This is a genomic window from Pseudomonas veronii, from assembly GCF_001439695.1.
Classification (GTDB): Bacteria; Pseudomonadota; Gammaproteobacteria; order Pseudomonadales; family Pseudomonadaceae; genus Aquipseudomonas; species Aquipseudomonas veronii.
In genome coordinates, this window is the sequence record NZ_JYLL01000003.1 from 1 (window position 1) to 115041 (window position 115041).

Sequence of the window (115041 nt, forward strand, 5' to 3'; positions counted from 1 at the left end):
TTCGAGCATTACAACGAGCAGCATCCGCACAGCGCGCTGAAATATCGGTCACCAAGAGAGTTTAGGCGCTTGGCAGCAGCATCAATTTAACGGGGAGTTGGTGTCCGGTTTGATAGGGGCAAGTCCAGGTATTCCTGCGGTCGTTGGGACTTGGGCGTTGTTCAGGCGGCGTGGCTGAGGACGCCATCGGGGGCAAGCCCCCTCCCACATTTGGAATGCATTCCCCTGTGGGAGGGGGCTTGCCCCCGATGAGGCCCTCAAGAACCACAGGAATCCCCCTCGCCAGCCACCGCGCAACCCACTAGGCTAGCGACTGCCCATCCCATCCAGGGGGATGGGCTGTGGGATGCGCTGAGTTGGGTCGGGTTGGGTATTCCTGCGGTCATTGGGACTTGGGCGTTGTTCAGGCGGCGTGGCTGAGGACGCCATCGGGGGCAAGCCCCCTCCCACATTTGGAATGCATTCCCCTGTGGGAGGGGGCTTGCCCCCGATGAGGCCCTCAAGAACCACAGGAATCCCCCTCGCCAGCCACCGCGCAACCCACTAGGCTAGCGACTGCCCATCCCATCCAGGGGGATGGGCTGTGGGATGCGCTGAGTTGGGTCGGGTTGGGTATTCCTGCGGTCATTGGGACTTGGGCGTTGTTCAGGCGGCGTGGCTGAGGACGCCATCGGGGGCAAGCCCCCTCCCACATTTGGAATGCATTCCCCTGTGGGAGGGGGCTTGCCCCCGATGAGGCCCTCAAGAACCACAGGAATCCCCCTCGCCAGCCACCGCGCAACCCACTAGGCTAGCGACTGCCCATCCCATCCAGAGGGATTGGCTGTGGGATGCGCTGAGTTGGGTCGGGTTGGGTATTCCTGCGGTCATTGGGACTTGGGCGTTGTTCAGGCGGCGTGGTTGAGGACGCTATCGGGGGCAAGCCCCCTCCCACATTTGGAATGCATTCCCCTGTGGGAGGGAGCTTGCCCCCGATGAGGCCCTCAAGAACCACAGCCCCCCCTCGCCAGCCACCGCGCAACCCACTAGGCTAGCGACTGCCCATCCCATCCAGAGGGATGGGCTGTGGGATGCGCTGAGTTGGGTCGGGTTGGGTATTCCTGCGGTCATTGGGACTTGGGCGTTGTTCAGGCGGCGTGGCTGAGGACGCCATCGGGGGCAAACCCCCTCCCACATTTGGAATGCATTCCCCTGTGGGAGGGGGCTTGCCCCCGATGAGGCCCTCAAGAACCACAGCCCCCCCTCGCCAGCCACCGCGCAACCCACTAGGCTAGCGACTGCCCATCCCATCCAGGGGGATGGGCTGTGGGATGCGCTGAGTTGGGTTGGGTATTCCTGCGGTCGTTGGCACTTGGGCGTTGTTCAGGCGGCGTGGCTGAGGACGCCATCGGGGGCAAACCCCCTCCCACATTTGGAATGCATTCCCCTGTGGGAGGGGGCTTGCCCCCGATGAGGCCCTCAAGAACCACAGCCCCCCCTCGCCAGCCACCGCGCAACCCACTAGGCTAGCGACTGCCCATCCCATCCAGAGGAATGCCTATGTCCGCTCCCAGCATGACCTTGTTCCACAACCCCGCTTCGCCGTTCGTGCGCAAAGTCCGCGTGCTGCTGGCCGAAACCGGCCAGCAGAACCGTGTGGCCCTGCAGCTCTGCATGCCGACACCGGTTAACCCGGACGTGCAACTGGTCAACGAAAACCCGGTGGGCAAGATCCCGGCCTTGCGCCTGGCCGATGGCACGGTGTTGCACGACAGCCGGGTGATCCTCGATTACCTCGACCACCAGCACGTCGGCAACCCGCTGATCCCGCGTGACGGCTCGGCCCGCTGGCGTCGCCTGACCCTGGCCTCGATGGCCGACGCCATCATGGATGCCGCCGTGCTGGTGCGTTACGAGAGCGCCCTGCGCCCGCCGGAAAAACACTGGGCGCCGTGGCTCGACGAACAGCGCCACAAGATCCGGCGCACCCTGGCGGAGCTGGAAGCGGATGCGATTGCCGAACTGGCCAGCCACTTCGATATCGCCGCGATCAGCGTGGCCTGCGCATTGGGTTACCTGGATTTCCGCCACCCGGACCTGCACTGGCGCGACGCCAACCCCCAGCTTGCCGCCTGGTACGCCGAAGTCAGCCAGCGCCCTTCGATGCTTGAGACACAGCCGCCGGTTTGACCCTGCGCATAGGTGGCGCAGGAAACAACGCCACAATCCTCGCCACCAACTGCGCTCGCTCCCGCTGGTCCTCACGCAACCCGATCATTGCACGGCCTCCAGATCAAATGCCAAAGGCTCGGCCGCCTTGCGTTTGCCCACGCCGTACCAATCCAGTTTGCGTGTCAGCACCATCACCGTCCCCAGCAGGCCGAACAGCAACAGCGAGCCCATCAGCAGCGCGTAGTCCTCGGCACTCAATAACCCGTACAACAAGCCATACAACGCCGCCAGCCCGGCCGAAAACCCCAGGCCGTGGGCGACGCTGCGCAGCACATGGCACACGTAGAAACCAATCAACAACACACAGGCACTGGCCGAGATCAGGTACGCCAAGGCAAAGCCCAGGTGCTCGGACAACGACAGCAACAACAGGTAGAAAAACGCCAGGGCGAACCCCACCAGGGCGTACTGGATCGGATGCACCGCCAAGCCCTTGAGCACTTCGAACAGGAAGAAACCGGCAAAGGTCAGGGCGATGAACAGCAGCGCATATTTGATCGCGCGGTCGCTCTTGAGGTACTGGTCCACCGGGTCGATGAAGTTCACCCCGAAGCTGCGGTTGTTGAAGTCGTCACAGCCGCGTTCGTCCAGGCAGCCGCGCAGGGCTTCTTCGAGGTTGGTGGAGAAGAATGAGGTCTGCCAGTTGGCGCTGAAGCCCTTGTCGGTGACTTCCCGTTGCGCCGGCAGGAAGTTGCCGATGAAGCTCGGGTGCGGCCAGTTGGAGGCCAGTGTGACCTGGCTGGTCTTGCCCACCGGTACCACTTGCAGTTGCTCGGTGCCTTGCAGGCGCAGGTCGAAGGCGAAGTCCAGCGCTGCCGGGGTTTTGCTGTCCTGCTCCGGCAGCGCCACATGCACCCCCTCGCCCAGCCACTCGACGTGGGTGCCTGGCGCAAACTCCAGGCGCTGGCTGCCCAGCTCCAGCTTCAGTGCGTTTTCGATACCGCGAATATCGCTGATACCCACCGCCAGAAACGCCGGCTCAAAGCGGTAATCGGCGAAATTTTCCTTGATGCCCCATTGCTCCGGCAAGACGAAGCGTCCGCTGATGCGGTTGTCGGCGTGGAACAGCCGGGCCTGGTAGATGCCACGCGCGCGCAGTTCGGTCTGCACCCGCCCGTCGAGCTCAAAACGCTCCGGCAGGAAATACAGACGACCGCGCACTTCACGGGTTTCCTCGTAGCGCTTGTTGAGTTTTTCATTGAGCTTCCACTCGCGGACAGTCTTGCGGTACGGCACCACCATCACCGGGCCGGTGAGGCGCTGGCTGTAGCTGGAGCTACGGGCGATATCCATCAGGACACTGTCGCGAGTGTATTGGCGGTCGGCGATGAGGCCGTTGATCATCAGCAATGGAATCAGCAATAGCAGGATCAATAGCGCAATCGCGCCAAGTTTGAAAAGCAGGCTGCGGTTCATGGGGCTCTCCCTGTTTTGATGGGGAAAGCGTGAGCCGCGCATGTGGGAAATTTATGTGGGCAATGTGGAGACTGTGTGGAGATGCAGCACCACTTGCACGCCACCGTGTACGTTGCCGATCTGCAACGTGCCGCCATGCAGCTTCATCACTTCCTCGACAAAGTTGAGGCCCAGGCCGGTGCTTTTGCGCCCGCTGGCCGGACGCGGCAGCGAGTAGAAACGCTCGCTCAGGCGCGGCAAGGCGTAGTCGGGAATCGGCGCGGCCTGGTTGAACAGGCTGACCTGCACAGCGTTGTGCCGGGTCTGTGCGCTGAACCGCAACACCCCGCCCGCCGGCGTGAAGTCCAGGGCGTTGTCGAGCAAGTTGCCCAGGGCCTGGCGCAGCAAGAACGGTTCGCCGAAGACTTTCACCTCCGCGCCGATCGTTTGTTCGATGCACAAGCCGGCACCTTCGATGCGCGCGCATTGGGCCTTGAGCACATCGTCCACCAGCGCGGCCAGCGGCAGGCTGGCTTGCGCCTCCAGGCCCTGGCGTTGCTCGACCTGGGCCAGGTTCAGCAAGCGCTCGATCAACTGCTGCAGGCGGGTACTTTCGCTGTCGATATTGCCGACAAAGCGCTGTTGCTGCTCGCGGCTCATGTCGCCCTGCAACAGCTCGGCCGCGCCGCGAATCGCCGCCAGCGGGCTCTTCAATTCGTGGGTCAGGGTGTGGACGTAATGCTCCACATAAGCCTTGCCCTCCAGCTGTGTCCGCATGTGCTCCACAGCGGTGGACAACTGCTTCAGCTCGCCGCCACGGTAATGCGGCAATTCGGCGCGCCGCCCCTCGCTGACCGCCTCGGCATACGCGGTAAGCCGGCGCAGTGCCACGCTCAACCACCACGACAACAGCGCGCCGAGCAGCAGGCCGAGGATCACCAAGCCGGCGCCGTACCACAGCAACCGGTGCTCGGTGCGATCGACATAAGGCTGCAGCGAACTGTTCGGCTTGGCCACCGTGACCACGCCGATGATCTGCCCGTTGTCGCGAATCGGCGCGCCCACGTGCATCACCGACGAGGCCGGATCATCCGGCGCGCTGCGAGTGGAACGCGCGCCGTACTCGCCGCGCAGGGTCAGGTACACGTCGTTCCATTTGGAGTAGTCCTGGCCCACGGCTTCGCCGCTGGAGTCGAGCAACACCATGCCGTTGGCGTCGGTCACGTAGATGCGGTGGTTGACCTGGTTTTTCGGCAGGCCCCAGATGGTCGCGCCCGGCTGACGGGTGCCGTAGGCCTTGAGCAGCTCCGGCCAGTGGCTTTGGGCGAGGGTGCCGTTCTTGACGTCGTTGCGCAGGATTTCCGCCAGCAGGTTGGCGGTGTCCACCAGGGTTTCTTCGGTGGACTGGCGCACGCCGGGGCGGATTTCCTTCATCACGGTGTTTAGCACGAAGTAACCGGTGAAGCCGATAAACAGCGCGTAGACCAGGAAAAACCGCAGCCCCAGGCGCATCAGCTGTGGCTCGGGCTGTAGCTGTAGCCGAGGCCGCGATGGGTCTGGATCGGTTCGGCCTGCGCCGCCACGCTGCGTAATTTGCTGCGCAGGCTTTTGATATGGCTGTCGATATTGCGCTCATAGCCGGCATCGGCCGGCACGCCGACCGCGTCCAGCAGTTGTTCGCGGCTGAACACACGCTCGGGTTGTTCCAGCAGGCTTTGCAGCAAGCGGAACTCATGGCGAGTCAGGCTCAGTGCCAGGCCACGGTAGGTGATCTGCATGCGCTCCAGGTCGACCTGGAACAACGCCGGAGCGACGCCAGGGCCGACTCGCTTGAGGATCGCCCTGACCCGCGCCGCCACTTCCCGTGGGCTGAACGGCTTGACCACATAATCGTCGGCGCCGATCTCCAGCCCGACCACGCGGTCGATCTCGCTATCGCGGGCACTGAGAAACATCACCGGCACTTCGCTGAAACGTCGCAGTTGCTTGCAGGTTTCAAAGCCGCTGATGTCGGGCAGGCCGATGTCGAGGATGATCAGGTCGGCCGGGGTCTGGCGCTGATGGGCCAGCGCTTCCTGGCCGAGGCTCAGCCAGGTGGTGGTAAAGCCCTCGCCTTGCAGGGCGAAAACCAGTGTGTCGGCTATCGCCGCTTCGTCTTCGACAATCAGGATGTGCGGCATGGCGGTCCGTCAGCAGTCCGGCTTGTCGGCGGTGTAGCGACGCGCCGGGTTCACCGCGGCGCCGAATTCACGCAGGGCCTTGGCGCCGATCAGCAGCGGGTAGTTGAAGCTGCTGCGGTCGGTGAGGTTGACCTCGACGGTGCGCTTGACGTTGCCCAGGCACATTTCCAGGTCAATCACCGGGCGCGTGGCCACGGTGGCTTCTTCCTTGTCCTCGTCTTCGTCGGCGCGGCTCTTGATCTTGCTGATGCGCGCCACCTTGTGTTCGTAGACTTTGTTGCCGGCGTCCTTGCCGCCGACGCGGAAGCGCACCCAATCGTCGCCGTCACGGGTGAAGGTCTCGATGTCACGGGCCGACAGCGAGGCGGTCAGCGCGCCGGTGTCCATCTTGGCCTTGAAGGTTTCGCCGATCTCCGGCAGTTGGATGTATTCGTAGCGACCGTAAACGGTCGGTTCGGCGGCCATAACGGGCAAGGCCGCCAGGGCGAGCGAGGCAAGGAGCAGTTTCACGAAGTGATTTCCTCGGAAAGAAGTAGGCGAATTCTAGACCGCAAAGGCAGCACTTAGTTAGTTCTGCAACCATACCCGGCATATTGTGAAACATTCGTCGGGCGATTTGCGATTTGGCCTCTAGACGCCGCTCTCTTATTATGTCCCGCCCACAGGATTCCAAGAGTTACTTATGCGCCGCCTGCTCACCGGCTGTTTCGTCTCGCTGCTGCTCCTGCTCAACACCCTGGTCCTGATCGGGCCGCTGACGGTGTTTGCCCTGCTCAAGCTGGTGGCCCCCGGTCGCTATCGCGATTACGCGTCATGGGCCGTGATGTGGATCGCCGAGACCTGGGCCGAAATCGACAAACTGATCTTCGCGCTGTGCATCCCGACCCAATGGGACATCCGCGGCGCAGACGACCTGCGCGGCGACACCTCGTACCTGGTGATCAGTAACCACCAATCCTGGGTCGATATCCCCGCGCTGATCCAGGCCCTCAACCGCCGCACGCCGTTCTTCAAGTTCTTCCTGAAGAAAGAACTGGTCTGGGTGCCCTTCCTGGGCCTGGCCTGGTGGGCGCTGGATTATCCGTTCATGAAGCGCTACACCAAGGCGTTCCTGGCCAAGCACCCGGAACTGGCGGGCCAGGACTTGAAGATCACCCGCCAGGCCTGCGAGCTGTTCAAGCGCCAGCCGGTGACGGTGGTCAACTACCTGGAAGGCACCCGGTTCAGCGAGGCCAAGCGTGCCCAGCAAGGCTCACCGTTTGCCCACCTGCTCAGGCCCAAGGCCGGCGGCGTGGCGTTTGTGTTGGCGGCACTGGGCGAACAACTGGATGCCGTGCTCGACGTGACCGTGGTCTATCCGCAAGCGAAGACGCCGGGGTTCTGGGATCTGATCAGCGGGGCGGTACCGAAGGTGATCATCGATATCCGCACCCGTGAGCTGGACCCGGCGCTGTGGCAGGGCGACTACGAAAACGACCCGGCGTTTCGCCAGGTCGTACAGAACTGGGTGAACCGGCTCTGGATGGAGAAAGATCAGCGGATTCAGGAACTGCGAGGCGAAACCGCTGGGGCCTTATGGGCAAAGTAACCGTTACGGACGCTTAGGCCACGTGGCCGAATCGTCACCGGTACGCCACCCGTGCGCTATCTCGATGGTGTCGTGACTGCTCACGGTATCAGCCTGCTCCTGGCTGGCGTCGTGGGGCGCTTTTCCTTGCTCTGCGGCAGCGGGCTTGTGGGTCGCGGCGTGATACGAAGCGCTAGCGAGAGCGTTGTAGGTGTTGACGATGTTCATGGAAGACTCCTACCTGACCGGATTGAAGAATCCACCCCAGGAGGGTTGGTTTTCCTGGAGCAGCCCCCGTAGGTGGTGAAACATCCCACACAGTTCCTCGATAGTTGTTGCGCAGCATTGCCAAACGAGGGGCTGACTCAATCCTTGGCTACCCGCGCCCCACGCCTGGACCCGCTTGCCCTGCTGCGAACCCGCGATAGGGCATCGTCTGAAAACGCATAAAAAACTGTCAGAGTTAACAGTTCCGCCCGCCTTGGGCGGCTGATTAGGCTAAGGACTCCATCTCAGTCGAGTGCCCTGATCATGACCATCAAAGTCCTCTTCGCCGGCATGGCGTTACTGACAGTAGCGAACATTGCCCATGCAGAAATGGCCACGTGCCCCGCAGTCAGTTCAATAAAAGCTACGCCGTATACCGACCCGGACCTTCCTCCGGACTTCAACCAAGGCTTCAAATACGAAGCCCCCGGGCCCGGTGGCCAGATGTGGGAGGGCCAGTCCACGGCCACAAGCGAGACCTACCTCGAACCTAAATACAACCTGATGTTAGTCAGTGCCGAAATGATCCACGGGAAAATACTCTGCAGTTATGGCGGTACAACACAAAGAGAAAACGCAGAGCCGGTGAACAACGTTTCCAAACCCTATGTTCAATTGGGCCTGCGGTTTAACAACCCGAAGGCCGCGACCGGTACAGCATGGAACGAAACCAGCTGCGGGAATCAAGGCGGCGCTGTATCGATCGACGCCTCCCAATGTACTTTTGAGTACCAACCGTAACGCTGTTCCCCGCAACCTGCCGGCCACTTCAAAGCGGGGGCGAACCCGCTTTGAAGGACCACGGCCTTAGCTGCCGGTGCCCCAAGCCTGGCCCAGTTTGCCCAGCAGCGAACTGTTGGCACCCTGGCCGCCCAGGTATTGCAGGATCACCGGGGCGAATTGGCCGATCATGCCGCTGTCCATGCCCAGCGCGCTGAACGCGGTGTTCAGGTCGCTGGTGTTCTTCACGTTACCCAGCAGGCCGTCGAGGCCGCTGGTCTTGCTGCCGCCGCTCTGGCCGAGCATCCCGCTCAAGGCGCCGAGGCTGCCCAGCGCATTGCTGCCCGACAGTTGATCGAGACCCGGCACGCTTTTCCCCAGTTGCGAATAGTCGCTGCTGCTCAGTTGGTTCCTGGCCAGGCCCAGCATGGCGCCGGTGCCGCCGACGGCTTGCTCGGGGGTGACATTCAATTGTGAGGTCAGGGCACTCAGCAAACCGGCCGTTTCGGACGACGGCGCAACGGCAGCGGCTTTGTTGTTGCCGCCCTGCATACCGGAAATCGCATTGGCCGCATCGCCAAGGCTGAACCCGGCGGCGAATACCGGGCCGGCTGCCAGGGTCATCAGGCAGGAAAGGGCGAAACCGCGTGAAATCTTCATCGAAACAACCTCTGGATGTAGGGGTGAAAGCAGGCGTTTGACTGGCCTTTTCGTCACTTGTTCCAAACCCGCTCCGGAACCCAACTGCGATAAGCCGGTCCATGAACTGACTACAAAATTTGTCAGGAAGAGACTTATGACGACGATCCACCCCCAAGTGATTGATCACAAGCCTTCATTCTGGAGCCGCCCGCGCCTGTTCATCGGCGCCTGCGCTGTAGTGGCCGCCGGTATCGGCGGCGCGCTCTACACCCAGGACAGCGTCAAATCCGCCGCCACCCTGGTGACCACCACCCAGCAGCCGGCAGCGCAGATCATGGCCCACAAGGACTACCTGGAAGTGCAGCCGATTGCCTCCACGGCCCCTGCCCCAGATCAGAGCCTGGAACTGTGGGCCATCCCCGAGGACGGCACGCCGGTATCCCTCGGCCTGTTGCCGGAAGATGGCAAAGGCATCATCGGCTTGAATCCACGCCAGCAGGAATCCATCAGCAAACCGGTGGGCTTGATGGTGAGCTCGGAAACCAAGGGTGGATCGGTGAGCAAGCAGCCGACCGGGCCGACGGTGTATCAAGGCGCGCTGGCGATTCGCTAAGCCACGGGCACCGCGGATTTCGCAGTGCCCTGCTGCTCCGGCATCCAATCAACCCCGTTCGTACACCGCCAATGGCAATGGCAAAACGTGGTCAGGGTTCAGGAGGCTAACGGAAAGCTATTCTGCGACTATGGTGGAAAAACACTTGAAGTACAGACGGAAAATGAAGAGGGCAAGCCAGAAACTATAAAATCGACCGCTAACCTTCGACTCTCGGCCCCACTCTAATTGATAAGGGCGCCCGTCGAGGCGCCCTTGTTTTTTGCTCTAGCGTTTACGCCGCGCTGAACAACTTATGCGGATCAATCACAAACTTCTTCGGCACGCCCGCATCAAACTCGCCATACCCACGCGGCGCGTCATCCAGGCTGATGACTTCGACCCCGACGATGTCGGCAATGTGAATGCGGTCCCACATGATCGCCTGCATCAACTGGCGGTTGTACTTCATCACCGGCGTTTGCCCGGTGTGGAAGCTGTGGGATTTGGCCCAGCCCAGACCAAAACGGATGCTCAGGCTGCCCATCTTCGCGGCGGCGTCGACGGCGCCAGGGTCTTCGGTGACGTACAGGCCGGGGATACCGATCTTGCCCGCCACGCGCACCACGCCCATCAGTGAGTTGAGCACCGTGGCCGGGGCTTCGTGCTTGACGCCGTCATGCCCGTGGCCGCGTGCTTCGAAGCCCACGCAGTCGACGGCGCAGTCCACTTCCGGCTCACCGAGCAAGGCAGCGATCTGTTCGTGCAGCGGCGTGTCGGTGGACAGGTCGACCACTTCAAACCCTTGCGCCTTGGCGTGAGCCAGGCGGATGGAGTTGACGTCGCCGATGATCACCACCGCCGCGCCCAGCAGGCGTGCGGAGGCGGCAGCGGCCAGGCCGACCGGGCCGGCACCGGCGATGTAGACGGTGCTGCCAGGGCCAACGCCGGCGGTGACGGCGCCGTGGTAGCCGGTGGGCAGGATGTCGGAGAGGCAGGTCAGGTCGCGGATTTTCTCCATGGCCTTGTCGCGGTCCGGCAGTTTCAGCAGGTTGAAGTCGGCGTAAGGCACCAGCACGTATTCGGCCTGGCCGCCGGTCCAGTCGCCCATGTCGACATAGCCGTAGGCGCCACCGGCACGGGCCGGGTTGACGGTGAGGCACACGCCGGTGTGTTGCTCTTTGCAGGAGCGGCAGCGGCCGCAGGCGACGTTGAAGGGCACTGACACCAGGTCGCCGATTTTCAGGTTCTCGACGTCGCTGCCCTTCTCGATCACTTCACCGGTGATCTCGTGACCGAGCACCAGGCCGGTCTGGGCAGTGGTGCGGCCGCGCACCATGTGTTGGTCGGAGCCGCAGATGTTGGTGGAGACCACGCGCAGGATGACGCCGTGCTCAATCTTCCTGCCACGGGGGTCCTGCATTTTGGGATAGTCGATTTTCTGTACTTCGACCTTGCCGTTGCCGAGATACACGACACCACGATTACCAGACATGCTTTCACCTCGCTGTTGTTTTTATGAAAGCGCGTTGCCCGTGGGTGGGCAGCGCGTTGACTGCTCGGGTACAGATGCTGTTTCTTGTGTTGTTTGTTAGGGCCTCATCGGGGGCAAGCCCCCTCCCACATTTTGATTTGTGAACACATTCAACTGTGGGAGGGGGCTTGCCCCCGATGGCGTCAGTCAGAGCACCACCGTTCTATTGGCATTCAAAAACACCCGCCGTTCAATGTGATACCCCACCGCCCGGGCCAGGGTCAGCCCTTCGATATCGCGCCCCTTGGCAATCAGATCCTCGGGGTAGTGGCTGTGATCCACCACCTCCACACCCTGGGCGATGATCGGGCCTTCATCCAGGTCGTTGTTGATGTAATGCGCCGTCGCGCCGACCAGCTTCACACCCTTGTTGTACGCCTGGTGATACGGCTTGGCGCCCTTGAACCCCGGCAACAACGAGTGGTGGATATTGATCGCCTTGCCATCCAGCTTGCGGCACAGCTCCGGCGACAGCACTTGCATGTAGCGCGCAAGGATCACCAGTTCCGCGCCGGTGTCTTCAATCACTTGCCACACCTGACGCTCCTGGGACGGTTTGTCGTTGGGGTCGAGGGCGAAGTGGTAGTAGGGAATCTGGTGCCAGTCGGCCAACGGTTTCAGATCGGGGTGGTTGGACACCACCGCGACCACGTCCATCGACAGTTGGCCGATACGCTGGCGGTACAGCAAGTCGTTCAGGCAGTGATCGGCCTTGGACACCATGATCACCACTTTGGGCCGATAGTTCGGCGCCGTCAGTTCGAAGACCATGCCAAAGGCTTCCCCGCGCGCGGCCAGGCCATCGCGGAACGCTTGCTCATCGAAACCCTCCGGCTGACGAAACTCCACGCGGATAAAAAAGCGCCCTGACAGCCGGTCATCGAACGAGTGGTGCTCGGTGACGTAGCAACCCTGCTCGAACAGGTAGCGGGTGACCGCGTCCACCGTGCCGAGCACGCTGGGGCAGTCGGCGGTCAAAATCCATGTGTCGGGTGCGCGGCTCATGACAGGTCACTCCTCAAGCAAAGCCCGGCCTCACCCACCCCTGTAGGAGCGAGCTTGCTCGCGAAAATCGTCAACGATAACGCGGGCATCCTGGATGACCGCAGTGCCCTTGAGGTTTTCGCGAGCAAGCTCGCTCCTACAGGGTGGCGGGTGAGGGGGGTGGGGGTCATATCAGGCTTGAACGCTCAGGCCGAATTCGGCCGAGGCATCCTGCAACCACAACCACCAGTAATCCGAGAAGCTGCGACGAATCACCAGCTCCCAGGTGTCTTCGGCGGTATGGCGGATCACCAATTGCGACTTGGCGAACACCGTGCCCACCGCCTTGCCCACCGGGAAGTTGTTGGGGTGTACGTCGTAGCTGGTGGACTTCATCAGCACGTCGCGCACGTTCGGGCCGCGCAGTTCGAGGATCTGTTGGCCGCCGCTGACATTGACGATCTGGATATGCAGATCGCCCAGGGCGGCACGCAGGTTTTGTTCGGCGGCGAATTCTTCACCGCTCGGCACCACCAGCAGCCACTCGTCCGGGCCGAGCCATTGCAGGCTGGTGTCGCCGTTGACGATCACCGTCAGCGCGCCGGGCAGTTCGATGCCCAGGGCCTTGTGGACGCCAGCGGCGAAGGCGGCGTCATGGCCGTCGCCGCGAATAGTCAGGTGGCCGAGCAGTTTCTTTTCACGCATGGTCACGCCGGCATTCTTGCGGCCCTTGCCGATCAGGCTGGCGAGGTCGGCATGGTGCAGCGACGACTCGGCCTTGGCCCCGGTGGTGGGGCGTTGTTGGTATACGTTGGCTGCTGTCATAGAGCACCTTTGCTGAATTCTGTTGTGTGGCTACTGGCGTCATCGGGGGCAAGCCCCCTCCCACATTTGGAATGCATTCCCCTGTCTCCCGATGGCCGCGCCTCGGTCTATCAGATGTTCTGGCGATCGCCTTTCGGATCAAAGAACACCGAGGACACAATCTCCGCCTCGATCACGCTGCCATCCGCTTGCGGCGAAAACACCCGCTCGCCGATGCGCTTCAAGCCGCCCTTGACCACCGCCAGCGCAAACGAATAACCGAGGGAGTTATGCGCGTAGCTGGAGGTGACGTGGCCGACCATCTTCATCGGGATCGTCTGCTTGGCGTCGAACACCAGTTGCGCGCCTTCCGGCAGCCACACCGCGGGATCGATCGGCTTGAGGCCGACCAATTGCTTGCGATCTTCGCGCACGCAGTCTTCGCGGTTCATGCCGCGCCAGCCGATCCACGAGAACGGCTTGGTACGGCCGACGCACCAGCCCATGTTCAGGTCGTCCGGGGTCATCGAGCCGTCGGTGTCCTGGCCGACGATGATGAAGCCCTTCTCGGCCCGCAGGACGTGCATGGTTTCGGTTCCATACGGGGTCAGGTTGTACTTTTTGCCGGCCTCGACGATTTGCTCCAGCACGCCCATGGCGTAGTCGGCCTGCACGTTGACTTCATACGACAGCTCGCCGGTGAACGAGATGCGGAACACCCGCGCCGGCACGCCGCCGACCAGGCCTTCTTTCCAGGTCATGAACGGGAAGCCGTCCTTGTCCAGGTCGATGTCGGTGACTTCGGCCAGCAGCTTGCGGCTGTTGGGGCCCGACAGGGTCATGGTCGCCCAGTGGTCGGTGACCGAGGTGAAGTAGACCTTGAGGTCCGGCCATTCGGTCTGTTGGTAGATTTCCAGCCATTGCAGCACACGGGCCGCGCCGCCGGTGGTGGTGGTCATCAGGAAGTGGTTGTCGGCCAGGCAAGCGGTCACGCCGTCGTCGAAGACCATGCCGTCTTCTTTGCACATCAGGCCGTAGCGCGCCTTGCCCACGTCGAGCTTGGTCCAGGCGTTGCTGTAGATGCGGTTGAGGAACTCGCGGGCATCCGGGCCCTGGATGTCGATCTTGCCGAGGGTCGACGCATCCAGCAGGCCGACGCTGTCGCGCACCGCCAGGCATTCGCGCTTGACCGCCGCGTGCAGGTCTTCACCGTTGCGCGGGAAGTACCACGGGCGTTTCCACTGGCCGACGTCTTCAAACTCGGCGCCATTCTTCACATGCCAGGCGTGCAGCGCGGTGTAGCGAACGGGCTCGAAGATGTGCCCACAGTGCCGCCCCGCAACCGCGCCGAAGGTCACCGGCGTGTAGTTGGGGCGGAACATGGTGGTGCCCATCTGCGGGATGGTCACGTTCAGCGAACGCGCCGCAATGGCCAGGCCGTTGACGTTACCCAGCTTGCCCTGGTCGGTGCCGAAGCCCAGCGCGGTATAGCGCTTGACGTGTTCCACCGACTCGAAACCTTCGCGGGTCGCCAGTTCGATGGCGGCCGCGGTGACGTCGTTCTGCAGGTCGACGAATTGCTTGGGCGCCCGTGCAGTGGCTTTCTCGTGAGGCACCTGGAACAGCGCCAGCGTCGGCTCTTCCAAGCGGTTCAAGGCTTTGGGCAGCGTGCCTTCCACCGGGCTAAAACCGGCTTCGCTGGCGGCGCGCACGCCCCCTTCAAAACCGTCCGCCAGGGAATCGCCCAGGCCGTAGACGCCGTTGATACCGCCAACGCACACGCGCTTTTGCGGTGCTTCACCCGGTACAAAACCGAGGATGTCTTCGCGCCAGGTCGGCTTGCCGCCCAGGTGCGAGGCCAGGTGGACCACCGGGCTGTAGCCGCCGGAGCTGGCCACCAGGTCGCAGTCCAGCCACTCGCCGGGGCTGGTGACGGTATGCGCTTTGACATCGATGGCGGCAACACGGGCGCCGCTCACATGCTTGCTGCCACGGGCTTCGATCACGGCGCTGCCGGTGAGGATACGAATGCCTTTGGCGCGGGCTTCTTCCACCAGCGCGCCGCGTGGGTTATGGCGGGCATCGGCCACGGCCACCACTTTCAGGCCGGCTTCCAACCAGTCCAGGGCGACGCGGTAGGCGTGGTCGTTGTTGGTCGACAGCACCAGTTTCTTGCCCGGCGCCACGCCGTAACGGCGCACGTAAGTCGAGACTGCACCGGCGAGCATATTGCCCGGCACGTCGTTGTTGCCGTACACCAGCGGACGCTCGCACGCACCGGTCGCCAGCACCACGCGCTTGGCACGCACACGGTGGATACGCTGGCGCACCTGGCCGATCGGCGCACGGTCGCCGAGGTGATCGGTGAGACGCTCGTGAATGGTCAGGAAGTTATGGTCGTGGTAACCGTTGACGGTGGCGCGGGGCAGCAGCACCACGTCCGGCAGGGCTTTGAGTTCGGCGATGACGCTGGCGACCCACTCGGTGGCCGGCTTGCCGTCGAGGCTTTCGCGCGAATCGAGCAACGAGCCGCCGAACTCTTCCTGCTCATCGGCGATGATCACGCGGGCGCCACTGCGCGCAGCGGCCAGTGCAGCGGCCAGACCGGCCGGGCCGGCACCGACCACCAGCACGTCGCAATGCCGGTTGAAGTTGTCGTAGGTGTCCGGGTCGTTCTCGGTCGGCGAGCGGCCTAAACCCGCAGCCTTGCGGATGTACTTCTCGTAGGTCATCCAGAACGACTGCGGGTACATGAAGGTTTTGTAGTAGAAACCCGGTGGCATCAGCTTGCCGCCGACTTTGCCGAGAATGCCCATCACGTCGTTGTTCACGCTCGGCCAGCCGTTGGTGCTGGTGGCGACGAGGCCCTGGTACAACGCCTGTTGCGTGGCGCGCACGTTGGGAATCTGGGTGGCTTCGGTGGCGCCGATCTGCAGCACCGCGTTCGGCTCTTCGGCACCGGCAGCAAAGATGCCGCGTGGGCGCGAGTACTTGAAGCTGCGGCCGATGATGTCGACACCGTTGGCCAGCAGCGCGGCGGCCAGGGTGTCGCCTTCGAAGCCTTTGTAGGTCTGGCCGTTGAAGCTGAAGGTCAGGACTTTGTTACGGTCGATCCGGCCACCGTTGGACAGGCGATTGATCTGGCTCATACCTTCGCTCCAGCAGCCTTGGCGGTGAATTGTGGCTTGGTGCCGATTTTGTAGGTTTCAAGAATTTCGTAGGTCAGCGTGTCGCGGGTCGCGTTGAAGTACTGACGGCAACCGGCGGCGTGAATCCACAGTTCGTGGTGCAGGCCACGGGGGTTGTCGCGGAAGAACATGTAGTCGCCCCACTCTTCATCGGTGCAGGCGTTGGGGTCCAGCGGGCGTGGGATGTGCGCTTGGCCGGAGGCATGGAATTCCTCTTCGGAGCGCAGTTCGCCACAGTGAGGACAGAAGATATGCAACATAGGGAATTTCTCCTGTTAGTGGGCGACGGCCGCAGCGCCGTGTTCGTCGATCAACGCACCGTTGTGGAAACGGTCGATGGAGAAAGGTGCGGCCAGCGGGTGCATTTCACCCTTGGCCAGGCTCGCGGCAAACACGTTGCCTGAACCGGGAGTGGCCTTGAAACCGCCGGTGCCCCAACCGCAGTTGAAGAACATGTTCGGCACCGGGGTCTTGGAGATGATCGGGCAGGCGTCCGGCGTGGTGTCGACGATGCCGCCCCACTGGCGGTTCATACGCACGCGCGAGAGCACCGGGAACATCTCGACGATGGCCTGGATGGTGTGTTCGATCACCGGGTACGAACCGCGCTGGCCGTAGCCGTTGTAGCCGTCGATACCGGCGCCGATCACCAGGTCGCCCTTGTCGGACTGGCTGATGTAACCGTGTACGGCGTTGGACATGATCACGCTGTCGATAATCGGCTTGATCGGCTCCGACACCAGTGCTTGCAGCGGGTGCGATTCGATCGGCAGGCGGAAACCGGCGAGCGAAGCCATGTGCCCGGAGTTACCGGCCGTGACTACACCGACGCGCTTGGCGCCGATAAAGCCTTTGTTGGTTTCGACGCCGATGCACACGCCGTTTTCCTTGCGAAAGCCGATCACTTCGGTCTGCTGGATCAAATCCACTCCGAGGGCGTCGGCGGCGCGGGCAAAGCCCCAGGCCACGGCATCGTGACGGGCCACGCCGCCGCGCCGTTGCACGGTGGCGCCCATCACCGGGTAGCGGGTGTTCTTCGAGCAATCCAGGTACGGAATCTCGTCCGCGACCTGTTTGGCGTTGAGCAGTTCGCCGTCCACGCCGTTGAGGCGGTTGGCGCTGACGCGACGTTCGGAATCGCGGATGTCCTGCAGGGTGTGGCACAGGTTGTAGACGCCGCGCTGGGAGAACATCACGTTGTAGTTCAGGTCCTGGGACAGGCCTTCCCACAGTTTCATCGCGTGTTCGTACAAGTGCGCCGACTCGTCCCACAGGTAGTTGGAACGCACGATGGTGGTGTTGCGCGCGGTGTTACCGCCGCCCAGCCAGCCCTTTTCGACCACGGCCACATTGGTGATGCCGTGCTCCTTGGCCAGGTAATAGGCGGTCGCCAGACCATGCCCGCCACCGCCGACGATGACCACGTCGTACACCTTTTTAGGGGTCGGCGTGCGCCACATCTTCTGCCAGTTTTCGTGGTGGCTGAGTGAGTGCTTGAAGAGGCCGAAGCCCGAGTAGCGTTGCATAGTCATTACTCCAAAACCGCGCTCAGCGATAAACCGGGAAATCAGCGCACAGGGCCGACACGCGCTTGGCCACGTCGGCCTCGACATCGGCGTCGCCGAGGTTGTCGAGGATGTCGCAGATCCAGCCGGCCAACTCGATGCATTGCGGCACCTTGAAACCGCGCGTGGTCACCGCCGGCGTGCCGATACGCAGGCCCGACGTCACGAACGGCGACTGCGGGTCATTCGGCACGGCGTTCTTGTTGACGGTGATGTGGGCGCGACCGAGGGCGGCGTCCGCGTCTTTACCGGTGAGGCCCTGGCGAATCAGGCTGACCAGGAACAGATGGTTATCGGTGCCGCCGGACACTACATCGTAGCCGCGTTTGATAAACACGCCGGCCATGGCCTGGGCGTTGTCGATCACTTGCTGCTGATAGGCCTTGAAGCCAGGCTCCTGGGCTTCCTTGAAGCACACCGCCTTGCCGGCGATGACGTGCATCAGCGGGCCGCCCTGGGCGCCAGGGAATACAGCGGCGTTGAGTTTCTTTTCGATCGTTTCGTTGGCACGCGCCAGAATCAGGCCGCCACGCGGACCGCGCAGGGTCTTGTGGGTGGTGGTGGTGACCACGTCGGCGTAAGGCAGCGGGTTCGGGTACAGACCGGCGGCCACCAGGCCGGCGACGTGGGCCATGTCGACGAACAGCAGCGCACCGACCTTGTCGGCGATCTGACGAAAGCGTGGGAAATCCAGGGTCTTGGAGTAGGCGGAAAAACCGGCCACCACCATCTTCGGCTGGTGCTCCACGGCCAGGCGCTCGACTTCGTCGTAGTCGATCAGCCCGGTGTCGGTGTTGATGCCGTATTGCACCGCGTTGTACAGCTTGCCCGAGGACGACACTTTGGCGCCGTGGGTCAGGTGGCCGCCGTGGGCCAGGCTCATGCCGAGGATGGTGTCACCGGCGTTCAACAGCGCCAGGTACACCGCGCTGTTGGCGGATGAGCCGGAATGCGGCTGCACGTTGGCGTAGTCGGCGCCGAACAACTGCTTGGCGCGCTCGATGGCCAGGGCTTCGACCTTGTCCACATGCTCGCAACCACCGTAGTAGCGCTTGCCCGGGTAGCCTTCGGCGTACTTGTTGGTCAGGCCGCTGCCCTGGGCTTGCATCACGCGCTTGCTGGTGTAGTTCTCCGACGCGATCAGCTCGATATGATCTTCCTGCCGCTGCTCCTCGGCATTCATCGCCGCGAGCAGTGCATCGTCATAACCCTGGATCTGGTCTTGTTTGCTGAACATCGCGTCTCTCCCAGCCTTTCGTATTGTTAAGGCCCGTGCAGGGCCCTTTGATGCGATGGTAGGGCTGGCGCCGGCAGGTCAAATGCCTACGGACGCCACGCAAAGGTGCGTTTACGACATTGCTGGAACAACGCAGAACAAATGTGGGAGGGGCGGTGCGACGGTTCGACTTGCCCCCGATAGCGGTGGATCAGCTTGCACATGCCGTGGCTGACACACCGCTATCGGGGGCAAGTCGAACCGTCGCACCGCCCCTCCCACACTGATTAGGCGATGATTTGACGGACGAGTAGCAGCAGCAGGAAATGCACAGGATAGAGGGCATAGGCCCAGCGCCGCATTGCCGGCGGCGTGGCGTTTTTGACATGTCGCAACAGGACCAGGCCGGCCAATGGCGCGATCAGGCATGCCGCCAACCCCATCCGCGCCACCGGCGTGCCGCTATCGAGCAGAATCTGCCATTGATTGGCTGCCACACACAGCAGCCCCGGAAATACGCTGAAATACCATCGCCGACGAAACACCAACACCATCGCCCACGGCAGCAATACACCGAAGAAACCGAACATCAGCTGCGTGGAAAACACAGCGCCTATCGCCAGGGCAATCAGCGCCAATCCTCGATCAACCAGCGCCTTCTGCTGCCATCCTCGGGCAACCAGCAGGCCCAACGCCAAGGTGGGCAACACATTCAACGTATCGGCATCTTCGATGAACAGCCGGTACGGCACTTCACTGATCAGGCTGAACAACAGCAACCAGCCCAGGTAACGCCAGCGGCCGCTCACCGGCGCGTCTCGCACCCGATGCACATTCGCCGCAATCGCCAGGCAAAACCACGGGAACGCCAGGCGCCCCGGCACATACAGGCCATCCAGGCTCAACCCGACATAACGCAAGTGGTCCAGCACCATGCTCAGCAGCGCCAGCCACTTGAGCAAATCCAAGGCGCCATCGCGGACACGTCCGACAGGAATCGTTTCAGTAGCGTGCATAATTCCCCAGTGACTTTGCATTTACAGTGCGTGTGCACCCCGGACAATCTTGGTTAAAGTGTGCACCAACATCGACCACAGGAATGGGCCATGACCGACAAGAGCCAACAATTCGCCAGCGATAACTATTCCGGCATCTGCCCGGAAGCCTGGGCTGCCATGGAACAAGCCAACCACGGCCATCAGCGCGCCTATGGCGATGACGAATGGACCCACCGCGCCGCCGACGGTTTCCGCAACCTGTTCGAGACCGACTGCGAAGTGTTCTTCGCCTTCAACGGCACCGCCGCCAACTCCCTGGCGCTGTCGTCGCTGTGCCAGAGCTACCATAGCGTGATCTGCTCGGAAACCGCCCACGTCGAGACCGACGAATGCGGCGCCCCGGAGTTTTTCTCCAACGGTTCCAAGCTGCTCACCGCGCGCACCGAAAACGGCAAGCTGACCCCGGAATCGATCCGCGAGATCGCCCTCAAGCGCCAGGACATCCATTACCCCAAACCCCGCGTGGTGACGCTGACCCAGGCCACTGAAGTCGGCAGCGTGTACACCCCGGACGAAATCCGCGCCATCAGCGCCACCTGCAAAGAGCTCGGCCTGAACCTGCACATGGACGGCGCGCGCTTCGCCAACGCCTGCGCGTTCCTCGGCTGTTCGCCGGCCGACCTGACCTGGAAAGCCGGGGTGGATGTGTTGTGCTTCGGCGGCACGAAAAACGGCATGGCCGTGGGCGAAGCGATTCTGTTCTTCAACCGCGCACTGGCCGAAGACTTCGACTACCGCTGCAAACAGGCCGGCCAGCTCGCGTCGAAGATGCGCTTCCTCTCTGCGCCGTGGGTGGGCCTGCTGGAAAACGACGCCTGGCTCAAACACGCGCGCCACGCCAACCACTGCGCGCAGTTGTTGAGCAGCCTGGTGGCGGATATTCCCGGCGTGGAATTGATGTTCCCGGTGCAGGCCAACGGCGTGTTCCTGCAACTCTCGGAACCGGCGATCGCCGCGCTGACGGCCAAGGGCTGGCGCTTCTACACCTTCATCGGCAAAGGCGGCGCGCGCTTCATGTGTGCGTGGGACACCGAGGAAGAACGCGTGCGCGAACTGGCGGCGGATATTCGCGAAGTGATGGGCGCGTGAAACGACGGCCCGCGTCGCAGGCTCATGACCTGCGACGCGGGCCTGCAGCAACTTGCAGGCTCATGATTTAACGCCCAGCGCCTACCGCTCGCGCATCTCGCTCACACACGTATGCTCACAAGGCCTTCGGCTGAAGCGCTTGCCATTCATCAATAGGGCCACGGTTGGTGAGAAGGGTCCCGCCGTTGAATTTCACCGCCAGTTTATTTACCGCGTTCAAGGCCGTCGTCACCGCCCCTTCCGCCCAGCCTCCCGTCCACGAAACATCGTCACCCGCAAGAATGAAGCCGTCGGGGTTCGCGCTCGACACACCGTTCATGAACTGAGAAAACAACAAGCGCTGGTACTCGTACTGTCCCGGCAGGTTCATTTTGAACGCGCACAGGAAAAACGGCTGCTCTTCCCAGTTGATTTCAACAAACGGGTTGGTCATGCCGAACTCAGCGGCCAGATTCAACTGATGAGGGGCATACACGCTGTCCAGCAGGGTTGTGCATAACTGCACGTGGGACGGCAGCGGCGCACTGCGATCACCCAGGAATTTGAGGGCGTCATCATTCCAGGTGTAAGACAAAAACAGGCCACTGCCGTTGTGAGGCCCCTGGCTCTCGCTATAGTCCAGCAGGTAGGTGCCGCGGGTGATTCGATCCGACAACGTCACACTCATCCTGTACTGCGAATCAGCCTCCATATCGGTCCAGAACGGTCGTTTGGTTTGCGCGAAGATTTTTGCCGACTGCATGTAATGGGTGTACATCACCGCTTCCCATTCCTTGCCGGATAACAGGTCATTCATCGCGTTGAAGCGGGCAGCGCCATCCATATAACGGAATTTGTCGAGGACCCGTTTGTGCGGGGTATAGACCACGGCAGGAAAGGTGTATTGGCGGTCGCTTCCCAGATTGTGATCAAACACCCACACGTCGAACTGGCCATCCGGCCGACGTAGGATCTGCCGCACTTCCTGTTTCAAAGGCTGAGCGATGACCTGGGTAGTCAGGCCTTGGACGGTGGTGCCCGCAGGCCAATGGACCATGGCGTCGCCGAAGGTATCCGGGGCACGCGTCCACAGCCGGTTTGGCAGCTCGCTGGAGCCGTCATACATCAGCTTGTGGTTGGTATCCAACCCGGTATACAGCACCCGTAACACCTCCAGGAAGCAGTTCGGGTAATCGGTATTCCAGCCGCCAGTGCCGAAGCCGATCTGGCCGAACAGATCGATATCTTCGCGACTCCAACCCGCCTGCTCGACCATCGCGGCAAAAAAACTGAGGTTGTCCCAACCCGCATCAAGGATCGCGTTCCACAAGGCTTTGATCCGGGCCTGATCAAGGCTGCCCTCGGACATTGCCGCTTCCATCTCAGTGAACTTGATCGGGTCCTGCTCAAGAAATACTTCGAATAGCTTGCGCTCGATCTCGGCGTAATCAACCGGCAGATTATCGCCTTCGTAATAAACCTGTTTTTGCTGGTAGTCGACGACCGTGCTGGGGGTAAAAGGCGACCCCGGATTGGGAAAATCCGTCGAGTTGGCCCGCATGCCAACTTTGTCGAAATAGTGCATCAACGCCTTGCCTGAAACAGGAAAGCGCATGGCACCCATTTCGCAGATAACACTGTTATCCGGATCTTGCGGATCACCCGCCACATAGGAATACAGGCGCCCACCGATGCGGCCACTGGCCTCTACTACCACCGGGTGCAACCCCATGCGCATGGCTTCATAGGCCGCGACCATTCCAGCGACGCCGGCGCCGACGATCAAGACCTGCTTGCCATAGGCCTGGCGGGATACCTGCGCCAACGGCGTGCCTAAACTGTCAGCCGTTTCAAGAAACCGGGCGTAATGAAAAGGAAAGTCCGGAACAAGTGCAGTGACATTCTTGGCAAGCAAGCGCGCTGCGCCTTTACTGCGGGAGGGGATAGCAGACATGGCAATCGTCCTTGGTATGTAATCAGGACGTCCACCTACTGCTTCAATGCGAAGGGCGAATACGACGTATGTGCTGCTCAGCGTAGATAATTGTAGGAAATGGCTCTATATCACTTGGAAATAAAAAGCCAATGCGTAATACAAGCCTTGCTTCAGAAGGCTTCAGGCAATCAGTTCAGAAATTCGTGAAGTGATTATTTGCAAATGCCGATTCAATAATCTTTTTAGTTACAAGACTCTTCATAGTCTCACTTAATAAAAACAGACCGTGATGCCTATGAACACGCCCCCCAACCGTTCGGCTGCTCCGCCATCCACCACACTGAAAATCGAAACCCGCTCCATTGACTACGTGCCGCGCAATGAACGCCACGGCAAGGTCTGGCATCAGGCGCCGTTCTGGTTCACCGGTAACTTCGTACTGACCACCCTGGTCACCGGGTTTACCGGCGCAGCGTTGGGGCTGAGCCTGGTGTACGCGATCCTGGCGATTGTCATCGGCGTGTGCCTGGGCACGTTCGCCATGGCATTCCACGCCAACCAGGGGCCGCGCATGGGTTTGCCGCAGATGATCCAGTCGCGGGCACAGTTCGGCCTGCGCGGGGCAATCGTGCCCTTTATCGCGGTGGTGTTCGTGTACATCGGCTTTAACGTGTTCAACGTGATTCTGGCGACCGACGCCATCAATACCGTGCTGCCCGGCAACCGCGCCCCGTGGTACGCCTTGATGATCATCCTGGCCGTGGTGATTGCCGTGATCGGCCACAACCTCCTGCACACCGTGCAACGCTGGCTGACCTACGTGATGATCAGTGTGTTCGCGGTCCTCACGGTCGCTGCCGTGATGAACCTGCAGGCCAACGCGGCGGTGGTCGACGCGCATTTTTCCTGGTCGGCCTTTCTGATCCAGCTTTCAGCCGCTGCCGGTTACCAGATCAGCTACGCCGTCTATGTCTCGGACTACTCGCGCTACCTGCCCCATGACACGCCGTCGCGCAGGGTCATCACCTGGACGTACCTGGGGGCTGCCAGTTCGGCACTGTGGCTGATGTCGCTGGGGGCGTTTCTCGCCTCGGCGCTGCCCTCACCCGACGCCATCGGCAGCGTGCAGGCGGTGGGCAACCAACTGCTTCCAGGGTTTGGCACCTTTACCGTGTTGATCGCAGTACCCGCGCTGGTTGGCATCATGGCGGTCAACTGTTACGGCGCCATGCTGACCGGTATCAGCGCGATTGACGGCTTCGTGTCGATCAAACCGGGCATCAAAGGGCGCATCGTGGGGATCAGCCTGGTGGGCGGGGTGATTTTCGCCATCGCCTTGAGTATCCCGCAGAGCTACCTGGAGAGTTTCAATACCTTCGTCTTGCTGATGCTGTATTTCCTGGTGCCGTGGACCGCCGTCAACCTCGCGGACTTCTATGTTGTCCGCAAGGGGCAATACGCAATCAGCGACATCTTCAACCCGGACGGGATCTACGGCCGCTGGTCGGGTGCCGGGCTTGTTTCCTATTTCCTCGGCCTGGGGGCGATGACACCGTTCATCTCCCTGGGGTTTTACCAAGGGCCCATCGCGAAGGCCTTGGACGGGGCTGATATTGCATTCGTAGTAGGCCTGGCAGTTTCTGCGATTGCCTACTGCCTGCTGTCGTGTACGCGTGACCTGACCGCTGAGCAACGCGCAATTGAAGCCAGCGAACGCCTGTTTGAAGGCGATGAGTCATGACACCGATACGCGTTGTCTGCCATCAGTTGGCGCCGCGCCTGGGCGACGCCGACGACAACCGTCGCCTGAGTGAAACGGCGATCCGTGGCGCGGCCAGCCTGGGTGCCCACGTGGTGGTGCTGCCCGAACTCATGCAAAGCGGCTACGCGTTCAATGACCTGGCAGAGGCCAGGGCGGTGTCGGAACCGCTCGATGGCCCGACGCTGAGTCTGTGGAGAACCCTGGCTATCGAGTTGGGCTTGATCGTCGTCGCGGGCTTCTGCGAGCGCCTGAGTGCCGGCCAAGTGGCCAACAGCGCCGCGCTGATTGAGCCCGACGGTAGGCTGACGGTATACCGCAAGGCGCATCTGTGGGACCGCGAAAAGCTGATCTTCACCGCCGGCACTGCCCCGCCGCCGCTGGTGGAAACGGCTGTCGGGCGCATTGGCGTGGTGATCTGCTACGACCTCGAGCTGCCCGAGTGGGTCCGCCTGGCGGCCCTGGCCGGTACCGACCTGCTGTGCGCGCCAGTGAATTGGCCGGACAGCCCACGGCCCGCCGCCGAGCGCCCAGGCGAAATCGTCCGCGTGCAGGCCAACGCGGCGGTCAATCGGATGTTTATCGCCGCGTGTGATCGATACGGTGAGGAGCGCGGTGTGAATTGGGTGGGCGGCTCAGTCATTGTCGATGCGGACGGCTATCCGCTGGCCGGCGGGGTTTCCCATCAACAAGAACAGCGCCTGGTCGCCGACCTGCCGCTGCTACAGGCGCGGAACAAACACATTAGCGAGCATAACCACGTTCATCTGGACCGCCGCCCAGGGCTGTACTGAAACGCCTGGCGCCCGCGCAGGGCTGTACTGAAACGCCTGGCGCCCGCGCAGGGCGCATGGGCGTGCCTAGAACTCAATCCGCACGTCGCCCTTCGGCACGCTGCAGCACGACAGGATGTAGCCCTCGGCTTCGTCTTCCTCGGTAATCCCGCCGTTGTGGTCCATCTCGACCTCGCCGCCCAGCTTGAGCACCTTGCATGTGCCGCAAATCCCCATGCCGCAGGCCTTGGGAATCAGCAGGCCGAGCTTGGCCGCAGCGGCGTGGACGGTTTCGCCCGGCGCCACGCGGATGCTCTTGCCCGAGGTGATGAACTCGACCTGATGCAGGTCCGCCAGGTCGATTTCCGGCGCATCGGCGGCTTGTTCGGCCTGTTCCACCGCATCGGCGCGGGCTTCCGCTGGCGTCGCGCCGAAGGACTCTTCGTGATAACGCGTCATGTCGAAACCGGCGGCTTCCAGCAGGCGCTTCACTGCGGTCATGTACGGCGTGGGGCCGCAGCAGAACACTTCGCGCTCCAGGAAGTCCGGCACCATCAATTCGAGCATCTTGTGGTTCAGGTAACCGCGATACCCGGCCCAGGGCTCGCCCAGGCCGTGCTTCTCGCAGATCAGGTGCAGGCTGAAGTTGTCGATCCGCGAGGCCATGTGCTCCAGCTCGCGGTGGTAGATGATGTCTTTGGGCGAGCGCGCGCTGTGGATAAACGTCATGTCGACGTTGGCGTTGGTGTCGTAGAACCAGCGCGCCATGGACATCACCGGGGTAATGCCGACGCCGCCGCTGAGGTACAGCACCTTCGGACTTGGGAAGTCGATGGCATTGAACAGCCCGACCGGCCCGTGGACCGCCAGCTCCTGGCCCTCGTGCAGGGTGTCGTGCAGCCAGTTGGAGACCTTGCCGCCCGGCACGCGCTTGATCGTCACCGAGAAGCTGTAAGGCACCGACGGCGAGCTGGAGATGGTGTAGGAACGCATGATCGGCTGGCCGTCGATTTCCAGCTCCAGGGTGACGAACTGCCCCGGCTTGAAAAAGAACAGGATCGGCTGGTCGGCCATGAAGCAGAAGGTGCGAACGTCCCAGGTTTCCTGGATGACTTTGACGCAACGGACAATGTGCCGACCATTGGCCCAGGTCTGGGTGGTTACCGGATTCAGGAAGTTACTGGACATGCTGTTCTCCACCGCCGAGGCTCGGCCTTATGGTGGCGATTCTGCGTAACGCGAGAACCACCCATTTACCTATCTGCGACATTCACATACTTATCGCGACCAGCCCCCAACGACAGGGGGTTGCGCGTCGGGAACAGATTGGGCCATGTCGCCCATGGATAAGGTTCACCGCAACGGCGGCCGCACACTCGCTGCCAACAACGACACTTTCTTTACGCCTTGCACTGCACTAACCGTAGCCACTTTCGCCGGCCACACAGAATGGCCATGAGGACACACACGATGGACGTCACCGCAACCTTAAGCTTGGGCGATCCGCTGGAACCCGCACGCAAGGCCACCGCGCAGATGCTGCAAGAGCGCGAACGCACGTTCTCGCTGCCACAGCCGTTCTACTCTGATGAGCGGTTGTTTGATATCGATATGCAGGAGATCTTCCAGAAAGAATGGTTGATCGCCGGCATGACCTGCGAGATCCCCACCAAGGGCAACTTCCTGACCCTGCAAGTGGGCAAGAACCCGATCATCGTGATCCGTGGCGCCGATGGCGTGGTGCATGCGTTCCACAACGTCTGCCGCCACCGCGGTTCGCGCTTGTGTACCAGCGACAAAGGCAAGGTCGCCAAGCTGGTCTGCCCGTATCACCAGTGGACCTACGAACTGGACGGCCGCCTGCTGTTCGCCGGCACCGAGATGGGCGCCGACTTCGACATGAAGCAGTACGGCCTCAAGCCGATCAACGTAAAGACCGCCGGCGGCTACATCTTCATCAGCCTGGCGCAGAACCCGCCGGCCATCGATGACTTCCTGTCGACCCTGAACCACTACATGGAACCCTACGACATGGAAAACACCAAGGTGGCGGTGCAAACCACCTTGATGGAAAAGGCCAACTGGAAACTGGTGCTGGAAAACAACCGCGAGTGCTACCACTGCAACGCCTCGCACCCCGAGCTGTTGAAAACCCTGCTCGAGTGGGACGACGTCACCGACCCGCGCGCCGACCAGGCCTTCAAGGACCACGTGGCCGCCAGCGCCGCGGCCTGGGAAGCCGAAAAAATCCCTTACGCCCACGCCAGCTTCGGCCTGCGCAACCGCATCGTGCGTATGCCGCTGCTCAAGGGCACCGTGTCGATGACCCTGGACGGCAAACAGGGCTGCAAGAAGTTGATGGGCCGCATCAAGAACCCGGACCTGGGCTCGATGCGTATCCTGCACCTGCCGCACTCGTGGAACCACTGCATGGGCGACCACGTGATCGTGTTCACCGTGTGGCCGATCAGCGCCCAGGAAACCATGGTCACCACCAAGTGGCTGGTCCACAAGGACGCGGTCGAAGGCGTGGACTACGACGTGGAGCGCATGCGCCAGGTATGGGACGCCACCAACGACCAGGACCGTCGCCTGGCCGAAGAAAACCAGCGCGGGATCAACTCCACCGCCTACCAGCCGGGCCCCTACTCCAAGACCTATGAGTTCGGCGTGGTGAACTTCATCGACTGGTACAGCGAGCGCATGTTGAGCAACCTCGGCGCGGCGCCGGCGCCCTACCTCAAAGGCGTGGCCGCCCAGTAACCATCCCTGTGGGAGCGGGCTTGCTCGCTCCCACATTGGGTTGCGCACTGATCAAAATTTGTTCAAGCACACTGAAGCCCTCTCGCCGCCTGCCCTCCAGCCTTTGCCCAACAACTTATCCACAGAGCCACCCACAGCAATTGTGCGCAAGTGCGCCTGCCCGCCGAAATTAAATCAAGAAAATCCGTGACTTATTCGACTTGGCCGTTTTAAGGCGCCACTGATCAATTTTTGAACAACTCCGTGTAAGCCATATGAACCGTGCCCTGTAGCGGTACGCGAACACCTTATCCACAGAAGCACCAACAGACTTTGGGGGCAACTTTGACGCGGCTGTGGAAAACCCCTTCAAACCTTCATAAACCGGGCTATCCACGCGTTTCAGCGGGCAAATGCGCGCAATTGATCAAATTTCGATCAGCCTAGCGTAAGCCTTTATTTATAAGGGCTGCAGCGGTAAGCGAACATCTTATCCACAGAAGCGCCAACAGACTTTGGGGGAAACTCTGCGCGGGGTAATCGCTGTGATCACACAGAAACCCAAGGAAAAACCGAGGGTTAGCCTGGTCGTTTTTTGTACGGAGGGCTGCAGGGCTTGATTTACAGGGGGTGTGGACAACCGCGAACAGGTTATCCACAGACGGGTCAACAGGGATTGTGGGTAAGCCATTCTCCCCGTTGCGGCTCAGCGAACCACGCCTTCCTCAAGCAACAACTTGAGAATCGCTTCAGCACCCGCTTCAGGGCTGAGGCCCTTGAGTACCTGCCCGCCGCCACCACTGGCCTTGGCCGTGGCCGCCTTCATCCGGTCCGCGCCGCTCTTGGCCTTGATCACCTTGAGCCGCTTGGGTCGTGGCTTGGCCGGTTGCAACACGGCGCCTGTGAATAACTCGTCCGCTTCAACCTCGACCTCGTGGGCCGCCAGTTCGCCGCGTTGCGCCGGGCCATAGGCGCTCTGCCGAGGCTTGGGCGCAGCGTTATCCACCGTGGCCAGAAACGGCAGGCGCACCTTCAAGCGCCGCCGCTGCCCACGGGGCAAGGCTTGCAGCACCAGGGCCACGCCGCTCTCGATGGACTCCACCTGCGCCAGCCCGACAATCAGCGGCCAGCCCAGGTGTTCGGCGAGCAGGAACGGCAACATCCCCGAACCTTCGCCGGTTTCGGCCTGGCTACCGGTGAGCACCACCTGGGCACCGGCGTCGCGCAGATACTCACTGAGCACCGGCAAAGCATCGGCGCCAGGCGGTTGTTCGAGCACATGCAACTGCGCCAGCCCCATGCCCAGGTAGCTGCGCAGCGTGGGTTCGGCGATGTCGCCGGCATGCAGCACCTGCAACTTATCCCCAGCCATTTGCAGGCCCAACTCGACCGCGCGCGCATCCTGCTCGGCGCGGCGCGGTCGCCCGGAGGTGGGGTGGGCGCCGATGGAGACCAAACTGATTACCTGCGTGTTCATGCCCTTATCCTTTGCTTAAGCCGCATCGCGCTTGGCGCCGTGGCGGTAGGCCTCGACCGCGGCGATCAAGGCTTGCAGAATCGCGGCGCTGTCGCCGATCACCGAGAGGTCGGCACGCTTGATCATGTCGCAGCCGGGGTCGAGGTTGATCGCCACCACCTTGTCGCAGGCGCCGATGCCTTGCAGGTGCTGGATCGCCCCGGAGATACCGACGGCCACATACACCCGCGCCGTGACCCAGGTGCCGCTGGCGCCGACCTGGCGATCGCGGGCCATGAAGCCATCGTCCACCGCGACGCGCGAGGCGCCTTCGGTAGCGCCCAGGGCGGCGGCGGTCTGGTGGAACAGCGCCCAGTCCTTCACGCCGTTGCCGCCGGAGAAAATAAACTCGGCTTCAGCCATCGGAATCGCCGCCGGGTCCACCGCCACCGCGCCGAGGTCTTCGATACGCGGCAGGCTGCGCGCCAGGGCTGTGGATAACTCCACGGGCAGCACTTCATGCCGAGTGTCGCTGACCGGATCGGCGCATTCGGCAGCCGCCAGGATCAGGCGCGGCAACGGCCGGGCCACGTCTTGCTGACCCGCACCTGCACGGCCGATGCACTGCTCGCCCTGGATCTGCCAGACCCGCGTGGCCGGGCGCTCGTTGAGGCTGGCGGCAAAACGCCGACCGAGTTCGCCGCCACCGCTGCGGCTGTCCGGCAGCAACCAATGGCGCGGGCTGAACTGGTTATCCACAGCCCGCAGGCCCTGCACGCGCTGCTCCGGTGAATAACCGTCGAAGGCATGGCCTTCGAGCACCAGCAGGCGGTCGACGCCGGCCGTGGCAAATGCGTTTTCCTTGTGTTCGCCAAACACCACGGCCAGCACCGCACCGTCGCTGCCGGCGAGTTGCCGGGCCAGGCCGAGCAGGTCACGGTCGTGGCTGCTCAGGCGGCCGCCGACCATGTCCGGCACCACGTTGATGTAGAACGCGGGCGCCGCCACCTGATGCAGCGGCAACTGCACCGCCACCGCCGCCGTGCGCTTGGCCGCCCCGCCCTGCTGGGCACCGCTGCGGTCGATGCGCTTGATGCCGTTGGGGCCGATAAAACCGACACCATGGACGTTCTTGCGGATGACGCCGTTGGGCCCCATCCAACTGTGTTGCACCGGCTGCATCGCCGCATGCAGCGGGTGCAGGCGGTTACGGGCGATCCATTCGGCGCGTGGGTCGCGGCGGATAATGTCGCTCATCAGTGTACCTCCGCGGGTTCACGCGTGATCGGGGCTTTGGCCGGCGCCGGCTCGTCGAGCAAGGCATCGGCCACCAACTCGGCGATGTCCTTGATCAGTGGACGCGGTTCGACCACGCCTTCGAGCATCGCAGTGCATTGCGGGCAGCCCACGGCCACCAGTTCGGCGCCGGTTGTGCGGATGTCGTCCATCCGCATATCGGGGATGCGTTGCTTGCCCGGAATGTCGGTGATCGGTGCGCCGCCACCGCCACCGCAGCAGCGTGAACGGTAGCCCGAGCGTTGCATCTCCTTGACCTCGATCCCCAACGCGCGCAGCACCTGGCGCGGCGCCTCGTATTCGCCGTTGTAGCGGCCCAGGTAGCACGGGTCGTGATAGGTCACGCTGCTGCCTTTGTGCTGGCCCAGGTTCAGCGCGCCGTGGCCGATCAGCTCGGCCATGAAGGTGCTGTGGTGCTGTACGACATAGTCACCGTTGAAGGCGCCGTATTCGTTTTTCAGCACATGGAAACTGTGCGGGTCGCAGGTGACGATGCGCGTGAAGTTGTACTTGGCCAAGGTCTGGATATTGCGCGTGGCCAGCAGTTGGAAGGTCGCTTCATCGCCCAAACGGCGGGCGACGTCGCCGCTGTCGCGCTCTTCCAGGCCGAGCACGGCAAAGTCGACCTTGGCCGCTTTCAGCACTTTGACGAAGGCGCGCAGGGTGCGCTGGTTGCGCATGTCGAAGGCACCGTCGCCGACCCAGAACAGCACCTCGCAGCGACCTTTTTCGCTGAGCAACGGCAGGTTCAGATCCGCCGCCCAGTTCAGCCGGCCGCCCGGTGCGAAGCCGCCGGGGTTGTCGGTGGCGATCAGGTTTTCGAGGACTTCGGCGCCCTTGTTCGGCGTGGCGCCTTTTTCCAGGGTGAGGTGGCGGCGCATGTCGACGATGGCGTCCACGTGCTCGATCATCATCGGGCACTCTTCCACACAGGCGCGGCAGGTGGTGCAGGACCACAACGTGTCGGCGTCCACCAGGCCGTTGACGATCGGTTGGTGCGGGTTGCCGCGGTGTTCACCGATCGGTTTTCCAGGATAAGCGCTGCCGGCGAACTTGGCATCGGTGCCGCCGGCCAGGCCGACCACCATGTCCTGAATCAGCTTTTTCGGGTTCAGCGGCTGGCCGGCGGCGAACGCCGGGCACGCCGCTTCGCACTTGCCGCACTGCACGCAGGCGTCGAAGCCGAGCAGTTGGTTCCAGGTGAAGTCCTTGGGTTTTTCCACCCCCAGGGGCGCGCTTTTATCGTTCAGGTCCAACGGTTTCAAACCGGTGGAACGGCCCCCGCCGAAGCGCTCGGCGCGGCGGTGCCAGGCCAGGTGCAAGGCACCGGCGAAGGCGTGCTTCATCGGCCCGCCCCAGGTCATGCCGAAGAACATTTCCGACACGCCCCACAGCACACCCACGCTCAACAACGCAGCCAGCAACCAGCCGCCGAAGTCAGCGGGCAGCACCCCGGCCACCGGCAGCGTCACCAGGAAGAAGCTCACAGAAAACGCCATCAGGCTTTTCGGCAGGCGCATCCACGGGCCTTTCGACAGGCGCGACGGCGGATTGCGCCGGCGCAGATAGACAAACGTGGCGCCGACAAACATCAGTACCGACGCCAGCAGCAAGGCAACGCCGAGGATGCGGTTATGCAGGCCGAAACCATGCACCAGGACCGCCAGCAGCGCCGACAGCACAAAACCCAGCGCCGTAGCGACGTGGGTGTTGGCGATGTATTTGTCGCGGGCGACCACGTGGTGCAGGTCGACCATGTAGCGCTTGGGCATGGCCAGCAGGCCTTTGATCAAGTCGACCTTCGACGCCCGCCCACGGCGCCACATGGCTGCCCGCCGCAGTGCGCCCAGAACAGCAAGGCCCAGCGCCGCGAACAGCAGAATCGGAAGAAGAGTATTCAACATGGTGAAGCTCCCACAGACCACACGGATCTACTGTGAAACCGGGTCTGAATGTGGGAGGGAGCTTGCTCCCGATGGCGGACTGTCAGTTGATACAGCTGTAGCTGACCCACCGCCATCGGGGGCAAGCCCCCCTCCCACATTTTCAGACCGAGTACACATTGGTTCGGTGTCGGGTCAGAAATCCTTGCACAAGCGCAGGGCGTCATAGATCGCGGCGTGGGTATTGCGCTGCGCCACACAGTCACCGATACGGAACAGCAAGTAGCCCTCGCCCGCTTCGCTCAGGCACGGTTGCGGCTTGATCGCGAACAGCGCTTCGATGTCCATCTGCCCCTTGTTGCGCGAGCCGGGCTTGAGGGCGTAGTAGATCTCCTCATCGGGACGCACGCCGTTTTCCACCACCACCTGATCGACCACCCGCTCCTCTTTGGCGCCGGTGTATTCGTTCTCCAGCACCGCCACCAGCTTGTCGCCTTCGCGGTAGACCTTTTCCAGCATCATGTCGCCGGTCATGATCACTTCCTTGGGGTACATGCTGCGGTAGTAGGTCGGGAACGACGTACCGCCGATGGCCACGCCGGGCTTGATGTCGTCGGTGACGATCTCGACCTGGCTGCCCTTGTCCGCGAGAAAATCGGCCACCGACATGCCGGTGAATTCGCAGATGGTGTCGTAGACCAGCACGTTCTTGCCCGGCGCGACTTTGCCGTCGAGCACGTCCCAACTGCTGACCACCAGGCCTTCGGCCGCGCCCCAGTGTTCGTTCTGCTCCAGGAACGGATGCCCGCCCACCGCCAGCACCACCACATCCGGGCGCAGGTCGAGGATGGCCGCCGCGTCCGCCGCCACGCCCAGGCGCAGGTCGACGTTCAACCGCGCCAGTTCCAGTTGGAACCAGCGGGTGATCCCGGCGATCTGGTCGCGCTGCGGGGCTTTGGAGGCGGTAGTGATTTGCCCGCCGATAAAGGCTTTTTTCTCGAACAGGGTCACGTCGTGGCCACGCTCGGCGGCGACGCGCGCAGCCTCCATCCCCGCTGGCCCGGCGCCGACCACCACCACCTTGCGCTTGGGCCCGGTGGATTTTTCGATGATGTGCGGCACGCCCATGTATTCGCGGGAGGTCGCGGCGTTCTGAATGCACAGCACATCCAGGCCCTGGTACTGGCGGTCGATGCAATAGTTGGCGCCGACGCACTGTTTGATCTGGTCGATCTGGCCCATCTTGATCTTGGCGATCAGGTGCGGGTCGGCGATGTGGGCGCGGGTCATGCCAACCATGTCCACATAGCCGCCTTCGAGGATGCGCGTGGCCTGGTTCGGGTCCTTGATGTTCTGCGCGTGCAGCACCGGGGCCTTGACCACTTCCTTGATCCCGGCCGCCAGATGCAGGAACGGCTCCGGTGGATAACTCATGTTCGGGATGACGTTGGCCAGGGTGTTGTGGGTATCGCAACCCGAGCCGACCACACCGATAAAATCGAGCATGCCGGTGTCGTCGTAATACTTGGCGATCTGCTTCATGTCCTCGTGGGACAAGCCGTCCGGGTGGAACTCATCGCCGCACAGGCGGATGCCGACGCAGAAATCCGGGCCGACTTCAGCCCGCACCGCCTTGAGCACTTCCAGGCCGAAACGCATGCGGTTTTCAAAGCTGCCGCCCCATTCGTCGGTGCGCTTGTTGACCCGCGGGCTCCAGAACTGGTCGATCATGTGCTGATGCACCGCCGACAGTTCCACGCCGTCCAGGCCACCGGCTTTCGCCCGCGCTGCCGCGCTGGCGTAGTTGCCGATCACGCGCCAGATCTCTTCCGGCTCGATGGTCTTGCAGGTCGCACGGTGTACCGGCTCGCGGATGCCCGAGGGCGACAGCAGGGTCGGCCAATGCTCGCCGTCCCAGCGCGAGCGGCGGCCCATGTGGGTAATCTGGATCATGATCTTGGCGCCATGCTTGTGCATGGCATCGGCCAGGTTCTGGAAGTGCGGGATGATCCGGTCGTCGGCCAGGTTCACCGATTTCCACCAGCCTTGCGGGCTGTCGATGGCCACGCTGGAAGACCCGCCGCAGATGGCCAGGCCGATCCCGCCCTTGGCTTTCTCTTCGTAGTACTTCACATAGCGGTCGGTGGTCATGCCGCCGTCGGTGGCATACACCTCGGCGTGGGCGGTACTGAGCACGCGGTTGCGGATGGTCAGTTTGCCGATCTGGATCGGCGCGAACATTGCTTCGAAAGCCATGGCAGGGTTCCTCGACTTACAACGGCTTGACGGTGAACAGGCCGTCGTCATGGCCCTCTTCGGAGCCGCCGTAGACTTGTTCGGCCACGGTGCGAATAGTGCTGCCGCGCGCTTGCAGGATCTGGTCCATGGCCCCGGCAAACCAGCCGGTGAACATGTAGTCGACCTTGCGCCCGACCTTGCCGTACACGTAGACGAACGCCGAGTGTTCGAGCTTGACGCTGGCGGTGCCTTTGTCGAGGTCGATGTCCTGGATCTTGAACAGGCCCCAGCCGCGTTGCGACAGGCGCTTCATGTAGTGCTCGAACACCGCCACGCCTTCAAGGCCATGGCATTCGGCTTCTTTTTCACACCAGTGCCAGGCGGATTTGTAGCCGGCCTTGTAGAGGATCTCAGCATAGGCCTCGGCGCCGAGCACTTCTTCGATGCCCATGTGGTTGTTGACGAAGAAATGACGCGGTACGTACAGCATCGGCAGGGCGTCGGAGGTCCAGACACCGGTTTCGCTGTCGACTTCGATAGGCAATTGCGGGGCGATCTTGGCCATGGAAACTTAACTCCAGAAAATTCGTAGTGGTGTTGCCCGTGGGTGTTTGGCTTATTCGCCCCACACGTCCTTCAAGACGTTGACCCAGTTCTCGCCCATGATCTTGCGCACCACGCGTTCGCTGTGGCCGCGCTTGAGCAGAGTCTCGGTGAGGTTGGGGAACTCGCCCACGGTGCGGATGCCCAGCGGGTTGATGATCTTGCCGAAGCTGGTCAGGCGGCGGGCGTAGCCCTTGTCATGGGTCAGCATTTCGAAGAAATCCTGGCCATGACCCTGGGTGAAGTCGGTGCCGATGCCGATGGCGTCTTCGCCGACGATGTTCATGGTGTACTCGATGGCTTCGGCGTAGTCGTCGATGGTCGAATCGATACCCTTGGCCAGGAACGGCGCGAACATGGTCACGCCGACAAAGCCGCCGTGGTCGGCGATGAACTTCAGCTCTTCATCGGACTTGTTGCGCGGGTGTTCCTTGAGCCCGGAGGGCAGGCAGTGGGAGTAGCACACCGGTTTTTTCGATTCGAGGATGACTTCTTCGCTGGTCTTGGAGCCGACGTGGGACAGGTCGCACATGATGCCGACGCGGTTCATCTCGCCGACGATCTCGCGACCGAAGCCCGACAGCCCGCCGTCGCGTTCGTAGCAACCGGTGCCGACCAGGTTCTGGGTGTTGTAGCACATCTGCACCACACCGACGCCGAGCTGCTTGAAGATCTCGACGTAGCCGAGCTGGTCTTCAAACGCGTGGGCGTTCTGGAAGCCGAAGATGATGCCGGTCTTGCCCTGTTCCTTGGCCTTGCGGATGTCGGCGGTGGTTTTCACCGGGATCACCAGGTCGCTGTTCTCGCGGATCAGGGTCTGGCTGGCGACGATGTTATTGATCGTCGCCTGGAACCCTTCCCACACCGACACGGTGCAGTTGGCGGCGGTCAGGCCACCTTTGCGCATGTCCTCGAACAGCTCGCGGTTCCACTTGGCAATGATCAGCCCGTCGATAACGATGCTGTCGGCGTGTAATTGCGCTGGGCTCATCAGGCGTCCCCTTATTGGCGATTCGTGCGCCGAATCGTCTGCCGGCGCTTTGGGGCCAGCATATGCCGAGGGGCCGAGCGGACCGGGTGCAAAAACGACAGGGGAATTGCCGAAAGCGTCAATCCGCGACGAAGGTCGCTAAGACAGGTCTGTCTGGCGGCTGTTCTTTGTCTTACGCTTGGGCCAGAATTCCCGCATCAACCGATATGAGACGGCGCAATGAAATCGATTTTCCTGGCTTTGGCACTCATCGCAACCGGCGTCCACGCGGCCGAAGACACCGACAGCACGCCGTGCGACGGCATCGAAAACGACAAGCAAACCCTGGAATGCGCCACCTACAACAAAACCACCGCCGAGCAATTGCTCAAGGATAACTATCAAGGGTTGCTGGAGCGCATGGGTTCGACCTATGGCAGCAACAAGTCACAGCTGGCAGACATTACCGCTCGTCTGAAGGATGCCCAGCAGAAGTGGGAAAAATTACGTGACGCCGATTGCGCGGTGGACACCTTCCCGGCGGCGACCGGCACCAAGCCCTATGCGATCGAACTGAACGATTGCCTGGCGCGGATGAGTGATGAGCGGTCGGAGTTTTTGGAGTCGATCGGCCAGGAGTGAAGCATCCCCGCGCATTGAACGCAGGAACGCTTCACAGGCGTCAGGCCATGAAGGGCGACTTGAACGGGCTTTTCGTCAATGGGCGGCTGGGCGCATAGCTGTAGCCCAGCGCGGCGATATCCATCACTTCACTGATCCGGCGGGTCCAGGGATTAATCACATCATCATAGTTGTGGCCCGGCGGACCGTCCTGCATGGGGCAATAGTGCGGGGCCAGGTCCGGCTCATCCAGGCGCTTCTGCGCCTGCCAGTCCGCCCAGATCTTGTCGATGAAACAGTGATGCAGGAAGAACACCGGGTCATCCGGTGAGGTCATGGGCAACATATTGCCGCCAATCCACAAATGCACACGGTTATGCAGCTGCGAACCGGAGGTTTTGACAGCAGGATCGCCGCGCTGGGTGATCCAGCCTTCCAGGCGGTTTCTGAAACCGCGGATGAAAGGGCTCGAGTTGTAATTGGGTTCGTCATACAGGCTTTCGTTCATCGCCACTCGCAGGTCGTCCTCGGTTGGCAGTGAGCTGATCACTTGCCCGAACTGACGCTTGAGGCCTGGCCCGGGCAAACCCTCCTCGTCATAGGGCGGCACGGGCCAGTTCCCGTATTTGTGGGCAAAGACCCCATCCTGCACGCGAAACTGATCGGCTGGGTCGCCATCACCTCCCAGGAAACCCTGGCGCCAGACCGGCGATTGTTCAGGGGCGGCCGCATCCTGCGTCCAGTCCCAATAAGGCAACGTCACGCCGACGTTGATCGCTTGTAGATCCGCCTCGAACTGCATCAACATTTCACGGTGCCACGGCAGAAATGCCGGCCCCCGGTGAGCACCGTTACGGTAGTTGGGATCTTGGGGTTCGTTCGGGTAGACCGTGGCCTTCATGACGGCGTGATGCCAATGAACATACTTGTCGTAGACACCGGAACGCTTCATCGCCAATAACGTGTTGATAAACTCCAGTTGTTCCGTTGCGGTCAGTGCGCGAATTTCCTTGCGAATATTCATTGCATAACTCCCTTGTCGGAATAGCCATGGAACAGGCCGGAACCCTCGGCAGGCTCCTTCAGGGAATCTATGAGACCGGGCACGCGGCGGTCTACTGTCAAAAATAACAGGTCAAGCACGTTCCCGACGGGTGGACGGCGGCCGTCTCAGCCCTCGACCCTGATACTATTGCGGCCTCTCTTTTTTGCCCCAAGGCGACCCAATGACTCTCTGCGGCATCGAAATCAAAGGCAGCGAAGCCATCATCGCCGTTGCCTCCCTGAACAATCAGACGCTGACCCACGTCGCCCTGGCCACCAAGAAAATCGCCCTCGAAGACGACGATGACGCGGCCAACGTCAAAGCCTTCGCCACCCAGGTGAAGGCGTTCGTGCAGGACAACGCCATCGAACGCATCGCCATCAAAAAGCGCAGCAAAAAAGGCGAATTCGCCGGCGGCCCGACCACGTTCAAGATTGAAGGGGTGTTTCAACTGCTGGAGGGGGTTGAAGTGACGCTGCTGTCGCCGCAGACCATCAATGCGCAGAACAAGAAGCACAATTTCGATCTGCCGGCGACGCTGAACAAGTACCAACATGAAGCCTTCAAGGCGGCGTGTTCGGCCCTGATAAAGCAATAAACACACCGGCAATTCACTGTGGGAGGGGGCTTGCCCCCGATGGCGGTGTGTCAGCCACTCAGGTACCGCTGATCCACCGTCATCGGGGGCAAGCCCCCTCCCACATTTGATCTTGGTCGCTTACAGGTGAAGGGGTGTAGTACCAGCATGAAGCCTTCAAGGCAGCGTGTTCGGCCCTGATAAAGCAATAGGCACACCGACAATTTACTGTGGGAGGGGGCTTGCCCCCGATGGCGGTGTGTCAGCCACTCAGGTGCCGCTGATCCACCGTCATCGGGGGCAAGCCCCCTCCCACATTTGATCTTTGTCGCTTACAGGTGAAGGGGTGTAGTACCAGCATGAAGCCTTCAAGGCGGCGTGTTCGGCCCTGATAAAGCAATAGGCACACCGACAATTCACTGTGGGAGGGCGCTTGCCCCCTCCCACATTTGATCTTGGTCGCTTACAGGTGAAGGGGTGTAGTACCAGCATGAAGCCTTCAAGGCGGCGTGTTCGGCCCTGATAAAGCAATAGGCACACCGGCAATTTACTGTGGGAGGGGGCTTGCCCCCTCCCACATTTGATCTTTGTCGCTTACAGGAGAAGGGGTGTAGTACCAGCATGAAGCCTTCAAGACGGCGTGTTCGGCCCTGATAAAGCAATAGGCACACCGGCAATTTACTGTGGGAGGGGGCTTGCCCCCGATGGCGGTGTGTCAGCCACTCAGGTGCCGCTGATCCACCGTCATCGGGGGCAAGCCCCCTCCCACATTTGATCTTGGTCGCTTACAGGAGAAGGGGTGTAGTACCAGCATGAAGCCTTCAAGACGGTGTGTTCGGCCCTGATAAAGCAATAGGCACACCGGCAATTTACTGTGGGAGGGGGCTTGCCCCCTCCCACATTGGCTGTGTGGTGTGTTTAGCCGGGTGTACGGTGCTTGTGCAGCAGCCAGTCGCCGAAGGACTTGTCTTCCAGGGCATAACCGCCGCGGCTGGACTTCCATACCAGTTCCTTGTCACGCAGGGCATCGATACACGCCTGGATGGTCTGAGTGCCGGGCACCACGTCGCTGCCCATCTCCTCCAGCACCTTGCTGACCGCAATGAGGGTGCTGTCGGTGAACGGGGCGAAGGGTTGATTGTGTTGCGAACGCTCCACCATCACTTGCAGCACGGCACGTTGCGCAAGGGTGAGGGCGTTCCAGGCGCTTTCGAATTCGTTCCAGACGCCAGCGCGCAGCACTTCCGCGCGGCTGTGCAGCAACTGGCCCAGGTTGCTCGCCTCGCCCAACTCCAGGGCCACTTCACCGATGATGGTGCGCAGCATCTCGGGGCGCCGGCCTACCAACTCAAATGCTTCGTCGATATCCGCCGCGTTGAATTGGTTGGTCTTGGCCAGGTGCGCGTTGAGATGCGCGGTGTAAGCCTGAGTGAACGCCTTACCCAGCAACGGAAACGGCGTGATGCTGGAGCCGAAAAACGGCTGGCTTTTGCCCAGCACCAAATGAGCGAGCTTGTCGCGGTTGGAGCCGGTGAACACCAGGTGTAAGCCACTGCCCTCGCCTTCGCGGCCCTGGTTGAGCTGGTCGCGTGCGGCCTTGAGGGCGAACATGGCGTTGATGCCCGCTTCGGTGGTGAGCGCGTGCTGGGCTTCATCAATCACCAGCACCACGGTTTTCTCGGCGGCGCGGTGAAGTAATTCCAGTGCTTGCGTAAGGGTCGCGCCCACGGGCAGTTGAGGCTTGGTGAAGTCCCAGGACAAGGTGCGCAGGAAGCTGAGTTTTTCGATGCCGATGTTCTTCGCCAGTTTGCGGATGCCCTTTTCGAAAGGCACCAACGCACCGGCAATGGCGCTGGAAATCAGCTCGGCGGGATCTTTCTCCTTGTCGGCCCACAGGTCCACATACACCGTCAGCCAACCCCGAGCCTGGCACTCGGGGAGAAGGTCTTCGCGCAGAAAAGTACTTTTGCCGGTACGACGCGGCGCCGCGAGAAACAGGCCAGAGGTGAAATCCTGGATACCCACGCCCACCAGGCCATCGGCAATACTGCTTGCCAGGGTGGGGCGGCGGAACACAAAACCGCTGGGCTTGGACATGCTTTTATACTCAATTATTGAACTAACTATAAATTATAGTCATGAGTATAATTGACTATAATCGCCGATCAAACCACCTCCCGTCGCCGATCCTCCCGCGGACACTTGGCAAATCGCGCCCGATAACTGCGGGTGAAATACGACGGCGACTCAAAGCCGCAGGCAAGGCTCACCTCCAGCACGCTCATGTCGCTCTGGCGCAACAACTGCCGCGCTTTTTCCAGGCGCAGGCCGAGGTAGAAGTTGCTCGGCGTGTCGTTCAGATGCAGGCGAAACAGCCGCTCCAGCTGGCGCCGCGTGACTTTGATCGCCTCGGCCAGGGCCAGGGTGCTCAGCGGCGGTTCGGTGTGTTGTTCCATCTCGCCGATCACCTGCACCAACTTCTTGTTGTTGATGCCGTAGCGCGTGGCGATCTGCATGCGCTGGTGGTCTTTGCGCGGGCGGATGCGCCCGAGCACGAATTGCTCGGAGACCTGGATCGCCAGGTCGGGGCCGTGGGCCTGGGCGATCAGGTCGAGCATCAGGTCGATGGAAGCGGTGCCGCCGGCGCAGGTAATGCGGCGGCGGTCGATCTCGAACAGTTCCTGGGTCACGCTCAGGTGCGGATAGGCTTCCTTGAAGGCGTCGATGGCTTCCCAGTGCAGGGTCAGGCGGTGGCCGTCGAGCAGCCCGGCCTCGGCCAGGATGCAGGCGCCGGTGTCGATGGCGCCGAGGGTCACACCGTCATGGTCGAGGCGGCGCAGCCAATGTTCGAGGGCCGGGGTGGCGAATTCAAGCGGTTCGAAACCGGCGACCACCATCAGCGTCGCGCCTTTTTTCAGCGGCTCCAGCGCCGCGTCGGCGTTGACCGACATGCCATTGCTCGCCAGCACCGCGCCGCCGTCGGCGCTCAACACATGCCAGCGGTACAACTCGCCACGAAAGCGGTTGGCCACGCGCAGCGGTTCGAGCGCGGAGATAAAGCCGATGGCCGAGAACCCCGGCATCAGCAGAAAGTAGAAATCCTGGGACATGGTGCGCTCTCGTAGGACCGGCAGCGTGGTCACTGTGATACGCCAGTTCAACGGCCCATTCAAGAGCACAGGTCGCTGCAGTGCAAGAGCGGGTCGCCGCCGTGCGTTTTGTCGCCCCTCAAGCTGCGTAACGTGACCCCACGGCGCACAAAGACGCCGGCCCCCACAATAACGACCTGCCGAGGGAACCACCATGAACCGACTGATCAGCCGCTGCGTGCTCGCCTTCAGCGCCAGCGCCATCTTGAGTACCAGCGTCTTCGCGGCCGACGCGCCATCCTGCCAGAACGTGCGTATGGGCGTGGTGAACTGGACCGACGTGATCGCCACCAGCGCCATGACCCAAGTGTTGCTCGATGGCCTCGGCTACAAGACCAAACAGACCAGCGCGTCCCAGCAAATCATCTTCGCCGGCATCCGCGACCAGCGCCTGGACTTGTTCCTCGGCTACTGGAACCCGCTGATGACCCAGACCATCGCCCCGTTCGTCGACGCCAAGCAGGTCAAGGTCCTCGATAAACCGAGCCTGGAAGACGCGCGCGCGACCCTGGCGGTGCCGACTTATCTGGCCGACAAAGGCCTGAAAACCTTCGCCGACATCGCCAGGTTCGAGAAAGAACTGGGCGGCAAGCTCTACGGCATCGAGCCGGGCTCGGGCGCCAACACCCAGATCAAGGCGATGATCGCCAAGAACCAGTTCGGCCTGGGCAAATTCCAGCTGGTGGAGTCCAGCGAAGCGGGCATGCTCGCCGCCGTCGACCGCGCGGTGCGTCGCAAGGAAGCCGTGGTGTTCTTCGGCTGGGCGCCGCACCCGATGAACGTCAACATCGCGATGACCTACCTCACCGGCAGCGAAGACGCCCTGGGCCCGAACGAAGGCATGGCCACCGTGTGGAGCGTCACCTCGCCGACCTACGCCGAGCAGTGCCCCAACGTCCACAAGCTGCTGACCAACCTGACCTTCACCGCCGCCGACGAGAGCCGAATGATGCAGCCGTTGCTGGAACACAAGGACGCCTTCGAGTCCGCCAAGCAGTGGCTCAAGGATCACCCGCAAGACCAGCAGCGCTGGCTCGAAGGCGTGACCACCTTCGACGGCAAACCCGCCGCCGCCAACCTGCAACTGACCAGCAAATAACGGTATTCGACGCACCGTTTCGCGGTCGTGCCTGACCGCGAACGGCCTCGCTACGCCTTGAAATCACGCCTGTAAGGAACCTGCCCCATGAACCACGACGTCATCATCACCTGCGCACTCACCGGTGCTGGCGACACGAGCGCCAGAAGCCCCCATGTACCGGTCACCCCCAAACAAATCGCTGCCGCCGCCGTGGAAGCCGCCAAGGCCGGCGCCACTGTCGTTCACTGCCATGTGCGCAACCCCGAGACCGGCAAGTTCAGCCGCGACGTCGCCTTGTACCGCGAAGTGATGGAGCGTATCCGTGAGGCCGACATCGACATCATCGTCAACCTCACCGCCGGCATGGGCGGCGACCTGGAGATCGGCGGCGGCGAGACGCCCATGGCATTCGGCCCCAACACCGACCTGGTCGGCCCGCTGACGCGCCTGGCCCATGTGGAAGCGCTGTTGCCGGAAATCTGCACGCTGGACTGCGGCACGCTGAACTTCGGCGATGGTGACACCATTTACGTGTCCACCCCGGCGCAACTGCGGGCCGGCGCCAAACGCATTCAGGCACTGGGCGTAAAAGCCGAGCTGGAAATCTTCGACACCGGCCACCTGTGGTTCGCCAAGCAGATGATCAAGGAAGGCCTGCTCGACGACCCGCTGTTCCAACTGTGCCTGGGCATCCCGTGGGGCGCGCCGGCCGACACCACCACCATGAAAGCCATGGTCGACAACCTGCCTGCCGACGCGGTGTGGGCCGGCTTCGGCATCGGCCGCATGCAAATGCCGATGGCGGCGCAGGCGGTGCTGTTGGGCGGCAACGTGCGGGTCGGGCTGGAAGACAACCTGTGGCTGGACAAAGGCGTGCTGGCCACCAACGGTCAACTGGTGGAACGCGCCAGTGAAATCCTCAGCCGCCTGGGCGCGCGGGTCATGACCCCGGCCGAAGGGCGGGTGAAGATGGGCCTCAAAAAACGCGGCTAACCCCCCAACCCAAACCGAATCAAAACCTGTGGGAGGGGGCTTGCCCCCGATAGCGGTGTATCAGCAGCGAATGCATCGACTGGTACACCGCTATCGGGGGCAAGCCCCCTCCCACAGGGGAACATCACCTTATTCAGGAATGTCGCCATGCGTTTTATTACAGATATCAAAACCTTCGCCGCCCTCGGCAGCGGTGTGATCGGCAGCGGTTGGGTGTCCCGCGCCCTGGCCCACGGCCTCGATGTGGTGGCCTGGGACCCGGCGCCCGGTGCCGAAGCCGCGCTGCGTCAACGCGTCGCCAATGCCTGGGGCGCCCTGGAGAAACAAGGCCTGGCCCCCGGCGCATCGCAGGACCGCCTGCGTTTTGTCACCACGATCGAGGCGTGCGTGAAAGACGCCGACTTCATCCAGGAAAGCGCCCCGGAACGCCTGGAGCTGAAACTGGAGCTGCACAGCAAAATCAGCGCGGCCGCCAAGCCGAATGCGTTGATCGGCTCCAGTACCTCGGGCCTGTTGCCCAGCGAATTCTATGAAGGCTCGACCCACCCTGAACGCTGCGTCGTCGGTCACCCGTTCAACCCGGTGTACCTGCTGCCGCTGGTGGAAGTGGTGGGCGGCAAACACACCGCGCCCGAGGCGATCCAGGCGGCGATCCAGGTGTATGAATCCCTCGGCATGCGCCCGTTGCATGTGCGCAAGGAAGTCCCCGGTTTTATCGCCGACCGCCTGCTCGAAGCCCTGTGGCGTGAGGCGCTGCACCTGGTCAACGATGGCGTTGCCACTACCGGCGAGATCGACGACGCAATCCGTTTTGGCGCCGGCTTGCGCTGGTCGTTCATGGGCACGTTCCTGACCTACACCCTGGCCGGCGGCGATGCCGGGATGCGGCACTTCATGGCACAGTTCGGCCCGGCGTTGCAGTTGCCGTGGACCCACCTGCCGGCGCCGGAGCTGACCGACAAGTTGATCGACGATGTGGTCGACGGCACCCGCGAGCAGTTGGGTAACCACAGCATTTCGGCGCTGGAGCGCTATCGTGATGATTGTCTGTTGGCGGTGCTGGAAGCGGTGAAGACCACTAAAGCCAAGCACGGCATGACCTTCGCCGAATAAGGAACCCCCCAGCATGCCGGCACTGACCACCTACACCACCCAGGTCCACCCCGACTGGGTGGATTACAACGGCCACCTGCGCGACGCGTTCTACCTGCTGATCTTCAGCTACGCCACCGACGCGTTGATGGACACCCTCGGCCTGGACAGCGAAAACCGCGCCGCCAGCGGCCATTCGCTGTTCACCCTGGAGCTGCACCTGAACTACCTGCACGAAGTGAAACTCGGCGCCGACGTGGAGGTGCGTACCCAACTGATCGCCCACGATGCCAAGCGCCTGCACCTCTATCACAGCCTGCACCTGGTGAGCGACGACAAGGAACTGGCGGGCAACGAACAGATGCTGCTGCACGTCGACCTCGCCGGGCCGCGCTCGGCGCCGTTCACCGAGGCGACACTGGAACGCCTCGCGGCCATCCGCGCCACGCAAGTCGACCTGCCCACTCCCGCCCTCCTCGGCCGCGTCATTGGCCTGCCCGCGCCAAATGGCCCGAAAACGACCTGTTCATAGCCATCCGAGCCATTCGTGCATTCTGCCCTTGCCGACCGCCTGGTCGGCTACCAGAATCCAAATCGATCCCCCCGCTCCCTTCACCAGGATAAACGTCATGATGCATGCGGATTTGATTGACCAGGATGACCTGCTGAGCAAACTGCGCTCGCTCGGTTTCGAGGTATCCAGCGGCGCCAGCGCCGAGCAGGCCTGTGAATGTGCGGTACGCGGTTTGAGCGAAGCGCGGGCCAAGGCGCTCAAGGGCATGGTCGAGCAGATGTACAGCGGCAGTGCGACGATTCTGCCGGCGGTGCGGCAGGCGATCGACAGGCAGTTATTGCCGGCGCTGATGCAGTTCAAACAGAACTCCGGCGTCTGACAGACCGCTATCGGGGGCAAGCCCCCTCCCACATTTGACTGTATTCACAATTCGAATGTGGGAGGGGGCTTGCCCCCGATGCAGGCGACTCGGTCTAGAGCCTCACACTGGCAAACGTCGACTCATTGCGCGCCTGGCTCAACGCCGACATCGGCCCCGACAACGGGGACAACACCAACGCCGGCGGAATCGGCATCATCGCCACCTGCTGGGTGGTGTTGGAACCGACGCGCTCATCCCGTGGCGGAATACCGAAGTATTCGCGGTAGCACTTGGAGAAGTGCGGCGTGGACACGAACCCGCACACCGACGCCACTTCGATGATCGACATCGGCGTTTGCTTGAGCAACTGCCGTGCGCGAATCAGGCGCAGCTTGAGGTAGTAGCGCGACGGCGAGCAGTGCAGGTATTTCTGGAACAGCCGCTCCAGCTGGCGCCGCGACACGGCGACGTATACCGCCAGCTCATCCAGGTCGATCGGTTCTTCGAGGTTGGCTTCCATCAGCGCGACGATTTCCTGCAACTTCGGCTGGTTGGTGCCGAGCATGTGCTTGAGCGGCACACGCTGGTGATCCTGTTCATTGCGGATGCGCTCGTACACGAACATCTCGGAGATCGCCGCCGACAGTTCACGGCCGTGGTCGCGGCTGATCAGGTGCAGCATCATGTCCAGCGGCGCGGTGCCGCCGGAGCTGGTGAAGCGGTTGCGGTCGAGGGTGAACAGGCGGGTGCTCATCGACACGCGCGGGAAGGCTTCCTGCATCGACGCCAGGCATTCCCAGTGCACGCTGCAATCGAACCCATCGAGCAGCCCGGCGCAGGCCAGGGCCCAACTGCCGGTACATACCGCGCCAAGACGACGGGACTGGCGCGCCTGGCTTTGCAGCCACGACACATGTTCACGGGTGACGGTGCGCTGGATACCCACGCCGCCGCACACGATGACCGTGTCCAGGGCCGGGGCTTTGTGCATGGCGGCATCGGGGGTGATTTGCAGACCGTCGCTGGCCCACACCTGGTTGCCGTCGACACTCAGGGTTGTCCAGCGATACAACTCGCGCCCGGACAACTGGTTGGCCATGCGCAGCGGTTCCACTGCCGAAGCCAGGGAAATCAGCGTGAAATTGTCCAGCAGCAGAAAGCCGATGGATTGAGGCGCACGGTTCTGGGGTTGGGCCCCGGAGTTGAACGACGTCATCGCGGTATCTCCTCACACAAAGCGGGTGATGGCCTCAGGCGAGGCTCTTGTTATTGCGCTCGTCTCTGATGCAGAGAGAGGCGTTGAGTTGATAGAGCAATTGCCATGCCTAAAATTGAATGGCCATTCAATAACTCCTGAAAACGACCTCTTGATGTGTCTAGACAAGCCCCTGTGCGAAGTGCGGGATATGCCCCGAATCGGCGGCGCAAGCGGCCCCGTTCAAGGGCTGTGAGCAGATCGGTAGCACTTGTGGGTAGGCGCTTTGAGGGCGAAGCAAGCGTCTGTCACCGCAGGCACGGGTGACGGGTGGTCTGAGGGGAAATCGTTTGGGGGCTACTTATCTGTTTGCGACGCGCTAAAAGGTGGCGCTTTTGGTTTTGGTGTTCACTTTATGAGCAGGGTTGTTTGGACTGGCGCTATCGGGGGCAAGTCGAATCGTCGCACCGCCCCTCCCACATCTGAAATGCGTTCCCCTGTGGGAGGGGGCTTGCCCCCGATAGCGGCGACGCGGTCTCAACACTCAACCGCACTGACCGCCAACCCACCCCGCGAGGTTTCCTTGTACTTGTCATGCATGTCCGCCCCGGTATCGCGCATGGTGCGGATCACCCGGTCGAGGGAGATAAAGTGCTGGCCGTCGCCGCGCAGGGCCATCTGCGCGGCGTTGATCGCCTTCACCGCGGCAATCGCGTTGCGCTCGATACACGGCACTTGCACCAGGCCGCCCACCGGGTCGCAGGTCAGGCCGAGGTTGTGTTCCAGGCCGATTTCGGCAGCGTTGCACAGTTGCTCCGGGGTGGCGCCGAGGATCTCCGCCAACCCCGCCGCCGCCATGGCGCAGGCTGAGCCGACCTCGCCCTGGCAGCCGACTTCGGCGCCGGAGATCGAGGCGTTCTTCTTGCACAGAATGCCCACCGCCGCCGCGCTGAGCAGGTAGTCGACCACGTTGGCTTCGGTGACGTCGTCGCTGAACTTCATAAAGTAGTGCAGCACCGCCGGGATGATCCCCGCCGCGCCATTGGTCGGCGCGGTGACCATGCGCCCGCCGGCGGCGTTTTCTTCGTTGACCGCGAGGGCGAACAGGTTGACCCACTCCATCGCGCTCAAGGTCGAGCCGATCACGTTGGGCTTGCTCAACTCCAGCAAACTGCGGTGCAACTTGGCGGCGCGACGGCGCACATTCAGGCCGCCGGGCAGGATACCTTCGTGCTTGAGGCCCTGCTCGACGCACGCCTGCATGGCGCGCCAGAGCGTCATCAGGCCGCTGCGGATTTCATCTTCGGAGCGCCAGACTTTTTCGTTGGCCAGCATCAGCTCGGCGACGCGCAGGTTATGGCTCTTGCACAGCTGCAGCAGCTCCACCGCGCTGGAGAATTCATAGGGCAATGCGCTGCGGTCCATATCCGCCACGCCGCTTTGCGCCTGGGCTTCATCCACCACAAAGCCGCCGCCGACGGAGTAGTAGGTGTCGCGGTGCAACTCGCCGTCAGCACCGAACACCACCAGGGTCATGGCATTGGGGTGGAACGGTAGGTTTTCGTCGAGCAGGCGCATGTCCCGCGCCCACACGAAAGGCACCGGTAAACGCCCGTCCAGCAGCAGCGTGTCGGTCTCGCGCAGGGTGTGGATACGCAGGCCGATCTGCGCCGGATCGATTGCGTCCGGCCACTCGCCCATCAGGCCCATGATGGTTGCGGTGTCGCTGCCGTGGCCGATGCCGGTGGCCGACAATGAGCCGTAGAGCTGAACTTCGACGCGCCGCACCTGTTCCAACCATTCACGTTCACGCAACCGTTGAACGAACAACGCTGCGGCGCGCATGGGGCCGACGGTGTGAGAACTCGAAGGCCCGATGCCGATCTTGAACAGGTCGAAAACACTGATAGCCATTGCCGTGGAACTCCTCGATAAGCACAGGCCAGGCTTGAACGAGGTGCTACGCTCAGATCGCCCAGATGGCGGCATCATCAGGCTTTTATCTGCCATCACGGCGTCTCACACCGACGCAACCATGCTCATCAGCGTCGCTCACGAGCAAGGGCTTGTTTTGGGCGTTTTTAGCGGTGCAGATGGGTAAAAACAGCGGTTTTTCCTTAGGAAAAATCTGTAAACGACGTCACCGACACTGGATGCGACCCTGCCTGTACTGGATACGACGCCCCCTGTAGGCGTCAGATTTTCACTGGTACATGATCAGTCTCGACTCGTTGGCAAGGCACCGTGCCGCCGCCTCAAAGCACGTTCCAACCGCAACACTTATAAAGCGCGGCGAATGCCGCCAGAAAGCACACAGGAGTCTAGCCCCATGAAAGGTTCACCCTCGTTGTTGTTGGCCGCCATGCTGAGTCTGCCAGTCCTGGCGCACGCTGCAGAACCGGCACAATGTCAGACCGTCAACTTCTCCGATGTCGGCTGGACCGACATCACCGTCACGACCGCGACCACCAGCGAAATCCTCAAGGGCCTCGGCTACAAGCCGCGCACCACGATGATTTCGGTGCCGGTGACCTACAAGTCCCTGGCCGACGGCAAGAACATGGACATCTTCCTCGGCAACTGGATGCCGACCATGGAAAACGACATCAAGCCATACCGTGATGCCGGCACCGTGGAAACCGTGCGCGCCAACCTGGAAAACGCCAAGTACACCCTGGCCGTTCCCGAGGCGCTGTATGACAAAGGCCTGAAAGACTTCGCCGATATCGCCAAATTCAAGGATGAGCTGGAAGGCAAAATCTACGGCATCGAACCCGGCAACGACGGCAACCGCACCATTCAAACCCTGATCGACAAGGACGCGTTCGGCTTGAAGTCGGCCGGTTTCAAAGTCGTCGAGTCCAGCGAAGCCGGGATGCTGTCGCAGGTCGAACGCGCCACCAAGCGCGGCAAGGCCATCGTGTTCCTCGGCTGGGAACCGCACCCGATGAACACCCGCTTCAAGATGAAGTACCTGACCGGGGGTGACGACTCGTTCGGCCCCAACTACGGCCAGGCCACCATCTACACCAACGTGCGCAAGGGCTACACCCAGGAATGCAGCAACGTCGGCCAGTTGCTGAAAAACCTGTCGTTCACCCTGAACATGGAAAGCACCCTGATGGGTAACGTCCTGGACGACAAGATGAAACCCGACGCCGCGGCCAAGGCCTGGCTGAAGAAGAACCCGCAAGTGCTCGATACCTGGCTTGCCGGTGTCACCACCGTCGATGGCAAACCAGGTCTGGAGGCCGTCAAAGCTTACCTCGCCAAGTAATCCCTGCTGACCCGGGCTGGTGCGCTGGTCCGGGATGTTTTCCCCTTCGCATGTGGACATTCACTACCATGCTGACTGAACAGAAAATCCCACTAGGCCAGTACATCGCTGCCTTCGTCGAATGGTTGACCCAACACGGTGCCAACTACTTCGACGCAATCGCATCGACCCTGGAAACGATGATCCACGGCGTGACGTTCGCGCTGACCTGGTTCAATCCGCTGGCATTGATCGGTCTGATTGCGCTGCTGGCTCACTTCATTCAACGTAAATGGGGCCTGACTGTTTTTGTCATCGCCTCCTTCCTGCTGATCCTCAACCTGGGGTACTGGCAGGAAACCATGGAGACCCTCGCGCAGGTGCTGTTCGCCACCCTGGTCTGCGTGGTCATCGGCGTGCCGCTGGGCATTGTTGCCGCGCACAAACCGATGTTCTACACCCTGATGCGGCCGGTGCTCGATCTGATGCAGACCGTACCGACCTTCGTCTACCTCATCCCTACCCTGACCCTCTTCGGGCTGGGTGTGGTGCCCGGGTTGATTTCCACGGTGGTGTTCGCGATTGCCGCGCCGATCCGCCTGACCTACCTGGGTATCCGTGATGTACCGCAAGAGTTGATGGACGCCGGCAAAGCCTTCGGCTGCTCGCGCCGTCAATTGCTCTCGCGCATTGAACTGCCCCACGCCATGCCGAGCATTGCTGCCGGCATTACCCAATGCATCATGCTGTCGCTGTCGATGGTGGTGATCGCCGCCCTGGTGGGTGCCGACGGCCTCGGCAAGCCGGTGGTCAACGCACTGAACACCGCCGACATCGCCCTGGGCTTTGAAGCCGGCCTGGCGATCGTGCTGCTGGCCATCATGCTCGACCGCATCTGCAAACAACCCGACGCCAAAGTAGGGGGTGATGCATGAGCATTATCCGATTCGACAATGTCGACGTGATCTTCTCCAAAGACCCACGCGAAGCGCTCAAGCTGCTGGACCAGGGCATGAGCCGTAACGAGATCCTGAAAAAGACCGGCCAGATCGTCGGCGTTGAAAAAGCCAGCCTGGATGTGGAAAAAGGCGAGATCTGTGTGCTGATGGGCCTGTCGGGCTCCGGCAAGTCGAGCCTGCTGCGCTGCATCAACGGCCTCAACACCGTCAGCCGTGGCCAGTTGTTCGTCGAGCATGAAGGGCGCCAGATCGACATCGCCTCCTGCACCCCGGCCGAGCTGAAAATGATGCGTACCAAACGCATCGCCATGGTGTTCCAGAAGTTCGCCCTGATGCCCTGGCTGACCGTGCGCGAGAACATCAGCTTCGGCCTCGAAATGCAGGGCCGCCCGGAGAAAGACCGGCGCAAGCTGGTGGACGAAAAGCTCGAACTGGTGGGCCTGAGCCAATGGCGTAACAAGAAGCCGGACGAACTCTCCGGCGGCATGCAGCAGCGCGTCGGCCTGGCGCGGGCGTTGGCGATGGACGCCGACATCCTGCTGATGGACGAACCCTTCTCCGCCCTCGACCCGCTGATCCGCCAAGGCCTGCAGGACGAGTTGCTGGAGCTGCAAAGCAAGCTGAGCAAGACCATCGTGTTCGTCAGCCACGACCTCGACGAAGCCCTCAAGCTCGGCAGCCGCATCGCGATCATGAAAGACGGCAAGATCATCCAGTACAGCGTGCCGGAAGAAATCGTGCTGAACCCGGCGGACGATTATGTGCGTACCTTCGTCGCACATACCAACCCGCTGAACGTGCTGTGCGGGCGCAGCCTGATGCGGACGCTGGACAACTGCAAACGCATCAACGGCTCGGTGTGCCTCGATCCGGGCGGCGACTCGTGGCTCGACCTGGCCGAAGGCAACACCATCCGGGGCGCACGCCAGAATGGCGCGGTGATGAACCTGCAGAACTGGGCACCGGGGCAACCCGTGGAAGGCCTGGGCCGCCTGCCGACACTGGTGGACTCGAATATCGGCATGCGCGATGCGCTGCAGATCCGCTACCAGACGGGCAACAAGCTGGTGTTGCACGACAACAACCAGGTGGTGGGGATCCTTGGCGACAGCGAGCTCTACCATGCCCTGCTGGGCAAGAACCTGGGCTAACAAACACCGCAAAACCAATGTGGGAGGGGGCTTGCCCCCGATAGCGGTGTATCAGTAACAGATGAGCTGACTGACACACTGCAATCGGGGGCAAGCCCCCTCCCACATTTTTTGCCCCAGTGGTGTCAGTGGGGACACCACCAGGCTTCAACCATCAGCTATAGACACGGCCAAGGAGCTGCCGATGGCTTTCAAACTGATCGAGCACGTCCCGGGTGATCTGTTCCTGGGCGAAGCCCATCAGGTCGTACTCCTGAGGCCCGTTGTGCAGGTACACCTCGGCCCGGTAGTAACGGGCGCGCTCCGCCTCGGGCAGTTCGTCCGACGCCACCGCGTAGCCGTCCAGGCTCACTTCGTAGACAAACGGGTTGCCCTCTTCCATCTCGATACGCACACCAATGCAACGCTTGGATTTGCCCAACAGGGTCTGCACGTCCAACCCCTGGTCGCGCAACGCCTTCGTCGCGTCTTCCAGTGCCGGCGTGACGTGCTTGTCCATAAAGCGCTGCACCGTGGCCTGGCTCGGTTGCAGGTCCAGGGCGGTCAAGCGCTCGCTGAAACCACGACGGCCACGCTCGGCCAATTGCGCCTGCTCCAGTTCCGTCGCCATGTCCTGGCGCATCGCCTTGTGCAAACCGAACATAAAGACAATCAGCACCACCGAGAACGGCAGCCCCGCCAGCACCACCATGGTTTGCATGGCTTCGAAGTTACCCGCAAACAGCAAGCCGATAGTCACCAGGGTGATCACCGCCGACCAGAAGATCCGCAGCCAGTGCGGCGCGTCTTCGTCCACGTTGCCGCCTTTGCAGGACAGGTTGGCCATCATCACCGCGCCGGAGTCCGCCGGGGTCAGGAACAGCACGAAGCCGACAAAGATCGACACGCCGATGACGATTTTCGACGCCGGGTAATGCTCCAGCAATTGGTAGATGGCCATCGACGGTTGTTCCAGCGCCGTCTTGCCCAACGCCACCGCGCCCTGGTTCAACACCAGGTCCAGCGCCGAGTTACCGAAGATCGACAACCACGCCAGGGTGAAGCCCAGCGGGATCAGCAGCACGCCGGCCACCAGTTCACGCACTGTGCGGCCCCGGGAAATCCGTGCGATGAACATGCCCACGAACGGCGCCCAGGAAATCCACCAGGCCCAGTAGAACAGGGTCCACAGGCCCATCCAGCGTTCGGTCTTGTCGGCGTCGCCTTCGTACACATACAGGTCGAAGGTTTTCAGGAGGATGCCGTTGAGGTAGTCACCGGTGTTCTGCACCAGGCCGTTGAGCAGGTGCAGGGTCGGGCCGAACAACAGCACGAAGATCAGCAAACCGCTGAACAACACGATGTTGAGGTTGGACAGGCGACGAATGCCGTTCTCCACCCCCGACACGGCGGCAATGGTCGCCACAGTGCTCATCACGATGATCACGATCAGCAGGTTGGTGTTGCTGTGCTGCATGCCAAACAGGTTTTCCAGGCCGGACGACACCTGCATCGCGCCGATACCGAGGTTGGTCACCAGGCCCAGCAGGGTCACGAACATGCCGAACCCGTCCACCGCATGGCCAGCCGCGCCTTTGACCCAACGCTCGCCCACCAGCGGGTACAACGCCGAGCGCAGGGCCAGTGGCTGGTTATGGCGGTACGCGAAGTACGCCACGGCCAGGCCGACCAGCGCATAGATCGCCCAGCCGTGCAGGCCCCAGTGCAGGAAGGTCAATTGCAGCGCCTGGCGCGCCGCGCCGTTGCTGGCGGCCGCGCCTTCGGGCGGGTTGAAGTAATGGTCCAACGGCTCCGATGCGCCGAAATACAGCAACGAGATGCCGATACCCGACGAAAACAGCATGCCGGCCCAGGCGCCGTAGCTGAAGTCCGGGGTGTCGTCCTTGCTGCCCAGCTTCAGCTTGCCGTAGGACGAAAACGCCAGGCCGACCACGAACACCAGGTAGGCGGCGATCACCAGCATGTAGTACCAGCCGAAGCTTTTCGATAACCACGCCTGCGCCACGCCGAGCATCCGGCCGGCCTCTTGCGGGGCGATGATCAAAATGGCGGTCAGCAACAGAATCAGTGCGGTGGAGGTGTAGAACACACAACCGTTGACCCGCACCTTTTCCGGTGGGGTTTTTATTAGAGAGGCAGAACTCATGGCGCAGATGCTCCAGGCAGTGCGAGAGAGAAACACAAGGCAGCGGTGATCCCGTGCTCATCGATTTTTCGGCAGTCGACGGACGGGTGTTATAAAGACACCCCGAAAATTCTTGAGCCCGCCGAAGCAGTGTTCAGGCTCTGAAATGGCCTGTTTCAAGGGTTTTCACAGGTGTCAGATGTCGCCACCTACCTGTAGGAAATACCGGCAGGCAGCGACCATTTGTCGCAGAGCTTATTCTTTGTTGATTGAACGTTCAATCAAAACAAAATAGACTGGCCATCGAGTCGACGGACGTCATCGCCCGCCGGCAGGCCTGAGGAGAGGTACTCCATGCCCAAGGTCGGTATGCAACCCATACGCCGCCAACAACTGATCGAAGCCACGCTGACGGCCATCGATCAAGTCGGAATGGGAGATGCCAGCATTGCGCTGATCGCCCGTTTGGCCGGCGTTTCGAACGGCATCATCAGTCACTACTTCAAGGACAAGAACGGCCTGATCGCGGCCACGATGCGGTACTTGATGAATGTGCTGATCGAGAACGTCCACGAACGGCGACAAGCGTTGACGGAGGACACGCCACGGGCGCACCTCCAAGTGATCATCGGCGGCAACTTCGACGCCAGCCAGGTCAACGGCCCGGCAATGAAAACCTGGTTGGCCTTCTGGGCGACCAGCATGCACCACCCGTCTTTGCACAGGTTGCAGCGGATCAACGATCACCGCCTGTATTCCAACCTGTGCTGCCAGTTCCGCCGCGTGTTGCCGCTGCCGGATGCACGCAGCGCAGCCCGAGGCCTGGCGGCCTTGATCGACGGTTTGTGGTTGCGCGGCGCCCTGTCGGGAGATGAATTCGACACGGCGCAGGCGCAACGGATCGCTTACGAATACATGGATTTCCAATTGGCCAAGCAGGTGAGTTAGAGCACACATAACCGCTCAACCCCTGAACCTCCACTGATCGGTGTTGCCAGACTCTTATTGGCCACCCCTCAGTGGTTAACGCCAACCACTTATGCACTTGCGAGGACTTTATGGCCCGTTTCGACCTGCAAAAACTCTACATTGACGGCGGCTACAGCGACGCTGGCAGCGATGCCACCTTCGAAGCCATCAACCCGGCTAACGGTGAAGTTCTCGCCCAAGTGCAACGTGCAACGTTCGATGACGTTGAACGTGCCGTGGTCAGCGCTGAAAAAGGCCAGAAAATCTGGGCCGCCATGACCGCCATGGAGCGTTCGCGCATCCTGCGTCGTGCCGTCGACATCCTGCGCGAGCGCAATGACGAACTGGCCGCCCTGGAAACCCTGGACACCGGTAAATCCTTCTCCGAAACCAAGTACGTCGACATCGTCACCGGCGCCGACGTGCTGGAATATTACGCGGGCCTGGTGCCAGCCATCGAAGGCGAGCAGATCCCGCTGCGCGACACCTCGTTCGTCTACACCCGCCGCGAGCCGCTGGGCGTGGTCGCCGGTATCGGCGCGTGGAACTACCCGATCCAGATCGCCCTGTGGAAATCCGCACCGGCCCTGGCCGCCGGTAACGCGATGATCTTCAAACCCAGCGAAGTCACCTCGCTGACCACCCTGAAACTGGCGGAGATCTACACCGAAGCCGGCGTTCCGGCCGGTGTGTTCAACGTGTTGACCGGCAGCGGCCGCGAAGTCGGCACCTGGCTGACCGAGCACCCGCGCATCGAGAAAGTCTCGTTCACCGGCGGCACCGACACCGGCAAGAAAGTCATGGCCAGCGCCTCCAGCTCTTCGCTCAAGGAAGTGACCATGGAACTGGGCGGCAAATCGCCGCTGATCGTGTTCGAAGACGCCGACCTGGACCGCGCCGCCGACATCGCGATGATGGCCAACTTCTACAGCTCCGGTCAGGTCTGCACCAACGGTACTCGCGTGTTCGTGCCCAAGCACCTGCAAGCCGCGTTCGAAGCCAAGATCGCCGAACGTGTTGCGCGCATCCGCATCGGCGACCCGCAGGACGACAACACCAACTTCGGCCCGCTGGTCAGCTTCGCCCACATGGAAAGCGTGCTCGGCTACATCGCCAAGGGCAAGGCCGAAGGCGCTCGCGTGCTGTGCGGCGGCGACCGCCTGACCGACGGCGACTTCGCCAAAGGCGCCTTTGTTGCCCCGACCGTGTTCACCGACTGCACCGACGAAATGACCATCGTCCGTGAAGAAATCTTCGGCCCGGTGATGAGCATCCTCACCTACGAGACTGAAGAAGAAGTGATCCGCCGCGCCAACGACACCGACTTCGGCCTCGCCGCCGGCCTGGTGACCAAGGACCTGAACCGCGCCCACCGCGTGATTCATCAACTGGAAGCGGGCATCTGCTGGATCAATGCCTGGGGCGAGTCCGACGCGAAAATGCCGGTCGGTGGCTACAAACAGTCGGGCGTGGGCCGTGAGAACGGGATCAGCTCGCTGAACAACTTCACCCGCATCAAATCGGTACAGGTCGAGTTGGGCGATTACGCCTCGGTGTTCTAAGCCTGGGCCTTGCGTTGCCTGTGAGGCCGCTATCGGGGGCAAGCCCCCTCCCACATTTGAATTGTGAATACCTTCAAAGGTGGGAGGGGGCTTGCCCCCGATGAGGCCCGACCTGACCACACTTCAAAGAGGGTGCATTCAATGTCCCAAGAATACGACTACATCATTGTGGGTGCCGGCTCCGCCGGTAACACCCTGGCGACCCGTCTGACCGAAGACGAAGGCGTCACCGTCCTGCTGCTGGAAGCCGGCGGCCCGGATTACCGTCTCGACTTCCGCACCCAGATGCCCGCCGCCCTGGCGTTCCCGCTGCAGGGTCGTCGCTACAACTGGGCCTACGAGACCGATCCAGAGCCGCACATGGATGGCCGTCGCATGGAATGCGGGCGCGGCAAGGGCCTGGGCGGTTCCTCGCTGATCAACGGCATGTGCTACATCCGTGGCAACGCCATGGACTACGACAACTGGTCGAAACTGCCCGGCCTGGAAGACTGGACCTACCTCGACTGCCTGCCGTATTTCCGTAAAGCCGAAACCCGCGACATCGGCCCCAACGACTACCACGGCGGCGACGGCCCGGTCAGCGTGACCACGCCCAAGGCCGGCAACAACCCGCTGTTCCACGCCATGGTCGAAGCCGGCGTACAGGCCGGTTACCCGCGTACCGAAGACTTGAACGGCTACCAGCAGGAAGGCTTCGGCCCGATGGACCGTACCGTCACGCCAAACGGACGGCGCGCCAGCACTGCGCGCGGTTATCTGGACACGGCTAAAAAGCGTTCCACCCTGACCATCGTCACCCATGCCCTGACCGACAAAGTGCTGTTCGAAGGCAAGCGTGCGGTCGGCGTGCGTTACCTGATCGGCGCCGCCGAAGAACGCGTCGAAGCCCGTGCGCGTAAAGAAGTGCTGGTGTGCAGCGGCGCCATCGCCTCGCCGCAACTGCTGCAACGCTCCGGCGTCGGCCCGGCCAAACTGCTCGAAAGCCTCGACATCCCGGTGGTCCACGACCTGCCCGGCGTCGGCGAAAACCTGCAGGACCACCTTGAGCTGTACCTGCAATATGCCTGCACCCAACCGGTGTCGCTGTACCCGTCGCTGCTCTGGTACAACCAACCGGCCATCGGTGCCGAGTGGCTGTTCAACGGCACCGGCATCGGCGCCAGCAACCAGTTCGAAGCGGGCGGTTTTATCCGTACCCGGGAAGACTTCGATTGGCCGAACATCCAGTATCACTTTCTGCCGGTGGCGATTAACTACAACGGCAGCAACGGTGTGAAAGAGCATGGTTTCCAGGCGCACATGGGCTCCATGCGTTCGCCGAGCCGTGGCCGCGTGCAATTGAAGTCGAAGAACCCACGGGACTACCCGAGCATTCTCTTCAACTACATGGCCACCGAGCAGGACTGGCAGGAATTTCGCGATGGCATCCGCCTGACCCGCGAAATTATGCAGCAGCCGGCGCTCGACCCGTTCCGTGGCCGCGAAATCAGCCCGGGCATCGAGGTGCAAACCGACGAGCAACTCGACCAGTTCATCCGCGAACACGCCGAGACCGCGTTCCACCCGTCCTGCTCGTGCAAGATGGGCAACGACGAGATGGCCGTGGTGGATGGCGAAGGCCGCGTGCATGGCATGCAGGGCCTGCGGGTGGTCGATGCGTCGATCATGCCGATCATCACCACCGGCAACCTGAACGCGCCGACGATCATGATCGCCGAGAAAATCGCCGACAAGATCCGTGGCCGCAAGCCACTGCCGCGCAGCACCGCGGACTACTACGTGGCAGGCGATGCGCCGGTGCGGGGCAAGCCGATGCGTGAAGTGGGGCCGACTGCGCAGTAACTGGAAGACCGTGTCGCCCGCATCGGGGGCAAGCCCCCTCCCACATTTTGAATGTATTCACAAATCGAAGTGTGGGAGGGGGCTTGCCCCCGATAGGGCCCGACCCAACACCGCAAACCTTACGCCTACACTCTCCTTGATCCGCTCCCCAGCCCAGGCCTACTCTGTTCGTCTGCCCGCGCTGAGCCGCCCACAAGGAAGGCCCCATGTTCGAACACCACGCCACACTCAAAAAGCATTTCAGTGCCCTGCGCACCACCGCCGAGTTTTTCTCCCTGCGTTACGTGCGCGAATCCGGCCACTACCTGTCGGTGCGCAAGAACGTCGCCGCACCGCCGCACCTGAACCACGATGAAGGCGCCATGCTCACCGTGCGCGTCAACGGTGTCGAAACCTACGCCGCGACCCACGATATTTCCCTGCCCGGCCTGCAAGCTGCGCTCGAGCGTGCCGAACAGCAAGCACGCTTGATAAAACCCCACGCCCTGCTCGACCTGCGCGAGCAACGCGTGTCCAGCGACGTCGCCGATTACCTGTCGCCCCACCTTGAGCAAGCCTTCCCCTCCTTGAGCGACTGCTACCAATTGCTCGGCGCTGAATCCGCAGCCGTGCCCCGGGACGAGCGCCTGGTGAACTGGGAAGTCAGCCTCGGCCTGAGCCACGTCGAACAGATCTACCTCAACAGCGCCGGCGCGGAACTGCGCCAGGCCCAGCGTTTTGTGTTCCCTGGCGTCAACGTCACGGCCTACGACGGCAACGACAGCCAGTCGCGCACCCTCGGCGGCAGTAACTTCGGCCAGCAAGGCGGGTTTGATGTGATCGAGCGCTTCGGCCTGGTCGGCGCCGCGCCGCGCATCGCCGACGAAGCCCTGCAACTGCTGCTGGCGCCGAACACGCCGCAGGGCCCGCGCGACCTGCTGTTGATGCCCGACCAGATGATCCTGCAGATCCACGAATCAATCGGCCATCCGCTGGAACTCGACCGCATCCTCGGTGACGAGCGCAATTACGCCGGCACCAGTTTTGTGAAGGCCAGCGACTTCGGCCACCTGCAATACGGCTCCAAACTGCTCAACGTGACCTTCGACCCGGACATCCCCGAACAACTGGCCAGCTACGGCCACGACGACGACGGCACCCCGGCCAGCAAACAATTCCTGATCCGCGAGGGGCTGCTGCTCAAACCGCTGGGCGGGGCGTTGTCGCAATTTCGCGCGGGCATGAGCGGCGTCGCCAACAGCCGCGCCAGCAGCTGGAACCGCCCGCCGATCGACCGCATGGCCAACCTGAACATCGAGGCCGGCGACCAGAACCTGGCGCAACTGATCGGCGGCATCGAACACGGCATCCTGATGTCGACCAACCGTTCGTGGTCCATCGACGACGCGCGCAATAAATTCCAGTTCGGTTGCGAATGGGGCCAGTTGATCGAAAACGGCGAACTCAAAGGCGTGGTGAAAAACCCCAACTACCGCGCCATTTCCGCGCAGTTCTGGCGCAAGCTCAGCGCCGTGGGCGACGCCAGCACCTTCCAGGTGTTGGGCACGCCGAACTGCGGCAAAGGCGAGCCCAACCAAGTGATCCGCGTCGGCCATGCCTCGCCCGCCTGTGTATTCAGCCATGTCGACGTATTTGGGGGAGACGCCTGATGAACAACTTCAAGGCATTGGTGGAGTGGCTCAAGCAGGCCCTCACCGACAAAGAACAATTTCACCTGGGCTACGCCGCGGAATCGTCCGAATTCGTGCGTTTCAACCATGCCAAGGTGCGTCAGGCCGGGCAGGTGCAACAAGCCAGCCTGACCCTCAAACTGATCAACGATGGCCGCCACGCCGACCTCGGCATCACCCTCGGCGGCGAGCCGGCGCTGGACCGCCAGCGCCTCGCCGCTGGCCTGCAACAGCTGCGCGAAACCTTGCCGTTGCTGCCGCACGATCCGTACCTGTTGCTGAACCACAACGCCTGGCAGAGCCAAAACGAACAGGCCCGGCCGCTGCCCGAGCTGGGCCAGGTGCTGGAAGACATCAGCCAGGCGGCACACGGCGTCGATCTGGTCGGTTTCTACGCCGCTGGCCCGATCAGCCGTGGCTTCGCCAGTTCGGACGGCGCGTTCGGCTGGCATCAGGCCAATAGTTTCAACTTCGACTTCAGCCTGTTCCACGCCAACGGCGAAGCGGTCAAAGCCAGTTACGCCGGCAATGAATGGAACAGCGCCGAGTTCGCCCGCCGCTTCCAGCAGGCTCGCGAACAGCTGGAATTCCTCGGACGGCCACTGCACAAGCTGGCGCCCGGCGAGTACCGCGCCTACCTGGCGCCGGCGGCCCTGGAAGAAATCATCAGCATCATCACCTGGGGCGGTTTTTCCGCCCAGGCCATCGCCAGCAAAAGCAGCTCGCTACAGCGGCTGTATGCCGGCGAGCAGTCGTTGAGCACGCTGGTGACGGTGGATGAGCACATCAGCGGCTCGCTGAGCCCGGCGTTCTCCAGCGAAGGCTACCCGTGCAGTGACGTCACGCTGATCAACGCCGGCCAGGGCGCCGGCCAACTGGTCAATTCGCGCAGCGCCGCCGAATACGGCCTCAGCACCAACGGCGCCAGCAGCGACGAGTCCCCCAGCGCGTTGCAGATGGCGGCGGGCAGCCTGGCCCAGGCCGATATCCTCAAGCAATTGGGCACCGGGCTGTACATCAGCAACCTGTGGTACCTGAACTACTCCGACCTGCCGGCAGCGCGCCTGACCGGCATGACGCGGTTCGCCACGTTCTGGGTGGAAGACGGCGAGATCAAGGCGCCGGTCAGCACCATGCGCTTCGATGACAGCGTCTACAGCCTGCTCGGCTCACAACTCGAAGCGCTGACCGCAGAGCGCGAACTGTTGCTGTCGGCCAGTACCTACAGCCAGCGCAACACCGCGTCCAATCTGTTGCCGGGGGCATTGGTCAAGCGCCTGACCCTGACCCTCTGACCGACAGTAGTCTGCTTGTGGGAGGGGCCCCCTCCCACATTGTTTTGTGTTGATTTCAGACGTCTTGTTTCGACATGTCCTACAGCTAAATCAGACCTCTCTCACCGCCCGCCCAAGGCCGGTTGTCGCCTGTAAAAAACCCCGTTATAACGGTTAGTGGCACCCCGCCACCTAACCCACGTGCCCGCACGTGATGCATGACCTCGCCCGGGAAAAGGCAAGCTGGAGCATTGACATGAACCATGGAAGTTTTGTCATAGAAAAGCTGTTCAAGCACTACAACGTTCATGTTGAGCAACTAGGTCACCATCCGCAAAAGAAAACCGTGCTGATGGTCAATGGCGCGCTATCCACCACGCGCTCCTTCGCCCGCACCAGTAAATGCCTGGCCGAGCATTTCAATGTGCTGCTGTTCGATTTACCGTTCTCAGGCTATTCACGCGAGCACAACACCGACCTGGACCTGGTGACCAAGGACGACGAAGTGCAAATCCTGCGGGCGCTGGTGGAGCGCTTCCAGGTCAACCACCTGGTGTCGGCCTCATGGGGCGGCATCTCCACGCTGCTGACCCTGGCACACAACCCGCCCTCCATCGAAAGCTCGGTGGTGATGGCGCTGGCGCCGAACCTCAACCAGGCGATGCTCGACTATGTGGAGCGGGTGCGCGTGCTGATCGAAGCCGACGACAAATCCGCCGTCGGCCACTTGCTCAACGACACCGTGGGCAAATACCTGTCGCCGCGACTCAAGCGCAATAACCATCGGCACCTGTCGAACATGGCCACCACCGAATACCGCCAGGCGCGCTTTCATATCCATCAGGTGCTGGCGCTGGGCGATGGCAACTACCTGCCACAGCTCAGCCGGATCGAAACGCCGGTGCATTTCCTCAACGGCACGCTGGACGAATACACCCCGGCCGCCGAGGCCCGACTGTTCCAGCACTACGTAGGCCGCAGCAGCTTTGCCGTCGCCGAACATACCGGGCATCTGCTCGACCTGGAGTCCCGCGAAGCGGCGCGGGCGGTACATCGCGCGCTGCTGGATTTTCTGGTGGGTGAGCACGCGATGTTGTCGGATGTGGACGAACCTTCAGTGGGAAAAGGAGCGACGAATGGCGCATAATCGCCGACACATAGCCTCCTAACAAAAGGGATCCCATGCCAAATCGCGCCCCTCTCGATGCCAAGACCGCCCGCTGGCTCCCCTGGGTGGTCGCGATTGCCTTCTTCATGCAATCGCTGGATGGGACGATTCTCAACACGGCACTGCCGGCGATGGCCCGGGACCTCGCGGAAAACCCGCTGCGCATGCAAGGGGTGGTGATCGCCTACATGCTCACCGTCGCCTTGCTGATCCCGGCGTCGGGCTGGATCGCCGACCGCTTCGGCACCAAGAAGATCTTCTTTGGCGCGATCATGCTGTTCAGCATCGGCTCGCTGCTGTGCGCGCTGTCCAGCAGCTTGACCATGCTCGTCGGCGCGCGGGTGGTCCAGGGCCTGGGCGGTGCGCTGATGCTGCCGGTCGGCCGGCTGGTGGTGCTGCGCGCTTATCCGCGCTCCGAGCTGGTGCGGATCATGGGCTTCATCACCATCCCCGGCCTGCTCGGTCCGTTGCTCGGCCCGACCATGGGCGGCTGGATGGTGCAATACCTGACCTGGCACTGGATCTTCCTGATCAACCTGCCGGTGGGCATGATCGGCTGCTACGCCGTGTGGAAACTGATCCCCGACCTGCGCGGCAGCGAGCGCACGCGGTTCGACGGCATCGGCTTCCTGCTGTTCGGCGCGGCGATGGTGTTGATCACCATCGCCATGGAAGGCCTGGGCGAATTGCACCTGCCGCACCTGCGGGTGATGTTGCTGCTGTTCGGCGGGCTGGCCTGCCTGGCGGCCTATTGGCTGCGCGCCGGGCATATCGATAACCCGCTGTTTGCGCCGGCGCTGTTCAAGACCCGTACCTTTGCGGTGGGCATCCTGGGCAACCTGTTCGCACGCCTGGGCAGCGGCGCCTTGCCGTTTCTGGTGCCGTTGCTGTTGCAGGTGGCCTTGGGCTATTCACCGTCCCAGGCCGGGATGAGCATGCTGCCCCTGGCGGCGGCGGCGATGCTGGCCAAGTCGGTTGCACGGCCGCTGATCGAACGCCTGGGCTACCGCGTGGTGTTGACCGGTAACACCCTGGCCTTAGGCCTGATGCTGGCGAGCATGGGCCTGGTCAGCGAACAGACGCCCTACCCGCTGCTGCTGGGCATGCTGGCGATACTCGGGGCGATCAACTCCTTGCAGTTCACCGCGATGAACACCGTTACCCTGATCGACCTCGACGATGCCCAGGCCAGCAGCGGCAACAGCTTGCTGTCGGTGGTGGCACAACTGTCCCTGAGCCTCGGCGTAGCCTGCGCCGGTGCGCTGCTCGGCGGGTTCACCGCCGAATCGGGCAATGACGGCGTGAGCACGGTACTCGGCGCCTTCCAACTGACCTTCCTCACCGTGGGCATCATGGCAATGCTGGCGGCGGCGATCTTCCTGCAACTGTCGCCAAAAGACGGCAAACGCATCGGCAGCCGCGAACACGACATCGAACACTAGCAGGCGTCTCGTCGAGAACTTGCAGGGAAAATCCCACGGGACTGCTACACTGCGCGACATTTTGTTTTTGCAGAGCCAGTCCCGTGACCACCATCGCCACCGCTTTTAATACGTTGCCGCTCTCCGCCGCCATGCTGGCTAACCTCGACTCGCTGGGTTATGCCGAGATGACGCAGATCCAGGCGCAGAGCTTGCCGGTGATCCTCAAGGGGCTGGACCTGATTGCCCAGGCCAAGACCGGCAGCGGCAAGACGGCTGCGTTCGGCATCGGCCTGCTGAACCCGATCAACCCGCGCTACTTCGGCTGCCAGGCCCTGGTGATGTGCCCGACCCGCGAGCTGGCCGACCAGGTGGCCAAGGAAATCCGTCGCCTGGCCCGCGCCGAAGACAACATCAAGGTGCTGACCCTGTGCGGCGGCGTGTCCCTCGGCCCGCAGATCGCCTCCCTGGAACATGGCGCCCACGTCATCGTCGGCACCCCGGGCCGCATCCAGCAACACCTGCGCAAGGGTTCGCTGGTGCTCGACGGTTTGAACACGCTGATCCTCGACGAAGCCGACCGCATGCTCGACATGGGTTTCTACGACGCCATCGAAGACATCATCAGCAAGACCCCGGCCCGTCGCCAGACTCTGCTGTTCTCGGCCACCTACCCGGTGAGCATCAAGCAGTTGGCCTCGAAATTCATGCGCGCGCCGCAGCAAGTGAAGGCCGAAGCGTTTCACTCCGATGAGCAGATCGAGCAGCGTTTCTACGAGATCTCGCCGGAAGAACGCATGGAGGCCGTCACCAAAGTCCTCGCGCATTTCCGCCCGGCCTCGTGCGTGGCGTTCTGTTTCACCAAGCAGCAAGTGCAGGAAACCGTCGACCACCTGACCTCCAAAGGCATCTCCGCCGTCGGCCTGCATGGCGACCTGGAACAGCGTGACCGCGACCAGGTGCTGGCGATGTTCGCCAACCGCAGCACCTCGGTACTGGTCGCCACCGACGTCGCTGCCCGCGGCCTGGACATCGACTCGCTGGACATGGTGATCAACGTCGAGCTGGCCCGCGACTCGGAAATCCACATCCACCGCGTCGGCCGCACCGGCCGTGCCGGTGAGACCGGGATAGCCATCAGCCTGGTGGCGCCATCCGAAGCACACCGCGCCCAAGCCATCGAGCAACTGCAGAAGTCGCCGCTGAACTGGGACCAACTGGACAACCTCAAGCCACAGAGCGGTGGCCCGCTGCTGCCGCAGATGAGCACCCTGTGTATCGCCGCCGGCCGTAAAGACAAGGTCCGTCCGGGCGATATCCTCGGCGCACTGACCGGTGAAGCCGGCATTCCGGGGGCCCAGGTCGGCAAGATCGCGATCTTCGATTTCCAGGCGTTTGTGGCCGTGGAACGCAGCGTCGCCAAGCAGGCGCTGCAGCGCCTGAACGACGGCAAGATCAAAGGCCGCTCGCTGCGCGTGCGGATCCTGTAAAAAACCCACCACCCTTGTAGGAGCGAGCTTGCTCGCGAAAAACCTCAACGATCACGCAGCGCTATCAGGTAGCCCGTGTCGTCTATGGGGTTTTCGCGAGCAAGCTCGCTCCTACAGGGATCGTACTGATTCATAGATGAGGACACCGTTGTGCGCTCGACCGAAGTTGTGATCATTGGCGCCGGCGCCGCAGGCTTGATGTGTGCTCTGACCGCCGCCGGACGTGGGCGCAAGGTGATGCTGATCGACCACGCGAACAAGGCCGGCAAGAAGATCCTGATGTCCGGCGGCGGTCGCTGCAACTTCACCAATATGTACACCGAACCGGCGAACTTCCTCTCGCACAACGCGCACTTCTGCAAGTCCGCCCTGGCCCGCTATACCCAATGGGACTTCATCGGCCTGGTGGCCAAGCACGGCGTGCCGTACCACGAGAAGAAGCTCGGCCAGTTGTTCTGCGATAACAAATCCAGCGACATCCTCGGCATGCTGCTCGACGAGTGCATCCAGACCGGCGTGAGCCTGCACCTGGACACCTCGATCGAAACCATCACCAAGCTCGACAGCGGCTACCAGTTGCAGACCACCCTGGGCGAGTTGCGCTGCGAATCCCTGGTGATCGCCACCGGCGGCCTGTCGATCCCGACCCTCGGCGCGACCGGCTTCGGTTACCAGGTGGCCAGGCAATTCGGCCACGAACTGCTGCCGACCCGCGCCGGGCTGGTGCCGTTCACCATCACCGACCAGCTCAAGGAGCTGTGCGGCGAGTTATCCGGCACGTCGGTCGATTGCCTGGTCAGCTGCAACGGCCAGAGCTTTCGCGAGAACCTCCTGTTTACCCATCGCGGCCTGAGCGGGCCGGCGATTCTGCAGATTTCCTCCTATTGGGAGTCCGGCGACACGGTCGAGATCAACCTGCTGCCCGACCACGACGCCCACGCCTGGCTGCAACAGCAACAAGCCGAGCGCCCCAACAGCGAGCTGAAAACCCTGCTGGGTGAAATCTTCACCAAGAAGATGGCCAACCTGCTGGCAGAAACCTGGTTCGTGTCCAAGCCGATGAAGCAGTACACCCACGCCGAACTGGCCGACATCGCGCAAAAACTGGCGAGCTGGCAATTGGTACCGGCAGGCACCGAAGGTTATCGCACCGCCGAAGTGACGCTGGGCGGCGTGGATACGCGGGAAGTGTCGTCCAAGACCATGGAATCGCTGAAAAGCCCGGGCTTGTACTTCATCGGTGAAGTGCTGGATGTGACCGGCCACCTCGGCGGCTTCAACTTTCAGTGGGCCTGGGCGTCGGGCTACGCCGCCGCGCAATACGTCTGACACAACGCGGTAAAAATGTGGGAGGTGGGGCAAGCCCCCTCCCACATTTTGATTTTCAGTGTGCCCGGGAGAAATTTTGTGCAGTGATGTGATCACCACCCTTGCCGCAGCGTCCTTGATAGCTCAATTTAGCGGCATCGTCCCGGAAGACTCCAGCCTTCATGTCATCGACCTCGTTCAAGCAGTCCATGCGGCGCCTATGGGCACTGGATAAATTCAGTTACAGCGTTCGGGTATTCATCGCCCTCACCGGCAGCATGACGCTGTGCTGGTATCAGGATGAAATGACACTGCTGATCCCGCTGTTCCTGGGGATTATCGCCAGTGCCCTGGCCGAGACCGACGACAGTTGGCAAGGCCGCCTCAACGCCCTGGCGGTGACGCTGGTGTGTTTCAGCATTGCCGCGCTGTCGGTGGAGCTGTTGTTCCCCTACCCCTGGGCCTTCGCGGTCGCCCTGGCCCTGGCGAGTTTCGGCCTGACCATGCTCGGCGCCCTCGGTGAGCGTTATGGCGCGATTGCGTCGGCCACCTTGATCCTGTCGGTCTACACCATGATCGGCGTGGACCAGCGCGGCGGTGCCGTCACGGATTTCTGGCACGAACCGCTGCTGCTGGTGGCCGGCGCCGCCTGGTACGGTGCGCTGTCGGTGCTGTGGCAGGTGCTGTTTTCCAACCAGCCGGTGCAGCAGAGCCTGGCGCGGTTGTTTCGCGAGTTGGGGCATTACCTCAAGCTCAAATCGTCGCTGTTCGAGCCGATCCGCCAGTTGGACGTGGAAGCGCGCCGCTTGGAGCTGGCTCAGCAAAACGGCCGGGTGGTGGCCGCGCTGAATGCGGCGAAGGAAATCATCCTGCACCGCGTCGGCAATGGCCGGCCGGGCTCCAAGGTCAGTCGTTACCTCAAGCTGTATTTCCTGGCCCAGGACATCCACGAACGCGCCAGCTCGTCGCACTATCCCTACAACGCCCTGGCCGAGGCCTTCTTCCACAGCGATGTGCTGTTCCGCTGCCAGCGCCTGCTGCGCCAGCAAGGCAAGGCCTGCGAGGCCCTGGCCGAATCGATCCAACTGCGCCAGCCGTTCATCTATGACGCCAGCTTCGCCGAAGCCTTGGGCGACCTGAACGCCTCCATGGAACACCTGCGCATCCAGAGCAACCCGGCCTGGCGCGGCCTGCTGCGTTCCTTGCGTGCGCTGGCGGCCAACCTGTCGACCCTCGACCGCCTGCTGGGCGACGCGAGCAACCCGGACGCCCTGGCCGACGCCAGCGACAGCAACCTGCTTGACCGCGCCCCACGCAACCTCAAGGAAATGTGGACGCGCCTGCGCACCCAGCTCACGCCGACTTCGCTGCTGTTCCGCCACGCCTTGCGCCTGGCCCTGGCGTTGACCATCGGCTATGGCACCCTGCATGCGATCCACGCTTCCCAGGGCTACTGGATCATCCTCACCACCCTGTTCGTCTGCCAGCCCAACTACGGCGCCACCCGGCGCAAGCTCGGCCAGCGGATCATCGGCACGGCCATCGGGCTCACCGTGGCCTGGGCGCTGTTCGACCTGTTCCCCAGCGCCCTGGTGCAGTCGATGTTCGCCATCGCGGCGGGCCTGGTGTTCTTTATCAACCGCACCACCCGCTACACCCTGGCCACCGCGGCGATCACCCTGATGGTGCTGTTCTGCTTCAACCAGGTGGGCGATGGCTACGGGCTGTTCCTGCCACGCCTGTTCGACACCTTGATCGGCAGCGTGATTGCCGGCCTGACCGTGTTCCTGTTCCTGCCGGACTGGCAAGGCCGGCGCCTGAACAAAGTGCTGGCCAATACCCTGACCTGCAACAGCATCTACCTGCGCCAAATCATGCAGCAATACGCCGCCGGCAAAAGCGACGACCTGGCTTACCGCCTGGCCCGACGCAACGCGCACAACGCCGACGCGGCGCTGTCCACCACCCTGGCGAATATGCTGATGGAGCCGGGGCAGTTCCGTAAGGAGGCCGACGTGGGCTTCCGCTTCCTGGTGCTGTCCCACACCTTGCTCAGCTACCTGTCGGGGCTCGGCGCGCACCGCGAAACCCAACTGCCGGCCGACGTGCGCGAGCACTTGATCGACGGCGCGGGGAAAACCCTGGCGGCGAGCATCGACGAAATCGCCACGGGGCTGGCCAATAAACAGCCGATCTCGATTCAGAGCGATGCCGAGGAAGCCTTGGCTGCGGAGCTGGAACAGATGCCGGACGAGATCGATGAGGGGCAACGTCTGGTGCAGACGCAACTGGCGTTGATTTGCCGGCAGTTGGGGCCGTTGCGCACCCTGGCGGCCCACCTGATCAAAGACATCAGCGCGGCGTAGGCCACTACATGCCGTGCTGCTTCATCAACCGCGCATAACTGCCGTCGGCCTTCATCTTGGCAATCTCGCGGTCAAAACCGGCAACGATCTGCTCATGCTCGGGGTTCTTCAGGCTGACCAGAATATGCAGGCTGTTTTCACTCAACGGCTGCGGCAAAAACTCCACCGCATTGCGCACCCGCGCCGACTCCTGCGCCAGGTAATAACGGGCAACGAATTCGTCCTCCACCGTCAGGCGTACCCGGCGCGCAACGAGCATCCGCACCGCCATGGCGAAGTTGTGTACCGGGACTTTCTGTAACTGCGTGTCCTGGTCGAACGCCGCGGAATACGCATACCCCCGCACCACGGCGATGGGATAGTCGTGCAGTTGCTCAAGGTTCTGGAACTCGATCGGGTCGTCGCGACGCTTGATAAAAACCAGGCGGTTGATCAGGTATTCAGCAGAAAACTGCCCCAGGCGCGTGCGGGCCTCGTCATACCAGGCGTTGACCACCACGTCGTAGCGCCCATCGCCGACGCCCATCAACGCGCGAGCCCAGGGCACCTGCTCGAAATCACTGGCATAACCGGCGCGGGCCAAGGCGGTGCTGACAATATCGGTAGCCAGCCCGCCATTGATCAAGGTGGCATCGGTAAAGGGTGGCCAGGCATCCGCCACCAGGCGCAGACGCTGTGCGAATGCCGGCTGGGCCAGCAACAACATTCCAATCAAAGCAACGGCACGAGAAAATCGCGGCATGCTTAAAGTCCTTGGCAGGCAGGCGGTGGCCCTGGCTCAGGCGGTACCTGAGGATGTAACAGTAGCTCAGATTACACAAAGAACCCGCCGCTGAATGCATACAATGATGGCAGATTGACGTCACTGTTCCAAACAACCGATTTAGACAGAAGTGCCCGCCGCGCTTACTATCCGGGACAGACACTTCCAAGAGAATCACACCATGACAGTCGAATGGGTCTGCAAACATCACAACGACCTGGGCAAGGAGCAGCTGTACGCCATTCTGCGCCTGCGCAGCGAGGTCTTCGTTGTCGAGCAAAAGTGCGTCTACCAGGACATCGACGGGCAGGACCTGCAAGGCGATACCCACCATCTGATGGCCTGGAAAGGCGATGACCTGGTGGCCTACCTGCGCCTGCTGGACCCGGAGACCCAGGCCGGGGATGTGGTGATCGGCCGGGTGATCGTGGCACCGATGGCACGCGGCACCGGGCTGGGGCATCTGCTGATGGAAGAAACGCTCAAGCAGATTGACGATATCTGGCCAGAGACGCCGATCTTTCTCTCAGCCCAGGCGCATTTGCAGGGGTATTACGCGCGGTATGGTTTTTTGGTGGCGGGTGAGGAATACCTTGAGGACGACATTCCGCACATCGGCATGCGGCGCGCCTGATGGCCCCATCGCGTCAGCCCAGCGACCGCCAAGCCTCAGGGATAACCCAAGACCTGTTTGATCGACGCCAGATTCGCCTCGATCCACCGCCGATCGATCGCGCCCCAGTCGCGAATCCGATAGCACCCCGCATGATTGCGCGCGCCGTCTTCCTGCTCGAACTCGCAGACGATATCCAGATCCGCCAATGCCGCAATCGTGTCCTGCGCGGTGCGCCGGGGCATGCCCGTCACCTCGGTCAGCGCCGGCACGCTGCTGGCCTGCTGGCTGTCGATCAGATACGCCACGTACAGGCGGCGGTAGAAGCTGCTCTTGGTCTTGCTCACATCCATGGTCAACCGCCTTGGAAAGTCAGGGTTTGCCCTGCAGGTCGCGATACGTGAGGTACACGCGCAGGTCGAATTCCACCTGATGGTAGCCCGGCATCATGTACTCACAGAGTTTGTAGAACGCTTTGTTGTGGTCCGATTCCTTGAAGTGCGCCAGTTCGTGTACCACGATCATGCGCAGAAATTCCGGGGCGGCTTCCTTGAACAGCGCGGCGATCCGGATTTCTTTCTTGGACTTCAGATTGCCGCCCTGCACCCGCGAAATCGTGGTGTGCAGGCCGAGGGCACGGTGGGTCAGGTCGAGGCGGTTATCGAACAGCACTTTGTCGATAGCCGGCGCGTTGCGCAGGTGCTCCTGCTTCAAGGCCAGCGCGTAGGCATACAGGGCCTTGTCGCTCTGCACGGCGTGACGTTCGGGGTAACGCTGCTCCAGGTAGGCGCCCAACTGGTCCTTGGCGATCAGTTGGCGCACTTGCTCCTGAAGGGCAGCGGGATAGGCCTGGAGGTATTTCAGCGCGGTCATTGAGGTCTGCAACAGGGTTCGAATGGGCGCCAGTGTAGCGAATTCAGCAGGAACGGGCGCGCAACCAGTCGACCACCGCCCCGGCCATCAACGGTGGGGCCGCCCATGGCCCCTGGACAAACGGGCAACCATTGGCCTTGAGCCACTGGGCTTGCTCCAGCGTCTCTACACCCTCGGCGACTACCAGCACGCCGAAATGCCCGCACAACTCGATAATGCTGCGGGCCATCGCCGCATCCCGCGTCGAGCCCGGCAGGCCCGCGACCAATTGGCGGTCCAGCTTGAGCGTGTCGAATGGCAGGTCGCGCAGATGGGCCAGGGAGCAGTGGCCGGAACCGAAGTCATCCAGGGCGATGCGTACCCCCACCGCGCGCAGTAACTTGAACTGCTTGGCGGACGCGTCGAGGTTATGCATCAGGCTGTCCTCGCCGATTTCCACCTCCAACTGGCGCCCCTGCAACCCATGTCGGTCGAGTACCTGCTGCAGTTGGCTCGCCAGGTTGGGCATGTTGAACTGGCTGCTGCTCAGGCTCACGCTCAACACCAGTTCATCCTCGAACATGGCTTGCCACACCTGACGCTGGGCGGCGACCTGGTGGTAGATCCAGGCACTCAACTGGCTGATCAGCCGCGCCTCTTCCAGCAGCGGCAAAAACAGCCCCGGCGGTACATCGCCGACACTCGGGTGCTGCCAGCGCAACAACGCCTCGACGCCGCGCAGATGGCCGTCCTCCAGAGACACCTGGGGCTGGTACACCAGGGTGAAATCCTTGTTCTGGATGGCGTTGCGCACGCTGTCCTCGAGCATCAGCCGCGAGCGGGCGCGACCGTTCATTTCCTGATCGTAATAGCGATATTGCTGACGCCCCGCACGCTTGGCCTCATACATGGCGATGTCAGCCGCACGCAACAGGCCGCCCAAGTCCGAGCCGCAATCCGGAAAAGTCGCGATGCCGATGCTGACCCCGAGCATCACCTCCAAGCCATCCACCTGTTGGCAAACAGACACCCGCTCGATCAGTTTTTCCGCAATCTTCGCCGCCTGTTCGGGGAACTCCAGCTCCAACAACGCCGTGAATTCATCCCCGCCCATGCGTCCGAGAATGTCGTAGGAACGCAGGCAGCTCTGCAACTGTTCCGAAACCCAGCGCAGCACCCGATCACCCGCGTCATGCCCCAGCGAGTCGTTGACCCGTTTGAAGCCGTCGAGGTCCAGGTACAACAAGACCAGCGACTGCTCGGTGCGATCGCTGCGCAGCAGGGAGTTTTCCACGGCCTGGTAAAAGCCACGGCGGTTCAACAACCCGGTCAGCGGGTCGGTCACCGCCTGGAACTCCAGTTGCTGATGCAGGTGGCAGACCTCGGACATGTCCAGCACGGTCACCACCATGGCCTTCTGCTCGGCGGGCAACGGCGCACTAGAGAGCGCCACCGGCACCTGCTGACCGCGGCCGGTACGCAAGATCGCATCATGCAAACGCCAGGTTTGGCCTTGACGGAAACCGGCGTACATCTGCGATTCCAGCCAGGCAGGCACATGGGGTTTTTGCAGGAAACTCAAAAAATCCTTGCCCTTGAGCTCATCGTGCGTGGCATTGAGCAGGCGCGAAATCGCCGGGTTGGCGTACTCGATCACGCCCGCATCACTCACCACGAGGATGCCTTCGGCGGCGTTGTCCAGCACCGAGGCATTGAAGGCGCGGGCGGACTCCAGGTCATGGCTCAGGCGCTGCAACGCCCGACGGGTGCGCTGCTGCTCCAGCAACGCCTGGACCTTGGGTTTGAGGATATGCGGGTCGAAGGGTTTAAACAGGTAATCGATGGCGCCGCTGGCATAACCTTCCAGCACGGCGGCCGGCGATTGCGCATTCGCGCTGAGAAAGATGATCGGCGTCATGCGCGTGCGCTGGCTGCCGCGCATCAGGCGGGCGACTTCAAAACCGTCCATGCCGGGCATCATCACGTCGAGCAGCACCAGGTCTACCTCGTGCTGGAGCAACAGTTCCAGAGCCTCCAGGCCGGAACCGGCGGTCACCACCTGCCAGTCATCACGTTGCAAAAGGGCGCGCATGCTAATCAGATTTTCCGGGTAGTCATCGACCACCAGAAGAACCGAACCGCCATCGCCTTGGTGTGGAGCGCATTCCATGCTACGTCTCTTCCTTAAGGTGCCGCACCGGTCAGTTCTGACAGAAAACCCGGGCAAGCACTGAGGTCTCACTCTAGCCTTGGTTCCCAAAAATCAGAAGTGAAGCGGGTGCCATCATCGCACCAAAGACTGCTAAGCCGACTAACGGTCAACCCCTGCAGCCCGCGGTTCATGGGGAACATGGCTTTTTGACATTCCCTTGGCGCCAATAACTTGCCAGGCATTCATTAACAAGCGGCGGACTACCGCCTATAAAGATGCTGTCTGGCCCAAGGGCCAAAGCCTATACCTATCTGTAAAAAGGCCTACGCCATGATTGATCTTTCCACCTGGAACCTGAGCATTCCGGTCGGCTCGCCTCCCGCGACCATCGACACCCCGAAGCTGATGAGCGGCTTCAATGACCAATATTTCCAGGCCGAAGGCAGCAACGTGCAATTCTGGACACCCGTCACCGGCACACGTACCGAGAACGCCATTTACCCCCGCAGCGAACTGCGCGAAACCTACGCCGACGGGCGCCTGCGCAACTGGACCTACCCCGAAGCCGACAATTATCTGCGCGCCACGCTGGCCGTCAACCAGGTGCCCTCCTCCGGGAAAATCGTCATCGGCCAGATCCACGCCTACGACAGCCAGAAACCCTTGATCAAGGTGGAATACCAGTTCAAGGAAAAAACCCAGACCGGCAACATCGTCGCCAAGGTCCGCATGCGCCCGGACGACGATGAAAGCCGGGTGATCATCGTCGCCTCCAATGTGCCGCTGGAGAAGAGTTTTACCTACGTGATCAACCTCAACAAAGCCGGGTTGCTGAGTGTGGAAGCCGCCGACGGGCAGTGGAACGAGCGCATTGGCGCGGCCTGGGGCAGCAAGCCGCTGTATTTCAAGGCGGGGGCGTATGTGCAGGACAACAGCGGGGATAGCAAGGAAGGGGCGAAGGTGACGTTTGCGAAGTTGGATATTGATCACGAGTGAACGGATTGGCCTCATTACGAGCACTGGTAAACACCGTTCCCCTGTGTAGCCTTAGGACTCGGTGCTGGTCCTACGCGCCTGCAAGCTGATCAAATTCCAGCCGCAAAAAAAGCCCGCATCGCTGCGGGCTTCTTTTTAAACGCTTGAGGCTCAGTTCACCTTAGCGTTCAACTCACCTTTCAGGTAACGCTGGTACATCGCTTCCAGGGAGATCGGCTTGATCTTCGAAGCATTGCCCGCAGTACCAAACGCTTCATAACGTGCGATACACACATCGCGCATCGCGGTCACGGTGGCGCCGAAGAATTTACGTGGGTCGAATTCGCTCGGGTTGGTGGCCATCAGGCGACGCATCGCGCCGGTGGATGCCAGGCGCAGGTCGGTGTCGATGTTGACCTTGCGCACGCCGTACTTGATGCCTTCGACGATTTCTTCAACCGGTACGCCGTAGGTTTCTTTGATGTCGCCGCCGTACTGGTTGATGATCGCCAGCCACTCTTGCGGCACCGAGGAAGAACCGTGCATCACCAGGTGGGTGTTGGGGATGCGCTTGTGGATTTCCTTGATGCGGTCGATGGCCAGCACGTCGCCGGTAGGCGGCTTGGTGAACTTGTAGGCGCCGTGGCTGGTGCCGATGGCGATGGCCAGGGCGTCGACCTGGGTCTTCTTGACGAAGTCGGCGGCTTCTTCCGGGTCGGTCAGCATCTGGCTGTGATCCAGCACGCCTTCGGCGCCGATGCCGTCTTCTTCGCCAGCCATGCCGGTTTCCAGGGAACCCAGGCAGCCCAGCTCGCCTTCAACCGAGACGCCGCAGGCGTGAGCCATGGCCACGGTTTGTTGGGTGACGCGCACGTTGTACTCGTAGTCGGTCGGGGTCTTGCCGTCTTCGCCGAGGGAGCCGTCCATCATTACCGAGCTGAAGCCCAGTTGGATGGAACGCTGGCACACGTCCGGGCTGGTGCCGTGGTCCTGGTGCATGCACACCGGGATGTGCGGGAATTCTTCGATCGCGGCGAGGATCAGGTGACGCAGAAACGGGGCACCGGCGTATTTACGCGCACCGGCCGAGGCCTGGACGATCACTGGGGAGTCAGTCTTGTCAGCGGCTTCCATGATGGCGCGCATCTGCTCAAGGTTGTTGACGTTAAAGGCTGGGACGCCGTAGCCGAACTCGGCTGCGTGGTCCAGCATTTGACGCATGCTGATAAGTGCCATTGTGTTGTCTCTCCCGGTCGAGGGTCGTTAATCGTGCAAGCCTGCCGTAGCGGCGGCTGCTATTCAAGTTATTGCCGGTCAGGCTTTGCATACCTGGCCTGCTGAATCGTTTTTTCACTATCCGGTTCACTGCCTGTATCACTTTGGAACCGGATCAATGTGGGAGGGGGCTTGCCCGCGATGGCGATTTACCTGTCGACATCGCGGGTGGCTGACCCAACGCTATCGGGGGCAAGCCCCCTCCCACATTGGGATCTCATTAATGTTGAGACCGTGTTCTTTTACTGGGCCTTGCAGCCACGTCCGATCAAATCGTCGGTGGCCACCCAGTAAACCAGGCCTTCCTCACCTTTTGTGTGAAACGCCAACTGATCGTTGCTGTAGAGCACACCCGATGCCGCCACGTCCTGCTTGAGGCGGTAAACCTGGGTCGAGCCGCCGAGGCGGACATCCACTTCGGTGCGGGCCGGGTTGGCAAAGCGCCAGTTGACCTCGGCCTTGCTGTCGCAGGTCCAGGTCGTCCATTTGTCGGCAGGCTCTGCCTTGTTGAACATGTTCATGCTGCTGCAACCGGCCAATAACGCCAGTGCTACCAGGGCGAAAACGCCTTTCATTGCCAATCCTCGCACGCAGGCCTTGGGCTTGCGTTGCAGTCGGTTAGTTGATCAGACCCTTCAAGGGCAACCCTGTTCCTGACCGTTGGGCGCAGAGTCGTATTTCTCCAGCCGTTCGTTGCCCATGCGCTTGTTGATCACCGGCATGGTCTCGGCTTGCCAATCGGCTTGGTAGCAGCTTTTTTTCTGCGCCGGCAGCGCCTTTCCAGGTGCCGGCGCCGCGCTCGGCGTGCTGCCGCAGCCGGCCAACAGGCCCGCTGCGATCACCAGTGCCAACGACTTGATCATGGGAATGCTCCTTTTCCTGATCTGCCTCAGCCTTTGGCTCGGCTTTCCAGGACTTCAACCGCCGGCAGGACTTTGCCTTCGACGAATTCGAGGAACGCGCCGCCACCGGTGGAAATGTAGGAGATCTGGTCGGCAACGCCATATTTATCGATGGCCGCCAGGGTGTCGCCGCCGCCAGCGATGGAGAATGCCGAGCTTTCGGCAATGGCCTTGGCCAGCACTTTGGTGCCGTTGCCGAACTGGTCGAACTCGAACACACCGACCGGGCCGTTCCACAGGATGGTCCGGGAGGCTTTCAGCAATTGCGCGAAGTTGGCTGCGGTTTGCGGGCCGATGTCCAGGATCATGTCGTCAGCGGCCACGTCATCGATGAGTTTGACGGTGGCTTCAGCGCTTTCGGCAAATTCCTTAGCCACGACCACGTCCACCGGCAGCGGCACGCTGACCTTGGCCGCGATGGCGCGAGCGGTGTCCAGCAGGTCCGGCTCGTACAGCGACTTGCCCACCGGGTGACCGGCTGCGGCCAGGAAGGTGTTGGCAATGCCGCCGCCGACGATCAACTGGTTGCAGACCTGGCTCAGGCTGTTGAGTACGTCCAGCTTGGTGGAGACTTTGGAACCGGCCACGATGGCCGCCATTGGTTGGGCCGGCGCCTTCAGGGCCTTGCCCAGCGCGTCCAGCTCGGCAGCCAGCAACGGGCCGGCGGCAGCGACCTTGGCGAACTTGGCCACGCCGTGGGTCGAACCTTCGGCGCGGTGGGCGGTGCCGAAGGCGTCCATCACGAACACGTCGCACAGGGCGGCGTATTGCTGGGCCAGTTCGTCACTGTTCTTTTTCTCGCCCTTGTTGAAGCGCACGTTTTCGAACAGCACGACGTTGCCGGCTTTCACGTCGACGCCGCCGAGGTAGTCAGCCACCAGCGGCACGTCGCGGCCCAGGGCCTTGCTCAGGTAATCGGCCACAGGCTTGAGGCTGTTTTCGGCCGAGAACTCACCTTCGGTCGGACGACCCAGGTGGGAGCAGACCATCACGGCCGCACCTTTTTCCAGGGCCAGCTTGATGGTCGGCAGCGAGGCCAGGATTCGCGCATCGCTGGTGACAACACCGTCCTTGACTGGGACGTTGAGGTCTTCGCGAATCAGTACGCGTTTACCTTGCAGATCGAGGTCGGTCATCTTCAACACGGTCATGGGTGGCAATTCCTGAGGCTAAAGTTTTGGAGAGGCTGTTTGCAGATAGTGTTCTGCGACGTCCAGCATTCGGTTGGCAAACCCCCATTCGTTGTCGAACCAGGCCAGGATATTCACCAGCCTCGGGCCGGAAACGCGGGTCTGGCTGGCATCGACAATCGCCGAATGCGGGTCATGGTTGAAATCACAACTGGCGTGGGGCAACTCAGTGTAGGCCAGCAAACCTTTGAGCGGGCCGCTGGTGGCGGCGTCGCGCAGAATCCGGTTGACCTCCACCGCATCGGTGTCGCTGACGGTTTGCATGGTGATGTCCAGGCATGAAACGTTCACCGTCGGCACCCGCACGGCTTTGGCCTGAATTCGCCCGGCAAGTTCCGGCAACAGCCGTTCGATGCCACGCGCCAGACCGGTGGACACCGGAATCACCGACTGAAACGCCGAACGCGTGCGGCGCAGGTCTTCATGGTGATACGCGTCGATCACCGGCTGGTCGTTCATCGCCGAGTGGATGGTGGTGATCGACACGTAGTCCACGCCGATCGCCTGGTCCAGCAGGCGCAACAACGGCACGCTGCAGTTGGTGGTGCAGGAAGCGTTGGACACCAGCCGTTCAGCGCCGGTCAGGCAATCCTGGTTGATGCCGTAGACGATGGTGGCGTCGACATCCGCCTCGCTGGCCATCGGCTGGGAAAACAGCACACGCGGCGCGCCGGCATCGAGAAAACGCTGGCCGTCGGCACGGGTGTTATAGGCACCGGAGCATTCCAACACCAGGTCGACGCCCAGCGCCGCCCAGTCGATGCCCTCGGGGGTGGCACTGCGCAGCACTTTCACGCAGTCGCCCTTGATATGCAGACAATCGCCTTCCACCCGCACTTCGCCGGGGAACCGGCCGTGGGTGGAGTCAAAGCGTGTCAGGTATTCGATGCTGGCCATGTCGGCCAAATCGTTGATCGCGACAATTTCAAACCCGGCCGCCGCCCCTCGCTCGAACAGAGCACGCAAGACGCAACGACCAATACGGCCGTAGCCGTTGAGTGCAACTTTGTAAGGACGCGGTTGGGGCATGGGGTTCTCGCAGTGTGGGCGACACAAACCATCTAACCAATGTAGGAGCGAGCTTGCTCGCGAAGATCGTCAACGATAACGCAGCGTCTCTGGTTTGACGCGGCGCTCTCTCGTTCTTCGCGAGCAAGCTCGCTCCTACAGTGGGTGCGATGGGCAGTCGCCACCGCACATCTGTGTGCAGCAGCCAGTTGGCCACCGCGTTCGCGCTTTTAGTCTTCCAGCAGCTCTTCAGCCTGACCCAGGATGTTTTCCAGGGTGAAACCGAACTCTTCGAACAAGGCTGGCGCCGGCGCCGACTCACCGTAGGTGGTCATGCCGATCACGCGGCCTTCCAGGCCCACGTACTTGTACCAGTAGTCGGCGTGAGCCGCTTCGATGGCGATACGCGCGCTGACCTGCAGCGGCAATACCGATTGCTTGTAGTCGGCGTCCTGGGCTTCGAACACGCTGGTGCAAGGCATGGACACCACGCGCACGTTGCGGCCCTGGGCAGTCAGCTTGTCGTAGGCCTGAACGGTCAGGCCGACTTCGGAACCGGTAGAGATCAGGATCAGCTCCGGCTCGCCGATGCAGTCCTTGAGCACGTAGCCACCACGGCTGATGTCAGCGATCTGCGCGTCAGTGCGAACCTGATGTTGCAGGTTCTGACGGGAGAAGATCAGCGCCGAAGGGCCGTCCTTGCGCTCGATCGCGTGTTTCCAGGCCACGGCGGATTCGACCGCGTCGGCTGGGCGCCAGCAATCCAGGTTCGGCGTGGTGCGCAGGCTGGTCAATTGCTCGACCGGCTGGTGGGTCGGGCCGTCTTCGCCCAGGCCGATGGAGTCGTGGGTGTACACGTGGATCACGCGTTTCTTCATCAGCGCGGCCATACGCACTGCGTTGCGCGCGTATTCCATGAACATCAGGAAGGTCGCGCCGTAAGGCACCAGACCGCCGTGCAGGGACACGCCGTTCATGATCGCGCTCATGCCGAATTCGCGCACGCCGTAGTACATGTAGTTACCGCTGGCGTCTTCGGCGGAGACACCTTTGCAACCTTTCCACAGGGTCAGGTTGGAACCGGCCAGGTCGGCCGAACCGCCGAGGAACTCAGGCAGCAGCGGGCCAAAGGCGTTCAAGGTGTTCTGGCTGGCTTTACGGCTGGCGATGGTCTCGCCCTTGGCCGCGACTTCGGCGATGTAGGCCGAGGCTTTTTCCGCGAAGTCGGCAGGCAGGTCACCGGCGAGGCGGCGTACCAGCTCATTGGCAAGCTCCGGGAATTCGGCGGAGTAGGCGGCGAAACGCTGGTCCCACTCGGCTTCGGTGGCCAGGCCTTGTTCCTTGGCGTCCCATTCGGCGTAGATGTCGGCCGGGATTTCGAACGGGCCGTAGTTCCACTTCAGCGCTTCACGGGTCAGGGCGATTTCCGCGTCACCCAGCGGGGCGCCGTGGCAGTCTTCTTTGCCTTGCTTGTTCGGCGAGCCGAAACCGATGGTGGTCTTGCAGCAGATCAGGGTCGGCTGCTCGCTCTTGCGGGCGGTGTCGATAGCGGTCTTGATTTCTTCCGGGTCGTGGCCGTCGACGTTGCGGATCACCTGCCAGTTATAGGCCTCGAAACGCTTAGGGGTGTCGTCGGTGAACCAGCCTTCGACTTCGCCGTCGATGGAGATGCCGTTGTCGTCGTAGAAGGCAATCAGCTTGCCCAGGCCCAAGGTACCAGCCAGGGAAGCGACTTCGTGGGAAATGCCTTCCATCATGCAGCCATCACCCAGGAATACGTAGGTGTGGTGGTCGACGATGTGGTGGCCGGGGCGGTTGAACTGCGCGCCCAGGACTTTTTCAGCCAGGGCGAAACCGACGGCGTTGGCCAGGCCTTGGCCCAGGGGACCGGTGGTGGTCTCGACGCCTGGGGTGTAGCCGAATTCCGGGTGACCCGGGGTACGGCTGTGCAACTGGCGGAAGTTTTTCAGATCGTCGATGGTCAGATCGTAGCCGGTCAGGTGCAGCAGCGAGTAGATCAGCATCGAGCCATGGCCGTTGGACAGCACGAAGCGGTCACGGTCGGCGAAAGACGGGTTGGTCGGGTTGTGTTTCAGGTAGTCACGCCAGAGTACCTCGGCGATATCCGCCATGCCCATCGGGGCACCGGGATGGCCGCTGTTGGCTTTTTGCACGGCATCCATGCTGAGGGCACGAATGGCGTTGGCACGCTCACGACGGCTGGGCATCGCTGTTCTCCTGAGGGTTGAATAAAAGAAACGGAAAAAAGGACCGGCATTTTCCCTCAGCCACCGCCTGCGGGCAATGACAGATAGTCACTTGAGGGCGTTTTTCCTGTGGTTTGCGCGGCAATCGCCTGCAGAACCCTGCCGCCGCTTCGTCTAACGGGAATAGCGCTCGCTTATAACCGCCACTTATCGACCAATATCAAAACTTTTTGATATTGGCCTTGCGATGATTTCCACCCGTCACTAGACTGCTGGCCTTATGAACTTACCCGTGCCCTCCCTGCGTCCCGACGATGGCGATGAACTGGCAGCCTTATGCAAGGCCGCTGGCGATCCGTTGCGCCTGAACGTCTTGCGGGTGCTGGCCAACGATTCCTTTGGCGTGCTGGAACTGGCGCAGATTTTCGCCATCGGCCAATCGGGCATGAGCCATCACTTGAAGGTCCTGGCCCAGGCCGACCTGGTGGCCACCCGCCGCGAAGGCAATGCGATTTTTTACCGCCGCGCCCTGCCCCACACCGAGTTGCTCGGCGGCAAGCTGCACAGCGCGCTGCTGGAAGAAGTGGACAACTTGAGCCTGCCCGGCGACGTGCAATCACGCATCGGCCAGGTTCACGGGCAGCGCGCGGCGGCCAGCCAGGACTTTTTCTCACGGGTCGCCGAGAAGTTTCGCGCCCAGCAAGACCTGATCGCCGGCTTGCCGCAATATCGCGAAAGTGTACTGGCGTTGTTGGACAAGCTGAGCTTCAGTCATAAAGCGACGGCCCTGGAAGTCGGGCCTGGCGATGGCGGCTTTTTGCCGGAACTGGCGCGCCGCTTTCAACAGGTCACGGCGCTGGACAACAGCCCGGCGATGCTCGAACTGGCACGCCAACTGTGCGAGCGCGAGGCCTTGGGCAACGTCAGCCTGCAGTTGGCCGATGCCCTGAATGACACCAGCCTGCGGGCCGATTGCGTGGTGCTGAACATGGTCCTGCACCATTTCGCCGCCCCCGCCGACGCCCTCAAGCAGATGGCGAATTTGCTGCAACCCGGCGGTAGCTTGCTGGTTACAGATTTATGCAGCCACAACCAGAATTGGGCCAGGGAGGCCTGCGGTGATCTCTGGTTGGGTTTTGAACAGGACGATCTGGCCCGTTGGGCCACCGCTGCGGGACTCGTTCCCGGGGAAAGCCTCTATGTAGGTTTACGTAATGGTTTCCAGATCCAGGTCCGCCATTTTCAGCGACCGGCTGGCGACACTCACCATCGGTAAATATCAGGAAAACATCGAGATGAGCGAATACTCCCTTTTCACCTCCGAGTCCGTGTCTGAAGGGCATCCGGACAAAATCGCCGACCAGATTTCTGATGCGGTGCTGGACGCCATCATTGCTGAAGACAAGTTCGCCCGTGTGGCGTGCGAGACTCTGGTGAAAACGGGCGTGGCGATCATCGCCGGCGAAGTCACCACCACGGCCTGGGTCGACCTGGAGCATATCGTCCGCGAGGTGATCACCAACATCGGCTATAACAGCTCCAACGTCGGCTTCGACGGCGCGACCTGCGGCGTGATGAACATCATCGGCAAGCAGTCCCCGGACATCAACCAGGGTGTCGACCGCGCCAAGCCAGAAGACCAGGGCGCCGGCGACCAGGGCCTGATGTTCGGCTACGCCAGCAACGAAACCGACGTGCTGATGCCAGCGCCGATCACCTTCTCGCACCAACTGGTGCAGCGCCAGGCCGAAGCCCGCAAATCCGGCCTGCTGCCGTGGCTGCGTCCGGACGCCAAGTCCCAGGTGACGTGCCGTTATGAAGGCGGCAAAGTGGTCGGTATCGATGCTGTCGTGCTGTCGACCCAGCACAACCCGGACGTTTCCTACGCCGACTTGCGCGAAGGCGTGATGGAGCTGATCGTCAAGCACGTGCTGCCGGCTGAACTGCTGAACAAGGACACCCAGTTCCACATCAACCCGACCGGCAAGTTCATCATCGGTGGCCCGGTGGGCGACTGCGGCCTGACCGGGCGCAAGATCATCGTCGACAGCTATGGCGGCATGGCCCGTCACGGCGGTGGCGCGTTCTCCGGCAAAGACCCATCCAAGGTTGACCGTTCGGCGGCCTACGCCGGTCGCTACGTGGCCAAGAACATCGTCGCCGCTGGCCTGGCCGAGCGTTGCGAGATTCAGGTGTCCTACGCCATCGGCGTGGCCCAGCCTACGTCGATCTCGCTGAACACCTTCGGCACCGGCAAGATCAGCGATGACAAGATCGTCAAACTGGTGCGCGAGATCTTCGACCTGCGCCCTTACGCGATCACCACCATGCTCGACCTGCTGCACCCGATGTACCAGGAAACCGCGGCCTACGGCCACTTCGGCCGTACCCCGGCGCAGAAGACGGTCGGCGACGACACCTTCACCACCTTCACCTGGGAAAAAACCGACCGCGCCAACGACCTGCGTATCGCTGCCGGCCTGTAATCGCTTGCGCTACCCAAAGCCCTGCCGGGTTCGCCCGGCGGGGCTTTTTATTGTCGGGCGATTCGCGTCGGTGTTCACATTTTTTGGATCCAAACCTTGCAGGCTAAATAATGGCCCACTAGAATCCGCGCCCTCTCGGGCCCTCCACCTTATTCTGGATATTGCACTGCGCCGGCCCGGGACTCATCAGCGCGCAGGCAATCGGACATTGAGGTTTTCATGCATATTTCCAAGCTCGCCCCTGCCGCCCTGCTGCTCAGCCTGTTTGCCCTGCCGGTGAACGCCGCCGACCTGAGCGCACTGAGTGGCGCACTGAGCTCCCAGCTCGGTGGCGGCAACTCCGGCGACTGCCAGCAGCATGCCAAAGACCTGCAAACCAAGATCGACGCGGCCAATGCCAAGAATGACGCGTTGAAAGTGAAGGCCTTCGAAGCCGCGCTGGAGCAGGTCAACAAAGGCTGTAACAAACTCGCCGAGTCCCAGGCCAACGTCGATGCCAAGCAGCAAAAGCAGCAGGCCAAGGCAGAAAACAACGATGCCGTGAAAGCCCTGGGTGGTCTGTTCAAGTAAGCAGAAACACCCGGTAAAAAGCCCCGCTCTGTCGGGGCTTTTTTGTGGGCGCGAAGATCCCTTAGGCTGAACGCCCCTTACCGAGCAAGGATGCTCCCGATGCGCTTGCTGATCGTTCTTTTACTCAGTGTTCTAACCGGGTTGGCCAGGGCTGAAGAGTGCCCCGATGACGCACGGGCACAAATCGGCCCGCTGGCTCGGCAAATCAGCCTCTGGGACGACAGTTACCACCGGCTCGGCCATTCGCCCATCAGCGACGAACTCTACGACCAGGCCCGCCAGCGCCTGGCTCACTGGCAACGGTGTTTCCCGCAACCGGCGGCGGTGGCCGACAAGCCTCTGGCCAGCTCACGGGGCACCTCGCCGCACCCGGTGGCCCATACGGGCCTGGACAAATTGCTCGACGAACACGCCGTCGGTGAATGGCTCCAGGTTCGCCAAGATGTGTGGGTCCAGCCCAAGGTCGACGGTGTCGCCGTGACCCTGGTGTACCGCCAGGGGCGCCTGCACCAAGTGATCAGCCGGGGCGACGGCTTGCTCGGCCAGGACTGGTCGGCCTGCGCGAAAAAAATCCCCGGCATCGTCCAGCAACTGCCAGAGCCCATCGACCTGGTGCTGCAAGGTGAGCTCTATTGGCGTCTCGACGACCATGTGCAATCAAGCCTGGGCGGGCTCAATGCGCGCAGCAAGGTGGCCGGTTTGATGAACCGTCGACAGTTGAGCGACGCCGAGGCCGCCGGGATCGGTCTGTTTGTCTGGGCCTGGCCCGATGGCCCGGCGGACTTCACCGAGCGCCTGGCCACCCTGGCAGGTTGGGGCTTCATCGACAGCCAACGCTACAGCCGGCCCATCCAGGACATCGTCGGCGCCGCCCGCTGGCGCACCTACTGGTACAACCATCCACTGCCTTTTGCCAGTGATGGCGTCGTGCTGCACCAGGCCACGCGCGCACCCGCCAAGCGCTGGCAGGTCAGTGCGCCTTACTGGGCAGTCGCCTGGAAATACCCCGCCGCCAAGGCTCTCGCATTGGTACGCAAGGTGCAATTCAACATCGGCCGCACCGGGCGCATCACCCCTATCCTGGAACTCGAACCGGTGCGCCTGGACGACCGGCAGATCAGCCGCGTCAGCACCGGCTCCCTGCAACGCTGGAAAACCCTGGATATCCGCCCCGGCGACCAGGTCGCCATCAGCCTCGCCGGCCAGGTCATCCCGCGACTGGACGAGGTGGTCCTGCGCAACGAGACCCGAGTGGACATCCAAGTCCCCAACGCCCGGGACTTTCACGCCCTGAGTTGCTGGCAACTGGACCCTGGCTGCGAAGAACAGTTGCTGTCGCGCCTGACCTGGTTGAGCGGCAACCAGGGCCTGGGCCTGCCGCATATGGGCCGGGAGACGTGGAACGTATTGATCCAGGCCGGTCTAATCGCAGGCTTCCTCGATTGGTTGACCCTCGATGCGGCAGAGCTTGCTAACATTGAGGGCTTCGGCGATCGCAGCCGTGCGCGGGTGCTCGACAGTATCCAAAGCGCGCGGCAACGGCCTTTCGCTCAATGGCTCAAAGCCCTGGGTGTACCGCCTGCGGCACGCAATAACCTGGAAGGCGACTGGCAGGCGCTGGTTGCCAAGGACACCCAAGCCTGGCTGGCCCTGGATGGCATCGGCCCGGGCCGCGCGGCGCAACTCAGCGCTTTTTTTCGCGACCCGCAGATACAGGCTTTGGCTGAGACACTACGCGTGGCCGGAATAGACGGGTTTTGAACCCGACCCGGCCATCAGATTGCGACTTTGGAGCTCCATATGAAATTTTTAGCCCCTTTTGCCCTGCTGACCGTCGCATGCTTCATGGCGACGCCGCTGCTGGCAGCCGAAGAAGCAACCCCGCTGACCGGCTGCGCCGCCAAGCGCCAGGCCATCAGCACCCAGATCGAACAGGCCAAGGCCCATGGCGACAGCGCACAACAGGCCGGCCTGGAGAAAGCCCTGAGTGAAGTCACGGCCAACTGCAACGACGCGGCGTTGAAAAAGGAACGCGAAAACAAGGTGCTCGACGCCAAGCATGACGTCAGCCGCCGTCAGGCCGACCTCGACAAGGCGATGAAAAAAGGCGACGCGGACAAGATCAACAAACGCAAGGACAAACTGGCCGAGTCGCGCAAAGCACTGCAAGACGCGGTGGAAGAACTCGACCAGTAAACCGGTCAGTGGTCCCGGAACTGCTTATGACAGGCGCTGCAGGCATCTTCGACTTTCTGCACTGCAGGCGAAAGGTTACTGGCCTTGTAAGGCTGCACCTGGCTTGCGATCACCAATTCACCGGTGGCCGCTTCGAGGTCGCGGGCCATTTGCTGGAATTGCGCCTGTTTTTGCCAGACGTCGTCCTTGGCGCTGGTGTGGTCTTCCTCACGCACGCTCGGAAAATGCTTCCATGGCTCATGGGACAACGCATCGAGCTTGACCGCGCCTTCGGCGAACTTCGCGCCGTCGAACGGGATGCGCCCACGCAACATGCCACCCAGGTCTTCGCCGGTCTTGAGCATTTGCTTGAAGATCGCTTTGCGCTGGCCCAGGGGCGAATTCGGATCAACGCCGCCACAGGCGGACAGCGCCAGGCAGGCCAGCAGTACAACAGTCAGTTTTTTAAAAGTCATGGTGGCTTCGAGGTCACGGGAAACGGCGGCCAGTATCCTCGCCCCACCCGCAAAGACCAATAGCCCTATTAACGATAAGGGTTGCCCAAACGCGTCGACGCACGGGCAATCGCTTCAGGAATTGCTTGTATGAATATCGCTTTGAAACCCTGGAGCCGCCGTCTGGCGTGGGCTCTACCGATGATCGCGGTGCTGGCCGGCTGCGATGCGGGCAAGGACACGCACAAAGATGAAACAATCAAACCCCATGCGGTGGCCACCTATGTGAACGCACCGTGGGAAGCCCTGCCGGCGGTGTCCGACAGCGAACTGCTGGCCGGGTTTGAGTCCTGGCGCAGCGCCTGCCAACGCCTCAAGGCTGACCCGGTGTGGGGCGCGACCTGCGCGGCGGCAACGGCGGTGCCAGGCGATGCCGCGGCGGTTCGCGGTTTTCTCAAGGAACGCCTGGACGTATTCGGCCTGCGCTCGGCCGACAACACACCGAACGGCCTGATCACCGGCTACTACGAACCCGTCTACCCCGGCAGCCTGACCGAAACCCCCACCGCCCATGTGCCGGTGTATGGCGTGCCGGACGACCTGATCATCGTCAACCTCGAAAGCATCTACCCGGAACTCAAGGGCAAGCGCCTGCGCGGCCGCCTGGAAGGTCGTGTGCTCAAGCCGTATGACGACGCCAGCACGATCAACGGCCAAGGCTCCACCGCCAAGCCGATCGCCTGGCTGACCGACCCGATGGACCTGCAGTTCCTGCAGATCCAGGGTTCGGGGCGGATTCAACTGGCAGGCGGGCGCCAATTGCGCATCGGCTATGGCGACCAGAACGGCTACCCCTACCGCCCCATCGGCCGCTGGCTGGTGGAGCAAGGCGAGCTGAAGAAAGAAGACGTGACCATGGGTGCCATCGGCGCCTGGGCCAAGGCGCATCCGCAGCGCATTCCGGAACTGCTGGCGAGCAACCCCAGCTACGTGTTCTTCAGCGCCCGCCCCGACAGCAACGAAGGCCCTCGCGGCTCGCTGAACGTGCCGCTGACCGCCGGCTACAGCGTGGCGGTGGATCGCAAGGTGATTCCGCTGGGCAGCCTGCTGTGGCTGTCGACCACACGCCCGGACGGTGCGCCGATCGTGCGCCCCGTCGCCGCGCAGGATACCGGCGGCGCAATCACCGGCGAAGTGCGCGCAGACTTGTTCTGGGGCACAGGGGCGGCCGCAGGCGAACTGGCAGGGAATATGAAGCAGCAGGGGCAGATCTGGATGTTGTGGCCAAAGGGCGCCGCATTACCCCAGGTACCGGATGCCCCGGCCGGCACCTGACAGACGCTGATCGACAGTGTGGGGCGAGCCAGCCCCCACACTGCGACAAGCGTTAGATCGAGACGAAGAAGAAACTCGCAATCAGCGCCATGCCCACCGCCCACACCAGCGAGCGCAGGATGGCCCAGTCCGCCAGGTAGCAGATGATGTACAGCAGGCGGCTGGTGATAAACAGCACCGCGAGGACATTGATCGTGACCAGTTCGGCGGTGCCGGCCAGGTGCGCGATGATCACTGCGGCAGCAAACGCCGGGGTCACTTCAAAGCTGTTGAGTTGCGCGTTATGGGCGCGTTTGGCGAAGCCTTCCAGGGTATCGAGGAAGGCACGCGGGTCATGGTTCTGCCGTGGCCCGAACTTGCCGCCACTGAATTTGGCCACACCGGTACACAGGTACGGCAGAAAGATTGCGATCAATACACACCAGAAAGCGACAGTCATCACTCATTCCTTTTTTGGTTTTATCAAGGCGATCAACGCTTTATCACGAACATGCCGACCCGCATCCAGCCACAGGCTCTGCGTCCAACCGCATGGCCCAAAGCACCCAAGCGTAGCTCATCAAAACGCACACCCCCAACCGCCATGGGTTCCGTGTCGGCAGCGCGTTGATTCTGCCGCTCACTGATCCTTATTGATCCGCTGCGGATGCCTCGGGTCCGCTGCAACCTTACCCGGCAAGCTGCTTTCGCTGCGGATCTGCGCATGACTGATCAGCGCAAAGATACAGCTGCCGCCAATGATATTGCCGGCCAGGGTCGGCCCGGCGAATATCAGCCAGAAATCCTTCCACGGCAGTTCACCGGCAAATACCAGGTAAGACACTTCCGCCGAGCCGACCACGATGTGGGTGAAATCCCCCAGCGCCATCAAGTAGGTGATCAGGATGATGATCCAGAGCTTGGCGCTTTCCATCGACGGAATCATCCACACCATGGTGGCGATCATCCAGCCGGAAACGATGCCCTTGGCAAACATCTGGCCGGGGGCGTTTTCCATGACTTTGCGTCCGATCTCAAGGAAGGCCTGGTCGGTCCTGGTATCGAAGATCGGCAGGTGCAGCATCACATAAGCCACCAGCAAGGTGCCGCACAGGTTACCCACCAGCACCACCGTCCACAGCCGCAGCAAGCGCCCGGCATTGGCCAGGGTCGGTTTGCTCATCACCGGCAGCACTGCGGTCAGGGTGTTTTCGGTGAACAACTGCTGACGCGCGAGAATCACCGCCAAAAAGCCCGCGCAGTAACCGAAACTGGCAATGACTTTGAACCCTTCACCGTCCGGCAGGCGCGAGTTGAGCAGGCCCATGCCCATCAGTGACAGGCCCATGGTCAGGCCGGCCGCCAGCGCCGACCACCACAATGCCGCCACCGTGCGCTCCAGTTCCTGGTCGCCCTGGGTGCGGATGATTTCATGCAGCACCGCCGCGCGGGGTGGCTGGTTCTTGTCGACGTCGTGCTGCTCTTCCTTCGACAGGTTGGGGGTCTTGCCGTCGTCGTGCGTGGCCATGATGCTCCAGAGTCCAAGGGGTACCTGTAGCTACGACAGGCTGGAGCGATGGCTGTTCAGTGGACTGGCAACTAAACCGGTATGCGCCAGGCCTTGGCCATCTCCACCGTGGTCGAGCTGAACGGTTTTGACCAGGGCTTGTTGCGCGCGCCGTAGTGCCGAATGATCTCGTCGAGCACCCGGTTGAACGCCGCGGGGGTGGTCGCCTTGGCCAAATCCGCCGCAGCGCGTTGCAGCAGGTCGACATTGGCGTCGGTCTGGCCTGGCCGGTACAGCGATGGGTAGATGACCTCGCGGGTGAAGTTTTCGGCCTTTACCGCGATGTCGCGCCGTTTCATTTCGGCGACCGCACTGGCCATGACGCTGGACATCGGCGAGGCGCCCGAAGTCTGCTTGGCCGCCACCTGCAACAACTGCTGAAAATTGCGCTGCCCCGCGGCATTCAGTCGACGCCCCAGCCACTCGACGTGCTCAGGCCGACTGGCGAGCGCATCCAGGTTACGCAGCGCGGCAGACAGCTCAGGTGTGAAGATCAGGGTGTCGTGGGCCTGGTTCACCTTGGCAATGGCACTGTCCAGGGTTTGCAGCGCTTGTTGTGCGTTCTGTCTGAACATCAACACCGCGGCGGCGTCCGGGTCTTTCTGCAAGGTTGCCTGCGCACTGGCCAGCATCGCATCGTCCATTGCCAGCACCGCGTCATCCAACGAGGCGAACGTGTGATGCTCGCGCACCGTGTCGCGTTGTTCCAAGTGCGCCGCCACGGTTTTGCGCGCCTGTGCCTGCAGATGCTGCTTGTCTTGTGCACTCATGGTGAAATTCACGGTGCCGTTGAGCGTGCCGCGAAAGTCCCCCTTATCCGTCTTCAGCGGCAGGACCACGGTCTGCTCGGCAAACGCCTTGAGCCGCTCATTTTGATAGGCTTCGGCGGACGCATGGGGCGTTCCCGTCAGCTTGTCGACGAGGCTGCTGAAGAAACCGCCGCCTTTTTTCGGCGTCGCTGCGTCTTCGGCTTCAAACTTGACGATCAGCGACTCGTGCTGGCTCAACGGGCTTTCTGCAAACGAGGGCTCGATCACCCCGGGGGCCGGCGTGTTGAGCAGCAGGCCACCGTCCTGGAATGCAGTGGCTTCGGCGGTTTCCTGGAAGGCATGCCCCTGCTCGGCAGGGCGCTTGAAAAGCACCGGCAACGACGCCGAAATGTGTGCGGCGCGGGCGATGTCCATGTCCGGGGTCAGGCTGGCGTTGAACGTCACCAGTTGCGGGCGGCCGTCGAACATCCCTGTGCCGGTGATATTGAGCGGTTTGATCGCCGGGATATGTCGGTTCAACACCTCAAGATCGCGAAACGTCGGAGCCTCGCCGGCGCTGATCCGGTCGGCGATTTTCATGACTTCACCAGGCCGGGTGGCCCTTGGCGTAGCGGCGATATGGGCAAGGACCGATTGGCGCGACTCATTGCGCAGCAATTGCTCCAAGGGACGCGCCTCGGTTTGCAGGCGCGGCATCATGGTCAGCAACAATTGAGAGATATTGCCCGCCGGGCCTGGCAAGCGCCGGGTGAGTTTGCCCAGGCGAGCACTGGCCTCTTGCAGCCAGGCCGTCAACGGGTCGTCGCTGTTCAACAGGCTCGGCAGGTCGATGCGGTTCGATAGCTTGCCGAAGACCTCGGCGTTCATGCCGCTGGCGAGCAACGAGGCAGAAATCGCGCCGGCGGATGAGCCGGAAATAACCTGGATACCTTGCAGCTTCCCACTGTCCTCCAGCGCCTGCACCATTCCCGGATAGGCAATGCCTTTGGCACCTCCGCCGCTAAGCACCAGATGGCTGGGCGGTGGCGGCGACAACACCACCTCCACCTGGCCGTCAATATTGCGGGAAAGACTCAGTTTGCGCGGTCCCGCGGCCTCAACCAACGTGGTTTTCACGTCTTGGCTGAGGGGGGCTTGCGATGACTGGAGCGAAAGCGGCTGCATCTGCGCAGCCAGATTGGACGACACTTTCATACATAGGCTCTCGATACAGAACGTAGTCCTGAGTCGTGAGAAAGCCTGGGAAAGATCCACGCGGAATGATTTGGTAAAGCAATCAAACCGCTGTGCGGTTACGCAGGAGGGCTGTCTTCCTTGAACTGGTCTTTCACGTATTTGATCTCGGTCCGGCCGTGAGGCGCGGGCAAACCGTCTTCGCCGAGGTTGACGAAGACCATTTTTTCCACGGTGAGGATGCTTTTGCGGGTGATCTTGTTGCGCACTTCACAGGTCAGGGTGATGGAGGTGCGGCCGAAATCGGTGGCGGTGATGCCCAGCTCGATGATGTCGCCCTGGCGCGAGGCGCTGACGAAGTTGATTTCGGAGATGTACTTGGTCACCACGCGCTGGTTGCCCAATTGGACAATCGCGTAGATGGCCGCTTCTTCGTCGATCCAACGCAGCAGGCTGCCACCGAACAGGGTGCCGTTGGGGTTGAGGTCTTCAGGTTTTACCCATTTGCGGGTGTGGAAGTTCATGGTCACTCCAAAGCGTCTTGCCGAATGATGGGCAATATCATGGCAGAGCCTGGGCGCAAGCTCTATGCGCCATTGCCTATCGCCCCCATACGGGATCTTCATATCGCCGACAGAAAGGCTTGGGAAGTGCCGCGTACACAGCTATAATCGCACCCGCTTCAAAACGGTCATCTTCAGTTGATACCGTTCTCCCGCCACCTGTCCGAGGGGCGCTGCAGCAGGTTAGACCTGTCAGGCTCGGATGGGGCGTTGTCCGGCCTGGTTGTCCTGGCCTGATACTAAACGCACAACGGCGCCCATTCGCACACTACGAATGGAGGCTCTTCATGAGCGCTGTAATTACGCCTGCAGATTTCAACGACTACAAAGTCGCCGACATGTCCCTCGCTGCCTGGGGCCGTCGCGAAACCTTTATCGCCGAATCCGAAATGCCTGCCCTGATGGGCCTGCGTCGCAAGTACGCCGCTGAGCAACCGCTCAAGGGCGCGAAGATTCTCGGCTGCATCCACATGACCATCCAGACTGCCGTGCTGATCGAAACCCTGGTTGCCCTGGGTGCCGAAGTGCGTTGGTCGTCCTGCAACATCTTCTCGACACAAGACCAGGCCGCCGCCGCCATCGCTGCTGCCGGTATCCCGGTATTCGCCTGGAAAGGCGAGACCGAAGCAGAGTACGAATGGTGCCTGGAGCAAACCATCCTGAAAGATGGCGCGCCTTGGGATGCCAACATGGTCCTCGACGACGGCGGCGACCTGACCGAGCTGCTGCACAAGAAGTACCCGCAGATCCTCGACCGCGTCCACGGCGTGACCGAAGAAACCACCACCGGCGTACACCGCCTGCTGGACATGCTGGCCAAGGGCGAGCTGAAAATCCCGGCCATCAACGTCAACGACTCGGTGACCAAGAGCAAGAACGACAACAAGTACGGCTGCCGTCACAGCCTGAACGATGCGATCAAGCGCGGCACCGACCACCTGCTGTCGGGCAAGCAAGCCCTGGTGATCGGCTACGGTGACGTGGGCAAGGGTTCGTCCCAGTCCCTGCGCCAGGAAGGCATGATCGTCAAGGTCTCCGAAGTCGACCCGATCTGCGCCATGCAAGCCTGCATGGACGGTTTCGAAGTGGTTTCGCCGTTCATCGATGGCATCAACGATGGCAGCGAAGCGAGCATCGACAAGGCCCTGCTGGGCAAGATCGACCTGATCGTCACCACCACCGGTAACGTGAATGTCTGCGATGCCAACATGCTCAAGGCCCTGAAGAAGCGCGCCGTGGTGTGCAACATCGGTCACTTCGACAATGAAATCGACACCGCTTTCATGCGCAAGAACTGGGCATGGGAAGAAGTGAAGCCACAGGTACACAAGGTTCACCGTACCGGCTCGGGCGATTTCGACCCGCAGAACGACGACTACCTGATCCTGCTGGCCGAAGGCCGCCTGGTAAACCTGGGTAACGCCACTGGCCACCCAAGCCGCATCATGGACGGCTCGTTCGCCAACCAGGTACTGGCGCAGATCTTCCTGTTCGGCCAGAAGTACGCCGACCTGTCGCCGGCCCAGAAAGCCGAGCGTCTGACCGTGGAAGTGCTGCCGAAGAAACTCGACGAAGAAGTGGCCCTGGAAATGGTCCGCGGCTTCGGCGGCGTGGTGACTCAACTGACCAAGACCCAGGCCGACTACATCGGCGTGACCGTCGAAGGTCCGTTCAAGCCGCACGCTTACCGCTACTAAGTAACCAGCTCCACCTGCTCTAACCTGTAGGAGCGAGCTTGCTCGCGAAAAACCCAAGGGCACCGCGTACAGCCTGTTTGACGCGTTATCGTTGACGTTCTTCGCGAGCAAGCTCGCTCCTACAGTGCAGGTGGGTTGCACAGTCGGCTTCTGAGTTTCCAAGGGTATTACCATGTCCCAAGACCGTCGCTACAGCTTCGAGTTCTTTCCGACCAAGACCGATGCTGGGCATGAAAAACTGATGGCGACTGCCAAGCAGTTGGCCAGCTACCACCCCGACTTCTTCTCCTGCACCTACGGCGCTGGCGGCTCGACCCGTGACCGCACGATCAACACCGTGTTGCAGCTGGAAAGCGAAGTCAAAATTCCCGCCGCGCCGCACTTGTCGTGCGTGGGCGACAGCAAGGCCGACCTGCGCGCCCTGCTGACCCAATACAAAGGCGCCGGCATCAAGCGCATCGTCGCCCTGCGCGGTGACCTGCCATCCGGCATGGGCATGGCCAGCGGTGAGCTGCGCTACGCCAACGACCTGGTGAGCTTCATCCGCGAAGAAAGCGGCGATCACTTCCACATCGAAGTGGCCGCTTACCCGGAGATGCATCCACAGGCGCGCAACTTCGAAGACGATCTGCAGAATTTCGTGCGCAAGGCCAACGCCGGCGCCGACAGTGCGATCACCCAGTACTTCTTCAACGCCGACAGCTACTTCTACTTCGTCGAGCGTGTACGGGCCATGGGTGTGAACATCCCGATCGTGCCAGGCATCATGCCGATCACCAACTACAGCAAGCTGGCGCGCTTCTCCGACGCCTGCGGTGCTGAGATCCCACGCTGGGTGCGTAAACAACTGGAAGCCTATGGCGACGACGTCAAAAGCATCCAGGCATTCGGCGAACAGGTAATCAGTGAGATGTGTGAACAATTGTTGCAAGGTGGTGCGCCAGGGCTGCATTTCTATACCCTGAACCAGGCTGAACCTAGCCTTGCCATCTGGAACAACCTCAAGCTGCCACGCTGAAGTTTGCCCGGCTGTGCCAAGGCCCTCGTTTCTACGAGGGCCTTTGTCGTTTTACATGCCCACGGAACCCAGCAGTCCATGAATACAGTCCCCACGACTTCCCGCCCGCAACTGGTGTATCTGGTTTTCGGTGCCCAGACCTACCATCAGGAAGCCGTCTTCAGTATCGCCAGCGCCTTGGCTTTTCTGCAGGACACCCCGGACGCCGTCGTGGACATCCAGGTATTCAGCGACAACCCCGAACCCTATCGCCTGCTGCCGGTACGCGTGCGCCCGCTGGACGACGCCACCCGCAAACGCTGGAGCGAGCCCCATGGCTATCACTTCCGCACCAAACACGTGGTGCTGCGCCAGGTGCTGGAAGAGTCGTCGACAGCCCTGCTGATCGACACCGACACCTTCTTCCACCATTCGCCCACAGCCCTGTTCGAGCGCGTGCAACCCGGCACTCTGCTGTGCAACGCCTTCTACACCAAGTACGGCGACAATCACGAAAGCATCCTCTATAGCGCCCTGCACCAGCGCCTGCTGGACATGGGCGTGGCCGACGATGACATGATGACCCTCAACTCCGGCGTCATCGGCCTGACGCAACAGGACGCGCACATCCTCGATCGCTCCATCGAGTTGATGGACGAACTGTTCCCCCACGCCCAGGGCGCCTACACCCTGGAAGAGTTCTGCCTGTCGATCGCCGCCTACCGCACCGTGAATGTGCGCGAGTGCCCGGACCTGATCCACCATTACTGGAGCCGCAAGCAGCTGTTCCGCGCCAAGGTCAAAGCGTGGATCGCCAAGCATGCGGCCGCCCCCACCAGCGCGCAGGCCCTGGCCGACACGCGTCAGGTTTCCTCGCACCTGCCGCGCCCGCCGCGCTTGCAGCGCCTGATGTACAAACTGATCACCCTGCTCTTGCCCAAGCACCAGCAGCAGTTCATCCGCGAAGTTCTCTACGGTTGCTACGAGCACGAGAACGAGTTCGACCAGGCGTGCGGCCCGGTGTGGTGGGACAAGGCGCGGCAGAATCAGGAAGAGCGCCAGCAACGTCCGCTCGACGCCCACCAACTGGAGCACTGGTTCGCCAACCCGGTGGTCAGGCTGATTCTGGGCGAGCGGCGCAGCGCGATCTACGAACACTTGATAACCTCGCCCGCCAAATAACGATCCTTGCAGATGCGCGTGCCAGAGCTTCTCTTTCATTCAGGAGCATCGTAACCTCAGGCCATGTCCGCCCTTCTGAAGCTGTTGACTGCGACTCTTTTTACTTGCCTGAGCCTGGCCGCTCACGGCGAGAAATTGCGCATCGTCACCGAACCGTGGGCGCCTTACGTGTATGACGACAACGGCACGATGCGCGGGCTGGACTATGAAACCACGGTGATCGTGTTCCAGCGCCTGGGCGTCGATGTGCAGTGGCAATTCCTGCCGTGGAAACGCTGCCTGGCGATGCTCGAACAAGGCCACGCCGACGGCGCGCTGGACATTTTCCACAGCCATGAACGCGATGCCCTGCTGCTGTACCCCAGCGAACCGCTGTCGGAAGTGGAGTTCGTGCTGTTCTACGCCAATGAGCGGCCCCACCCGGTCCAGACCCTCGACGAGTTGCGCGGGCTGACCGTGGGCACCTCGCCGGGTTACCTGTACGGCGCCGAATTCAGTGAGTCCAACATGTTCCAACGCGAGCCGGCGCCGAGTCATGAAGCGAACTTCGGCAAATTGCTGCTTGGCCGCATCGATCTGCTGGTGACTGACCGCAGGGTCGGCCAGCATGTGATCGCGGCCTTGGGCCTGGAAGGCCAGGTCAGCCAGGCGCCCGCCGTGATCCGCCGCCAGCAGCAGTTCCTCGCCGTGCGCCGTGGCGCGGGCATGGACCTGCTGGTGCAGCGCTTTGCCGCCGAACTCAAGCGCTTCAAACAAGAGCCGGCCTACGCCGCCTTGAGTGCCAAATATGGTGGTATTCAAAGCGCAGCGGCGCCGATTACACTGCACGAACACACCGTTGAGCAGCAGGAAAGCAGCGCGCGGTGATTGCTCTGTTATACTCGGGCCTTCCCGCCAGGCTTACGCCCGGCCGCTGAGGTCTTGAAAAAGACACCCAACCCAGCTACTGCGCAGCTTTGCGGCCCGCGCGAGCCATTGGAGTGTCCGCCAGACGCAGCAGGACCGGACGGGGTTGCGCTCCCCTAAGCGCCATTCACGCCCGGCAAGATTATCCCTTTGGGCCAAGCCCTAACTAAAACAGGATTACTCATGTCCTTTGCTTCCCTCGGTCTCTCCGAGGCTTTAGTCCGCGCCATCGAGGCAGCGGGCTATACCGAGCCTACTCCGGTGCAACAGCGGGCTATTCCCGCCGTGTTGCAAGGTCGCGACCTGATGGTTGCGGCTCAGACAGGTACTGGTAAAACCGGCGGCTTCGCCCTCCCGATTCTGGAGCGGTTGTTCCCCAATGGTCACCCGGACAAGTCCCAGCGTCATGGCCCGCGCCAACCGCGCGTACTGGTCCTGACCCCTACCCGCGAACTCGCCGCCCAAGTGCACGACAGCTTCAAGCTGTATGCCCGCGACCTGAAGTTCGTCAGCGCCTGCATCTTCGGCGGCGTCGGCATGAACCCACAGGTTCAGGCCATGTCCCGTGGCGTTGACGTCCTCGTCGCCTGCCCGGGTCGCCTGCTCGACCTGTGCGGCCAAGGCAGCGTCGATTTGTCCCACGTGGAAATCCTCGTGCTCGACGAAGCCGACCGCATGCTCGACATGGGCTTTGTCCATGACGTGAAAAAGGTCCTCGCCCGCCTGCCGGCCAAACGTCAGAACCTGCTGTTCTCGGCAACGTTCTCCAACGACATCACCGCCCTGGCCGGCAAGTTGCTGCACAACCCGGAGCGCATCGAGGTCACGCCGCCGAACACCACGGTCGAGCGTATCGAACAACGCGTGTTCCGCCTGGCCGCCAGCCACAAGCGTTCGTTGCTGGCGCACCTGATCACCCACGGCGCGTGGGAACAGGTGCTGGTGTTCACCCGCACCAAGCACGGCGCCAACCGCCTGGCCGAGTACCTGGACAAGCACGGCCTCACCGCCGTCGCCATCCACGGCAACAAGAGCCAGAACGCGCGCACCAAAGCGCTGGCCGACTTCAAGGCCGGTGAAGTACGCATCCTGGTGGCCACCGATATCGCCGCACGCGGCCTGGATATCGACCAACTGCCGCACGTGGTCAACTTCGAGCTGCCTAACGTCGACGAAGACTACGTACACCGTATCGGCCGTACCGGCCGTGCCGGTCGTTCGGGCGAAGCCATCTCCCTGGTTGCGCCGGACGAAGAAAAACTGCTGAAAAGCATCGAGCGCATGACCAAGCAGAAAATCGCCGACGGCGACCTGATGGGCTTCGATGCCAGCACCGTTGAGGCCGAGAAGCCTGAGGTGCGCGAGCGTCCGGACGTGCGTAACCCACGCAACCCACGCGGTCCGAAGGGCGATGGCCCGAACGGCGGCGGTGGTGGTGGCGGTCGTCGCGACAAGGGCAAGGACAAGGGCGGCAAGGAAAAAGCGCCGACCAACGGCCGTGGCGAACGCCCGGCCCGCGAGCAGAAGCCCCGCGAAGGCACCCCGGCCCGCGAACAGCGTCAGCCGAGCCAGCCAAGCCAGCCGCCACGCGCCAGCGCCGACCGCGCGCCGGACGAGTTCCTCGACGACGATGTGGATAACTTCGGTAACCGCGTCGACTACGTGCCCCAGGCCAAACCGGCCCAGGGCCGTGGCCGTCGTCCAGGCGCTCCGGCTCCGGGCGCTGGCACTGGCGCACCGCGTGGCGGCCAGCCACAGGGCGCGCGTCAGAATGGCCCGCGCAACAGCAGCGGCGGCACCACCGGTACGCCACCGGCCAAGCGCAGCGGCCCGCGTAACGGCGCACCGCGTGATGGCCAGGCGCGTCGCGAAGACTCGCGCAGCAACAACCGCCGCCCGGCCCGTGACGACCAGCCACGCTTGTCCGAGCCAGCGGTGCAGAACCCGCGCGGCGGCCCCGCGCCGAAGATCATCCACAAGGAGTCGAAAGCCGACCGCTTCCCGACACCGGAGCAGCTGGATCAGTTGCCAGGCCGTCCTCGTGGTGAAAAACCAGCGCTGCTGACCCGCAACCGCGAAGCATAAAAAAAAACCCGTATCGCGAGATACGGGTTTTTTTGCCTGTAGGAGCGAGCTTGCTCGCGAAGGTCGTCAACGATAACGCTGGCAGCCTGAAAAAACGCGGTGTCTCTACGTTTTTCGCGAGCAACCTCGCTCCAACAAGTGAAGCGTTACTTCGCTTTCACACCTTCAAACGTCACGTACAGCTCAACATTGTTGGACGCTGGGCCCAGGTCCATCTGCTTGCCGAAGTCTTGGCGATTGAAGCTGGTGGTGCCTTCAAAACCGGCACGGTAGCCGCCCCATGGATCCTTGCCTTCACCCAGGAAGGTGGCCTTGACGACGATCGGCTTGGTCACGCCGTGCAGGGTCAGGTCGCCGGTCACGTCGGCAGTGACTTGGCCCGCAGCATTCTTACCGGTGGTTTTAACACTGGTGGAGACGAACTTGGCATCGGCAAACTTGCCAACGTCCAGGAAGTCTTTGCTGGAGATGTGCTTGTCACGTTCAGCGTGGTTGGTGAACACGCTGGCGGTGCGGACGTTGAACTCAATCTTGCTGTCTTCAGGCTTGGCGGCATCGAAGCTGAACTTGCCGTCCAGGTCCTTGAACGTACCGGTGATGAAGCTGTAGCCCAAGTGGCTGATCTTGAAGTCGACGAAGGCGTGCTGGCCTTCTTTGTCGACAACATAGTCAGCGGCCATCACCTGGCCTGCGGACAGCAGAGCAGAACCGATTGCCAGAGCAGCGAGTGTCTTTTTCAACATGCTTTCTATTCCTTGTGAGTCGAGGTTGAACATCAGGCTTTGCGCCCCAGCATTCGCGTGAGGGTCGCATCACGATCGATAAAGTGGTGTTTCAACGCGGCCACGCCGTGCAGGCCGGCGAAAACCACCAGCACCCAGGCGAGGTACAGATGCACCACGCCTGCGGTGTCTGCCTGGTCCGGCAAGCCGGAAACCAAGGCAGGAATCTCAAACAGGCCAAACACCGGGATACCCACACCGTCCGCGGTGGAAATCAGGTAACCGGCGATCATCACGGCAAACAAGCCGACATAAAGGAACCCATGGCCAAATGCAGCACCGATCCGCGTCAGCCGGCTGTAGCTGGCCAGCGCCGGTGGCGGCGGGCTGATCAGGCGCCAGACGATACGCACCAGCATGATGGCGAACAGCGTGATGCCTATGCTTTTGTGCAGATCCGGCGCGTCTTTGCGCCATGCGCTGTAGTAGTCGAGACCGACCATCCACAAGCCCAGGGCGAACAGACCAAACACCACCAGGGCCACGCCCCAGTGCAATACCATGCTGACCCAGCCGTAGCGGGCTGGTGAGTTACGTAGCTGCATGTACTTAATCCCGTAAGAACTGTGCTCAAGACTAACGATTTACCTATCGAATTAAAGCGCAATTTTTTGCTTTGAAATATCGAGAAATATGATCATAAGCCTAGGCATAATACGTTAACGAGGGATTAAGACTATTCCTAAGAAACGTGACAGACCGTCCTGTGTTTACTGCGAATTGCCCCACAATGGCTTGTGACACGGGCCTCCATTGCATAGGCTTGCGCGATTGTTTCGCCTGCGCCGGGCGCAGGACCGCTTCGAGGAGATAGACGATGGGCTTGAACAACCAGTGGATGCAACGCGACCTTGCGGTGCTGTGGCATCCCTGCACCCAGATGAAAGACCACCAGCAACTGCCGCTGATCCCGATCAAGCGCGGTGAAGGCGTGTGGCTGGAAGACTTCGAAGGCAAGCGCTACCTCGACGCCGTCAGCTCCTGGTGGGTCAACGTGTTCGGCCACGCCAACCCGCGCATCAACCAACGCATCAAAGACCAGGTCGACCAGCTGGAACACGTGATCCTCGCCGGTTTCAGCCACCAGCCGGTGATCGAACTGTCCGAGCGCCTGGTGGCGATGACGCCCGCAGGCCTGACCCGGTGCTTCTACGCCGATAACGGTTCGTCGTGCATCGAAGTCGCGTTGAAGATGAGCTTTCACTATTGGCTCAACCGCGGCCTGCCGAACAAAAAACGCTTCGTCACCCTGACCAACAGCTACCACGGCGAAACCATCGCCGCGATGTCGGTGGGCGACGTGCCGCTGTTCACCGAAACCTACAAAGCGCTGCTGCTCGACACCATCAAGGTGCCAAGCCCGGACTGCTACCTGCGCCCCGAGGGCATGAGCTGGGAAGAACACTCGCGCAACATGTTCCTGGCCATGGAACAGACCCTGGCGGACAACCACGACACAGTCGCCGCCGTAATCGTCGAACCGCTGATCCAGGGCGCCGGCGGCATGCGTATGTACCACCCGGTATACCTCAAGCTGCTGCGCGAAGCCTGCGACCGCTACGGCGTACACCTGATCCACGACGAAATCGCCGTGGGCTTCGGCCGCACCGGCAGCATGTTCGCCTGTGAACAGGCCGGTATCCGCCCGGACTTCCTGTGCCTGTCCAAGGCCCTCACCGGCGGCTACCTGCCGCTGGCGGCGGTGGTCACCACCGAAGATGTCTACAGCGCCTTCTACGACGACTACCCGACCCTGCGCGCCTTCCTGCATTCCCACAGCTACACCGGCAACCCGCTGGCGTGCGCGGCGGCCCTGGCGACCCTGGATATTTTCGAAGAAGACAACGTCATCGAAAACAACAAGGCCCTGGCCCAGCGCATGGCCACGGCCACCGCGCACCTGGCGGACCACCCCCATGTGTCGGAAGTGCGCCAGACCGGCATGGTGCTGGCCATCGAGATGGTCCAGGACAAAGCCACCAAGACCGCCTACCCCTGGCAGGAGCGCCGTGGCCTGAAGGTGTTCGAGCACGCCCTGGCGCGCGGCGCGCTGCTGCGGCCGTTGGGCAGCGTGGTGTACTTCCTGCCGCCGTATGTGATTACGCCGGAGCAGATCGACTTTTTGGCGGAAGTGGCCAGCGAAGGGATCGATATCGCCACCAACAGCAAGGTGAGCGTTGCCGTGCCCAAAGACTTCCACCCAGGCTTTCGCGATCCAGGTTGATTTGCCCTTCAAGCTTTGTATTTTTTCCAGAGAACAGACATGAGACTGTCCCGCTTTTTCACCGACACCCCGCTGAGCCTCGGCGATCACGAATTGCCTGAAGCCCAGGCGCACTACATCAGCCGCGTGCTGCGCATGGGCGAAGGCGATGCCGTGCAACTGTTCGACGGTTCCGGCCAGGAGTTTCGCGGCACGTTGCTGGAGGTCGGTAAAAAACACGTCAGCGTGCAACTGACCGAGCAATTCGCCGGGCAGGCCGAATCGCCGCTGCACATTCACCTCGGCCAGGGCCTGTCCCGCGGCGAGCGGATGGATTGGGCGATTCAGAAAGCCACCGAACTGGGCGTCAACGCCATCACGCCGATTTTCAGCGAACGCTGCGAAGTGCGCCTCAAGGACGAACGCGCCGACAAACGCCTGCTGCACTGGCGCCAGGTGGCGATCAGCGCCTGCGAGCAATGCGGGCGCTCGACGGTGCCGGTGATTCATCCACCGCTGCTACTGGCCGATTGGCTGAAGCAGACCGAGGCGGACCTGAAGCTGGTGCTGCACCCGGTGGCAGAGCCGATGGTCAGCCATGCCAAGCCATCGAGCCTGGCGTTCCTGATCGGGCCCGAAGGCGGCTTGACCGACCCTGAAGTCGACACCGCCCAAGACGCCGGCTTCCACGCCGCCCGCCTCGGCCCGCGCGTGTTGCGCACCGAAACCGCGCCGGTCGTCGCGCTGGCCGTCGCCCAACAACTGTGGGGCGACTTCTGACCGGCCCGAGGAGCGGGTTTATTCCACCGGGTCGCTGACCGGGGTGGCGAAGATCGCCTTCAACTCGGCGGTCATCGGAAACTCCAGGTTCAGGCCCTTCGGTGGGATCGGCTGTTCAAACCAGCGCCGGTAAATCCCGTTGATCTCACCGGTGCGGTACAGATCGCCCAAGGTGTCGTTGACCACCGCGAGAAACTGCGGATCGTCCTTGCGCACCATGCAGCTGTAGATTTCCCGCGACTGCTCCTCGCCCACCACCACCCAGCGATGCGGGTCCCTGGCCTTGGCGCGCTCGCCGTAGAGCAACGCATCGTCCATATAGAACGCGGCTGCGCGGCCGGTCTCGAGCATCTTGAAGGCTTCGCCGTGGTCCTTGGCGCTGATCACCGACAGGTTGCCGTTGTGCTCGGCGTTGTAACTTTTGAGGAAGCGTTCGTTGGTGGTGCCGGCGGTCGTCACCACGTTCTTGCCCTTGAGGTCGGCGAAGCCTTGGATGCCGCTGTCTTTCGCCGTCAGCAGTTGCCCCTTCACGTAGATGAAGCCGTAGGAAAACGCCACCTGCTTCTGCCGCTCGGCGGTCACCCCGGTAGAACCGCACTCCAGGTCGACGGTGCCGTTCTGCACCAGCGGGATACGGGTCTGGGAAGTCACCAGGTTGTACTTCACGCTAAGGTTGGCCACCCCGGTTTTCTGCTGGATGCGCTCGACAATCTTGTTGGCCAGGTCCACCGAATAGCCCATGGGCTTGCCGCTCTGGTCGCCCACGTAGGAAAACGGCACCGACGCATCGCGATAACCCAAGGTGATGGACTGGGTGCTGGCGATCTTACTCAACGTGCCCTCTGTCGGCGGTTCATTCGCCTGAACCGGCGCGCCGAACAAAAGCCCCAGGGTGCAACCGATCAACAGGATTTTTCTCATTGTTATTCTCCGTTGGTGTGTGACGATTCAAGCGGCGCGGGGCGCCAGGCCCTGCATATCAATCGACGGCATGTGCTGGCCGATCAGTTCGGCCAGCAGTTGGCCGCTGCCGCAGGCCAGGGTAAAACCGAGCGCGCCATGGCCCAGGTTCAGCCACAGGTTGCGATAGGCACTGGCGCCGATCAGCGGCACCCCGGTCGGCGTGGCGGGACGCATGCCGGCCCATTCGACCGCCTGGGCGTAGTCGCCGGCCAAGGGGAATGTCTCGACCGCCTGGCGCCTGATCAACGCGAGCCGCTTGGGCTCGAGGCCGGCGTCGAAACCGACGATATCGACCATCGCCGCCACCCGCAATTGCTCGCCGATCCGGGCGTACACGATCTTGCGGTCGTAGTCGGTGATGCTCACATTCGGCGCCCGATGCTGCGCGCCAATCGGCACGCTCAGGCTGTAGCCCTTGAGCGGATACAGCGGCAGCACCAGCCCCGGCAACCCCAACTCAGCGCTGCGATGCCCGGCGGCGAGGACCAGTTGCTCGACCGGCATTACCTCCTCGCCCAACTCGATGGCCTGCACCGCACCGGCGCTGTGACGGATCCCGGTGACCTTGCGCCCCAGCAAGAAGCGGCAATGCCCCGACGCTTGCAGGCGCGCCGCCAGGCGTTGGCAGAAGGCGTGACAATCGGCCACTTCCTCGTTCGGCGTGTAGATCCCACCGACAAAACCACCGCTCGCCAGCGCCGGCTCCAGGCGGGTGCAATCGGCCGCCGACAGCACCTGCTGTTGCAGGATATCCGTGACCTTGCGGCGCGCATGCTCGAAGGTGTCGGCGTTGCGAAACGTCACCAGCTTGCCGTTGCGCCGCCAGTCGAAGCCATCCAGGCGATCATCCTCGCGCCATTGCTGCAAGGTGGCCTGGCTCAGGCTCGCCAGGCGCAGCAGGTGGGCGGCATTGCGCCGGTTCACCGAGCCACGGCAGGCGCCGAGGAACGCCGCCATCCAGCGCCATTGCTGCGGGTCGAGGCGCGGGCGCAGCTTCAATGGCGAATCACCGCGCAGCAGCCAGCCAAGCGCTTGCAGCGGCACGCCGGCATCAGCCAGCGGCGCAACGTAGCGATACGACAACTGCCCACCGTTGGCGAAACTGGTTTCGCTGCCCAGGGTGTCGCGCGCGTCGATCAGCGTCACGTCATGCCCGGCGCGCACCAGCGCGTAGGCGCTTGCCAGGCCGATGACCCCACCCCCGATGATACAAACCTGCCTGGCCATCCCCGCTCCTCGCCGTTGAATAAGACGGCTCAAGCGTAGGGGCAGGTGACAGGCCCGCGACAATGAATAAAGATGGGTCACCTATAAGCAAAGGTTATGGACTCGCCATGCGCTTGCGTCATATCGAAATCTTCCAGGCCATCCGCCAAACCGGCTCCATCAGCGCCGCCGCGCAATTGCTGCACGTCTCGCAGCCGGCGGTGAGCAAAGTGTTGCAGCACGCCGAGTTGCAACTGGGCTTCCCGCTGTTTCTGCGCGTGCGCGGCAAATTGCAGCCCACGCCGGAAGCCCTGGCGTTGGAACGCGAAGTCGAGAAAGTCAGCGAAAGCCTGCAAGGCGTAAGGCGCCTGGCCAAGAGTCTGCGCCGGTCGCCGGCGCAGAGTGTGCGGATCGGTGCGATCCCGGCGCTGGCGCTGTCGTTGCTGCCACCGGCGATTCTGCAGTGGAAGCGCGCTTACCCGGACATTGCCTGCGAACTGTCCAGCGACCATAGCCGCGAGTTGGTGCAGAAGCTGTTGATGCGCGAAATCGACCTGGCGCTGACCCTCAACTTCGCCGGCCACCCGGGGCTCACCACCCAAGTGCTGGCCAACGGAGCCTTGGTCGCGCTGGCGTCCAAGGGTTATTGGAGCGACGCGCAAACCCACCAGCCGCTGCCCTTGGCGGAGCTGGCGGGAGCGCCGTTGATTGGCCTGTCCAGCGCCGACCCGTTGGCGGCAAAGCTCGACAGTTACCTGGAGAAAGTCGACCCGCCACCACGGGTGAGCCTCTCGGTGCAGACCTACTCCCTGGCTCGCGCGATGGTGGAATCCGGCGCCGGCCTGACCGTCATCGACCCCTTCACCGCCCTCGGCGCGTCGACGGCGACCACCTGCATCCGCACGCTCACACCGCCGCTGCCGATCACCCTGTACGCCCTGACCCGCGCCGACGAACCGCCGCCGCACATGTTGGCCAACCTGCTGCAGATCTTCGGTGAGCGTGCCCGGGAGCTGCTCGAACGCCTGTGAGAACGCCGAGGACTCCATGTGGGAGGGGGCTTGCCCCCGATGGCGGTGGTTCAGCCAGCATATTTGCCAACTGACACACCGCCATCGGGGGCAAGCCCCCTCCCACATTTTTTAGACCGCGTCGTGCGTTAGAGCACGTAATGCATGATCGCCACGAAATGCAGCAAACTGCCGCCGATCACAAACAGATGCCAGATCCCATGGGAATGCCGCAGGCGATCCTCCAGGGCAAAAAAGATGATGCCGACGGTGTACAACACCCCGCCCGCCGCCAGCCAGATAAACCCCGCCGTGCCCAGCGCGGCAATCAGCGGCTTGACCGCCACCAGCACGATCCAGCCCATCACCGCATAGATCACGATCGACAGAACCCGTGCTTCAGAACGCGGTTTGATCTCCTGCAGAATGCCGATCACCGCCAGCCCCCACACGATCCCGAACAACGTCCAGCCCCACGGCCCTCTTAAACTGACCAGGCAAAACGGCGTGTAACTGCCGGCGATCAACAGGTAGATCGAAAAGTGATCGACCTTCTGCATGATCGCTTTTCGCCGCCCCTGCACGCTGTGATACACCGTCGACGCGCTGTACAGCACCATCAACGTAAACCCATAAATCGCCACGCTGACAATCTTCCAGGGGCTGCCGTCCAGGCTCGCCACCACCAACATCCACACCGCGCCCACACACGCCGCGACTGCACCGAGCAAATGGCTCCAGGCGTTGAATCGTTCCCCGTGGTACATCTGTCACTGACCTCCCGTAACCGTTGACCGCTGGCTGGCAAGCGTCCCGCCTTGTGCATCAGAGTGCAAGGGCCTTATGACGTTCCGGCGACGCCGCACGGTTTTGCGGGCACAATCGGCAGCATTCGAACAAGAGCCACGGCCATGTTGATCGACGAAGAGTTCACCCTCAAAAAGCTGGAAATCTTCCTGGCCTTCATGCGTACCGGCAACCTGGCCCGCGCCGCTGCCGAGCTGCAAACCAGCAACGTCAGCGTACACCGCGCCATCCACTCCCTGGAAAACGCCCTGCGCTGCCCGCTGTTCAAGCATGAAGGCCGCAACCTCACCCCGCTGGAAAGCGCCTACGTGCTCGAAGAGCGCGCACAAAAGCTGGTGCAGGACGCAGTCGACAGCATCCGCCTGACCCGCGAAGCCGCCGGCTTCTCCGCCGAACGCTTCAAGCTCGGCTCGCTGTATTCGCTGACGGTGAAAACCGTGCCGCAGCTGATCATGGGCCTGAAACTGCGCCGCAGCGAACTCAACATCGACCTGATCCTCGGCTCCAACTTCGACCTGCTGTATAAGCTCAAGAACATGGAAGTCGACGCGATCCTGATCTCCCTCGACGAACGCGCCAACGACCCCGATTGCGAACAGATCGCGTTGTTCTCCGACGACATCTTCCTCGCCACGCCCGCCGACTCGCCCTTCGACCGCGACCAGCAGATCGACCTGGCCGACGTGCGCGACGCCACGTTCATCACCCTCACCCAAGGCTTCGCCACCCACCAGGACGGCAACCGTGTGTTCAAGCAAGCGGGGTTCGAACCGAAGGTGGCGATGCAGGTCAATGACATCTTCACCCTGCTGAGCATGGTCAGTTCGGGGGTCGGTTATGCGCTGCTGCCAGGAAGGATTGCGGCGGTGTATGAGAACCGCGTGAAGCTGATACCGCTGCAACCCCGGTATCGGTTGCAGCAGCATATCGGGGTGGTGTTCTTGAAGGCCAAGGAGCGTGATCCGAATTTGCTGGCGTTGTTGGCCGAATGTCGGATGTATGCCAATCGGCAGGTGACAGCCTGACAGACCGTCATCGGGGGCAAGCCCCCTCCCACATTGAAACGCACTCCAAATGTGGGAGGGGGCTTGCCCCCGATAGCGCCAGCCCAATCACCGCAAAACCCCAAAGTCAGCCCACCAACCCTCGCACAATGAAGTACAGCAACGAAGGCCCGAGCAAACAGCCAAGCCCGGTGTGGAACGTCGCGGTCAGCGCGCCATACGGCACCAGGCGCCGATCCGTCGCCGCCAGCCCCGCCGTCACGCCACTCACCGTACCGGCCAGCCCACCGAACACCATCGCCGAACGCGGGTTATCCAGGCCCATCCAACGCGCCGCAACCGGCGTGCCGACCATCACCAGAATCGCCTTGATCAAGCCAGTGGCAATCGACAGCGCCATCACATCCGAGGTCGCGCCGATCGCCGCACCGGTCACCGGGCCGACGATGTAGGTCACGGCGCCGGCGCCGATGGTGGTCATGCTGATCGCATCGCGATAACCGAACACCCAGGCCATGCTTGCACCGACGATAAACGGCAGGATCGTGCCCAGCAGCAGCGCAATCACACCGATCATCCCGGCCTTGCGCGCTTCGGTGGCTTGCACTTCAAACGCCGTGGCGACGATGGCGAAGTCGCGCAGCATTGCGCCGCCCATCAGGCCGATGCCGGAGAACAGCGATATATCCGCCAGGCCTTTTTGCCCGCCGGTCATAGTGCCGCCGACCCAGGCCAGCACCAGGCCGATCACGATGGCAATCGCCGAGCCGTGAACGCGCCCGAACGTCAGACGCTTGGACAGCACCACAGAAATCCACATCACCACGCCCACGAACGCAAAGGCAGTGACCAGGCCGTTATGCTCCAAACCCTTTTCAATGAGAGCCCACATATCAGCGGCCTCCTACGACAGGTGTCGGTGTGATCAGCGGTTCTTCATCGGGCAGCGGTTCGCCCTTGTGCGTGCGGCTGATCAACGCGATGGTGCAACCACACACCACCACCGAACCAATCGCCGCGAGTACCGCGACCGGGCCGCCGTGCAGAGCGGTGACCACATTTTGTTGCGCGGCCATCGCCACCACCACAGGGATGTACATCGCGCCCCAGAAGCCGACGCCCATTTCGCAATCCTTGGTCATACCGCCGCGTTTGTGCATCCACAGCCGTGCGCAGATCAGCAGGATCATCGCGATGCCCACCCCGCCCACGTTGGATTTGACGCCGAGCAACACGCCAAGCATGTCGCCCATGATCACGCCCGCGAGCGTGCAGATCGCCAGCAATGCCACACCGTAAATAATCATTGTTGTTGTCCTCAAAGTGCTCGATCGATTTTTTGTTGTTGTGCTTCGAAAGCCTTGGGTGGTGCTTTATCGGTGGCGGCGCTCCTCCTCTTCCAGCAGGGCCTGCAAGGTGTCCAGGCGCGCACCTTCGCAGGCGATCACCGTGCCGTGTTCGAACACGCGGCGTGACAAGCCGGTGAGAACGGCGCCGGGGGGCAGTTCGATCTGCAGGCGCACGCCGCGCTCATAGGCGCTTTGCACGGTGCCGCGCCAGTCGACGACGCGGCACATGTTGAAGGCCAGGTCGTCGCGCAGTTGCGCAGGGTCGCGGATCGGCCGCGCCCGGGTGCTGCTCAAGTAGCTGATGCGCGGAGCCTTGAGCGTGACGAACGCTTCAGCCAGCACCTGGGCCGGGCGCTCCAGCAGCGCGCAATGGGACGGCACGCTGACGGCCAGGCGCCTGGCGATGCCGTTGCCTTTGACGCGCTGGGCGACACGCTGCATCGCTTCATCGCTGCCGGCGATCACCGTCTGGTTGTCGGCGTTGATATTGGCCAGGTACACCGGGGTTTCGGGACTATGGATGGCGGCCAGCAGGGTTTCGACAGTGGATAAATCCGGGCCGATCAGGGCGGTCATGCCGTAGCCCTGTGGATAAGCCTGCTGCATCAGTTCGCCACGCAGGCTGACCAGCCGGACGGCGTCGGCAAAGTCCAGGGCACCGGCAATCACCGCCGCCGGGTAAGCGCCGATGGACAAACCCGCCACATAATCCGGCGTGCGCGCCAACAGGCGCGCATGGGCCACACCCGCAATCAACAGGCACAACTGCACAGCGCGGGTACTGACCAAGGCCCGCGCAGAGTCGAGTGGGCGAACGTCTTCAGCCAAGGCCTCGCTGGCTTCGTCCAGCACCGACGCGGGCAAATGCCGAAGCATGCCAGGGCGTTGCGCACCCTGCCCCGGAAACACCAGCAGGCTGCTCATACCAGCGCCTGCCAGGGATCGATGACCAGGTGCGCGCCGCTGGCGGTTTTGAGTAATACGCGACGTGACGAGCCGGCCCATTCGCGCAAGGCGACGGCGCCAAACGGGGTTTGCAGTTGCAGGTCCACGGCGCAGACCGCCGTGTCCAGGATCGCCAGCAAGTCCCCGGCGTCGCGTCGCTCCAGCGGCTCGGGGGTGCGCAGGATCAAATCCAGATCGCTGGCGTCATGCAGCGCTTCGATGCCCGTGGCCAATTCAAAACCCGCACTGCCGCTGACGCCCCAATCCTTCTGCGCCAGCAGCGGCCGCAGTTGAGCCAGCGCCTGCAATGCCGGCAAATCCCGTGGCGATGTCACCTCGCGCAGGGCTTGCGGCGTCACGCGCCGCCGTACCAGCGCCAGCGGCATCTGCGCGGCGAAACGCTGCTCGCGCAAACGCCCGCGCACGCCGACCGCCACCTGGCCCGGTTGCGCAATGGCGCGGCGGACCACCACCGGCTGCCCGGCACCGAGCGCCTCCAGCACCCAGGCCGGCGCATCGGCAGGCACATGCGCCGGGGTCATGCCCCAGAGCAGGTCGTGGGCGTTCACCATTGCGCCCGCAGCAGTTGGCGCACATGGCTGGAGGCGGCGCGATGGGGCGCACCCAGGCGACCGCTCAAATCACGGCCATCGACATCCTTGATCGCACTGACCAGGCAGTCACTGACCCGCGCCACATCGTCCTTCGTCGGCTGTTCAATCTGGCTGACCGACAAGGTCTCCCAGAGCAAACCGAGGCTGGCATAACTGTCGATGTCATAGGCCATCGGCGGCACGCTGGCGGCCAGGGCTTCGAGCTCTTCGACGCTGCGCAGGGTCACCCGCGCCGCCGAGGCCTTGCCCATGGCGTGAACCATCACGCCGGGGTCGCGCAGGGCGATCAGGCGGTTGGCCTGGTAGCCGTGGGCGAGGAACGCGCCGGACATGGCCTTGCCCACCAACAACCCGATCACCGGGTGCCCGGCCAGACGGGCCCGAGCGTAGCTGTCGACCGCGGCGGCCAGGGCTTGATGGATGCCGAGGGCTTCTTCGCGACGGCCATAGGCCTGGCTCGGCACATCGACGATGGCGATCAATGGGCGCTGGTCGCCGGTCGCAATGGCTTCATCCACGGCTTTGGCCAACCCCCAGCCTTCGAGCAGGCCGACTTCGCCATTGCGTGCGCGGGGGAAGCGGTTTTGCGCGTCGGGGACCACGGCGATAAAGCGCACCTTGTGTTCACCCAATACGCCATCGGCGACTTTCAGCGAGTCCGGCAACCCTTCCACGGGTTGGGCGCCGGCACTCAACGCGTTGAACCACTGCAAGCCTCTCATGAGCGTTCTCCCTGATACAGATCGCGAACCGTCGCCGGGTCGATTTGCGGTTCGGCGTCCAGTTCAGCCAGGCGCGCCAGATAGAAGTCGGCGCGGCGACTGCGTTGTTGAGCGGGCAAGCCGAGCTGCAATAGCGCGCTGACGGTCTGCTGAATCTGCGCGACATCGTCCGCCACGTAACGGTCGGCCAAGCCGCTGTTGAAGCGTTGTTCGCCACCGGTCAGGCTCCAGATAAAGGGCCGGTCGCGGGAATCGTATTCATCCAGGCCGGCTTCCTGCTCGATCACCTGCGGACCGTTCAAGCCCAGGCGCGCTTCGCGGGTCACCAGCAGATAGCTGCACAGCCCGGCGGCGATGGACATCCCGCCAAAGCAACCGACGCTGCCCGCCACCACGCCGATCACCGGCTGATACTGGCGCAGATCGACAATCGCGGCGTGGATATCGGCAATCGCCGCCAGGCCCAGGTTGGCTTCCTGCAGGCGCACGCCACCGGTTTCCAACAGCAGCACGGCGCGGGTCGGGATGCCGTTGCGGTTGTCTTCGGCCGCCAGTTCAAGGGCGCCGGCGATTTTTGCGCCGCCGACCTCACCGAGGCTGCCGCCCTGAAAGTTGCCTTCGATCACGGCGATCACCACCGGCTTGCCGGCGATATTGCCTTTGGCGATCACCACACCGTCGTCGGCCTGGGGCACCACGCCCTGACGGCTGAGCCAGGGCGACATGACCCGCTCGAACGGGTCGATCAGTTCACGGTAAGAACCTGCGTCCAACAAGGCCCTGGCCCGTTGCCGTGCGCCCAGTTCGACGAAGCTGTGTTTGCTGAGCAAGTCAGTCATGGCCGATCTCCTCGAAGCCCTGTTCCAGGCGCAGGCGCACCACGCCGGGCGTGGCACCGAAGTCGTGGATATCAATGTTCAACGCGGGCGGCGTGTGCTCCTGGAAGATCCGCTCGAACAGGTGCTGCCAGCGCTGTTCGGCGCCATTCACCGAGGTCTGTACCTGAATGCTCAGGATGCCGGGCGTGCCCGGTTCCAGCAGCACTTCGAGGTCGCCCGAACCGACACACCCCACCAGCGCGCGACCTTTGGGCGGCTGCCCGGCGGGAAATTCAAAGGATAAGGTTTCCATCAAAACGCTCCATCGAGGCGGTCGATAAACAGGCAGGCGGCCAACAGGTCGGCGGCGCCGCCGGGGGAGGCATTCAGGGCCAACAGCTGTTGGTCGAGTTCGTGCAAATGGCGGCGACCGGCCAGGGTCGCGCTGCCGCCTGCGTCGAGCACCGCTTGGGCGCCGTGTTGCATGGCGTGCAGGCCCGCGGTGCCGGCGCGGTAGAGCACGCAGGTGTCGGCCAGGTCGGTCATGATCGCGAGCAACGCATCCAGGCGCGCGTTCTGTTCACCGGCCTGTTGCTGGCGGCTTTTGTGCAGTTGCGGCAGGCCGCGTTGCAACACCGAGGGGAAACCCAGTTGGGCTTCCTCACGGGCACCGCGTGCGCCGTAGCGTTGCGCCACCTGCGCGCCGTGGCTCATGGGTTGCGGGGCATGGCGATCATCGAGTAGGGCCAGTTTTGCCGCTGTCAGGGTTACGGCATTCGGGTGAAGGGATTGGGGTTCCAGTGCCGCTGCCGCAGTGAGTAAGCCGAGGGCCCAGATCGCACCGCGATGGGTGTTCACGCCGAGGGTGGTGACGAGCATCGCCTGTTCACCCTCACGACCGATGCGGCCGAGGGCTTCGCGCAGGGGCAAGCCGACTTCACCGATGTCGCGGGCGGCTTCGGCCATTGCCAGGAACATCGGCCACAGCGACAGCGCCGAGGCATGCATCAGGCCCAGGTGCAAATCGCGGTGGGCGCCGTTGCCACGACGGTCCACCAGGGCCGGTTTGGGCGACAGGTCGGCTTCGTCGATCAGGGCGTCGACGGCCAGGTCCGCCAGGCGTTCGGCAACGCTGAGTGGGTGCAGTTTGAGGGCGCGCATTTACCAGCTCCTGAACTTGGCGGGAGGGTTGTACAAACCGCCGGACCACTCCACCAAGTCGGCCACGCTCTTGGCGGCCAACAACTCACGGGTGGCGTCGGTGCGGCGGATGCCGAGGTCTTCGGGCCAGGCGATCAGGCCCTCACGGCGCATGCGCGCGGTGTCCTTGGGGTTATGGCGCATGCCGATGGCGGTCACCCCGGCGACGGCGGCGATCATCGCCTGGCGCTCTTCCAGGGAGCGCGCCTTGTACAGGTAGGCGATGCCTTCTTCGGTGAGCAAGTGGGTGACGTCGTCACCGTAGATCATGATCGGTGCCAGGGGCATGCCGCTTTTGCGCGCCACCTCCACCGCGTCGAGGGTGTTGACGAAGGTCGGTTTGCCGCCTTCCTGGAACGTCTCGACCATTTGCACCACGAGCTTTTTGCCGCGCTCCAAGAGTGCTTCGGGAGCATCCTCGTGACGCATGTCGAGCCAGGCCGGGGTGCCATGGCGGCGGCCACGCGGGTCGTGGCCCATGTTCGGTGCGCCGCCGAAACCGGCGAGGCGCCCGCGGGTGACCGTGGAGGAATGCCCGTCGCCGTCGACTTGCAGGGTGGCGCCGATAAACAGGTCCACCGCGTATTGGCCGGCCAGTTGGCAGAACATGCGGTTGGAGCGCATGGAACCGTCGCGGCCGGTGAAGAACACATCCGGGCGGGCGGCGATGTAGTGTTCCATGCCCAGTTCAGTGCCGAAGCAATGCACGCTTTCGACCCAGCCGCTTTCAATGGCGGGGATCAGCGTGGGGTGCGGGTTGAGGGTCCAGTTGCGGCAGATCTTGCCCTTAAGACCCAGGGATTCGCCGTAGGTGGGCAGGATCAATTCGATGGCGGCGGTATTGAAGCCGATGCCGTGGTTGAGCGACTGCACGTTGTGTTTTTCGTAGATGCCGCGGATTGCCATCATCGCCATCAGCACA

General features: G+C 62.3%; 102 protein-coding genes and 1 riboswitch (1 of these 103 only partly in view). Of the genes, 45 read left to right on the plus strand and 57 right to left on the minus strand.

Features of this window, described 5'->3' with window-relative positions:
* The first annotated feature begins 1539 nt into the window (after nucleotides 1-1539).
* Nucleotides 1540-2169 carry a glutathione S-transferase gene (locus TU80_RS04345; protein ID WP_046381826.1) on the plus strand — a complete coding sequence of 210 codons (630 nt, stop codon included), beginning with the start codon at nucleotides 1540-1542 and terminating at the stop codon, nucleotides 2167-2169.
* An 84-nt stretch (nucleotides 2170-2253) separates the two neighbouring features.
* Here TU80_RS04345 and creD read toward each other — a convergent pair whose 3' ends face one another.
* From creD to rloA2, 4 genes are read right to left on the minus strand one after another with little or no spacing between them, the layout of a single operon-like run.
* Entirely contained in the window at nucleotides 2254-3627 is a 1374-nt protein-coding gene (creD, locus tag TU80_RS04350) for a cell envelope integrity protein CreD (protein WP_057003913.1), read from the minus strand.
* A 51-nt stretch (nucleotides 3628-3678) separates the two neighbouring features.
* Entirely contained in the window at nucleotides 3679-5118 is a 1440-nt protein-coding gene (gene creC, locus TU80_RS04355) for a two-component system sensor histidine kinase CreC (protein ID WP_057003914.1), read from the minus strand.
* Nucleotides 5118-5786: a two-component system response regulator CreB gene (creB, locus tag TU80_RS04360; RefSeq protein ID WP_057003915.1), complete on the minus strand. Its 669-nt coding sequence runs from the start codon at nucleotides 5784-5786 to the stop codon at nucleotides 5118-5120. The genes creC and creB overlap by 1 nt, the downstream gene beginning before the upstream one ends.
* Nucleotides 5787-5795: 9 nt before the next feature.
* A complete protein-coding gene (gene rloA2 / locus TU80_RS04365) occupies nucleotides 5796-6296 on the minus strand; it encodes a retropepsin-like aspartic peptidase RloA2 (protein WP_046381822.1) in 501 nt (166 codons plus the stop codon).
* Nucleotides 6297-6468: 172 nt separating this feature from the next.
* On the opposite strand from rloA2, the gene TU80_RS04370 reads away from it, so the two are divergent.
* The gene (locus TU80_RS04370; protein WP_057003916.1) at nucleotides 6469-7374 is read left to right on the plus strand and encodes a 1-acylglycerol-3-phosphate O-acyltransferase, YihG family; all 906 of its coding nucleotides are present in this window, start codon (nucleotides 6469-6471) and stop codon (nucleotides 7372-7374) included.
* 3 nt (nucleotides 7375-7377) lie between these two features.
* Here the strand turns inward: TU80_RS04370 and TU80_RS04375 are convergent, their stop codons facing one another.
* Entirely contained in the window at nucleotides 7378-7581 is a 204-nt protein-coding gene (locus tag TU80_RS04375) for a hypothetical protein (RefSeq protein WP_017847868.1), read from the minus strand.
* Nucleotides 7582-7884: 303 nt separating this feature from the next.
* Between TU80_RS04375 and TU80_RS04380 the strand changes: the two genes are divergently transcribed.
* Complete coding sequence (locus tag TU80_RS04380) at nucleotides 7885-8361, plus strand: hypothetical protein (RefSeq protein WP_057003917.1); 477 nt, start codon at nucleotides 7885-7887, stop codon at nucleotides 8359-8361.
* Between the two features lie 66 nt (nucleotides 8362-8427).
* Here the strand turns inward: TU80_RS04380 and TU80_RS04385 are convergent, their stop codons facing one another.
* Nucleotides 8428-9000, minus strand: a complete 573-nt coding sequence (locus TU80_RS04385) for a DUF2780 domain-containing protein (protein ID WP_017847870.1) — start codon at nucleotides 8998-9000, stop codon at nucleotides 8428-8430.
* Between the two features lie 136 nt (nucleotides 9001-9136).
* On the opposite strand from TU80_RS04385, the gene TU80_RS04390 reads away from it, so the two are divergent.
* A complete protein-coding gene (locus TU80_RS04390) occupies nucleotides 9137-9595 on the plus strand; it encodes an anti-sigma factor (RefSeq protein WP_057003918.1) in 459 nt (152 codons plus the stop codon).
* Between the two features lie 274 nt (nucleotides 9596-9869).
* On the opposite strand, the gene fdhA is transcribed toward TU80_RS04390, so the two are convergent.
* The 8 genes from fdhA to TU80_RS04430 all read right to left on the minus strand — a co-directional run bounded on the left by fdhA (nucleotide 9870) and on the right by TU80_RS04430 (nucleotide 19881).
* Entirely contained in the window at nucleotides 9870-11069 is a 1200-nt protein-coding gene (gene fdhA, locus TU80_RS04395; RefSeq protein WP_017847873.1) for a formaldehyde dehydrogenase, glutathione-independent, read from the minus strand.
* Nucleotides 11070-11255: 186 nt separating this feature from the next.
* Entirely contained in the window at nucleotides 11256-12113 is an 858-nt protein-coding gene (gene purU / locus TU80_RS04400; RefSeq protein WP_017847874.1) for a formyltetrahydrofolate deformylase, read from the minus strand.
* Between the two features lie 171 nt (nucleotides 12114-12284).
* Nucleotides 12285-12917 carry a sarcosine oxidase subunit gamma gene (locus tag TU80_RS04405; protein WP_057003919.1) on the minus strand — a complete coding sequence of 211 codons (633 nt, stop codon included), beginning with the start codon at nucleotides 12915-12917 and terminating at the stop codon, nucleotides 12285-12287.
* Between the two features lie 110 nt (nucleotides 12918-13027).
* Nucleotides 13028-16045: a sarcosine oxidase subunit alpha gene (locus TU80_RS04410; protein WP_046381816.1), complete on the minus strand. Its 3018-nt coding sequence runs from the start codon at nucleotides 16043-16045 to the stop codon at nucleotides 13028-13030.
* Nucleotides 16042-16344 (minus strand): sarcosine oxidase subunit delta, encoded by a 303-nt coding sequence (locus TU80_RS04415; protein WP_017847877.1) that lies wholly within the window; start codon nucleotides 16342-16344, stop codon nucleotides 16042-16044. Before TU80_RS04415 ends, TU80_RS04410 begins: the two co-directional genes overlap by 4 nt.
* Nucleotides 16345-16359: 15 nt before the next feature.
* A complete protein-coding gene (locus TU80_RS04420) occupies nucleotides 16360-17610 on the minus strand; it encodes a sarcosine oxidase subunit beta (protein WP_003209185.1) in 1251 nt (416 codons plus the stop codon).
* 22 nt (nucleotides 17611-17632) lie between these two features.
* Entirely contained in the window at nucleotides 17633-18886 is a 1254-nt protein-coding gene (glyA, locus tag TU80_RS04425) for a serine hydroxymethyltransferase (RefSeq protein WP_017847878.1), read from the minus strand.
* A 266-nt stretch (nucleotides 18887-19152) separates the two neighbouring features.
* On the minus strand, nucleotides 19153-19881 hold the full coding sequence (locus TU80_RS04430; protein WP_057003920.1) for a TraX family protein: 729 nt from the start codon (nucleotides 19879-19881) through the stop codon (nucleotides 19153-19155).
* Nucleotides 19882-19971: 90 nt separating this feature from the next.
* On the opposite strand from TU80_RS04430, the gene TU80_RS04435 reads away from it, so the two are divergent.
* The gene (locus tag TU80_RS04435) at nucleotides 19972-21012 is read left to right on the plus strand and encodes a threonine aldolase family protein (protein WP_017847880.1); all 1041 of its coding nucleotides are present in this window, start codon (nucleotides 19972-19974) and stop codon (nucleotides 21010-21012) included.
* Nucleotides 21013-21127: 115 nt separating this feature from the next.
* On the opposite strand, the gene TU80_RS04440 is transcribed toward TU80_RS04435, so the two are convergent.
* A complete protein-coding gene (locus tag TU80_RS04440; RefSeq protein WP_057003921.1) occupies nucleotides 21128-22945 on the minus strand; it encodes a flavin monoamine oxidase family protein in 1818 nt (605 codons plus the stop codon).
* A 277-nt stretch (nucleotides 22946-23222) separates the two neighbouring features.
* Between TU80_RS04440 and TU80_RS04445 the strand changes: the two genes are divergently transcribed.
* Nucleotides 23223-24668 carry a purine-cytosine permease family protein gene (locus TU80_RS04445; protein WP_057003922.1) on the plus strand — a complete coding sequence of 482 codons (1446 nt, stop codon included), beginning with the start codon at nucleotides 23223-23225 and terminating at the stop codon, nucleotides 24666-24668.
* Nucleotides 24665-25480: a nitrilase-related carbon-nitrogen hydrolase gene (locus TU80_RS04450; protein WP_057003923.1), complete on the plus strand. Its 816-nt coding sequence runs from the start codon at nucleotides 24665-24667 to the stop codon at nucleotides 25478-25480. The genes TU80_RS04445 and TU80_RS04450 overlap by 4 nt, the downstream gene beginning before the upstream one ends.
* 66 nt (nucleotides 25481-25546) lie before the next feature.
* On the opposite strand, the gene gbcB is transcribed toward TU80_RS04450, so the two are convergent.
* Entirely contained in the window at nucleotides 25547-26647 is a 1101-nt protein-coding gene (gene gbcB / locus TU80_RS04455) for a glycine-betaine demethylase subunit GbcB (RefSeq protein WP_017847881.1), read from the minus strand.
* Between the two features lie 282 nt (nucleotides 26648-26929).
* Between gbcB and gbcA the strand changes: the two genes are divergently transcribed.
* Nucleotides 26930-28222, plus strand: a complete 1293-nt coding sequence (gene gbcA, locus TU80_RS04460; protein ID WP_017847882.1) for a glycine-betaine demethylase subunit GbcA — start codon at nucleotides 26930-26932, stop codon at nucleotides 28220-28222.
* Between the two features lie 685 nt (nucleotides 28223-28907).
* Here gbcA and etfB read toward each other — a convergent pair.
* The 6 genes from etfB to TU80_RS04490 form a co-directional block, all read right to left on the minus strand.
* Nucleotides 28908-29678 (minus strand): electron transfer flavoprotein subunit beta, encoded by a 771-nt coding sequence (gene etfB, locus TU80_RS04465; RefSeq protein ID WP_046487910.1) that lies wholly within the window; start codon nucleotides 29676-29678, stop codon nucleotides 28908-28910.
* A gap of 15 nt (nucleotides 29679-29693) precedes the next feature.
* On the minus strand, nucleotides 29694-30914 hold the full coding sequence (etfA, locus tag TU80_RS04470) for an electron transfer flavoprotein subunit alpha (RefSeq protein WP_046487912.1): 1221 nt from the start codon (nucleotides 30912-30914) through the stop codon (nucleotides 29694-29696).
* A complete protein-coding gene (gene dgcB, locus TU80_RS04475; protein ID WP_057003924.1) occupies nucleotides 30914-32857 on the minus strand; it encodes a dimethylglycine demethylation protein DgcB in 1944 nt (647 codons plus the stop codon). The genes etfA and dgcB overlap by 1 nt, the downstream gene beginning before the upstream one ends.
* 174 nt (nucleotides 32858-33031) lie before the next feature.
* Nucleotides 33032-35092 (minus strand): dimethylglycine demethylation protein DgcA, encoded by a 2061-nt coding sequence (dgcA, locus tag TU80_RS04480; protein ID WP_017849541.1) that lies wholly within the window; start codon nucleotides 35090-35092, stop codon nucleotides 33032-33034.
* A 16-nt stretch (nucleotides 35093-35108) separates the two neighbouring features.
* Nucleotides 35109-35639, minus strand: coding sequence for a DUF5943 domain-containing protein (locus tag TU80_RS04485; protein WP_046381807.1), 531 nt, complete (start codon nucleotides 35637-35639; stop codon nucleotides 35109-35111).
* A gap of 51 nt (nucleotides 35640-35690) precedes the next feature.
* A complete protein-coding gene (locus TU80_RS04490) occupies nucleotides 35691-36668 on the minus strand; it encodes a dipeptidase (protein WP_017849539.1) in 978 nt (325 codons plus the stop codon).
* A gap of 219 nt (nucleotides 36669-36887) precedes the next feature.
* Here TU80_RS04490 and TU80_RS04495 point away from each other — a divergent pair, with 219 nt between their 5' ends.
* Nucleotides 36888-37289, plus strand: coding sequence for a lysozyme inhibitor LprI family protein (locus tag TU80_RS04495; RefSeq protein ID WP_046381806.1), 402 nt, complete (start codon nucleotides 36888-36890; stop codon nucleotides 37287-37289).
* 40 nt (nucleotides 37290-37329) lie between these two features.
* Here TU80_RS04495 and TU80_RS04500 read toward each other — a convergent pair whose 3' ends face one another.
* On the minus strand, nucleotides 37330-38292 hold the full coding sequence (locus tag TU80_RS04500; protein WP_057003925.1) for a tyrosinase family protein: 963 nt from the start codon (nucleotides 38290-38292) through the stop codon (nucleotides 37330-37332).
* 202 nt (nucleotides 38293-38494) lie between these two features.
* Between TU80_RS04500 and TU80_RS04505 the strand changes: the two genes are divergently transcribed.
* Nucleotides 38495-38911, plus strand: a complete 417-nt coding sequence (locus TU80_RS04505) for a DUF3010 family protein (protein WP_057003926.1) — start codon at nucleotides 38495-38497, stop codon at nucleotides 38909-38911.
* Nucleotides 38912-39808: 897 nt separating this feature from the next.
* On the opposite strand, the gene TU80_RS04510 is transcribed toward TU80_RS04505, so the two are convergent.
* Both TU80_RS04510 and TU80_RS04515 read right to left on the minus strand, forming a co-directional pair.
* Nucleotides 39809-40987 carry an AAA family ATPase gene (locus TU80_RS04510; RefSeq protein WP_057003927.1) on the minus strand — a complete coding sequence of 393 codons (1179 nt, stop codon included), beginning with the start codon at nucleotides 40985-40987 and terminating at the stop codon, nucleotides 39809-39811.
* A gap of 68 nt (nucleotides 40988-41055) precedes the next feature.
* On the minus strand, nucleotides 41056-42000 hold the full coding sequence (locus TU80_RS04515; RefSeq protein WP_017844925.1) for a GlxA family transcriptional regulator: 945 nt from the start codon (nucleotides 41998-42000) through the stop codon (nucleotides 41056-41058).
* 193 nt (nucleotides 42001-42193) lie between these two features.
* Between TU80_RS04515 and TU80_RS04520 the strand changes: the two genes are divergently transcribed.
* The 5 genes from TU80_RS04520 to TU80_RS04540 all read left to right on the plus strand — a co-directional run bounded on the left by TU80_RS04520 (nucleotide 42194) and on the right by TU80_RS04540 (nucleotide 46098).
* Entirely contained in the window at nucleotides 42194-43138 is a 945-nt protein-coding gene (locus TU80_RS04520) for a choline ABC transporter substrate-binding protein (RefSeq protein ID WP_046381802.1), read from the plus strand.
* 87 nt (nucleotides 43139-43225) lie between these two features.
* Complete coding sequence (gene cdhC, locus TU80_RS04525; protein ID WP_057003928.1) at nucleotides 43226-44113, plus strand: 3-dehydrocarnitine:acetyl-CoA trimethylamine transferase CdhC; 888 nt, start codon at nucleotides 43226-43228, stop codon at nucleotides 44111-44113.
* Between the two features lie 147 nt (nucleotides 44114-44260).
* Nucleotides 44261-45226: an L-carnitine dehydrogenase gene (locus TU80_RS04530; RefSeq protein ID WP_057003929.1), complete on the plus strand. Its 966-nt coding sequence runs from the start codon at nucleotides 44261-44263 to the stop codon at nucleotides 45224-45226.
* Between the two features lie 13 nt (nucleotides 45227-45239).
* Complete coding sequence (locus TU80_RS04535) at nucleotides 45240-45737, plus strand: thioesterase family protein (protein WP_057003930.1); 498 nt, start codon at nucleotides 45240-45242, stop codon at nucleotides 45735-45737.
* 97 nt (nucleotides 45738-45834) lie between these two features.
* A complete protein-coding gene (locus TU80_RS04540; protein ID WP_017844930.1) occupies nucleotides 45835-46098 on the plus strand; it encodes a hypothetical protein in 264 nt (87 codons plus the stop codon).
* 94 nt (nucleotides 46099-46192) lie between these two features.
* Here the strand turns inward: TU80_RS04540 and gbdR are convergent, their stop codons facing one another.
* Both gbdR and TU80_RS04550 read right to left on the minus strand, forming a co-directional pair.
* Nucleotides 46193-47296, minus strand: coding sequence for a choline metabolism transcriptional regulator GbdR (gene gbdR, locus TU80_RS04545; RefSeq protein ID WP_017844931.1), 1104 nt, complete (start codon nucleotides 47294-47296; stop codon nucleotides 46193-46195).
* 516 nt (nucleotides 47297-47812) lie between these two features.
* Nucleotides 47813-49189, minus strand: a complete 1377-nt coding sequence (locus TU80_RS04550) for an L-serine ammonia-lyase (RefSeq protein WP_017844932.1) — start codon at nucleotides 49187-49189, stop codon at nucleotides 47813-47815.
* Nucleotides 49190-49604: 415 nt separating this feature from the next.
* Here TU80_RS04550 and TU80_RS04555 point away from each other — a divergent pair, with 415 nt between their 5' ends.
* The 3 genes from TU80_RS04555 to choV all read left to right on the plus strand — a co-directional run bounded on the left by TU80_RS04555 (nucleotide 49605) and on the right by choV (nucleotide 52641).
* Nucleotides 49605-50552, plus strand: a complete 948-nt coding sequence (locus TU80_RS04555; protein WP_046381797.1) for a choline ABC transporter substrate-binding protein — start codon at nucleotides 49605-49607, stop codon at nucleotides 50550-50552.
* Nucleotides 50553-50620: 68 nt separating this feature from the next.
* Nucleotides 50621-51466: a choline ABC transporter permease subunit gene (gene choW, locus TU80_RS04560; protein WP_015886271.1), complete on the plus strand. Its 846-nt coding sequence runs from the start codon at nucleotides 50621-50623 to the stop codon at nucleotides 51464-51466.
* The gene (gene choV / locus TU80_RS04565) at nucleotides 51463-52641 is read left to right on the plus strand and encodes a choline ABC transporter ATP-binding protein (RefSeq protein ID WP_046381796.1); all 1179 of its coding nucleotides are present in this window, start codon (nucleotides 51463-51465) and stop codon (nucleotides 52639-52641) included. The genes choW and choV overlap by 4 nt, the downstream gene beginning before the upstream one ends.
* Nucleotides 52642-52795: 154 nt before the next feature.
* Here the strand turns inward: choV and TU80_RS04570 are convergent, their stop codons facing one another.
* Nucleotides 52796-54730 carry a BCCT family transporter gene (locus TU80_RS04570; RefSeq protein ID WP_227778914.1) on the minus strand — a complete coding sequence of 645 codons (1935 nt, stop codon included), beginning with the start codon at nucleotides 54728-54730 and terminating at the stop codon, nucleotides 52796-52798.
* Between the two features lie 390 nt (nucleotides 54731-55120).
* Here TU80_RS04570 and betI point away from each other — a divergent pair, with 390 nt between their 5' ends.
* The 10 genes from betI (at nucleotide 55121) to yccS (ending at nucleotide 69839) form a co-directional block, all read left to right on the plus strand.
* Complete coding sequence (gene betI / locus TU80_RS04575; RefSeq protein ID WP_017844937.1) at nucleotides 55121-55714, plus strand: transcriptional regulator BetI; 594 nt, start codon at nucleotides 55121-55123, stop codon at nucleotides 55712-55714.
* 110 nt (nucleotides 55715-55824) lie between these two features.
* On the plus strand, nucleotides 55825-57297 hold the full coding sequence (gene betB, locus TU80_RS04580; RefSeq protein WP_017844938.1) for a betaine-aldehyde dehydrogenase: 1473 nt from the start codon (nucleotides 55825-55827) through the stop codon (nucleotides 57295-57297).
* A gap of 141 nt (nucleotides 57298-57438) precedes the next feature.
* Entirely contained in the window at nucleotides 57439-59142 is a 1704-nt protein-coding gene (gene betA / locus TU80_RS04585) for a choline dehydrogenase (RefSeq protein ID WP_057003932.1), read from the plus strand.
* A 206-nt stretch (nucleotides 59143-59348) separates the two neighbouring features.
* A complete protein-coding gene (locus TU80_RS04590; RefSeq protein WP_057003933.1) occupies nucleotides 59349-60791 on the plus strand; it encodes a TldD/PmbA family protein in 1443 nt (480 codons plus the stop codon).
* Nucleotides 60791-62107 (plus strand): TldD/PmbA family protein, encoded by a 1317-nt coding sequence (locus TU80_RS04595; protein WP_057003934.1) that lies wholly within the window; start codon nucleotides 60791-60793, stop codon nucleotides 62105-62107. The genes TU80_RS04590 and TU80_RS04595 overlap by 1 nt, the downstream gene beginning before the upstream one ends.
* Nucleotides 62108-62342: 235 nt before the next feature.
* A complete protein-coding gene (locus tag TU80_RS04600; RefSeq protein ID WP_017844942.1) occupies nucleotides 62343-63233 on the plus strand; it encodes an alpha/beta fold hydrolase in 891 nt (296 codons plus the stop codon).
* Between the two features lie 35 nt (nucleotides 63234-63268).
* On the plus strand, nucleotides 63269-64696 hold the full coding sequence (mdtD, locus tag TU80_RS04605) for a multidrug transporter subunit MdtD (RefSeq protein ID WP_017844943.1): 1428 nt from the start codon (nucleotides 63269-63271) through the stop codon (nucleotides 64694-64696).
* Between the two features lie 131 nt (nucleotides 64697-64827).
* Nucleotides 64828-66165 (plus strand): ATP-dependent RNA helicase DbpA, encoded by a 1338-nt coding sequence (gene dbpA, locus TU80_RS04610; RefSeq protein WP_232566626.1) that lies wholly within the window; start codon nucleotides 64828-64830, stop codon nucleotides 66163-66165.
* A gap of 150 nt (nucleotides 66166-66315) precedes the next feature.
* Nucleotides 66316-67494, plus strand: coding sequence for a BaiN/RdsA family NAD(P)/FAD-dependent oxidoreductase (locus TU80_RS04615; RefSeq protein WP_046385156.1), 1179 nt, complete (start codon nucleotides 66316-66318; stop codon nucleotides 67492-67494).
* A 161-nt stretch (nucleotides 67495-67655) separates the two neighbouring features.
* Nucleotides 67656-69839, plus strand: a complete 2184-nt coding sequence (gene yccS, locus TU80_RS04620) for a YccS family putative transporter (RefSeq protein ID WP_057003936.1) — start codon at nucleotides 67656-67658, stop codon at nucleotides 69837-69839.
* A 4-nt stretch (nucleotides 69840-69843) separates the two neighbouring features.
* On the opposite strand, the gene TU80_RS04625 is transcribed toward yccS, so the two are convergent.
* Nucleotides 69844-70581: a substrate-binding periplasmic protein gene (locus TU80_RS04625; protein WP_046381789.1), complete on the minus strand. Its 738-nt coding sequence runs from the start codon at nucleotides 70579-70581 to the stop codon at nucleotides 69844-69846.
* 202 nt (nucleotides 70582-70783) lie between these two features.
* On the opposite strand from TU80_RS04625, the gene TU80_RS04630 reads away from it, so the two are divergent.
* A complete protein-coding gene (locus TU80_RS04630; RefSeq protein ID WP_017844948.1) occupies nucleotides 70784-71236 on the plus strand; it encodes a GNAT family N-acetyltransferase in 453 nt (150 codons plus the stop codon).
* A gap of 35 nt (nucleotides 71237-71271) precedes the next feature.
* Here the strand turns inward: TU80_RS04630 and TU80_RS04635 are convergent, their stop codons facing one another.
* From TU80_RS04635 to TU80_RS04645, 3 genes are read right to left on the minus strand one after another with little or no spacing between them, the layout of a single operon-like run.
* Nucleotides 71272-71568, minus strand: a complete 297-nt coding sequence (locus TU80_RS04635) for a winged helix-turn-helix domain-containing protein (protein ID WP_017844949.1) — start codon at nucleotides 71566-71568, stop codon at nucleotides 71272-71274.
* 19 nt (nucleotides 71569-71587) lie between these two features.
* On the minus strand, nucleotides 71588-72088 hold the full coding sequence (locus TU80_RS04640) for a M48 metallopeptidase family protein (protein ID WP_010207148.1): 501 nt from the start codon (nucleotides 72086-72088) through the stop codon (nucleotides 71588-71590).
* A gap of 43 nt (nucleotides 72089-72131) precedes the next feature.
* Nucleotides 72132-74237, minus strand: a complete 2106-nt coding sequence (locus TU80_RS04645; protein WP_057003937.1) for a putative bifunctional diguanylate cyclase/phosphodiesterase — start codon at nucleotides 74235-74237, stop codon at nucleotides 72132-72134.
* A gap of 312 nt (nucleotides 74238-74549) precedes the next feature.
* Between TU80_RS04645 and TU80_RS04650 the strand changes: the two genes are divergently transcribed.
* Complete coding sequence (locus TU80_RS04650; protein WP_046381787.1) at nucleotides 74550-75215, plus strand: polysaccharide lyase family 7 protein; 666 nt, start codon at nucleotides 74550-74552, stop codon at nucleotides 75213-75215.
* A gap of 150 nt (nucleotides 75216-75365) precedes the next feature.
* Here TU80_RS04650 and fba read toward each other — a convergent pair whose 3' ends face one another.
* The 6 genes from fba to tkt form a co-directional block, all read right to left on the minus strand.
* A complete protein-coding gene (fba, locus tag TU80_RS04655) occupies nucleotides 75366-76430 on the minus strand; it encodes a class II fructose-bisphosphate aldolase (RefSeq protein ID WP_003177554.1) in 1065 nt (354 codons plus the stop codon).
* Between the two features lie 281 nt (nucleotides 76431-76711).
* On the minus strand, nucleotides 76712-77044 hold the full coding sequence (locus TU80_RS04660; RefSeq protein ID WP_046381786.1) for an MliC family protein: 333 nt from the start codon (nucleotides 77042-77044) through the stop codon (nucleotides 76712-76714).
* A gap of 60 nt (nucleotides 77045-77104) precedes the next feature.
* The gene (locus tag TU80_RS04665; RefSeq protein ID WP_017844953.1) at nucleotides 77105-77332 is read right to left on the minus strand and encodes a hypothetical protein; all 228 of its coding nucleotides are present in this window, start codon (nucleotides 77330-77332) and stop codon (nucleotides 77105-77107) included.
* A 26-nt stretch (nucleotides 77333-77358) separates the two neighbouring features.
* Nucleotides 77359-78522: a phosphoglycerate kinase gene (locus tag TU80_RS04670; RefSeq protein WP_057003938.1), complete on the minus strand. Its 1164-nt coding sequence runs from the start codon at nucleotides 78520-78522 to the stop codon at nucleotides 77359-77361.
* Between the two features lie 18 nt (nucleotides 78523-78540).
* Entirely contained in the window at nucleotides 78541-79590 is a 1050-nt protein-coding gene (epd, locus tag TU80_RS04675; RefSeq protein ID WP_017844955.1) for an erythrose-4-phosphate dehydrogenase, read from the minus strand.
* Between the two features lie 209 nt (nucleotides 79591-79799).
* A complete protein-coding gene (gene tkt, locus TU80_RS04680) occupies nucleotides 79800-81797 on the minus strand; it encodes a transketolase (protein WP_017844956.1) in 1998 nt (665 codons plus the stop codon).
* Nucleotides 81798-82056: 259 nt separating this feature from the next.
* Between tkt and TU80_RS04685 the strand changes: the two genes are divergently transcribed.
* The 5 genes from TU80_RS04685 to TU80_RS04705 all read left to right on the plus strand — a co-directional run bounded on the left by TU80_RS04685 (nucleotide 82057) and on the right by TU80_RS04705 (nucleotide 87028).
* Nucleotides 82057-83052, plus strand: a complete 996-nt coding sequence (locus TU80_RS04685; protein WP_026139787.1) for an ArsR/SmtB family transcription factor — start codon at nucleotides 82057-82059, stop codon at nucleotides 83050-83052.
* A gap of 19 nt (nucleotides 83053-83071) precedes the next feature.
* Nucleotides 83072-84262: a methionine adenosyltransferase gene (gene metK, locus TU80_RS04690; RefSeq protein WP_017844958.1), complete on the plus strand. Its 1191-nt coding sequence runs from the start codon at nucleotides 83072-83074 to the stop codon at nucleotides 84260-84262.
* A gap of 219 nt (nucleotides 84263-84481) precedes the next feature.
* Nucleotides 84482-84832 carry a DUF1090 family protein gene (locus TU80_RS04695; RefSeq protein ID WP_046487951.1) on the plus strand — a complete coding sequence of 117 codons (351 nt, stop codon included), beginning with the start codon at nucleotides 84482-84484 and terminating at the stop codon, nucleotides 84830-84832.
* 99 nt (nucleotides 84833-84931) lie between these two features.
* The gene (gene ligB, locus TU80_RS04700; protein WP_057003939.1) at nucleotides 84932-86593 is read left to right on the plus strand and encodes an NAD-dependent DNA ligase LigB; all 1662 of its coding nucleotides are present in this window, start codon (nucleotides 84932-84934) and stop codon (nucleotides 86591-86593) included.
* A gap of 39 nt (nucleotides 86594-86632) precedes the next feature.
* The gene (locus TU80_RS04705; protein ID WP_046381783.1) at nucleotides 86633-87028 is read left to right on the plus strand and encodes a DUF1090 domain-containing protein; all 396 of its coding nucleotides are present in this window, start codon (nucleotides 86633-86635) and stop codon (nucleotides 87026-87028) included.
* A 5-nt stretch (nucleotides 87029-87033) separates the two neighbouring features.
* On the opposite strand, the gene TU80_RS04710 is transcribed toward TU80_RS04705, so the two are convergent.
* Nucleotides 87034-87483: a c-type cytochrome gene (locus tag TU80_RS04710; RefSeq protein WP_017844962.1), complete on the minus strand. Its 450-nt coding sequence runs from the start codon at nucleotides 87481-87483 to the stop codon at nucleotides 87034-87036.
* A 129-nt stretch (nucleotides 87484-87612) separates the two neighbouring features.
* Between TU80_RS04710 and mltA the strand changes: the two genes are divergently transcribed.
* Complete coding sequence (mltA, locus tag TU80_RS04715; protein WP_046381782.1) at nucleotides 87613-88797, plus strand: murein transglycosylase A; 1185 nt, start codon at nucleotides 87613-87615, stop codon at nucleotides 88795-88797.
* Nucleotides 88798-88849: 52 nt separating this feature from the next.
* Here mltA and TU80_RS04720 read toward each other — a convergent pair whose 3' ends face one another.
* The 4 genes from TU80_RS04720 to TU80_RS04735 all read right to left on the minus strand — a co-directional run bounded on the left by TU80_RS04720 (nucleotide 88850) and on the right by TU80_RS04735 (nucleotide 92810).
* The gene (locus tag TU80_RS04720; RefSeq protein ID WP_046381781.1) at nucleotides 88850-89236 is read right to left on the minus strand and encodes an MAPEG family protein; all 387 of its coding nucleotides are present in this window, start codon (nucleotides 89234-89236) and stop codon (nucleotides 88850-88852) included.
* Between the two features lie 180 nt (nucleotides 89237-89416).
* Complete coding sequence (locus tag TU80_RS04725) at nucleotides 89417-90304, minus strand: formate/nitrite transporter family protein (RefSeq protein ID WP_057003940.1); 888 nt, start codon at nucleotides 90302-90304, stop codon at nucleotides 89417-89419.
* A 71-nt stretch (nucleotides 90305-90375) separates the two neighbouring features.
* On the minus strand, nucleotides 90376-92307 hold the full coding sequence (locus TU80_RS04730; RefSeq protein WP_057003941.1) for a patatin-like phospholipase family protein: 1932 nt from the start codon (nucleotides 92305-92307) through the stop codon (nucleotides 90376-90378).
* A gap of 98 nt (nucleotides 92308-92405) precedes the next feature.
* Nucleotides 92406-92810 carry an acyl-CoA thioesterase gene (locus tag TU80_RS04735; protein ID WP_017844967.1) on the minus strand — a complete coding sequence of 135 codons (405 nt, stop codon included), beginning with the start codon at nucleotides 92808-92810 and terminating at the stop codon, nucleotides 92406-92408.
* 198 nt (nucleotides 92811-93008) lie between these two features.
* Nucleotides 93009-93115: riboswitch (S-adenosyl-L-homocysteine riboswitch) on the plus strand.
* A 21-nt stretch (nucleotides 93116-93136) separates the two neighbouring features.
* Here TU80_RS04735 and ahcY point away from each other — a divergent pair.
* From ahcY to rhlE2, 5 genes are all read left to right on the plus strand, one after another.
* Nucleotides 93137-94546: an adenosylhomocysteinase gene (gene ahcY, locus TU80_RS04740; RefSeq protein ID WP_017844968.1), complete on the plus strand. Its 1410-nt coding sequence runs from the start codon at nucleotides 93137-93139 to the stop codon at nucleotides 94544-94546.
* A gap of 172 nt (nucleotides 94547-94718) precedes the next feature.
* The gene (gene metF, locus TU80_RS04745) at nucleotides 94719-95564 is read left to right on the plus strand and encodes a methylenetetrahydrofolate reductase [NAD(P)H] (RefSeq protein WP_017844969.1); all 846 of its coding nucleotides are present in this window, start codon (nucleotides 94719-94721) and stop codon (nucleotides 95562-95564) included.
* Between the two features lie 78 nt (nucleotides 95565-95642).
* The gene (locus tag TU80_RS04750; RefSeq protein WP_057003942.1) at nucleotides 95643-96725 is read left to right on the plus strand and encodes a hypothetical protein; all 1083 of its coding nucleotides are present in this window, start codon (nucleotides 95643-95645) and stop codon (nucleotides 96723-96725) included.
* A gap of 63 nt (nucleotides 96726-96788) precedes the next feature.
* On the plus strand, nucleotides 96789-97592 hold the full coding sequence (locus tag TU80_RS04755) for a substrate-binding periplasmic protein (RefSeq protein ID WP_057003943.1): 804 nt from the start codon (nucleotides 96789-96791) through the stop codon (nucleotides 97590-97592).
* Nucleotides 97593-97814: 222 nt separating this feature from the next.
* Complete coding sequence (gene rhlE2 / locus TU80_RS04760) at nucleotides 97815-99716, plus strand: RNA helicase RhlE2 (protein WP_046381778.1); 1902 nt, start codon at nucleotides 97815-97817, stop codon at nucleotides 99714-99716.
* A gap of 146 nt (nucleotides 99717-99862) precedes the next feature.
* On the opposite strand, the gene TU80_RS04765 is transcribed toward rhlE2, so the two are convergent.
* Nucleotides 99863-100459, minus strand: a complete 597-nt coding sequence (locus tag TU80_RS04765) for a YceI family protein (RefSeq protein WP_017844972.1) — start codon at nucleotides 100457-100459, stop codon at nucleotides 99863-99865.
* 32 nt (nucleotides 100460-100491) lie between these two features.
* On the minus strand, nucleotides 100492-101043 hold the full coding sequence (locus TU80_RS04770; RefSeq protein ID WP_017844973.1) for a cytochrome b: 552 nt from the start codon (nucleotides 101041-101043) through the stop codon (nucleotides 100492-100494).
* Between the two features lie 272 nt (nucleotides 101044-101315).
* Between TU80_RS04770 and TU80_RS04775 the strand changes: the two genes are divergently transcribed.
* Both TU80_RS04775 and TU80_RS04780 read left to right on the plus strand, forming a co-directional pair.
* Nucleotides 101316-102722 carry an adenosylmethionine--8-amino-7-oxononanoate transaminase gene (locus TU80_RS04775; protein ID WP_057003944.1) on the plus strand — a complete coding sequence of 469 codons (1407 nt, stop codon included), beginning with the start codon at nucleotides 101316-101318 and terminating at the stop codon, nucleotides 102720-102722.
* Nucleotides 102723-102761: 39 nt separating this feature from the next.
* Complete coding sequence (locus TU80_RS04780) at nucleotides 102762-103481, plus strand: 16S rRNA (uracil(1498)-N(3))-methyltransferase (RefSeq protein ID WP_017844975.1); 720 nt, start codon at nucleotides 102762-102764, stop codon at nucleotides 103479-103481.
* An 18-nt stretch (nucleotides 103482-103499) separates the two neighbouring features.
* Here the strand turns inward: TU80_RS04780 and TU80_RS04785 are convergent, their stop codons facing one another.
* The gene (locus TU80_RS04785; protein WP_057003945.1) at nucleotides 103500-104402 is read right to left on the minus strand and encodes a transporter substrate-binding domain-containing protein; all 903 of its coding nucleotides are present in this window, start codon (nucleotides 104400-104402) and stop codon (nucleotides 103500-103502) included.
* Nucleotides 104403-104429: 27 nt separating this feature from the next.
* Nucleotides 104430-105671 carry a D-amino acid dehydrogenase gene (locus TU80_RS04790; RefSeq protein WP_057003946.1) on the minus strand — a complete coding sequence of 414 codons (1242 nt, stop codon included), beginning with the start codon at nucleotides 105669-105671 and terminating at the stop codon, nucleotides 104430-104432.
* A gap of 107 nt (nucleotides 105672-105778) precedes the next feature.
* Between TU80_RS04790 and TU80_RS04795 the strand changes: the two genes are divergently transcribed.
* Nucleotides 105779-106681, plus strand: a complete 903-nt coding sequence (locus tag TU80_RS04795; RefSeq protein WP_057003947.1) for a LysR family transcriptional regulator — start codon at nucleotides 105779-105781, stop codon at nucleotides 106679-106681.
* Between the two features lie 128 nt (nucleotides 106682-106809).
* Here TU80_RS04795 and trhA read toward each other — a convergent pair whose 3' ends face one another.
* The gene (gene trhA, locus TU80_RS04800) at nucleotides 106810-107427 is read right to left on the minus strand and encodes a PAQR family membrane homeostasis protein TrhA (protein WP_017844979.1); all 618 of its coding nucleotides are present in this window, start codon (nucleotides 107425-107427) and stop codon (nucleotides 106810-106812) included.
* 144 nt (nucleotides 107428-107571) lie between these two features.
* Here trhA and TU80_RS04805 point away from each other — a divergent pair, with 144 nt between their 5' ends.
* Nucleotides 107572-108492 carry a LysR family transcriptional regulator gene (locus tag TU80_RS04805; protein WP_017844980.1) on the plus strand — a complete coding sequence of 307 codons (921 nt, stop codon included), beginning with the start codon at nucleotides 107572-107574 and terminating at the stop codon, nucleotides 108490-108492.
* Between the two features lie 106 nt (nucleotides 108493-108598).
* Here the strand turns inward: TU80_RS04805 and madM are convergent, their stop codons facing one another.
* From madM to mdcA, 9 genes are all read right to left on the minus strand, one after another.
* Entirely contained in the window at nucleotides 108599-109363 is a 765-nt protein-coding gene (madM, locus tag TU80_RS04810) for a malonate transporter subunit MadM (RefSeq protein ID WP_017844981.1), read from the minus strand.
* A 1-nt stretch (nucleotide 109364) separates the two neighbouring features.
* Nucleotides 109365-109778, minus strand: a complete 414-nt coding sequence (gene madL / locus TU80_RS04815) for a malonate transporter subunit MadL (protein ID WP_017844982.1) — start codon at nucleotides 109776-109778, stop codon at nucleotides 109365-109367.
* Nucleotides 109779-109844: 66 nt separating this feature from the next.
* Nucleotides 109845-110744: a malonate decarboxylase subunit epsilon gene (gene mdcH, locus TU80_RS04820; protein WP_057003948.1), complete on the minus strand. Its 900-nt coding sequence runs from the start codon at nucleotides 110742-110744 to the stop codon at nucleotides 109845-109847.
* Nucleotides 110741-111337: a malonate decarboxylase holo-ACP synthase gene (locus tag TU80_RS04825; RefSeq protein WP_057003949.1), complete on the minus strand. Its 597-nt coding sequence runs from the start codon at nucleotides 111335-111337 to the stop codon at nucleotides 110741-110743. The genes mdcH and TU80_RS04825 overlap by 4 nt, the downstream gene beginning before the upstream one ends.
* Nucleotides 111331-112101: a biotin-independent malonate decarboxylase subunit gamma gene (gene mdcE / locus TU80_RS04830; protein WP_046381771.1), complete on the minus strand. Its 771-nt coding sequence runs from the start codon at nucleotides 112099-112101 to the stop codon at nucleotides 111331-111333. Before mdcE ends, TU80_RS04825 begins: the two co-directional genes overlap by 7 nt.
* A complete protein-coding gene (locus tag TU80_RS04835; protein WP_057003950.1) occupies nucleotides 112098-112940 on the minus strand; it encodes a biotin-independent malonate decarboxylase subunit beta in 843 nt (280 codons plus the stop codon). Before TU80_RS04835 ends, mdcE begins: the two co-directional genes overlap by 4 nt.
* Nucleotides 112933-113232 carry a malonate decarboxylase subunit delta gene (locus tag TU80_RS04840; protein ID WP_046381769.1) on the minus strand — a complete coding sequence of 100 codons (300 nt, stop codon included), beginning with the start codon at nucleotides 113230-113232 and terminating at the stop codon, nucleotides 112933-112935. The genes TU80_RS04835 and TU80_RS04840 overlap by 8 nt, the downstream gene beginning before the upstream one ends.
* Nucleotides 113232-114080: a triphosphoribosyl-dephospho-CoA synthase gene (locus TU80_RS04845; RefSeq protein WP_046381768.1), complete on the minus strand. Its 849-nt coding sequence runs from the start codon at nucleotides 114078-114080 to the stop codon at nucleotides 113232-113234. Before TU80_RS04845 ends, TU80_RS04840 begins: the two co-directional genes overlap by 1 nt.
* On the minus strand, nucleotides 114081-115041 hold the 3' portion of the coding sequence (gene mdcA / locus TU80_RS04850; protein ID WP_046381767.1) for a malonate decarboxylase subunit alpha. Its footprint extends 710 nt past the window's final position; 961 of the gene's 1671 nt are visible here — the last part of the coding sequence; its start codon lies off the right edge, out of view — the gene reads right to left on this strand; its stop codon occupies nucleotides 114081-114083.

Bases quoted from the DNA above. Each gene is read 5' to 3' on its own strand.
- TU80_RS04390 (WP_057003918.1), top strand. From the start codon at position 9,137: ATGACGACGATCCACCCCCAAGTGATTGATCACAAGCCTTCATTCTGG.
- gbdR (WP_017844931.1), bottom strand. From the start codon at position 47,296: ATGACGTCGTTCAACTCCGGGGCCCAACCCCAGAACCGTGCGCCTCAA.
- mdcE (WP_046381771.1), bottom strand. From the start codon at position 112,101: ATGAGAGGCTTGCAGTGGTTCAACGCGTTGAGTGCCGGCGCCCAACCC.
- TU80_RS04490 (WP_017849539.1), bottom strand. From the start codon at position 36,668: ATGAGCCCAGCGCAATTACACGCCGACAGCATCGTTATCGACGGGCTG.
- TU80_RS04550 (WP_017844932.1), bottom strand. From the start codon at position 49,189: ATGGCTATCAGTGTTTTCGACCTGTTCAAGATCGGCATCGGGCCTTCG.
- mltA (WP_046381782.1), top strand. From the start codon at position 87,613: ATGAATATCGCTTTGAAACCCTGGAGCCGCCGTCTGGCGTGGGCTCTA.
- TU80_RS04600 (WP_017844942.1), top strand. From the start codon at position 62,343: ATGAACCATGGAAGTTTTGTCATAGAAAAGCTGTTCAAGCACTACAAC.
- TU80_RS04450 (WP_057003923.1), top strand. From the start codon at position 24,665: ATGACACCGATACGCGTTGTCTGCCATCAGTTGGCGCCGCGCCTGGGC.
- TU80_RS04765 (WP_017844972.1), bottom strand. From the start codon at position 100,459: ATGTTGAAAAAGACACTCGCTGCTCTGGCAATCGGTTCTGCTCTGCTG.
- fdhA (WP_017847873.1), bottom strand. From the start codon at position 11,069: ATGTCTGGTAATCGTGGTGTCGTGTATCTCGGCAACGGCAAGGTCGAA.
- TU80_RS04775 (WP_057003944.1), top strand. From the start codon at position 101,316: ATGGGCTTGAACAACCAGTGGATGCAACGCGACCTTGCGGTGCTGTGG.
- dgcB (WP_057003924.1), bottom strand. From the start codon at position 32,857: ATGTTGAATACTCTTCTTCCGATTCTGCTGTTCGCGGCGCTGGGCCTT.
- epd (WP_017844955.1), bottom strand. From the start codon at position 79,590: ATGCCCCAACCGCGTCCTTACAAAGTTGCACTCAACGGCTACGGCCGT.
- glyA (WP_017847878.1), bottom strand. From the start codon at position 18,886: ATGTTCAGCAAACAAGACCAGATCCAGGGTTATGACGATGCACTGCTC.
- TU80_RS04370 (WP_057003916.1), top strand. From the start codon at position 6,469: ATGCGCCGCCTGCTCACCGGCTGTTTCGTCTCGCTGCTGCTCCTGCTC.
- TU80_RS04500 (WP_057003925.1), bottom strand. From the start codon at position 38,292: ATGAATATTCGCAAGGAAATTCGCGCACTGACCGCAACGGAACAACTG.
- TU80_RS04805 (WP_017844980.1), top strand. From the start codon at position 107,572: ATGTTGATCGACGAAGAGTTCACCCTCAAAAAGCTGGAAATCTTCCTG.
- TU80_RS04785 (WP_057003945.1), bottom strand. From the start codon at position 104,402: ATGAGAAAAATCCTGTTGATCGGTTGCACCCTGGGGCTTTTGTTCGGC.
- TU80_RS04535 (WP_057003930.1), top strand. From the start codon at position 45,240: ATGCCGGCACTGACCACCTACACCACCCAGGTCCACCCCGACTGGGTG.
- TU80_RS04625 (WP_046381789.1), bottom strand. From the start codon at position 70,581: ATGCCGCGATTTTCTCGTGCCGTTGCTTTGATTGGAATGTTGTTGCTG.
- betI (WP_017844937.1), top strand. From the start codon at position 55,121: ATGCCCAAGGTCGGTATGCAACCCATACGCCGCCAACAACTGATCGAA.
- TU80_RS04520 (WP_046381802.1), top strand. From the start codon at position 42,194: ATGAACCGACTGATCAGCCGCTGCGTGCTCGCCTTCAGCGCCAGCGCC.
- TU80_RS04750 (WP_057003942.1), top strand. From the start codon at position 95,643: ATGAATACAGTCCCCACGACTTCCCGCCCGCAACTGGTGTATCTGGTT.
- TU80_RS04695 (WP_046487951.1), top strand. From the start codon at position 84,482: ATGCATATTTCCAAGCTCGCCCCTGCCGCCCTGCTGCTCAGCCTGTTT.
- TU80_RS04440 (WP_057003921.1), bottom strand. From the start codon at position 22,945: ATGTCTGCTATCCCCTCCCGCAGTAAAGGCGCAGCGCGCTTGCTTGCC.
- TU80_RS04345 (WP_046381826.1), top strand. From the start codon at position 1,540: ATGTCCGCTCCCAGCATGACCTTGTTCCACAACCCCGCTTCGCCGTTC.
- TU80_RS04770 (WP_017844973.1), bottom strand. From the start codon at position 101,043: ATGCAGCTACGTAACTCACCAGCCCGCTACGGCTGGGTCAGCATGGTA.
- betB (WP_017844938.1), top strand. From the start codon at position 55,825: ATGGCCCGTTTCGACCTGCAAAAACTCTACATTGACGGCGGCTACAGC.
- TU80_RS04665 (WP_017844953.1), bottom strand. From the start codon at position 77,332: ATGATCAAGTCGTTGGCACTGGTGATCGCAGCGGGCCTGTTGGCCGGC.
- TU80_RS04385 (WP_017847870.1), bottom strand. From the start codon at position 9,000: ATGAAGATTTCACGCGGTTTCGCCCTTTCCTGCCTGATGACCCTGGCA.
- TU80_RS04635 (WP_017844949.1), bottom strand. From the start codon at position 71,568: ATGGATGTGAGCAAGACCAAGAGCAGCTTCTACCGCCGCCTGTACGTG.
- dbpA (WP_232566626.1), top strand. From the start codon at position 64,828: ATGCTGGCTAACCTCGACTCGCTGGGTTATGCCGAGATGACGCAGATC.
- TU80_RS04445 (WP_057003922.1), top strand. From the start codon at position 23,223: ATGAACACGCCCCCCAACCGTTCGGCTGCTCCGCCATCCACCACACTG.
- TU80_RS04835 (WP_057003950.1), bottom strand. From the start codon at position 112,940: ATGACTGACTTGCTCAGCAAACACAGCTTCGTCGAACTGGGCGCACGG.
- mdtD (WP_017844943.1), top strand. From the start codon at position 63,269: ATGCCAAATCGCGCCCCTCTCGATGCCAAGACCGCCCGCTGGCTCCCC.
- etfB (WP_046487910.1), bottom strand. From the start codon at position 29,678: ATGAACACGCAGGTAATCAGTTTGGTCTCCATCGGCGCCCACCCCACC.
- TU80_RS04380 (WP_057003917.1), top strand. From the start codon at position 7,885: ATGACCATCAAAGTCCTCTTCGCCGGCATGGCGTTACTGACAGTAGCG.
- TU80_RS04660 (WP_046381786.1), bottom strand. From the start codon at position 77,044: ATGAAAGGCGTTTTCGCCCTGGTAGCACTGGCGTTATTGGCCGGTTGC.
- TU80_RS04670 (WP_057003938.1), bottom strand. From the start codon at position 78,522: ATGACCGTGTTGAAGATGACCGACCTCGATCTGCAAGGTAAACGCGTA.
- TU80_RS04515 (WP_017844925.1), bottom strand. From the start codon at position 42,000: ATGTCCCAGGATTTCTACTTTCTGCTGATGCCGGGGTTCTCGGCCATC.
- TU80_RS04505 (WP_057003926.1), top strand. From the start codon at position 38,495: ATGACTCTCTGCGGCATCGAAATCAAAGGCAGCGAAGCCATCATCGCC.
- TU80_RS04510 (WP_057003927.1), bottom strand. From the start codon at position 40,987: ATGTCCAAGCCCAGCGGTTTTGTGTTCCGCCGCCCCACCCTGGCAAGC.
- TU80_RS04415 (WP_017847877.1), bottom strand. From the start codon at position 16,344: ATGTTGCATATCTTCTGTCCTCACTGTGGCGAACTGCGCTCCGAAGAG.
- TU80_RS04555 (WP_046381797.1), top strand. From the start codon at position 49,605: ATGAAAGGTTCACCCTCGTTGTTGTTGGCCGCCATGCTGAGTCTGCCA.
- TU80_RS04420 (WP_003209185.1), bottom strand. From the start codon at position 17,610: ATGCAACGCTACTCGGGCTTCGGCCTCTTCAAGCACTCACTCAGCCAC.
- TU80_RS04710 (WP_017844962.1), bottom strand. From the start codon at position 87,483: ATGACTTTTAAAAAACTGACTGTTGTACTGCTGGCCTGCCTGGCGCTG.
- TU80_RS04590 (WP_057003933.1), top strand. From the start codon at position 59,349: ATGTTCGAACACCACGCCACACTCAAAAAGCATTTCAGTGCCCTGCGC.
- TU80_RS04650 (WP_046381787.1), top strand. From the start codon at position 74,550: ATGATTGATCTTTCCACCTGGAACCTGAGCATTCCGGTCGGCTCGCCT.
- creD (WP_057003913.1), bottom strand. From the start codon at position 3,627: ATGAACCGCAGCCTGCTTTTCAAACTTGGCGCGATTGCGCTATTGATC.
- TU80_RS04645 (WP_057003937.1), bottom strand. From the start codon at position 74,237: ATGGAATGCGCTCCACACCAAGGCGATGGCGGTTCGGTTCTTCTGGTG.
- TU80_RS04375 (WP_017847868.1), bottom strand. From the start codon at position 7,581: ATGAACATCGTCAACACCTACAACGCTCTCGCTAGCGCTTCGTATCAC.
- cdhC (WP_057003928.1), top strand. From the start codon at position 43,226: ATGAACCACGACGTCATCATCACCTGCGCACTCACCGGTGCTGGCGAC.
- TU80_RS04435 (WP_017847880.1), top strand. From the start codon at position 19,972: ATGACCGACAAGAGCCAACAATTCGCCAGCGATAACTATTCCGGCATC.
- rhlE2 (WP_046381778.1), top strand. From the start codon at position 97,815: ATGTCCTTTGCTTCCCTCGGTCTCTCCGAGGCTTTAGTCCGCGCCATC.
- TU80_RS04595 (WP_057003934.1), top strand. From the start codon at position 60,791: ATGAACAACTTCAAGGCATTGGTGGAGTGGCTCAAGCAGGCCCTCACC.
- choW (WP_015886271.1), top strand. From the start codon at position 50,621: ATGCTGACTGAACAGAAAATCCCACTAGGCCAGTACATCGCTGCCTTC.
- creC (WP_057003914.1), bottom strand. From the start codon at position 5,118: ATGCGCCTGGGGCTGCGGTTTTTCCTGGTCTACGCGCTGTTTATCGGC.
- trhA (WP_017844979.1), bottom strand. From the start codon at position 107,427: ATGTACCACGGGGAACGATTCAACGCCTGGAGCCATTTGCTCGGTGCA.
- betA (WP_057003932.1), top strand. From the start codon at position 57,439: ATGTCCCAAGAATACGACTACATCATTGTGGGTGCCGGCTCCGCCGGT.
- purU (WP_017847874.1), bottom strand. From the start codon at position 12,113: ATGAGCCGCGCACCCGACACATGGATTTTGACCGCCGACTGCCCCAGC.
- TU80_RS04730 (WP_057003941.1), bottom strand. From the start codon at position 92,307: ATGAAAGTGTCGTCCAATCTGGCTGCGCAGATGCAGCCGCTTTCGCTC.
- ligB (WP_057003939.1), top strand. From the start codon at position 84,932: ATGCGCTTGCTGATCGTTCTTTTACTCAGTGTTCTAACCGGGTTGGCC.
- TU80_RS04485 (WP_046381807.1), bottom strand. From the start codon at position 35,639: ATGGCCAAGATCGCCCCGCAATTGCCTATCGAAGTCGACAGCGAAACC.
- etfA (WP_046487912.1), bottom strand. From the start codon at position 30,914: ATGAGCGACATTATCCGCCGCGACCCACGCGCCGAATGGATCGCCCGT.
- TU80_RS04685 (WP_026139787.1), top strand. From the start codon at position 82,057: ATGAACTTACCCGTGCCCTCCCTGCGTCCCGACGATGGCGATGAACTG.
- TU80_RS04845 (WP_046381768.1), bottom strand. From the start codon at position 114,080: ATGCGCGCCCTCAAACTGCACCCACTCAGCGTTGCCGAACGCCTGGCG.
- TU80_RS04705 (WP_046381783.1), top strand. From the start codon at position 86,633: ATGAAATTTTTAGCCCCTTTTGCCCTGCTGACCGTCGCATGCTTCATG.
- madL (WP_017844982.1), bottom strand. From the start codon at position 109,778: ATGATTATTTACGGTGTGGCATTGCTGGCGATCTGCACGCTCGCGGGC.
- yccS (WP_057003936.1), top strand. From the start codon at position 67,656: ATGTCATCGACCTCGTTCAAGCAGTCCATGCGGCGCCTATGGGCACTG.
- TU80_RS04540 (WP_017844930.1), top strand. From the start codon at position 45,835: ATGATGCATGCGGATTTGATTGACCAGGATGACCTGCTGAGCAAACTG.
- TU80_RS04640 (WP_010207148.1), bottom strand. From the start codon at position 72,088: ATGACCGCGCTGAAATACCTCCAGGCCTATCCCGCTGCCCTTCAGGAG.
- TU80_RS04840 (WP_046381769.1), bottom strand. From the start codon at position 113,232: ATGGAAACCTTATCCTTTGAATTTCCCGCCGGGCAGCCGCCCAAAGGT.
- metF (WP_017844969.1), top strand. From the start codon at position 94,719: ATGTCCCAAGACCGTCGCTACAGCTTCGAGTTCTTTCCGACCAAGACC.
- ahcY (WP_017844968.1), top strand. From the start codon at position 93,137: ATGAGCGCTGTAATTACGCCTGCAGATTTCAACGACTACAAAGTCGCC.
- TU80_RS04725 (WP_057003940.1), bottom strand. From the start codon at position 90,304: ATGGCCACGCACGACGACGGCAAGACCCCCAACCTGTCGAAGGAAGAG.
- TU80_RS04430 (WP_057003920.1), bottom strand. From the start codon at position 19,881: ATGCACGCTACTGAAACGATTCCTGTCGGACGTGTCCGCGATGGCGCC.
- TU80_RS04780 (WP_017844975.1), top strand. From the start codon at position 102,762: ATGAGACTGTCCCGCTTTTTCACCGACACCCCGCTGAGCCTCGGCGAT.
- TU80_RS04735 (WP_017844967.1), bottom strand. From the start codon at position 92,810: ATGAACTTCCACACCCGCAAATGGGTAAAACCTGAAGACCTCAACCCC.
- TU80_RS04405 (WP_057003919.1), bottom strand. From the start codon at position 12,917: ATGACAGCAGCCAACGTATACCAACAACGCCCCACCACCGGGGCCAAG.
- gbcA (WP_017847882.1), top strand. From the start codon at position 26,930: ATGGACGTCACCGCAACCTTAAGCTTGGGCGATCCGCTGGAACCCGCA.
- creB (WP_057003915.1), bottom strand. From the start codon at position 5,786: ATGCCGCACATCCTGATTGTCGAAGACGAAGCGGCGATAGCCGACACA.
- fba (WP_003177554.1), bottom strand. From the start codon at position 76,430: ATGGCACTTATCAGCATGCGTCAAATGCTGGACCACGCAGCCGAGTTC.
- tkt (WP_017844956.1), bottom strand. From the start codon at position 81,797: ATGCCCAGCCGTCGTGAGCGTGCCAACGCCATTCGTGCCCTCAGCATG.
- metK (WP_017844958.1), top strand. From the start codon at position 83,072: ATGAGCGAATACTCCCTTTTCACCTCCGAGTCCGTGTCTGAAGGGCAT.
- TU80_RS04790 (WP_057003946.1), bottom strand. From the start codon at position 105,671: ATGGCCAGGCAGGTTTGTATCATCGGGGGTGGGGTCATCGGCCTGGCA.
- TU80_RS04410 (WP_046381816.1), bottom strand. From the start codon at position 16,045: ATGAGCCAGATCAATCGCCTGTCCAACGGTGGCCGGATCGACCGTAAC.
- mdcH (WP_057003948.1), bottom strand. From the start codon at position 110,744: ATGAGCAGCCTGCTGGTGTTTCCGGGGCAGGGTGCGCAACGCCCTGGC.
- TU80_RS04825 (WP_057003949.1), bottom strand. From the start codon at position 111,337: ATGGTGAACGCCCACGACCTGCTCTGGGGCATGACCCCGGCGCATGTG.
- TU80_RS04530 (WP_057003929.1), top strand. From the start codon at position 44,261: ATGCGTTTTATTACAGATATCAAAACCTTCGCCGCCCTCGGCAGCGGT.
- TU80_RS04720 (WP_046381781.1), bottom strand. From the start codon at position 89,236: ATGACTGTCGCTTTCTGGTGTGTATTGATCGCAATCTTTCTGCCGTAC.
- TU80_RS04630 (WP_017844948.1), top strand. From the start codon at position 70,784: ATGACAGTCGAATGGGTCTGCAAACATCACAACGACCTGGGCAAGGAG.
- TU80_RS04495 (WP_046381806.1), top strand. From the start codon at position 36,888: ATGAAATCGATTTTCCTGGCTTTGGCACTCATCGCAACCGGCGTCCAC.
- TU80_RS04755 (WP_057003943.1), top strand. From the start codon at position 96,789: ATGTCCGCCCTTCTGAAGCTGTTGACTGCGACTCTTTTTACTTGCCTG.
- TU80_RS04795 (WP_057003947.1), top strand. From the start codon at position 105,779: ATGCGCTTGCGTCATATCGAAATCTTCCAGGCCATCCGCCAAACCGGC.
- madM (WP_017844981.1), bottom strand. From the start codon at position 109,363: ATGTGGGCTCTCATTGAAAAGGGTTTGGAGCATAACGGCCTGGTCACT.
- choV (WP_046381796.1), top strand. From the start codon at position 51,463: ATGAGCATTATCCGATTCGACAATGTCGACGTGATCTTCTCCAAAGAC.
- gbcB (WP_017847881.1), bottom strand. From the start codon at position 26,647: ATGTCCAGTAACTTCCTGAATCCGGTAACCACCCAGACCTGGGCCAAT.
- dgcA (WP_017849541.1), bottom strand. From the start codon at position 35,092: ATGGCTTTCGAAGCAATGTTCGCGCCGATCCAGATCGGCAAACTGACC.